At 46.1% G+C, this 115,343-nt stretch carries 105 protein-coding genes and 1 pseudogene (1 of these 106 only partly in view); 45 read left to right on the top strand and 61 right to left on the bottom strand.

Going from position 1 to position 115,343, the window contains the following annotated elements; all coding sequences use genetic code 11:
- The 5 genes from BIW15_RS03990 to BIW15_RS03970 all read right to left on the bottom strand — a co-directional run.
- A protein-coding gene (locus BIW15_RS03990; protein WP_024702122.1) for a GGDEF domain-containing protein crosses the window boundary here: on the bottom strand, positions 1-2,031 show its 5' portion. 48 nt of this gene lie to the left of the window's left edge; 2,031 of the gene's 2,079 nt are visible here — the first part of the coding sequence; it begins with the start codon at positions 2,029-2,031; the stop codon falls past the left edge of the window.
- 378 nt (positions 2,032-2,409) lie between these two features.
- The gene (gene pstB, locus BIW15_RS03985) at positions 2,410-3,159 is read right to left on the bottom strand and encodes a phosphate ABC transporter ATP-binding protein PstB (protein ID WP_077280609.1); all 750 of its coding nucleotides are present in this window, start codon (positions 3,157-3,159) and stop codon (positions 2,410-2,412) included.
- Positions 3,160-3,219: 60 nt separating this feature from the next.
- The gene (pstA, locus tag BIW15_RS03980) at positions 3,220-4,083 is read right to left on the bottom strand and encodes a phosphate ABC transporter permease PstA (RefSeq protein WP_005478161.1); all 864 of its coding nucleotides are present in this window, start codon (positions 4,081-4,083) and stop codon (positions 3,220-3,222) included.
- Between the two features lie 22 nt (positions 4,084-4,105).
- Positions 4,106-5,038: a phosphate ABC transporter permease subunit PstC gene (gene pstC / locus BIW15_RS03975; protein WP_005462956.1), complete on the bottom strand. Its 933-nt coding sequence runs from the start codon at positions 5,036-5,038 to the stop codon at positions 4,106-4,108.
- 99 nt (positions 5,039-5,137) lie between these two features.
- Positions 5,138-5,959 carry a phosphate ABC transporter substrate-binding protein gene (locus BIW15_RS03970; protein WP_005462954.1) on the bottom strand — a complete coding sequence of 274 codons (822 nt, stop codon included), beginning with the start codon at positions 5,957-5,959 and terminating at the stop codon, positions 5,138-5,140.
- Between the two features lie 331 nt (positions 5,960-6,290).
- Between BIW15_RS03970 and BIW15_RS03965 the strand changes: the two genes are divergently transcribed.
- A complete protein-coding gene (locus tag BIW15_RS03965; protein ID WP_029840435.1) occupies positions 6,291-7,934 on the top strand; it encodes a methyl-accepting chemotaxis protein in 1,644 nt (547 codons plus the stop codon).
- Between the two features lie 105 nt (positions 7,935-8,039).
- Here BIW15_RS03965 and BIW15_RS03960 read toward each other — a convergent pair whose 3' ends face one another.
- The 6 genes from BIW15_RS03960 to BIW15_RS03935 form a co-directional block, all read right to left on the bottom strand.
- On the bottom strand, positions 8,040-8,606 hold the full coding sequence (locus BIW15_RS03960; protein ID WP_077280608.1) for a DUF1566 domain-containing protein: 567 nt from the start codon (positions 8,604-8,606) through the stop codon (positions 8,040-8,042).
- A 1-nt stretch (position 8,607) separates the two neighbouring features.
- Positions 8,608-10,050 carry a DUF1566 domain-containing protein gene (locus BIW15_RS03955; RefSeq protein WP_077280607.1) on the bottom strand — a complete coding sequence of 481 codons (1,443 nt, stop codon included), beginning with the start codon at positions 10,048-10,050 and terminating at the stop codon, positions 8,608-8,610.
- 5 nt (positions 10,051-10,055) lie between these two features.
- The gene (locus BIW15_RS03950) at positions 10,056-12,362 is read right to left on the bottom strand and encodes a proprotein convertase P-domain-containing protein (RefSeq protein WP_077280606.1); all 2,307 of its coding nucleotides are present in this window, start codon (positions 12,360-12,362) and stop codon (positions 10,056-10,058) included.
- 12 nt (positions 12,363-12,374) lie between these two features.
- The gene (locus BIW15_RS03945; protein WP_031846727.1) at positions 12,375-14,513 is read right to left on the bottom strand and encodes a TonB-dependent hemoglobin/transferrin/lactoferrin family receptor; all 2,139 of its coding nucleotides are present in this window, start codon (positions 14,511-14,513) and stop codon (positions 12,375-12,377) included.
- Complete coding sequence (locus tag BIW15_RS03940) at positions 14,514-16,514, bottom strand: prolyl oligopeptidase family serine peptidase (RefSeq protein WP_077280605.1); 2,001 nt, start codon at positions 16,512-16,514, stop codon at positions 14,514-14,516. It lies immediately after the preceding gene.
- Between the two features lie 345 nt (positions 16,515-16,859).
- Positions 16,860-18,206, bottom strand: coding sequence for a DEAD/DEAH box helicase (locus tag BIW15_RS03935; protein ID WP_029784417.1), 1,347 nt, complete (start codon positions 18,204-18,206; stop codon positions 16,860-16,862).
- A gap of 551 nt (positions 18,207-18,757) precedes the next feature.
- On the opposite strand from BIW15_RS03935, the gene BIW15_RS03930 reads away from it, so the two are divergent.
- Positions 18,758-19,012: an Lpp/OprI family alanine-zipper lipoprotein gene (locus BIW15_RS03930; protein ID WP_005462467.1), complete on the top strand. Its 255-nt coding sequence runs from the start codon at positions 18,758-18,760 to the stop codon at positions 19,010-19,012.
- A 26-nt stretch (positions 19,013-19,038) separates the two neighbouring features.
- On the opposite strand, the gene BIW15_RS03925 is transcribed toward BIW15_RS03930, so the two are convergent.
- From BIW15_RS03925 to BIW15_RS03910, 4 genes are read right to left on the bottom strand one after another with little or no spacing between them, the layout of a single operon-like run.
- Positions 19,039-19,965, bottom strand: coding sequence for a L,D-transpeptidase family protein (locus tag BIW15_RS03925; RefSeq protein WP_077280604.1), 927 nt, complete (start codon positions 19,963-19,965; stop codon positions 19,039-19,041).
- A 6-nt stretch (positions 19,966-19,971) separates the two neighbouring features.
- A complete protein-coding gene (phrB, locus tag BIW15_RS03920; protein WP_045599872.1) occupies positions 19,972-21,387 on the bottom strand; it encodes a deoxyribodipyrimidine photo-lyase in 1,416 nt (471 codons plus the stop codon).
- Between the two features lie 9 nt (positions 21,388-21,396).
- Positions 21,397-22,209 (bottom strand): MerR family transcriptional regulator, encoded by an 813-nt coding sequence (locus tag BIW15_RS03915; protein ID WP_005462936.1) that lies wholly within the window; start codon positions 22,207-22,209, stop codon positions 21,397-21,399.
- Complete coding sequence (locus tag BIW15_RS03910) at positions 22,199-23,149, bottom strand: DUF523 and DUF1722 domain-containing protein (protein ID WP_077280603.1); 951 nt, start codon at positions 23,147-23,149, stop codon at positions 22,199-22,201. The genes BIW15_RS03915 and BIW15_RS03910 overlap by 11 nt, the downstream gene beginning before the upstream one ends.
- Positions 23,150-23,547: 398 nt before the next feature.
- Between BIW15_RS03910 and deoD the strand changes: the two genes are divergently transcribed.
- The 9 genes from deoD (at position 23,548) to BIW15_RS03865 (ending at position 34,235) form a co-directional block, all read left to right on the top strand.
- Positions 23,548-24,258, top strand: coding sequence for a purine-nucleoside phosphorylase (gene deoD / locus BIW15_RS03905; protein WP_005462930.1), 711 nt, complete (start codon positions 23,548-23,550; stop codon positions 24,256-24,258).
- A 68-nt stretch (positions 24,259-24,326) separates the two neighbouring features.
- Entirely contained in the window at positions 24,327-25,796 is a 1,470-nt protein-coding gene (locus BIW15_RS03900) for a lactate dehydrogenase (RefSeq protein ID WP_077280602.1), read from the top strand.
- Positions 25,797-25,959: 163 nt separating this feature from the next.
- The gene (locus BIW15_RS03895; RefSeq protein ID WP_025507558.1) at positions 25,960-27,444 is read left to right on the top strand and encodes a hypothetical protein; all 1,485 of its coding nucleotides are present in this window, start codon (positions 25,960-25,962) and stop codon (positions 27,442-27,444) included.
- On the top strand, positions 27,428-29,011 hold the full coding sequence (locus BIW15_RS03890; protein WP_005485863.1) for a GGDEF domain-containing protein: 1,584 nt from the start codon (positions 27,428-27,430) through the stop codon (positions 29,009-29,011). Before BIW15_RS03895 ends, BIW15_RS03890 begins: the two co-directional genes overlap by 17 nt.
- 245 nt (positions 29,012-29,256) lie before the next feature.
- Positions 29,257-29,637: a DUF3302 domain-containing protein gene (locus BIW15_RS03885; protein WP_005478107.1), complete on the top strand. Its 381-nt coding sequence runs from the start codon at positions 29,257-29,259 to the stop codon at positions 29,635-29,637.
- Positions 29,637-30,767 carry an HlyD family secretion protein gene (locus tag BIW15_RS03880; RefSeq protein WP_005478401.1) on the top strand — a complete coding sequence of 377 codons (1,131 nt, stop codon included), beginning with the start codon at positions 29,637-29,639 and terminating at the stop codon, positions 30,765-30,767. Before BIW15_RS03885 ends, BIW15_RS03880 begins: the two co-directional genes overlap by 1 nt.
- Before the next feature lie 337 nt (positions 30,768-31,104).
- On the top strand, positions 31,105-31,653 hold the full coding sequence (locus BIW15_RS03875) for an ECF-type riboflavin transporter substrate-binding protein (protein ID WP_005375133.1): 549 nt from the start codon (positions 31,105-31,107) through the stop codon (positions 31,651-31,653).
- 6 nt (positions 31,654-31,659) lie between these two features.
- Positions 31,660-33,399 carry an ABC transporter ATP-binding protein gene (locus BIW15_RS03870; RefSeq protein ID WP_077280601.1) on the top strand — a complete coding sequence of 580 codons (1,740 nt, stop codon included), beginning with the start codon at positions 31,660-31,662 and terminating at the stop codon, positions 33,397-33,399.
- Entirely contained in the window at positions 33,396-34,235 is an 840-nt protein-coding gene (locus BIW15_RS03865; RefSeq protein ID WP_005394899.1) for an energy-coupling factor transporter transmembrane protein EcfT, read from the top strand. The genes BIW15_RS03870 and BIW15_RS03865 overlap by 4 nt, the downstream gene beginning before the upstream one ends.
- 81 nt (positions 34,236-34,316) lie before the next feature.
- Here the strand turns inward: BIW15_RS03865 and BIW15_RS03860 are convergent, their stop codons facing one another.
- The 3 genes from BIW15_RS03860 to napG form a co-directional block, all read right to left on the bottom strand.
- Positions 34,317-35,498: an MFS transporter gene (locus tag BIW15_RS03860; RefSeq protein WP_025541388.1), complete on the bottom strand. Its 1,182-nt coding sequence runs from the start codon at positions 35,496-35,498 to the stop codon at positions 34,317-34,319.
- A 203-nt stretch (positions 35,499-35,701) separates the two neighbouring features.
- Entirely contained in the window at positions 35,702-36,556 is an 855-nt protein-coding gene (napH, locus tag BIW15_RS03855) for a quinol dehydrogenase ferredoxin subunit NapH (protein WP_025541390.1), read from the bottom strand.
- Complete coding sequence (gene napG, locus BIW15_RS03850) at positions 36,556-37,326, bottom strand: ferredoxin-type protein NapG (protein ID WP_005462912.1); 771 nt, start codon at positions 37,324-37,326, stop codon at positions 36,556-36,558. Before napG ends, napH begins: the two co-directional genes overlap by 1 nt.
- 395 nt (positions 37,327-37,721) lie before the next feature.
- Between napG and BIW15_RS03845 the strand changes: the two genes are divergently transcribed.
- A complete protein-coding gene (locus BIW15_RS03845) occupies positions 37,722-38,222 on the top strand; it encodes a GNAT family N-acetyltransferase (protein WP_029839046.1) in 501 nt (166 codons plus the stop codon).
- A 39-nt stretch (positions 38,223-38,261) separates the two neighbouring features.
- Here the strand turns inward: BIW15_RS03845 and BIW15_RS03840 are convergent, their stop codons facing one another.
- Both BIW15_RS03840 and BIW15_RS03835 read right to left on the bottom strand, forming a co-directional pair.
- Positions 38,262-39,236: a phosphotransferase gene (locus BIW15_RS03840; protein WP_179115219.1), complete on the bottom strand. Its 975-nt coding sequence runs from the start codon at positions 39,234-39,236 to the stop codon at positions 38,262-38,264.
- Positions 39,237-39,238: 2 nt separating this feature from the next.
- Positions 39,239-39,514, bottom strand: coding sequence for a GNAT family N-acetyltransferase (locus BIW15_RS03835; protein WP_029852705.1), 276 nt, complete (start codon positions 39,512-39,514; stop codon positions 39,239-39,241).
- Between the two features lie 150 nt (positions 39,515-39,664).
- Here BIW15_RS03835 and BIW15_RS03830 point away from each other — a divergent pair, with 150 nt between their 5' ends.
- A complete protein-coding gene (locus BIW15_RS03830) occupies positions 39,665-40,399 on the top strand; it encodes a flagellar brake protein (RefSeq protein WP_005462902.1) in 735 nt (244 codons plus the stop codon).
- A 123-nt stretch (positions 40,400-40,522) separates the two neighbouring features.
- Here BIW15_RS03830 and BIW15_RS03825 read toward each other — a convergent pair whose 3' ends face one another.
- On the bottom strand, positions 40,523-42,151 hold the full coding sequence (locus tag BIW15_RS03825; RefSeq protein ID WP_005478090.1) for a methyl-accepting chemotaxis protein: 1,629 nt from the start codon (positions 42,149-42,151) through the stop codon (positions 40,523-40,525).
- 234 nt (positions 42,152-42,385) lie between these two features.
- A complete protein-coding gene (locus BIW15_RS03820) occupies positions 42,386-44,746 on the bottom strand; it encodes a Lon protease family protein (protein ID WP_005462897.1) in 2,361 nt (786 codons plus the stop codon).
- 187 nt (positions 44,747-44,933) lie between these two features.
- Here BIW15_RS03820 and BIW15_RS03815 point away from each other — a divergent pair, with 187 nt between their 5' ends.
- Complete coding sequence (locus BIW15_RS03815; protein ID WP_015313576.1) at positions 44,934-45,431, top strand: hypothetical protein; 498 nt, start codon at positions 44,934-44,936, stop codon at positions 45,429-45,431.
- Positions 45,432-45,520: 89 nt separating this feature from the next.
- The gene (locus tag BIW15_RS03810; RefSeq protein ID WP_021450580.1) at positions 45,521-47,152 is read left to right on the top strand and encodes an ABC transporter ATP-binding protein; all 1,632 of its coding nucleotides are present in this window, start codon (positions 45,521-45,523) and stop codon (positions 47,150-47,152) included.
- Between the two features lie 236 nt (positions 47,153-47,388).
- On the opposite strand, the gene BIW15_RS03805 is transcribed toward BIW15_RS03810, so the two are convergent.
- Positions 47,389-49,422: a prolyl oligopeptidase family protein gene (locus BIW15_RS03805; RefSeq protein ID WP_077280599.1), complete on the bottom strand. Its 2,034-nt coding sequence runs from the start codon at positions 49,420-49,422 to the stop codon at positions 47,389-47,391.
- A 115-nt stretch (positions 49,423-49,537) separates the two neighbouring features.
- The gene (locus tag BIW15_RS03800) at positions 49,538-50,437 is read right to left on the bottom strand and encodes a LysR family transcriptional regulator (protein WP_005499789.1); all 900 of its coding nucleotides are present in this window, start codon (positions 50,435-50,437) and stop codon (positions 49,538-49,540) included.
- A gap of 162 nt (positions 50,438-50,599) precedes the next feature.
- Between BIW15_RS03800 and BIW15_RS03795 the strand changes: the two genes are divergently transcribed.
- Positions 50,600-52,291, top strand: coding sequence for an L-lactate permease (locus BIW15_RS03795; protein WP_077280598.1), 1,692 nt, complete (start codon positions 50,600-50,602; stop codon positions 52,289-52,291).
- 314 nt (positions 52,292-52,605) lie between these two features.
- Positions 52,606-53,745, top strand: coding sequence for an FMN-dependent L-lactate dehydrogenase LldD (gene lldD, locus BIW15_RS03790; protein WP_005478054.1), 1,140 nt, complete (start codon positions 52,606-52,608; stop codon positions 53,743-53,745).
- Positions 53,746-53,837: 92 nt separating this feature from the next.
- Here lldD and BIW15_RS03785 read toward each other — a convergent pair whose 3' ends face one another.
- Positions 53,838-54,185 carry a helix-turn-helix transcriptional regulator gene (locus BIW15_RS03785; protein ID WP_005462888.1) on the bottom strand — a complete coding sequence of 116 codons (348 nt, stop codon included), beginning with the start codon at positions 54,183-54,185 and terminating at the stop codon, positions 53,838-53,840.
- Positions 54,186-54,444: 259 nt separating this feature from the next.
- Between BIW15_RS03785 and BIW15_RS03780 the strand changes: the two genes are divergently transcribed.
- On the top strand, positions 54,445-55,542 hold the full coding sequence (locus tag BIW15_RS03780; protein WP_005462887.1) for a mechanosensitive ion channel family protein: 1,098 nt from the start codon (positions 54,445-54,447) through the stop codon (positions 55,540-55,542).
- Positions 55,543-55,625: 83 nt separating this feature from the next.
- On the opposite strand, the gene BIW15_RS03775 is transcribed toward BIW15_RS03780, so the two are convergent.
- The 11 genes and pseudogenes from BIW15_RS03775 to BIW15_RS03725 form a co-directional block, all read right to left on the bottom strand.
- The gene (locus tag BIW15_RS03775) at positions 55,626-56,342 is read right to left on the bottom strand and encodes a carbonic anhydrase (RefSeq protein WP_005499797.1); all 717 of its coding nucleotides are present in this window, start codon (positions 56,340-56,342) and stop codon (positions 55,626-55,628) included.
- A gap of 141 nt (positions 56,343-56,483) precedes the next feature.
- Complete coding sequence (locus tag BIW15_RS03770; protein WP_069549820.1) at positions 56,484-57,452, bottom strand: spore coat protein U domain-containing protein; 969 nt, start codon at positions 57,450-57,452, stop codon at positions 56,484-56,486.
- A pseudogene (locus BIW15_RS03765) lies at positions 57,449-59,823 on the bottom strand (fimbria/pilus outer membrane usher protein). The gene BIW15_RS03770 and the pseudogene BIW15_RS03765 overlap by 4 nt, the downstream one beginning before the upstream one ends.
- Before the next feature lie 59 nt (positions 59,824-59,882).
- Entirely contained in the window at positions 59,883-60,641 is a 759-nt protein-coding gene (locus BIW15_RS03760; RefSeq protein WP_031778750.1) for a molecular chaperone, read from the bottom strand.
- Between the two features lie 21 nt (positions 60,642-60,662).
- Entirely contained in the window at positions 60,663-61,160 is a 498-nt protein-coding gene (locus BIW15_RS03755; protein ID WP_031778751.1) for a spore coat U domain-containing protein, read from the bottom strand.
- Positions 61,161-61,199: 39 nt separating this feature from the next.
- The gene (locus BIW15_RS03750) at positions 61,200-61,745 is read right to left on the bottom strand and encodes a spore coat U domain-containing protein (RefSeq protein ID WP_077280597.1); all 546 of its coding nucleotides are present in this window, start codon (positions 61,743-61,745) and stop codon (positions 61,200-61,202) included.
- A gap of 401 nt (positions 61,746-62,146) precedes the next feature.
- Positions 62,147-63,178: an L-threonine 3-dehydrogenase gene (gene tdh, locus BIW15_RS03745; RefSeq protein WP_005394871.1), complete on the bottom strand. Its 1,032-nt coding sequence runs from the start codon at positions 63,176-63,178 to the stop codon at positions 62,147-62,149.
- A 165-nt stretch (positions 63,179-63,343) separates the two neighbouring features.
- Positions 63,344-64,537, bottom strand: a complete 1,194-nt coding sequence (locus BIW15_RS03740) for a glycine C-acetyltransferase (protein WP_005478319.1) — start codon at positions 64,535-64,537, stop codon at positions 63,344-63,346.
- 212 nt (positions 64,538-64,749) lie between these two features.
- The gene (locus BIW15_RS03735) at positions 64,750-67,074 is read right to left on the bottom strand and encodes a bifunctional diguanylate cyclase/phosphodiesterase (RefSeq protein WP_015313584.1); all 2,325 of its coding nucleotides are present in this window, start codon (positions 67,072-67,074) and stop codon (positions 64,750-64,752) included.
- Positions 67,071-68,003, bottom strand: a complete 933-nt coding sequence (locus BIW15_RS03730; RefSeq protein ID WP_179115218.1) for a transporter substrate-binding domain-containing protein — start codon at positions 68,001-68,003, stop codon at positions 67,071-67,073. Before BIW15_RS03730 ends, BIW15_RS03735 begins: the two co-directional genes overlap by 4 nt.
- 63 nt (positions 68,004-68,066) lie before the next feature.
- Complete coding sequence (locus BIW15_RS03725) at positions 68,067-69,473, bottom strand: aminotransferase class V-fold PLP-dependent enzyme (protein WP_005478185.1); 1,407 nt, start codon at positions 69,471-69,473, stop codon at positions 68,067-68,069.
- Positions 69,474-70,018: 545 nt separating this feature from the next.
- Between BIW15_RS03725 and sodC the strand changes: the two genes are divergently transcribed.
- Complete coding sequence (sodC, locus tag BIW15_RS03720) at positions 70,019-70,534, top strand: superoxide dismutase family protein (protein ID WP_005462859.1); 516 nt, start codon at positions 70,019-70,021, stop codon at positions 70,532-70,534.
- 27 nt (positions 70,535-70,561) lie between these two features.
- Here the strand turns inward: sodC and BIW15_RS03715 are convergent, their stop codons facing one another.
- The 4 genes from BIW15_RS03715 to BIW15_RS03700 form a co-directional block, all read right to left on the bottom strand.
- On the bottom strand, positions 70,562-71,935 hold the full coding sequence (locus BIW15_RS03715) for a sensor histidine kinase KdpD (RefSeq protein WP_077280595.1): 1,374 nt from the start codon (positions 71,933-71,935) through the stop codon (positions 70,562-70,564).
- Between the two features lie 24 nt (positions 71,936-71,959).
- Entirely contained in the window at positions 71,960-72,691 is a 732-nt protein-coding gene (locus BIW15_RS03710; RefSeq protein WP_025499100.1) for a response regulator transcription factor, read from the bottom strand.
- 172 nt (positions 72,692-72,863) lie between these two features.
- Complete coding sequence (locus BIW15_RS03705; protein ID WP_077280593.1) at positions 72,864-73,559, bottom strand: spondin domain-containing protein; 696 nt, start codon at positions 73,557-73,559, stop codon at positions 72,864-72,866.
- Positions 73,560-73,568: 9 nt separating this feature from the next.
- The gene (locus tag BIW15_RS03700) at positions 73,569-74,252 is read right to left on the bottom strand and encodes a spondin domain-containing protein (RefSeq protein ID WP_020838196.1); all 684 of its coding nucleotides are present in this window, start codon (positions 74,250-74,252) and stop codon (positions 73,569-73,571) included.
- A 220-nt stretch (positions 74,253-74,472) separates the two neighbouring features.
- On the opposite strand from BIW15_RS03700, the gene BIW15_RS03690 reads away from it, so the two are divergent.
- The 3 genes from BIW15_RS03690 to BIW15_RS03680 all read left to right on the top strand — a co-directional run bounded on the left by BIW15_RS03690 (position 74,473) and on the right by BIW15_RS03680 (position 76,329).
- Positions 74,473-74,946 carry a hypothetical protein gene (locus tag BIW15_RS03690; protein ID WP_021450565.1) on the top strand — a complete coding sequence of 158 codons (474 nt, stop codon included), beginning with the start codon at positions 74,473-74,475 and terminating at the stop codon, positions 74,944-74,946.
- 77 nt (positions 74,947-75,023) lie between these two features.
- Positions 75,024-75,953: a LysR family transcriptional regulator gene (locus tag BIW15_RS03685; RefSeq protein ID WP_020841459.1), complete on the top strand. Its 930-nt coding sequence runs from the start codon at positions 75,024-75,026 to the stop codon at positions 75,951-75,953.
- Positions 75,946-76,329 (top strand): VOC family protein, encoded by a 384-nt coding sequence (locus tag BIW15_RS03680; protein ID WP_077280592.1) that lies wholly within the window; start codon positions 75,946-75,948, stop codon positions 76,327-76,329. Before BIW15_RS03685 ends, BIW15_RS03680 begins: the two co-directional genes overlap by 8 nt.
- A gap of 47 nt (positions 76,330-76,376) precedes the next feature.
- On the opposite strand, the gene BIW15_RS03675 is transcribed toward BIW15_RS03680, so the two are convergent.
- From BIW15_RS03675 to BIW15_RS03650, 6 genes are all read right to left on the bottom strand, one after another.
- Positions 76,377-77,816 carry a PepSY domain-containing protein gene (locus BIW15_RS03675; RefSeq protein ID WP_077280591.1) on the bottom strand — a complete coding sequence of 480 codons (1,440 nt, stop codon included), beginning with the start codon at positions 77,814-77,816 and terminating at the stop codon, positions 76,377-76,379.
- Positions 77,817-77,965: 149 nt separating this feature from the next.
- A complete protein-coding gene (locus BIW15_RS03670; protein ID WP_071936908.1) occupies positions 77,966-78,325 on the bottom strand; it encodes a hypothetical protein in 360 nt (119 codons plus the stop codon).
- Positions 78,326-78,488: 163 nt separating this feature from the next.
- Positions 78,489-78,878, bottom strand: coding sequence for a cytochrome b562 (locus BIW15_RS03665; protein ID WP_025555832.1), 390 nt, complete (start codon positions 78,876-78,878; stop codon positions 78,489-78,491).
- A 153-nt stretch (positions 78,879-79,031) separates the two neighbouring features.
- Positions 79,032-79,784: a phosphatase gene (locus BIW15_RS03660; protein WP_021450561.1), complete on the bottom strand. Its 753-nt coding sequence runs from the start codon at positions 79,782-79,784 to the stop codon at positions 79,032-79,034.
- 139 nt (positions 79,785-79,923) lie between these two features.
- On the bottom strand, positions 79,924-80,376 hold the full coding sequence (locus BIW15_RS03655; RefSeq protein WP_005462830.1) for an SRPBCC domain-containing protein: 453 nt from the start codon (positions 80,374-80,376) through the stop codon (positions 79,924-79,926).
- Positions 80,377-80,476: 100 nt separating this feature from the next.
- Positions 80,477-81,403, bottom strand: a complete 927-nt coding sequence (locus tag BIW15_RS03650; RefSeq protein ID WP_077280590.1) for a DMT family transporter — start codon at positions 81,401-81,403, stop codon at positions 80,477-80,479.
- 112 nt (positions 81,404-81,515) lie between these two features.
- Here BIW15_RS03650 and BIW15_RS03645 point away from each other — a divergent pair, with 112 nt between their 5' ends.
- Both BIW15_RS03645 and BIW15_RS03640 read left to right on the top strand, forming a co-directional pair.
- A complete protein-coding gene (locus tag BIW15_RS03645) occupies positions 81,516-82,406 on the top strand; it encodes a LysR substrate-binding domain-containing protein (RefSeq protein ID WP_023584526.1) in 891 nt (296 codons plus the stop codon).
- An 87-nt stretch (positions 82,407-82,493) separates the two neighbouring features.
- Positions 82,494-83,531 carry a trypsin-like serine protease gene (locus tag BIW15_RS03640; protein ID WP_077280589.1) on the top strand — a complete coding sequence of 346 codons (1,038 nt, stop codon included), beginning with the start codon at positions 82,494-82,496 and terminating at the stop codon, positions 83,529-83,531.
- A gap of 37 nt (positions 83,532-83,568) precedes the next feature.
- On the opposite strand, the gene fliJ is transcribed toward BIW15_RS03640, so the two are convergent.
- Genes fliJ through BIW15_RS03600 form a run of 8 tightly spaced genes read right to left on the bottom strand, consistent with a single transcriptional unit; the run spans position 83,569 to position 91,592 of the window.
- Positions 83,569-84,009, bottom strand: coding sequence for a flagellar export protein FliJ (gene fliJ, locus BIW15_RS03635; protein ID WP_005462826.1), 441 nt, complete (start codon positions 84,007-84,009; stop codon positions 83,569-83,571).
- A gap of 15 nt (positions 84,010-84,024) precedes the next feature.
- Positions 84,025-85,374 (bottom strand): flagellar protein export ATPase FliI, encoded by a 1,350-nt coding sequence (gene fliI / locus BIW15_RS03630; protein WP_005478244.1) that lies wholly within the window; start codon positions 85,372-85,374, stop codon positions 84,025-84,027.
- The gene (fliH, locus tag BIW15_RS03625; RefSeq protein WP_005478070.1) at positions 85,367-86,122 is read right to left on the bottom strand and encodes a flagellar assembly protein FliH; all 756 of its coding nucleotides are present in this window, start codon (positions 86,120-86,122) and stop codon (positions 85,367-85,369) included. The genes fliI and fliH overlap by 8 nt, the downstream gene beginning before the upstream one ends.
- Positions 86,123-86,125: 3 nt before the next feature.
- Positions 86,126-87,145 carry a flagellar motor switch protein FliG gene (locus BIW15_RS03620; protein ID WP_005478340.1) on the bottom strand — a complete coding sequence of 340 codons (1,020 nt, stop codon included), beginning with the start codon at positions 87,143-87,145 and terminating at the stop codon, positions 86,126-86,128.
- A complete protein-coding gene (gene fliF / locus BIW15_RS03615; RefSeq protein ID WP_077280588.1) occupies positions 87,108-88,862 on the bottom strand; it encodes a flagellar basal-body MS-ring/collar protein FliF in 1,755 nt (584 codons plus the stop codon). Before fliF ends, BIW15_RS03620 begins: the two co-directional genes overlap by 38 nt.
- Before the next feature lie 3 nt (positions 88,863-88,865).
- The gene (gene fliE, locus BIW15_RS03610) at positions 88,866-89,222 is read right to left on the bottom strand and encodes a flagellar hook-basal body complex protein FliE (protein ID WP_015313601.1); all 357 of its coding nucleotides are present in this window, start codon (positions 89,220-89,222) and stop codon (positions 88,866-88,868) included.
- 16 nt (positions 89,223-89,238) lie between these two features.
- Positions 89,239-90,570 (bottom strand): sigma-54-dependent Fis family transcriptional regulator, encoded by a 1,332-nt coding sequence (locus tag BIW15_RS03605; protein ID WP_021450557.1) that lies wholly within the window; start codon positions 90,568-90,570, stop codon positions 89,239-89,241.
- Positions 90,570-91,592, bottom strand: a complete 1,023-nt coding sequence (locus BIW15_RS03600) for an OmpA family protein (protein WP_029999480.1) — start codon at positions 91,590-91,592, stop codon at positions 90,570-90,572. Before BIW15_RS03600 ends, BIW15_RS03605 begins: the two co-directional genes overlap by 1 nt.
- A 387-nt stretch (positions 91,593-91,979) precedes the next feature.
- On the opposite strand from BIW15_RS03600, the gene BIW15_RS03595 reads away from it, so the two are divergent.
- From BIW15_RS03595 to lafA, 9 genes are all read left to right on the top strand, one after another.
- Positions 91,980-92,798, top strand: a complete 819-nt coding sequence (locus BIW15_RS03595; RefSeq protein ID WP_077280587.1) for a FliM/FliN family flagellar motor switch protein — start codon at positions 91,980-91,982, stop codon at positions 92,796-92,798.
- The gene (fliN, locus tag BIW15_RS03590) at positions 92,795-93,166 is read left to right on the top strand and encodes a flagellar motor switch protein FliN (RefSeq protein WP_077280586.1); all 372 of its coding nucleotides are present in this window, start codon (positions 92,795-92,797) and stop codon (positions 93,164-93,166) included. The genes BIW15_RS03595 and fliN overlap by 4 nt, the downstream gene beginning before the upstream one ends.
- 18 nt (positions 93,167-93,184) lie before the next feature.
- Positions 93,185-93,943 carry a flagellar type III secretion system pore protein FliP gene (fliP, locus tag BIW15_RS03585; RefSeq protein WP_077280585.1) on the top strand — a complete coding sequence of 253 codons (759 nt, stop codon included), beginning with the start codon at positions 93,185-93,187 and terminating at the stop codon, positions 93,941-93,943.
- Positions 93,944-93,955: 12 nt separating this feature from the next.
- Complete coding sequence (gene fliQ, locus BIW15_RS03580; RefSeq protein ID WP_005462792.1) at positions 93,956-94,225, top strand: flagellar biosynthesis protein FliQ; 270 nt, start codon at positions 93,956-93,958, stop codon at positions 94,223-94,225.
- Positions 94,225-95,001: a flagellar biosynthetic protein FliR gene (gene fliR / locus BIW15_RS03575; protein ID WP_021484135.1), complete on the top strand. Its 777-nt coding sequence runs from the start codon at positions 94,225-94,227 to the stop codon at positions 94,999-95,001. Before fliQ ends, fliR begins: the two co-directional genes overlap by 1 nt.
- Positions 94,998-96,125, top strand: a complete 1,128-nt coding sequence (gene flhB, locus BIW15_RS03570) for a flagellar biosynthesis protein FlhB (RefSeq protein ID WP_005462787.1) — start codon at positions 94,998-95,000, stop codon at positions 96,123-96,125. Before fliR ends, flhB begins: the two co-directional genes overlap by 4 nt.
- 31 nt (positions 96,126-96,156) lie before the next feature.
- On the top strand, positions 96,157-98,247 hold the full coding sequence (flhA, locus tag BIW15_RS03565; protein ID WP_005478396.1) for a flagellar biosynthesis protein FlhA: 2,091 nt from the start codon (positions 96,157-96,159) through the stop codon (positions 98,245-98,247).
- Positions 98,240-99,037 (top strand): EAL domain-containing protein, encoded by a 798-nt coding sequence (locus BIW15_RS03560; protein WP_005499872.1) that lies wholly within the window; start codon positions 98,240-98,242, stop codon positions 99,035-99,037. The genes flhA and BIW15_RS03560 overlap by 8 nt, the downstream gene beginning before the upstream one ends.
- 304 nt (positions 99,038-99,341) lie before the next feature.
- Positions 99,342-100,196, top strand: a complete 855-nt coding sequence (gene lafA, locus BIW15_RS03555) for a lateral flagellin LafA (RefSeq protein WP_005462780.1) — start codon at positions 99,342-99,344, stop codon at positions 100,194-100,196.
- A 70-nt stretch (positions 100,197-100,266) separates the two neighbouring features.
- On the opposite strand, the gene BIW15_RS25250 is transcribed toward lafA, so the two are convergent.
- Positions 100,267-100,554: a hypothetical protein gene (locus BIW15_RS25250; RefSeq protein ID WP_005499873.1), complete on the bottom strand. Its 288-nt coding sequence runs from the start codon at positions 100,552-100,554 to the stop codon at positions 100,267-100,269.
- A gap of 415 nt (positions 100,555-100,969) precedes the next feature.
- On the opposite strand from BIW15_RS25250, the gene fliD reads away from it, so the two are divergent.
- The 9 genes from fliD (at position 100,970) to BIW15_RS03505 (ending at position 107,605) form a co-directional block, all read left to right on the top strand.
- Positions 100,970-102,307 (top strand): flagellar filament capping protein FliD, encoded by a 1,338-nt coding sequence (gene fliD, locus BIW15_RS03545; protein WP_005462779.1) that lies wholly within the window; start codon positions 100,970-100,972, stop codon positions 102,305-102,307.
- Between the two features lie 19 nt (positions 102,308-102,326).
- Positions 102,327-102,713: a flagellar export chaperone FliS gene (fliS, locus tag BIW15_RS03540; RefSeq protein WP_005462778.1), complete on the top strand. Its 387-nt coding sequence runs from the start codon at positions 102,327-102,329 to the stop codon at positions 102,711-102,713.
- The gene (locus BIW15_RS03535) at positions 102,697-103,017 is read left to right on the top strand and encodes a hypothetical protein (protein ID WP_005478392.1); all 321 of its coding nucleotides are present in this window, start codon (positions 102,697-102,699) and stop codon (positions 103,015-103,017) included. The genes fliS and BIW15_RS03535 overlap by 17 nt, the downstream gene beginning before the upstream one ends.
- On the top strand, positions 103,014-104,096 hold the full coding sequence (locus BIW15_RS03530; RefSeq protein WP_179115217.1) for a flagellar hook-length control protein FliK: 1,083 nt from the start codon (positions 103,014-103,016) through the stop codon (positions 104,094-104,096). Before BIW15_RS03535 ends, BIW15_RS03530 begins: the two co-directional genes overlap by 4 nt.
- Positions 104,097-104,119: 23 nt before the next feature.
- On the top strand, positions 104,120-104,620 hold the full coding sequence (gene fliL / locus BIW15_RS03525; RefSeq protein ID WP_005462773.1) for a flagellar basal body-associated protein FliL: 501 nt from the start codon (positions 104,120-104,122) through the stop codon (positions 104,618-104,620).
- A gap of 12 nt (positions 104,621-104,632) precedes the next feature.
- Entirely contained in the window at positions 104,633-105,361 is a 729-nt protein-coding gene (gene lafS / locus BIW15_RS03520; RefSeq protein WP_025573599.1) for a lateral flagellar system RNA polymerase sigma factor LafS, read from the top strand.
- A 10-nt stretch (positions 105,362-105,371) separates the two neighbouring features.
- Positions 105,372-106,229 carry a flagellar motor stator protein MotA gene (gene motA / locus BIW15_RS03515; RefSeq protein WP_005462768.1) on the top strand — a complete coding sequence of 286 codons (858 nt, stop codon included), beginning with the start codon at positions 105,372-105,374 and terminating at the stop codon, positions 106,227-106,229.
- Complete coding sequence (locus BIW15_RS03510) at positions 106,229-107,221, top strand: flagellar motor protein MotB (RefSeq protein WP_020838216.1); 993 nt, start codon at positions 106,229-106,231, stop codon at positions 107,219-107,221. Before motA ends, BIW15_RS03510 begins: the two co-directional genes overlap by 1 nt.
- Positions 107,222-107,317: 96 nt before the next feature.
- The gene (locus tag BIW15_RS03505) at positions 107,318-107,605 is read left to right on the top strand and encodes a hypothetical protein (RefSeq protein WP_005499880.1); all 288 of its coding nucleotides are present in this window, start codon (positions 107,318-107,320) and stop codon (positions 107,603-107,605) included.
- 12 nt (positions 107,606-107,617) lie between these two features.
- On the opposite strand, the gene BIW15_RS03500 is transcribed toward BIW15_RS03505, so the two are convergent.
- The 3 genes from BIW15_RS03500 to BIW15_RS03490 form a co-directional block, all read right to left on the bottom strand.
- A complete protein-coding gene (locus BIW15_RS03500) occupies positions 107,618-107,995 on the bottom strand; it encodes a PH domain-containing protein (RefSeq protein ID WP_005499881.1) in 378 nt (125 codons plus the stop codon).
- A 112-nt stretch (positions 107,996-108,107) separates the two neighbouring features.
- On the bottom strand, positions 108,108-108,323 hold the full coding sequence (locus tag BIW15_RS03495; protein WP_077280584.1) for a TIGR02450 family Trp-rich protein: 216 nt from the start codon (positions 108,321-108,323) through the stop codon (positions 108,108-108,110).
- 139 nt (positions 108,324-108,462) lie between these two features.
- Positions 108,463-108,936, bottom strand: coding sequence for an HPP family protein (locus BIW15_RS03490; RefSeq protein WP_005462762.1), 474 nt, complete (start codon positions 108,934-108,936; stop codon positions 108,463-108,465).
- Between the two features lie 98 nt (positions 108,937-109,034).
- On the opposite strand from BIW15_RS03490, the gene BIW15_RS03485 reads away from it, so the two are divergent.
- Entirely contained in the window at positions 109,035-109,580 is a 546-nt protein-coding gene (locus BIW15_RS03485; protein ID WP_015313610.1) for a TetR/AcrR family transcriptional regulator, read from the top strand.
- A gap of 87 nt (positions 109,581-109,667) precedes the next feature.
- On the opposite strand, the gene BIW15_RS03480 is transcribed toward BIW15_RS03485, so the two are convergent.
- Together BIW15_RS03480 and BIW15_RS03475 are read right to left on the bottom strand one after the other, a co-directional pair.
- Positions 109,668-112,091, bottom strand: coding sequence for a formate C-acetyltransferase/glycerol dehydratase family glycyl radical enzyme (locus BIW15_RS03480; protein WP_077280583.1), 2,424 nt, complete (start codon positions 112,089-112,091; stop codon positions 109,668-109,670).
- A 2-nt stretch (positions 112,092-112,093) separates the two neighbouring features.
- Complete coding sequence (locus BIW15_RS03475) at positions 112,094-113,023, bottom strand: glycyl-radical enzyme activating protein (protein ID WP_025557705.1); 930 nt, start codon at positions 113,021-113,023, stop codon at positions 112,094-112,096.
- Positions 113,024-113,236: 213 nt separating this feature from the next.
- Between BIW15_RS03475 and BIW15_RS03470 the strand changes: the two genes are divergently transcribed.
- A complete protein-coding gene (locus BIW15_RS03470) occupies positions 113,237-113,911 on the top strand; it encodes a fructose-6-phosphate aldolase (protein WP_021484062.1) in 675 nt (224 codons plus the stop codon).
- Positions 113,912-114,254: 343 nt separating this feature from the next.
- Positions 114,255-114,767 (top strand): DUF2799 domain-containing protein, encoded by a 513-nt coding sequence (locus BIW15_RS03465; protein WP_005484189.1) that lies wholly within the window; start codon positions 114,255-114,257, stop codon positions 114,765-114,767.
- 10 nt (positions 114,768-114,777) lie between these two features.
- On the opposite strand, the gene BIW15_RS03460 is transcribed toward BIW15_RS03465, so the two are convergent.
- Positions 114,778-115,233 carry a GNAT family N-acetyltransferase gene (locus BIW15_RS03460; RefSeq protein WP_077280582.1) on the bottom strand — a complete coding sequence of 152 codons (456 nt, stop codon included), beginning with the start codon at positions 115,231-115,233 and terminating at the stop codon, positions 114,778-114,780.
- Between the last annotated feature and the right edge of the window lie 110 nt (positions 115,234-115,343).

The following is a 115,343-nucleotide window of genomic DNA, read 5'->3' as shown; positions in this document are numbered from 1 at the left end:
CACGCAATTTCTCCCACTGCTTTTCGCCTGATAGAGCGCCTTGTCGGACAACTGATACAAGTGGTCGAAATTGAAGTCTTTGCCTTTGGTTTTGTAGCAGGAGTACCCCACCGAAACCGTCAGCAATTCACCTTCTGGGTTATGTTGATGCTTGATGCCTTCATCTTCAATGCATTGACGGATGCATTCCGCTCTCAAACGAACCTCTTCTTGGTTCGAGCCGATCATCAATAACACAAACTCTTCACCCCCAATACGACAAAAGACCTCGTCTTCATCTTTGGTATGGTGTTCAAGAATGTTCCCAATCCGCATCAGTGCAATGTCCCCTTCAAGATGACCATAGTGATTGTTAAACAAACCAAAATGGTCAATATCAATCAGAATCAGACCGAATGACATCGCCTCTTCGCAATCCAATGCGCAGTATTTTTGCATCACATGTTCCAGCATACGGCGATTGCCAAGACGCGTAAGTGGATCGAGTTTAGACAGTACTTCGAGCTGGCGATTCGCCTCTTCTAGCTCTTTGGTTCGATTCTGCACTTCTAACTCAAGGTTTTCATTTAACTCTCGAATCGCCTCTTGAGCTTGAGTGCGTTGCAGCACCTCGGCCAAACTGGAAGAGAACATACGAATCACTTCGCGCAGTTGAGAGGTTAACGGCGCGCGAGTGAGCAGGTTATCGACGGCAATAAAAGCGATGGGGCCACTGCTGTTTGAGGTGAGAACCGTCATTGCCGCCCAACCAAAACCGACGATATTACAGTCGTGGTAAATGGGAACGGATTCTTCGAATGCGACTTCACTCGGTACGGCGCGAGCTAAATTGATCAGAGAAAAGTTTTGCGTCTCACCAAAGAAATAGGACTCATCGACGACATTCCCTTGAATGTCCGTGCCCCAAGTTCCCTGCATGTATGAGCAGTTTTCATCGGTCAAAAATACCGCCATACGATCAATACCGAGGTTTTTAATCGCGAAAGTCACTGCCGATTTACACACATCACTCACGGTTGTACAGCGTGATAGCTCAACCATGCTTGAGTGCAACATGCGCACATTTTGCTCTTGGCGCTTACGGATATAAATTTGTGAGAAAAGAGAACCAAACGAGTCCAACATCTGTTTTTGATACGCCGTTATCGGCTTGCGATGAATAAAGTTATCAAGCGCAAACCAACCGAAGGGCTCATTGCCGTCACGCAGGATTAACATCGCGTTCCATCCCTGCCCGACCACTTTGCCCGCCGTGTATATTGGCGCATCTTCGATGATCACTAAATTACTCTCAAGGCTCGACAGCGCAGCGATGTATTCCTCACTCAGTTGATGTAGATCGTATTGCGTGTGGAATTCATCGATCGTAACGCCAGACTCATCTGTGCCGTATGTACCGCTGAAACTGCGCTTTTTCATGTCCAGTAGCATCAGTGTGGTGCGGTCAAAGCCCAATCGTTCACGCAGGGCTTCGACGGCTTTGTAATACAAATCTTTTAAGGAATCAGGGTTGGAGATCTCGAGTGCGACTTGCTGAACTAACTTCATGTTTTCGATAAAACGTTCGCGCTGGCTAATTTCATCGACGTATTGAGCTTCACGGATGTCTCGATGTCGCATCTCTTGTGATGCATTTTTCTCGGCTCGAATGCATTGCCAACGCGCAGCCGCGAGCTGCATTGCGTCGTAGCTTTCTTCGTAAATATTGTGTGCGGTGCGAGCTTGGACAGATTGGATAAGTAAATAGGTGCGTTTTATTGGCGTGTTGTCGAGCATCATTATGTAGCTGTCGCCACCTAAATCTTGGGTGTGATTCCAGTTACAAGTGTTAATCGCCAGAGGAATAATGCTTTCGGATGTATCAAATTGGCAGGCCCAGTCCCAGAAAATCTCAGGGTACTTTTGAATAGGGTAAAGCTCTCCGCGAGAAAAACTCACAGAACAACGAGGATTGGTTAAAGGGTCTTCAAAAATGGCGATCGCGTGAGGGGAAAAGAGATTCTCTAATTGATCGAATATTGCTTCGGCCAGTAGCCGGTGGTCCCTCGTTGAAGACACTTTTCTCGTAAAACTTTTTAAATTCACCCTACCAACCTAATTTACTTTTTTATCCTCGATAAAAAACTACGCAGGTGGTGATATGCAATCAATATAATCAATTTTGAGCTGTTAAGTAATTCGCAAAATTTTCGGACTAAATTTCACATTCGAGAACTCTTCAGCACTTTTAGCACCATGTTTCACGAGAATTACATGTTGCATAAAAGTGGCCAATGTCGCTTAATTTTTAATAATTATTTATGCAGATAGATTTTATAAATCAGTATCTTAAAAAGAAAAAGGCCCCTCATAAAGAGGGGCAAAGTTACCATCGCTTATAGTTATCTGGTTATTTCAAAAATGCGGTTATTAACCGAAGTCGCCGTTTACGTAGCCTTGCGTACGGTCGTCTTGAGGGCAGCTGAAGATCACTTGAGTATCGTTGTGCTCAACCAGTTCACCCATTAGGAAGAACGCGGTGCGGTCAGAGATACGACGCGCCTGTTGCATTGAGTGAGTCACGATTACGATGGTGTAGTTCTTCTTCAGTTCTTCCATCAATTCTTCAATTTTGTGGGTTGCAATCGGGTCAAGTGCCGACGTCGGTTCATCCATCAGGATTACGTCCGGTTCCATCGCGATAGTACGCGCGATACACAAACGCTGCTGCTGACCACCAGAAAGGCCGAATGCATGTGATTTAAGGCGATCTTTCACCTCATCCCAAAGTGCAGCGCCACGCAGCGAACGCTCTACCACTTCATCAATTGTCTTTTTGTCTTTGATACCTTGAGCGCGCAAGCCGTAAGCCACGTTCTCGTAGATGCTCATCGGGAATGGGTTTGGCTTTTGGAATACCATGCCGACTTTGATGCGAAGGTCCGCAACGTCAATGTTGCCGTAGATGTCTTCGCCATCCATTGCGAGCTTACCCGTAATTTTTACGCCTTCGATAAGGTCATTCATGCGGTTCAAACAGCGTAGAAGCGTTGATTTACCACAACCTGATGGGCCGATAAGTGCCGTCACTTGACGAACAGGAATAGGCAGGTTGATCGATTTCAGTGCTTGGTTTTCACCGTAGAATAGGTCTAGGTTTTCAATATCAAACTTGTTCATTGTCTTAATCTCTTAAATCTTGAATTCGTGTCTTTTAACGTGCGTTCTTAATTGGTTTTGTTAGTAAGTTGCTGTGTTAAAACGTCTTGCAATCAGTTTAGTCACCATGTTGATCAAAAGAACAACGACGATCAGCACTGTTGCCGTACCGTAAGCCTGATTCCATTCTTCAATGGTAAACAGCTCGGTAGTCAGTTTGTAAAGGTGAACGGTTAGCGTACGACCTGAATCCAATAGAGAATCCGGAATACGTGCAACCATACCTGCTGTCAGGAATACTGGAGCAGACTCACCAATGACACGACCAATACTTAGAATGACCGAGGTTAAGATACCTGGCATCGCGCTCGGAAGAATCAAACGCCAGATAGTGTAAATTTTTGAAGCGCCAAGGCCGTATGAGCCTTCACGATACGTTTGTGGCACTGCCATCAATGCTTCTTCCGTGGTACGGATGATAACTGGCAGGATTAGGATACTTAGCGTCAGTGCACCCGATAGAATCGAGAAACCAAGACCAAGAATTGCCACGAAGAAAGTCATACCAAACAGACCGAAGATGATCGACGGGATACCTGCAAGGGATTCTGTACAGAATCGAATCACTTTCACCAAGCGGCTGCCTACTTTTGCGTATTCAGTCAGGTAAATTGCCGTCATGATACCCAGTGGTGCCGCTACCGCGATGGATGCAATAACCATGTAAATGGTCGACACAATCATCGGGAAGATACCGTGCTCATCGCCGGTACGAGTGTAATTGTCAGTAATGAAGTTCCAATCTACGTGTTGTAGACCGTTTGATAGGATGTACCAGATAATCCAGAACAGAAAACCTACCGTCAGTGCAGCCGAAATCCAAACGAAAGCGTTAAAGACGTTATCTTTGAACTGGCGTGCTTTTTTCAGTTTTGCGCGATCCATAATAGTCACCTTTAACGAGCGATTACTTCGCTTTTTCTCGGTTTAGGTAAAGAAGTACAGCGTTCAACGACATGATGAAGACCAGCAGTACCACACCTGTTGCGTACAGTGCGTTCGCGTGAACACCACTTGCGTAAGACATTTCAATCGCGATGTTCGCGGTCAGCGTACGTGCTGAGTCGAGAATGCCTTCTGGCATTGCCGGTGCGTTACCCATCACCATGATGATTGCCATTGTCTCACCCAACGCACGACCGATACCAAGAATCACACCAGTCATGATGCCTGAACGAGCCGCAGGAACGAGCAGTTTGAAGATTGTGTAGATTTTTGAAGCGCCAAGAGCCAAAGAGCCTTCTTTGTATGCACGAGGCACCGCTCGAATAGACGTTTCAGATACCGTGATTACGGTCGGTAGAATCATCACACCAAGAACAATAATACCCGCCAAGATGGTGTTACCCGCTGGCACATTGAAGATGTCTTGAATCAAAGGAACGATGATAACGAGGCCGAAGAAGCCATACACCACCGAAGGGATACCCGCTAGCAACTCAACCGCAGGACGAATAACATCAGCCAAACGCTTAGGCGCGATTTCAGCGATGAAGATTGCGGTAAGCACACCAACAGGAACGCCAACCATCACCGCACCCGCAGTAGAGACTACAGAAGCGACAATCATTGTTGCTACGCCGTAAAGCGCAGGTGGAAGCCAGTTTTGGCCAAGAACGATGCCCGATACTCCAGCTTCTTGGAAGGCAGGAATACTCTCTCGAACAATAAAGTAAGCAATTACTGCTAACGACACAATGCCGATAACAGCACTGGTTAGGAACAAGCCGTGGAAGATACGCTCTTTCCAGTCTACACGACGTTTCTCGCGTAGGCCTGGCTTGCTGATAGCTTTAGCGTCAGTATTCATAAGCTTTTCACTATTTGTTGCGATGGTCATTTAAAAATCTCACGGTTCTGGGTATTGCCAATGAACGCTATGGATAGAAAAGGCTCAGCCCTAAACGGTGGGCTGAGCAAACTTAAGAGTCCCGATAAATTAGTGAACTGAGATGTAACCGTTTTGGTCAACTAGCTTTTGCGCATCTTCAGTTAGCATCCAATCTAGGAATTTTTGCGTTTCTGCAGATGGCTTGCCTTCTTTGTAAAGCACAAGGAATGGGCGAGCTACTTTGTAAGAACCGTTTTTCACGTTAGCAACTGTTGCATCAACACCGTCGATTGCTAGAGCGTTAACTGTGTTGTCTACTGTACCTAGTGAGATGTAGCCGATTGCGTATGGGTTAGACGCAACCATTGTTTTAAGTGCGCCGTTACCGTTAGCAACTTGAGCACGTTGAGAGATTGCTGAAACTTTCTTGCCAGAAATTTTCATTTTAAGCGCCATGATGTCTTCAAATGCACCACGAGTACCAGAAGCGGTATCACGAGTGATTGCTACGATTGGCTTGTCTTCGCCACCCACTTCTTTCCAGTTTGATACTTCGCCTTTGTAGATTGCTGTCACTTGCTCAGCAGTTAGACCTGCTAGCTTGTTTTGTGGGTTAACAACAACCGCGATACCGTCACGAGCAACCACTTCTTCAACAAGTGTTGGCTCTTTTTCTGATTCCTTCAGGTTACGAGAAGACATACCTAAGTCTGCTGAACCGTTTTTCGCCGCTTTAACGCCAGCTGAAGAGCCAGGGCCTTGAACCTCGATGAATACGTTCGGGTTCGTCTTCATGTATGTTTCAGAGAAAACTTCCATCAGTGGAGTTACGCTGCTAGAACCCACTGCAGAGATAGTTTCTTTAGCAGAAACAGGAGTCACTGCCATTGCGCCTAGAAGTGCGATTGCACCGATTACTGTCTTTTTCATCACAATTTCCTTAAAGTGGCTTTATTGCCGTTGTGTTTCACTTGAACGGTGCCCACTTTAGAATCCGAATATGACAGTTGTGTTTCACTTAGTTGAACCCTCTATGACACGTTGTCATTTCTGTATATTAATTCCGCAACATTTCAGGTTGTGTTATTTCCTCGCTTACTTCCGCGCCTTTCTACATCTATACAAAATGCCAAGTCCTTCAATTTTGCTACATTTCATAACAATTCGGCATTAGTAAGTAATTGATTTGAAAAATGTATTCATTAGAATCCTTAAGGTTATTAATAATAATGATAATAATCAAAACTATAGAGGGTCAATCATGCGTCAATTTCTTAGTACGCTTTCTATTAAACTTCAGGTCTTTTTACCTGTTCTATTCACCGTTGTATTACTCGTCATTGGATTGAGCGTCGGAATCGGCAAGCTCGACCAAGCATTCAATAAGGTTTCCACTTCCACCAACAAGCTGATCATTCATAAAGAGGAACTCAGCGCCATCGTAGACAACACCTACGCCATGCGCATCAAAGCCATTTACAGTCTATTTAGAGCCGAAGATGTCCAATCTCTCAACCAAGAACTGTCTGATAGACAAAACAAAAACCGCGATTTTCTGAATTCCATCGATAGCCTCCCAGGCGTTCAAACCGAAGTGAATGCCATGCGCAAAGCCATGGATCACTATGTTGATTTCACGCGCGTCACCATGACACCTCTGCTCACCACCAAACACTCTTCTGATTACACCACATCCGATTTCAATCAAAAGTACGAATCTGCGATGGCAGAGTATCGATTGACTGGCGAAGCAATGATCAACGCCATCGACAACCTGTCTAAGCAATTAAATCAAATCGTCACCGATGAAGTGGAAGCGAATGGTGAACAGCATTCAACCACGCTCACGTACAGCGCGGTCTCGCTTGCGGTGATCTTGAGTGCCGCTTCGCTTATTAGTTGGATACTAGCCAGCTATATCGTTGCACCGATTCGTAACCTTCAAGGAACCATGCAAGAAGTCGCGAAGGGAAATCTATTGGTTAAAGCCGAAGCCATCGGAAAAAACGAAGTGTCGCAGCTGGCTCAGGATGTAAACCAAACCATCGACAAACTGCGTGAAACCGTGAGTGCATTAGTTCGAATTAGTGAAGATGTGGCATCAGCATCGACCGAGTTAGCGACCGTTATGACTCAAAGCAGCGTCAATTCGGATCAAGAAAAACAAGAAGTTGAGCAAGTAGCTTCGGCGATCAACCAGCTAGAATCTACCGCAGCTGAGGTATCGACCAATGCACAAGAAGCCGATAGCGCATCAAATCAAGCACGCATGCTGACCTCACAAAGCCTGAGCATGTTTGAAGAAAGCACTCGCGCAAGCGAAAAAATGGCGGAGCAACTCAACGAAGCCGCTGCCGTCGTGACGTCTCTAAAAGATCAATCAGAACACATTGGTCGCGTGATCGAAGTGATTGAAGGCATTTCTGAGCAAACCAATCTGCTTGCACTGAATGCAGCGATCGAGGCTGCACGTGCGGGCGAAAGTGGCCGAGGCTTCGCGGTAGTGGCCGATGAAGTCCGTATGCTAGCGGCGCGAACTCAGGAGTCGACAAAAGAGATCCAGACCATCATTGAAGAGCTTCAACAGCAATCTGGTCACGCGAATGAAAGCATGCACTCTAGCTTAGCCATGCTATCAGACAACCAAGCTCTGGCACAAGAAGTTAGCCAATCACTTGCTAATATCAGTAACGCTATCGCCGAACTGAACTCAATCAACACTCAAGTTGCGACCGCATCAGAAGAGCAGAAACAGGTCACGGCTGATATCAACAACAACTTAACGAACATCTATGAACTGGTGAGCCAGAACGTAACTGGTATTACGCAATCCGCCGCTGCCGCTCAAGAGCTTTCTGGCCTAGCGGAAAACCAGCAGCAACAGCTAAGACAGTTCCAAGTGTAATCACTCATTGTGGTGTAAACACATGCGAAACACTGAATGAAATACGAAAAAAGCTCCGCAAATGCGGAGCTTTTTAACGTCATTGTCTTAACAGCCACTTGTCGATTAATCTTCGTCTGTGACAAGCAACACTGAAAACTGGTTCGCCTCAGGAGAATAGCCAATAACATCTCCATTCACGCTTTCGAACGTCATGATTTGTCTAGCGTCAGTGCCGGGCGTGTTGCTCCAGGTATAGCTACCTAAATCACCAGTTTCAAGCGAGTATGCACTTTCAAACGCCGTACCATTCATCGAAGGATGGAAACACGCTCGCTCTGTGAGTGTAACTAACTCTTTAATATTCGGTAATCGCCACTGTTTTTTATCTGCAAAATTGTGTAACACATGGTTGCCCGAGGCATTCCGAATTTGCTCCGCAGTAAGCAGCGCGTTTTGCCATGTTACTTTTTGAGCTTCCCCAGAACACGCTTTTTGAGCCATATCCCATGTCATACCAACTGGGCAGCGCATCCAAGTGAGTCCTGTTTTTAAATCTGTTACAACACCTAGATCAGAGTATAAGTAGCGAGAATTCGGCGCTGACTTCACAAAATCCAAAGAGCATTCCTGAGCGGCCATCGACGCGTAAGAAACAAGTACAAGAGATAATGCGGTAATAAGTTTTTTCATCTTACTCTCCTTTCTCAGCAACTAGACGAATTGGAAACTGGTATGAGTCATCAGCTGTTGGATCTTTTTTATCGGAATAAATCTCAATCGAGCTAGATTGTCCACGGTCGGCACCTCGAACCGTTACCAACGGCATTCTTAAGTACTCGGGCGTTTTTACCTTGTCATTTTCAGTAAAGGTAAACGCCTGGAACCAAACCGAACCGTATTCCAAATAAGGACTACCTAACGTTTGCTGTGGGAAGAACTTAAAATTCATTCCATAAACGACGCCACTTGCATCTTTCTCTGTTTCACCGAAGTCGAGAACATCATAAAACTCCTGATAATCCGGTAAGCGCCAATTTGTGATACCACACAGTGACTTCTGGTTGATGTGCTCAATGTATTGCTTAGTTGAGCAAATATCATCTCTTGCGTTGACACAACCAACCTGTTCCAAGTCTTTAGAAAATGGCTTAAAGTCTTCTGATTCGTAAACAAACAGACGATCTTTAAACTGAAGCGAATTTTCGTCAGCACTTTTGTTTTCCCAAACCAAACCCGTGCGCTCATCTAATGTACAAGCCCAAGTGGTTGCATCCACCTTTAGCTTCTCGCCCGTTGCACTTAACTTAACAAACTTGAAGCCATTACCTGTCGCCGCCTGCTTCTCTAACTTGTCAAAGCCAAATTCAGCATCTTGTCCTGGGAAAAGTTCTTGAGGCGTCGCTGTGTTCGAATGTCCTTTAGCGACCGTATAATACAAAACGGTACCCGTATCGTTACCTACCGAACCAAGCGCAGATAAAGAAGACAGCTTGGCCGCTAACTCAGTGTGCTCCGCATCACTCAACAAGTACGCCGCGAGAGATTTGTCGTTATAGCTGAGTGTTTGCGCCATCGTCGTCAAGCCAAGTGTGATGTGTTCTGGCTTCATTTTGCTTAGCAACCCGACCGTGTTTTGCTCGATGTATTCCAACTCAGACGCATTGGGATCCGACATTACGGAGCCAGACAGTTTCACGTTAGCATGTGCAAGCCAATCTTTTAGAACTTGTTCTGCTTGGCTGACGGTTTTACCATCAATAACCAACGCTGCGATTAATGTGGTAACGCCATTAATGTCGTTACCTTTGCTCAAACCACGTCCCGGCGTCATCATGTTCAGTGTGAGCTCGTCGCCTTGGTCAACCTGAGCCAAAATTGGACTGGTTAAAATGTTCTTGTTTGTCGAGGTAATCGAGAACTCACCTGCGTTATCACTTTTTGTGCTCGGCTCAGTCGCATCACACACAAAGTTCTGGTTGAGGTCGATGCACACTGGTGTATCTAACAACGTACCTTTCGCAGAAATGGTTCCCGCTACGTTGTAACTTGGCGCCGTTGCGTCACCACCACCAGAACCGCCACCACAACCAACAAGGGCCAGTGAGACTGCAATGAGAGAATATTGAAACTTCATAGGTCTTATCTTCTTTTTGATGAATCGTTATTACGAGAGCGAACCACTCTCAACATTGAAAGCACAAGCAAGCCAAAGAGCGCCCAAGGTGAGCCACTCCCACCCGAGCCATTGCCGTTGCTTTTCGAAGTGGTATCAGCACCGCACTGATACTGGTTAAAGTGACTCACACCCCACGCTTTTAGTGCGCCCGAGTTGCCGACCACCCGATCGGAGACTTCTAGTCGCCACGTTCCCCAACTAGGCTCTCCAACCAATGCTTGCAGCTCTGAATCGTGTTGAACCGTGAAATAGCCCGTAAACCCACCCGATTGACTCGGCTGATGGTTAAACAGCACTACAGACTGGCCTTGTGGCGACATCAACGTGATGTGTAAATCCGCTAAATTCGCGTGTTCGATATCGAGATAAACGGCAAATGAGTCATCAATTTTCTGCGTTTTGTCTGATAGTGTTTGAACAAAAATTTTGTTCCCTTGCACTTCTTGACCGCGCGAGTTAATACTCGCATCGGTGAGCGCATCCTCGATAGTCTTGGGCTTATTCAGAAGTAGAGGAATACCGTTCACTAGCGCCGTCACGTTTTGCCAAGATTGCGCCTTAAGCCCTTCAGCAAACTGATAATCCACCGAAACTTTAGATTCAAACGGTGCACCACACGTCAGCCCCGTTGGTAAGTTGGTACTGAAAGAGGCCGAGTTTGCCAGTTGCACATCGACCGCTTTCGATGTGTCGTTGTTCAGTGACCAATTGCCCTTTACGCTAGCAGATCGGCCAGTGTGAGAAAGCGTCAACTCGACCATTTCCCCAGCTTTAATGTAACGAGATTGATATCTGGCGTTAAAAGGAACTTTGAGTAAGTTATGTTGTGCGAAGCTGTCTTTCAGAATTTGTGCGTACTCTTTTTCAGGGAAAAGCATTGTCGCGGCAAATACGGTGGACTCCGCCAAATCATGCATTTTTACACCACGACCCACGCCGTACATGCCTTCAAGCACAATCGAGTCAAAGTCACGGAAAACACGATCCGAACCATCTCCATAGCGAGCAATGGACGCTTTTAAGGCTTGGAACAAAGGTGTCGACCACAACTCGTCGCCCAATTCACCACCAACGCTTTCATGCGCTCGGTATTCCGCTCCTTCAAAGTAGCGAGCACGTTGGTTCCAGAGACTGCGTGTTGCGCGGCGAACGCCAAACATGCCATCCCAGTTGAACACGGTATCAATCTCAAATTCCTGACCACGGCGAGCCGCATCTAAATACTGTGTTCGGTAGCTCGCACTGCCCGCCCAGTAATCACCGACACCTTCTCCAATCGCACCAGTGTGGCCATACGCCCAATCGGGAACAATTTGATAGTGAATCCCGTGTCCTAGCTCGTGCAAAATCACATCTGCATCCGCAGCATCCGGAGATACTCCACCCACGCCTAACATCAGCGCACGCGAACCTGTGTAGTAAGAAGAGTTGTCTAGCGCTAAACCACGTCCATCAAAACGAAGCGGCTCTTCAAACAAGTCATAGCTCAAGCTCGATAAGTACTGCAGTGAGTTGTCAAGATGGTAAAACGCCATCAACTGCAAAAAGGCATTGTCGCCAAGCTGAGCACTTTGCATCGCTTTTACATCAGCAAAAGATTGAACACCTTCAGGCGGCAAAATACTGCTTGTATCGCGTACGGGCTCCGCACCTACCGCAGGTGTAGGCAGCAATGCAAGTGCATCCACCTGTTTAACGCGCTCATTGGCTAGGTAGAACTTGCCGCCAGACTGCAAAACTTGAATCTGCTTCTCAACATATTGAAGTGGCTGCGGATAATCCTCTAACGAATTCCATGCGGAATCAGGCGCAGCTTGTTGCTGCATCGTACGTAAATCAGGATCAAACACTGAGACGGGAACCGTCACTAACTCACCGGAGCTCAACGCTGGCGGCTCGGTCACTTCCAATCGAACAGGCAATTCCAGTTCTGCGGCTGGCATCGCCTCGCCATTACGAATAACCGTATCTTCAAGGCTTTTGAAAATACGCTCGATTTGGCGGTCTTGGTTAGTCGACAACACAATAGTGCGTTGCGGTTGATACTGACCATCGACCCACACATCAAAGTTGTAATGATCTCCAAGCTGAGAACGGGTTTGATAGCGAAACTTGAGTTCGCCAGCGCTAGCGTAATTGTCTTGTAAGTAGCGAAGCGCTTCGGCTTGGTTCGTGACCATAACAGCCGCGCTAGGGTAATCCCACTGCGCCGCGTTCGTCACTTGAACGCCTGCCAACGCAAGAGAAAGCGCTAAAAGTTTGAGTTTCATGCTGGGCTCCTACTAAAAGATGAACTTCGCGTTAACCGTAAAGTAACGACCTGGTTCCGTTGAGTAGCGTTTGCTCTCATCTGCTATGCCAGCAACGTCTTGGTAACGAATGTATTCTTTGTCGAACAGGTTGATGATGGTCGCACTCAAACGAAAATCTTTGGTGATTTGGTAACTTGCCCCCAGATCGAGCGTGTTCCATGCCTCTGTTTGTGCGCATTCTGTCTTTTGTCCGAGCGACGTTTGGCAACTCGGCACACGATCCATCGAACCAGCCCAATTCCACGTCGCGAACGCATTAAAGTCTTGTTGCTGGTAGTTCAGCCCAACATTGCCCTCAAAAGGCGTGATGCTACGAACGTATTCGCCCTCAGCGTCCTTTCCATCCACATAACCAAGCTTGGTACTTAGCTTCCAAGACGATGTGAAAGCATACGCAGCAGAAAGCTCCGCGCCGTAGGTTTCAACGCCGTGTAAGTTTTGGTATTGCTTGACGTAGTTGCCGAAGTTATCTTGACCCGTGGTAACAACATCAATGAAGTTTTGGAACTTGTTGTAAAACGCAGAAACGTAAAGTTGCGCTCGGCCATTATCGAATTTGTTACCGATTTCAAACGAGTCCGAAGTTTCAGCCTCTAGATCCATATTTGGTGCAATAACAAAAGGCGTCAGCGGCACAAAGTCATGGCTTACGAAGCCATACGCTTTATCGTATTCTGGCGCTCGATAGCCGTGATCGTAAGAGAGGTAAACGCGGTTGTTTTCGAACACTTCACGAGAAATCGACAAACTTGGTGAAATTTCAGAACTGTCGATATCTTTCAATGGATATCCACCGATATCATTCTGGCCATCAGGTGAAAGTCGGTGCGCATCGAAACGCAAACCGCCAGTCAATGTCCATTTCTCCAGCTCAATCATGTCACGGAAATAAAGCCCAATGTTGTAAGCACGTGCAGCGGCAAAGGGTTGCTTTTGCGATGCGTTGGAACCCGTCCAATCGAGGACTTTCTGATTATCTTCACGTTGGTAGTAATCCGATGCTATCTCAACGCCATACGCTAACTTGTGCTCAGCCGATGAGGCGTGAAGCGTCTGTTTGAAATCCGCTCTCAAACCGACCGTGCTATCGGTAAATGTTTTGTGCTCAAGTTCGCGGCGCTTAATCAACAGACCATTGGCGTCGGTAGAGTTCATTAAGCGATTGGTGTCTGTGACCACTTCGGTATGACGCCAATAAACTTTGGTATCCAACTCTTCAAACCATGCTGGATCAAGCGGCGTTAGCTCTGCACCTAAATATGCACTGTATTCTTCTGTCGATTCATCTTCTGCAAAGTCTTCGATATGCCACTTGCCATCTTTTTGTATGGATGACGAACCTTCAAGGCGTTGTTGGTCTTGTCGATAGAGTTCGGCACGCGCTTTGATCATCACTTCATCACTGAAGAAATGATTGATGGCGTATGACGCGCTGTAACCATCCAAATCGCGGTTGTACAAATCTTGGCTGAAGTTACGCGTCTCTTCACCTTGCCAATAAGCCGCGTTGACCAAGCTTTCCGTATCGCCAGAACGAAATGCCAAATTGCTCGCGCCTTTGTATTTATTGCTTATCCCCGTATAAGTGCCCGTGGCGTCAACATAAAAGTCACGATCTTCTAAAAACTCGCCCGGCTGTTTGGATTTTAGAATCACAGCACCACCAATGGCACCAGAGCCCAAGACTGAGGAGCTTGCCCCTTTCACTACTTCTAATGATTCAAGATTAGATAGATCGAACGTGTCGCGGCCCACTTTGTCATTGTTGTCATTCGCCCCAAAACCGTCTGCAGAGCGAATGCCGTCACGAATGATCATAATACGGTTACCCGTCATGCCCCGAATCGTGATGTTTTGTGGACGACCAGCGCCACCCGACACACTTACCCCAGGCTCGTGACGCAGCGCATCATAAAGCTCTGTTTCGCCCTTTTGTTCAATCTCTTCGCTGGTGACAACCGCAACGCTGCCTGCTACTTCAGACACAGGTTGTTCAATCCGATTCGCCGTCACCACAACCTCTTCCATAGAGAAAACGTCAGATTTGGCGTGCACTTGGCTGGCAGCTAGTACCGAAAGTACTGCCGCTGACACTGGGGTAAGCTTCATTTACTGCTCCGCTTTAGATGTATTAATCAGTGATAAAAGAAAGGCGTATTCTTTTGCTTGTTGTTCTTGCGCTTGTCGTGGGTCCATTTGATGACCCGAGTTAAAATCGGTCTGTAACAAGTAAGGCCCGGTGTGCTCACTTAGCTCAGAAACCTTGGCGAGATACTTGGCACCTTCCCAGTAAGGCACGCGCTGGTCGATCAAACCGACTTGAACCAGCATCGGTGGGTAAGCGTCTTTGTGAATGTTGAGAATTGGATCGTACGCCTTCATTAGTGCCAGTTGTTCAGATTTGGTTGGGTTACCCCATTCGCCATACTGCTGCGTGGTCAGCGGAAGTGATGTATCCGACATGCTGGCTACCACATCAACAAAAGGCACTTTAAGCACGACACCTGAAAATAACTTAGGATCTCGATTAACCGCTCCCGCGACCAACGTGCCACCAGCACTAGAACCAATGGCAAAAACCTCTCGATTACCGCGTTCAAACGTTTTCAGCGTCTTAGCGGCCGCGACAAAGTCGCCAATAGAATTGGCTTTGCGCACACCACGGCCTTGCTCATGCCACTCATCGCCAAAGTACCCACCGCCACGAACATGGGCGATAGCGTAAATCACGCCTTGGTCGAGCAAGCTTATGACTTGAGGCATAAAGTACGGTTTCATCGTAAAACCGTATGCGCCATAGCCATAAATCATCACGGGTGATTGTGCGTGTAATTTGTCTTTGCGATACGCTAAAGAGACGGGAACAGAAACACCATCGTGCTTAATGAAAATTCGTTTTGAAACATAATGTTGGCTATCAAAATCTTGGTAAGCATCTTGAGAGTACAAAGATTTAGTCAGCGTTTTTACATCAAACTCTTCCCATTGAGGAGGCGTGGTCATCGACATGCTTCGGATACGAATCTTGTTTGATTCAAAATCGCCTAACGTGCTCAACCAAGCGACATTGCCATCGTGTTCCAATGGCAGTATCACTTTTTCCTGACCTTGATAAGAATACACCGTCAACGTCGACACATTGTTTGGCTTACCAAGTGCCACAACTCCTGCATCATAAAGGTAGAACTGCTCAAGCGGCTCACTAGGGTTGGTAAAGCGTTGCCATGTTGCGCTAAGCGGCGTGAGTTCGGCTTGGTAAAGTGCGAACTTTCCTTCAAGATTACTGTTGAGGTAAACATGCCCTTTCGCGACATCTGCGTAATATTCCACGCCCACTTCTGGCACTCGCAATGAATCGGTGACTGTGCCCGTTTCTAGATCGACAAGCTTCTGCTCTGTTGTTGACTCGTTGTTGCTTTGCAGTACGGCGTAACGGCTATCTGCCGCGCGATAAAAAGAGAGTAACCAATCTGATTTGTACTCATTCCATACTACTGTTTTAGCCAAAGACTCCGTGGAAATACGTAGGATCTGATGAGGTCGCTGGGTACGCTTGTCCTTTGCTACAAGGTATGCCATTTTTCCATTTTTTGATAACAGTGCACCACTATCGACGTGTGTTGCCAGTTCCGAAGATTGGCCTGAGAGTAAATCAACAACCACGGCTCGATATTGCTCGCTGCCGTCGATATCCTCAGTGAACAGCAGTTTATCGCCACTCACATGCCACTGACCAAGTTGATAGTATTGATGCGCCGATTGTCGCTCAGCGAAATCAAACACCGCGTTTTCTGGTGCATGCTGACTCGCACGTGATAACAACACGTAGCGACCGTCACGACGCGTTAACGTCCACTCTCGTCCATTCACAATCGACCATGGCTGCTCGCCTTTGTCTGCCACCATGGTTTCCCACTGTGCCAGCAGATCTTGTGTCAGTGCCTGATAACTTTTTTGATACTGTTCGGTCTTGCGGTTTTGCTGCGTCAAGTAGGTAAGAACTCGCTCATCTTTACGAGCGTCATCTCGCAGCCAGTTAAAATCATCAGCGGCAGTAGCGCCAAAACCAGAGGTAACTATGAGCCCTAAAAAAACATGAGTAAATTTCATATAGAGAGCGAATTCATTTATAGGATTAATGGAATCCGCGTATTCTGCCCTTAAATAAAAATGAGATCAATTATCATTTTCATAATTAAATAATATTTTTATCTAACCTGCTTGAAAAAACGTTTGCTTTAACCAGTGTAAACACAATCAACATCTTGCTAAATTAGCAATCTGTGCTGTTTATATGAAGTCAGACAAATATAAGCATTGGGAGAAACGGTTAGTAAGAATTGGGAGAAACAGTTAGTAAGAAAAGACAAGGGTTGGCTAAGTGACGGGCATAAAAAATCCGAGTGCGAACACTCGGATTTTGTAAACATCAGAATCAGTTTAGAACTGAGGCAATCATGACTCTTCAGAGCTTGGTGCCGCAGGCTTTTTCTTAGGGATGAACACGTCATCACCCACCGATACGTTTTTGTAGAAGCTCTTGTCGCGTTTAGCTGGTTGCTTCGCCACTTTCTTCGCTTGAGGACGCGCTTTTTTCGTCGTCGCTTTCTTATTACGGAAATCTTTCTTAGGTGGTTTCAGACCTTTAAATTTACCTTTCAAATCTTCAAACACTGAGAATGCAAGATCTTGCTGTAGGTAAGTTTCGATACGCTTGAAGCTCTCCCAGTCTTTTGGACCAACCAGAGAAATCGCATCACCTTTGTTACCCGCACGGCCAGTACGACCAACACGGTGCACGTATTCTTCTGTATGCTTTGGCATATCAAAGTTGATGACGTGAGTCACTGTCGCAATATCCAAACCACGAGAAGCGACATCAGTCGTTACCAGAATCTTAAACACCGCACGCTCAAACTGGCTCATGATGGTGTTACGTTGCGTCTGGTTCAAGTTACCACTCAGTGCAACGGCCTTCAGTTTTTTCTCGTTCAGCTTCGCGGTTAGACGTTCGGTATCGTCACGCGTTGCCGTAAAGATGATCACTTGACGGTATTCCGCTTCAGAAAGTACGCGTTCCAGAATCGCTTCTTTGTGATCAAGGTGATCACACAAGTAGAATTTTTGCGTGATATCTTTGTGTTCTTCGTTAGATACGCCAACTGCGATACGTTTTGGCGCATTCAGCATTTCAGAAGCAATATCGTTCACTTCTGCGTGGTCCAACGTTGCTGAGAACATCAACGTTTGACGACGACGGTGTTTCGCCGCGTTATGGATACGACGTAGCTCAGGCGCAAAGCCCAAGTCCAACATACGGTCTGCTTCATCAAGAATCAGCGTTTCCAAACCGTCAAGGTACAGAGAGCGGTGCTCTAGGTGGTCAGCCAAACGTCCTGGTGTCGCCACGATGAATTTCGGGTAACGACGCAGTGCTTTTACTTGATCGTTAAAGTTCTCACCACCAAGAATCAACGCTGCATCGTAAGATAGACCAGCCAGCATAGAGCGAAGTTCGCCATACACTTGTTTAGCCAACTCACGCGTTGGAGCCAGAATCACAGCACGAGGATCTTTCGCTGAAAACGATTTTGTCTTCAGTGACTTGTGAAGCATTGGCAATACAAACGCCAAAGTCTTACCCGAACCCGTTTTCGAAGATGCCAATAAATCCTTGCCTGCAATCGCAACAGGAATAGCCTGTTTTTGAATGTCAGTCGGTTTTTTAAAATCGTAGTGTTTTAGGTTCTTCAACAATCGGTTGTCTAGGCCTAGATCTTTAAATTGCAAAGTATTCTCCAATAAATCAGTCAGCGTCTGAGCGCTCTGTAATGTCGTTTCCGCTCTAACGCAGCAAAAAATAAAGCTCGGTATAATACCGCAAATCATAGGAGTATAGATAGAGATCACACAAACTAATTCCCACGGATGAAAACAAAACATCATTTTCAGCCCAGTGAAGAAGAACCTTCGGCTGTAACTAGCGAAAACCTTGGCTAAAATTCGAGAAAAAACACGCCCATAAAAGTGTCGAATTCACTTCGCAGAACTAAGCCGATTGCAGTTATTTAGTGGTAGAAACTTTCATTTGTGTCAATATCGTCTAAATTATTGATATCAGGAACGTGGCAAAAATACCTGCTATGTGGACTGTTGTGGGAGCAATCGAAAGGATGAGTAATTACTTTTGTTAGGCTCAGGTAAAAGTTAACGTCAGGTACTCCATGAAATTCTTGGATTTTTTTGACTTTTGCTACATCATGTACTGATAAAATGTAACCACATTTAACCTCGCTACTGTATAAAAAAAGAGTTATAGGGCGAGACTTTCACTATAAGCAAGGAGTTCTTATATGAACAAAACGTTGATCGCAGCTGCAGCAACTTCAGTACTTCTACTAGCAGGTTGTGCTTCATCTGATGACGCAGCAACAGCAAACGCAGCTAAACTAGATGAACTAAGCAACCAAGTTAGCCAACTAAGCCAAGACGTACAATCTCTTCAATCTGACGTTCAAAAATCAGGTGACGCAGCAATGGCTGCTCAAGAAGAAGCAGCACGTGCTAACGAGCGTATCGATAACATCGCTCAGTCTTACACTAAGTAAGATGTTGTTCCGCGCTTTAACGCCCGTTAAGGCGCGGTTATTTCTACTGGAACCCCATTCTGAGCGGCAATAACGGCTTTCGCTTTCACATTCGTCAGTCCAAATTCATTTAGCCACCAGCCCAATTCTTTCGGAACTTGTAAATGATCTTTCTCGCCATTGCTGCGAGTTAACGGTTCATGCGCTTCCACAAACACACTACGATCCGGCTCTAGTGACACTTTCACTGGCTGATTGATGATGTTTACTTTTTCACCACGACGAACTTTGTCGAACAACCATTCGATATCACTTGGGTCCATACGAATGCAACCAGCACTCACGCGCATTCCGATGCCGAAATCTTTGTTGGTACCGTGAATAAGGTACTCACCATTTCCGTAAGCTAGACGAAGTGCAAACAACCCAAGCGGGTTGTCGGGGCCTGCTGGCACAACCGCAGGTAAATCCACCCCTTTCGCTCTGTATTCTGCACGAATAGACGCAGGTGGCGTCCATGTTGGGTTCGGACGTTTTTGGCTGATGCTGGTTGTCATCACTGGTGTATCTCGACCAATTCGGCCAATACCAACAGGGAAAACATGCACCACATCTTCGCCCTCTGGGAAGTAGTACAAACGCAGCTCAGCCAAGTTAATCACGATGCCTTGGTGAGGAACTTCAGGAAGAATAAGTTGAGATGGAATAGTAAGTACGCGCCCTTCTTGAGGAAGAAATGGATCAACGCCTTTGTTCGCTGCCATCAACGCTAGCATGCCCACGTCGTAATGCTTGGCGATGTTTGCCATGGTCTCGCCTTCTTGCACGACGTGGTTTTCGAGGCGACCAATCAAACGGCTGCCGTCCTCTGGTAACTCGTACATTTTGGCGAATGACAATCCACTCACTAATGATAACGAGACAGATAACAGGATTCGTTTTGCAAAACTCATTGATCGCTTTTTGCTAAGCATTTCACTCTATTCCTTGGCACTTTTAAAGAGCCGTAAGGTTATCTCTCTTTCAACCTTGTGATCAACCATCGGCTTGTGATATTCCAGTAAAGAAAATCCCTCCCAAGTCCATGGTTTATGGACGAACTTATTCGGCACACTCTTAATTTCTGGCACCCAATGACGCACGAACTGACCGTCGGAATCGAACTTCTCGCCTTGGCTTATTGGATTGAAGATACGGAAGTATGGTTGGCCATCACAGCCAGTCGATGCCGACCACTGCCACCCACCATTATTTGCCGCAAAGTCGCCGTCGACAAGCTTGCTCATAAAGTATTCTTCGCCCCAGCGCCAGTCGATATGTAAATCCTTGGTAAGAAAGCTCGCGACAATCATGCGAAGTCGGTTGTGCATCCAGCCAGTTTGATTGAGCTGACGCATTGCCGCATCAACAATTGGATATCCAGTCGTCCCCGTTTTCCAACATTCAAAAGCTTGTTCATCGTAAGACCATTGAATTTTATCTTCCCAGTCTATGAATCCGCGACCTTTGACAAGTTTAGGTTCAAACACCAATAAGTGCTGATAGAACTCACGCCAAATGATCTCGCTCAGCCACGTTGCTTTGCCTTCTGACAAATCCGGTTGTGGATTCTCAGCATACAACCTCGCGATGCACTGTCTTGGCGACAATGCTCCGATGGCAAGATAAGGCGAGAGCTGACTCGTACCATCGATAGCGGGGAAATCTCGCTTCATCTGGTAACCGTCACTACGCTCGCGTGCAAACGTCCTCAATTGCTTGAGAATGTCGTTGGTCGATGCACACCAAGCTTCGCTCGATTCCCTCGGATAAGAGAACGTAAAATCGGCATCAAAACCGTCTTGTTTTACCGCTTCTAACTGCTCACTAGGCAGTTCATTTTGTCTCTGAGGCTTGGATACCGTTGGCAAGGAAAACTTTTGCAACCATGCTCGTTTGAATGGCGTAAATACTTTGAAATACTCACCTTGCTTGTTGAGTACGGTCGTTGGCGCATGAACGCATTTGTCGTGAAAGGCGTGAAACTCTACCCCACGATTATCCAGTGCTTGAGATACCTTTCTATCCAACTCAACTTCATTCACTTCATAATTGATGTTGACCATTACCGCCGTTGCGTTGAGCTTATCCGCCCAATCGCAAATGACTTTTGTACAGTCGTCGAAACGCGGAACTTCTTTATACAGAAGAGGAATGTTTAGTTCTGTGAGCTCTTGATGAACATGCTCAAGACGCCTAGCGATTAAATCCGCCTGCATCGGCGCCATGTGGTGCTCTTGCCACTGTTCTGGCGTTGCAACAAAACAAGCAACAACAGGTTGTCCTGTATCAAGTGCCGCCTTTAACGCCGTGTGGCCTAACGTGCGTAAATCGCGCCTAAACCAAACCAGAATCATGTGGTCTCCTTACTGAATCTGTGTTTGTGCAAGATGAAGTTTCTCAATAACTTCCGAACACTGCACTTGCTCAGGATACCGCGCTAACAGCGCTTTGAATGCTTCCACTTGCTTGGCAGGTAGCGCCTTATTCGAGAACACATAAACACGCTGGTAGCGTTCAATCACGTCGTGACCCACCAAGCCAGAAACGTCGTCCACCTTGTCGACCAAGGTGATGTGGTAGCCTTGCTCACACAACTTCGCCGCCTGAATCCAGCTTTCTGCATCTCGACTTTGTTCAAAGCTGATCAACAGACATTTCCCCTTGGTGGATGCTTTGTTTTCAGAATCGATCACCAATGCCAAACGCGTGATTAAACAGGTTTGGAACAATCCCATCTGCAAAGAGCGCAGCGAGCCCTTAACCAAATCCAATGCTTCAAACACAGGATTGATAAACTGATCTACGACTAAGTTGAGCGGGTACTCTTTCAATACCGATGACAGGACGCTTTCCGTTTTGCCACGATTGAGTTGCGACAACGCAGACAGTACGGTTTCCACTTCTTCAAGCGAATGGTTTTCTGCACTGATTTCTACATCCGATTGGCCGAGCAGTCCTTTCACTTTGCCGATCGCAATGCCTTTGGATAACCAACCTTGAATTTCACGAATCGTATCGAGATCTTGCTGGCAATATAAGCGATGCCCTTTTTCCGTTCTTTGCGGTTGGATTAGGTTATAGCGTCTTTGCCAAGCTCTCAGCGTCACAGGCTTAACGCCCGTAATCTCTGCAACATCTCGAATTGCGTATAGTTTTTCTTCTGAACTACAAACCATAGCGTAATCTCATCTCCTGCGGGTGTGGCTCTAAAAACTTCTGTTTTTGCAGATATTCATCTGGATAAGCATTTAGATAGTGTTTAATTAATGTTAGTGGCGCGAGTAATGGCAGCGTGCCAGTACGATAGTCTTGAATCACGGTCGCGAGTTCTTCTTTTTCATCTTTGTTTAGAGAGCGTTTAAAATACCCTTGAAGATGCATCAACACATTCGTGTTGTTTTTGCGACTGGCACGGTTCGATAGCGCCGTCATCAGACCTAATCGATATTCTCGGTAAAACTCGTCAATCTCATAGCTGGCAACATCTGCGACTAAGCGCCCCAAAGATCGATACGACTCTGGATGATGCGCCATAAGCGTTAGCTTATAACGAGAATGAAAATCGATGATCTTACCGCGTGTCAGCTCACCTGCCATCGATTCATAAAAATCGTTGAGACAGTAAATGCGAGTAATGAAGTTCTCTTTAAGAACGGGATCATTTAAGCGTCCATCTTCTTCGATAGGTAACCACGGCATTTTTTCCATCAACGTTTTCGTGTAAAGACCAACCCCTTCTTTTACAGCGTTGTTTTTGCTGTACACTTTTACGCGTTCCATACCGCATGTTGGCGATTTGGCACAAACGATGTAACCACACAATTGCTCATTTTGAAGCTCGTCCACTTTATTTGCGGAGTAAGTCAGCATGTTATTTGTGTGATCATTGTCGGGATTTTTCGTTTCAACCAACGCGATGCGCTCTTCATTACTGATTAAACGAATCGTCGGGCGTGGCACCGGCATGCCTACCCCCACTTCTGGGCATACAGAAACAAAGTCAAAATAATTGCTAAGCTCTTTAGTCACAAAGTTACTGACTTTATGACCAGAGTCGAAACGCACGCGTTCACCTAACACGCAAGAACTGATACCTACTTTGATTGAAGATTCCATAGCAACGTCATACCTATACAAAAAGTTTAGTTGTATAACTTATAGCAAGCCACCCTAAATTGTACAAGAAAATTAGTTGTACAATTTAATCGTTTTACTTACTCCTCCGCGATTTCGATCAGCTCGATTTAAAAAATATTTATCTTTTTCTTTGGCTGTTTTGTGTGCGCAATCAACAAATCGCTCAAAAGCAAATCGATTGCCTTTTTGCTTTCAACAGATTTAGTTATCAATAGCTTGGTTAGTTTCGAAAAGGGTGGTTTTTGTGACTAACCTCTCAAGGGATCACTGTACGTCCCGATATTATTGCCTCAACGAAAACGAACAAGTTCAACAGAATTGGTAATAGCATCCTATAATAGATGCGTTTTATCAGAACAAAACTTTGGAGAGCACTTATGGCAACCCCACACATCAACGCACAACCAGGTGATTTCGCTGAAACAGTTCTAATGCCAGGCGACCCTTTGCGTGCTAAATACATTGCAGAAACTTTCCTTGAAGATGTGAAGCAAGTTTGTGACGTTCGCAACATGTTCGGCTTTACTGGCACTTACAAAGGTAAAAAAGTGTCTGTAATGGGTCACGGTATGGGTATCCCTTCATGCTGTATCTACGTACACGAGCTAATCGCTGAATACGGCGTGAAAAACGTTATCCGTGTAGGTAGCTGTGGCGCGGTACGTGACGACGTTAACCTAATGGACGTTGTTATCGGTATGGGTGCTTCTACAGACTCAAAAGTTAACCGTATCCGTTTCAACAACCACGATTTCGCTGCAATCGCTGACTTCAGCCTTCTAGAAGAAGCGGTTAAGCAAGCTCGCGCTCAAGAAGTGCCAGTGAAAGTAGGTAACGTATTTTCTGCAGACCTGTTCTACACACCAGAAGCAGACATCTTCGAGAAGATGGAAAAACTAGGTATCCTAGGTGTAGACATGGAAGCGGCAGGTATCTACGGCGTAGCTGCAGACCTAGGCGCGAAAGCTCTAACTATCCTAACGGTTTCTGACCACATCATCCGTGGCGAAAAACTAAGCTCAGAAGAGCGCCAAAAGTCGTTCAACGACATGATGAAAGTTGCTCTTGAAACAGCAATCAACATCTAAGAAGTTATTAAGTAATAATTTGCAGCCAGTGCCTGACTGGCTGCCCGAATTATCCCGAGGGGGCGATTGTGTCTAACGGCGAACTGCCAAAAGACGCAGATGGGTTACAACTCAACTTTTGTAAAACATTGGCGTGTGACAACTTTGGATTGAGTGATGCAAAGCGTTACGTTCTGCAACATGCGAACCCTAAGCGTCCGGCGATGGTATGCCGTGAATGTGGAGCTTTCCCCCCCTTACTTAACAACCGCGATGTCGTGAACGAACTTCATCGCCTCCGACACGTCCACAGTGACGGGTTACCTGCTTGTCGCAACGACGCGTGTGACAACTTCGGACTCTCTGTCCACACTCATAAACACCTCTATCACGCATTCGGTTACAGTGGCGATCGTCAACGTTACCGTTGTAAAGCGTGCCAAAGCACTTTTGTCGATAAATGGTCTGGCGCCAATAAAAAGCTGCAGTTTCAAGAAAACCTGATGGGCCTTTTGTTCACCGGTTATTCCGTGCGCGAAATTTGCCGCAAACTCAGCATCAACCCAAAAACGTTTTATGATCACGTTGACCACATCGCCAGTCGTTGTCGTCGTAAGCTCGCGACCATTGATGCTCGTTGGGTTAATCACGCCAGTCACTACGAGTTGGCTTCCAGCTACATTGCCTTGCAGCCACACAGCAATAATGGAGTGTACTGGATTGTGTCTGGTGAAGCGCACTCGGGCTACATTCTTTGCCAACACGTGAACTACTCTTCGGATGAAGAACCTATCGCGACGCTGGATCACAACCCGTACGACGAAGTTTCTCGTTTTGTCTCTCAAGAGTACACAGCGGAAGCAAGTGAGCCACCAGCGGAACCTTCTAATCACCTTAGAGAGCGTATTGACCAAAAATACCAAACGATTTTGGCTCGTGGTAACGTCGAAGATCCGCTCGGTAACTTATCGGTATTTCATTACCCATCGAAAGGCGCGTTAGTTCGTCCTCCTTACACCTCGTACGCGCACTATTTGCATGTACTTGATATGTGTTGCCCTAACAAGCGGGTTTCGATTTACATGCCACAAGATCCCCTGCTCCGCTCCGCAGCGTTGAGCGTTTGTTTGTCTCGTATTCAAGAGAAAAACGTCGATCTGATGTATGTAGAAGAAGACGCTGGCTGGGACATGACCGCTCCGTTTGGCAAAGTGGATATTGCCTACATGAGTTGGTGGCGCGATCGCTGGGCGATCTCCAGTCAAGGCGAAAACCACAAAGGCATTTGCTACCTTGCTGGCGATAAAAATGAACCAGAAAAGTGGTTTAACGTTGCAACAACTCGCCATGTGCAGTTCTATCAAAATCGCTTCCAGCTGTTGTTCGAAAGTTTCATTAACGAGCCACGTCGCAAATTGCGACCTGCCGGAATTTTACCTCTTTTAGATATATTCAGAGCTTGGCATAATTTGTGCTATCAGGACAAACAAGGTCTTACTGCCGCACAAAGGCTAGAAGTCACTGACGCACCTCTAACCATTAAGCAGCTCCTATCGTAACTATTTAACTCATTTAGATGTGGTAATTAGGGGCAGTGACGGTATACATTACGGCACCTGATATTTTATGATGTGGCTTTCATGCTGCACTCGTAATGAAGTACGCATCTAACCACTTATTATTTAGGTGTAAATTCCAGTTCGATAGTCATGGATGTGAACGTTGGATAAAACCCAAATTCAGCTAGAAGACGAGCTTAACTCCCTCAAAGGGCAAGTGAAAACGCACCCTGAACGCACTCTTCGCCTCGCCGAGCAGTGCCGCATTCGCGCGGAACAAATACTGTTTATTGACGGAGAAATCAAAGCGTTACTCGTCATGGCGCACAGTTGTTGGTGTTTGATGGAATATCGCCAAGGGCTGAAATTCATCAAAGACGCCTACAATAAGCAAATCCAACTGGACACTGACGATCACCTTCCAGAAATTCTGCATATCTTCGCCCTTCAATACTGGGGACAAGCCAAATATTACTCGGCGCAGCAATATTGGATTAATGCCCTGGAGCAATCGGCTTTGGTCGATGACATTGAGATTCAGATTGAATCCCTGATTGGTCTTGGCAATGTTTGGCGCATCACCAACGAACACAAACTTGCCGCATCGACTCATGAGCTTGCAGTTAAAGTGGCAAACAACGTCCGAATTGCATGGCTAGAAGGTAAAGCTCGCATTCTGCTGGCTTGGGACTACTACCTCCTCAACAACTTTATTGAGATGCTAACGGTACTTGATGGCGCAACAGAAGTGCTCAAAGACCATGAAGACAGCACTTGGCAAGCCGAAATTTGGGACTTTAAAGGCTTGGCACTCCTTGGCTTAGAACGCCTAGACGCTGCAGAAGAAGCAACCCAAAAAGCGCACAAGCTGGCCATTGAGCACGATCTAACGTGGATGAAAGCACACTCTTTCATCAGTCGAGCAAGACTAGAGCTACTGCGTAGAAACACGGACAGCGCAGCCGAGTTGTTGCTTGCCGCAGAAGAATCCGCGCTTAATTTCGATAACGGCGAACTGCTAAGTCAGATCTGTTTTCAGCAATCTCGCGTTGCTGAAGAGCAAGGCGATTTCGAAGCGGCATTTAATGCGTTTAAAAAATACCGCAAACATGCACTGAAAATGCTCAAAGAGCAGACCAATCGTGTCAGCATGGATAAAGCACGCGGCTCAAAACGCCAGCTAGAACAACGTGCTCGCAAGCTCATCAATCGTATTCGCTCTCAACATGAATACGATCCCGAAAAGCAGTTTTCTAACGTCGTTTCCGAAACGTACTGGTGGGAACAACTGGTTCTGTTTAAGACTGAGCTTAAACGCTCAAACCATGCCGTGATCATGATTCGCCACTCCAATCCTGCGTTTCTCGATGCGTGTACTGAACTGGTTCACTCATTAACGACGCCAAGCGATCTCATTTCACGCCTATCTAGCGATCGACTCGCTATGTTGATTGCCGAAAAAGATCAAGCCGCAGAAGAGCTCTACCGAACCGTGCATGCCATGTTAGACATTTATCCATGGGAACGACGTGGCCTCAAAGGGCCAAAACCGACATTGTATTTACAAGACATCCTGACTTTCCCATTTACTTTAGAGCAGTTGGAAGAAAGCTATATTGAGGTAATGAAGAATGGAACTACTGCTTAGCAAAGTCACTGACGCAGGCATCGATCCTTCTTCTGTTTCTGGGGAAGAAGCCATCACGCTTTGGGAACATATCGGTCGACACATTGCGTCCACCAGCCGTGAAAAAGCACACTGCCTAGTTATCAGCGCAGAATACCGCCGCGAAATCAAACAGCTTTGTGACAGTATCGAAGAGCTTAGACAAGCATTAGAACTGCTCTCATTACCTGAGGATGTCGAAGATATACTGTCGGTCAAAGCAAGTTTAAGCGAACGCTTAGTTGAAGTTGGTGATTACAACTCGGCCCTCACCGAGTACATCGCTTCCACCAACATCGCAGTGGAATACGGTTTTATCGACGAATACGTTTTAGCGATCATTGGTATGGGCAACTTATGCGATGCTTATGGCGATCACAACCGTGCTCTACGTTACTACCAAAAGATCGACGCGATTGATCATGCCATCAGCAGTCGCTCACTTCGTTTGCGTTACAAACTGTATATGCTCGCCTGTTACATCAGTCTAAAACGCGTGGCCGAAGCCAGCGAATTATTGGGTGAATGTGAAGAGCTCAGCATCCTAGTAAGCGACAAAAACCTCGCCGCTCAAACGCATTTGTATCGCGCTAAATTGCATCGTCTGCAAGAAGAGTATTCCGAAGCGCTGCTTTCCATATCCAGCATTAAGTACACCACAGGAAGTGCGACCACCTATTGGCTCTCAACCATGGTCAAAATTGAAACGGCGTATTGCTTGAATGGTGTTGGCCACACTTCGTTGGCTAATTTGCTGTTGGAGTCCATTGGGAAGCGAATTAAAAAGCATTCTTCGCCAATTCTGGCGAAACGTTTTTACAACGCAATGAGCAAAGTCAGTGCGTCACAAGGGCAGTTTCAGCAAGCTTTAAGCTGTGAGAAACGCGCTTTTCGTATTGAATCAGACTTAATAAAACACATCCCAATCAGCGAATTGGGCGCGGCTCAACTGCGTCGATTGTCTCGCTTTGAATTGCAGTTAAAGCTCATTCTGTCTGAGATTGAAAACAAAGAGCTTAAAGAGACGACCAAACAACACAAAAATACCGTAGCTCAGTTACAACAAGACGTTTTTACCGATCCCCTTACCTCGTTGCACAACCGCCGCTGGTTAGAGGTAAAACTGAAAGACATGTTGCTGCACGACACTCCATTCGCATTGATGGTCATCGACATCGATCACTTCAAATCCATCAATGACGAACTGAGCCATTTGGTGGGTGACAAAGCGATCAAAAGTGTGTCACAGGAGCTGGCAGCCTACTTCAAATTTAAAGGTGCATCGTGCGTGCGATTTGGTGGTGAAGAGTTCCTTGTAATTCTTGAGAACAGCCAATTGGAACGCGCAGAAATGCACGCTGAAAACTACCGCGAGCGTATTTTTAAATATGCATGGAGAGACATTCTTGGCGAACGCGGCCTAACCGTTTCCATCGGTATTACACTCCATCGCGAAGGGGAAAACACTCAGCGCACCTTCTACCGCGCCGATAAAGCCTTGTATCGTGCCAAAGCCAATGGCCGAAACCAAGTCTGTACCGAACTTTAAGCCACGCCCCAGTTGAAATCTGGGGCTTTATCATGTTTTTTATCAGCCCTACCCGAATCTATTCACTTTTTGTTTAAATCTGTACTCAATCTCGCCAAACTTGCCTACAACTATCAGTACGTACTGATATCGCATAAACATAATTCGCACATAAAAAGCGCTTGATTCATCTATAGTTAAGACAAATACTTAAACCGTTAATTTACGTAAGTTTTTCCAATTCGCAACAAGCACAGGTAAGTAAGATGTTTCTAGACTATTTTGCACTTGGGTTACTCATCTTCGTTGCTTTAGTTATCTTCTACGGAATCATTGTTATCCATGACATCCCGTATGAAATTGCTAAAGAGCGTGAACACCCGCACCAAGACGCAATTCACTACGCAGGTTGGGTCAGCCTGTTCACACTGCACGCACTTTGGCCATTCCTTTGGATATGGGCAACATTGTGGCGCAAAGAGCGTGGTTGGGGTTTCAAACAACTTGAGCAAGAAACACACGACATTCATCACCGTCTTGAAGAACTCATCGACGAAGTCAACGAACTCAAAAACGAAGTATCGATGTTGAAACAACAAAAGATTCAGCAAAAGCCTTTGACTGAACAAAGTAAAGAGGACGAATAATGGATTTATTGCTGATTCTGACTTACGCAGCTCTTTGTATCGCCATTTTTAAAATCTTCAATATTCCTCTAAACAAATGGACGGTCCCGACAGCTGTACTTGGTGGCGTAGTTTTGGTGGGCACACTTGTGCTACTTATGAACTACAACCACCCATTTACTCAGTTAGGTAACCAAGTGTTCCCAACTACGCCTATCGTCTCTGGTGTACGTGGCCGCGTTGTGGAAGTGCCAGTTCAAGCGAACCAACCGCTCAAAACCGGCGATATTCTTTTCAAAATCGACCCTGTGCCTTTTGAAGCGGAAGTCGCTCGCCTTGAAGCGAAAGTCAAAGAAGCAAGCCAAGGCGCGTTGGGTTTAGAGTCTGATCTAAGAGAAGCAGAAGCTGCGGTTTTAAAAGCACAAGCAGATAGAGATAAAGCGCAAAGAGAGTTTAGCCGATATCAAAGAGGCTTTGATCGCGGCGCGTTTACTGAACAAGATTTAGATACTCGACGCCAAGCGTATAAAGCGGCAGAAGCCATGCTAGACGTTGCGATTTTGCAACAAGAACAAGCGCAAATCGCTCTGGACTCTGAAATTGGTGGTGAAAACACTCAAGTCGCGCAACTTCTCGCAGAGCTGCGTAAAGCAGAGTTTAACCTAGAACAAACTATCGTTCGTGCGCCAACCGATGGTTACGTTACGCAATTGGCTTTGCGTCCTGGTGTGATGGCTGTGCCGTTACCGCTTGCTCCTGCAATGACCTTCGTGCATACCGAAGACATTACGTACACCGCTGCGTTCAGACAAAACTCGCTACAACGTTTGAAGCCGGGCTTTGAAGCTGAATTTATGTTCCGCGCAATTCCGGGCAAAGTGTTCCGTGGCGAAGTCATTGACGTGATTCCGGCCATTGGTGAAAGTCAAATTCAAGCCAGAGGTGCTCTACTAGGTACCGATGCCTTGCGCACGAGCGGACGTGTATTTGCGAAGCTAAAAATCACGGACGATTTGAGCGAATACCACCTGCCAATGGGTACTGCGGTTGAAGTCGCAGTTTACTCAGACAGCTTTACTCACGTATCAGTAATGCGCAAAGTGCTTATTCGCATGAAGAGCTGGCAGAACTATTTGTACCTAGACCATTAATGAACTGCTAGCTCATTCATTTATCGATGAAAATAGCATCAAAAAGTGTAATCGGGGGCTGACAATCAGCCTCCGATTTCATTCTAGCCATCCAGACAGATAGCATTCCCACTTTTATCAATATTCTGTATAATGCGCGCCTTATTTTTAATGCTTGCTAAAAAACAAAGCCAGTCAAAGGGATACGTGAATCAAATCACACATTTCCTGAAGAAAAATAGAGCAAACAATAAGCAGCTTGGTTGTTTTGGATATATGTTACACAATCAAATAACCAATGCTTTCCAACAATATAAATGAACGTTCTTTAAAATCGACAATTGAACTGAGGTTATCTATGAATCTTTCCGCTAAAACCGTTGTGGTTATTGCAATTGGTGCCGCTCTTTACGGCATCGGTGGCTTACCTATGTTTGGCATCCCTGTGTTTGCAAACACAACGCTAAAACCAGCAATGGCAGTATTAGCATTGTTCTCAGTACTATTTGGCCCACTTGTTGGCTTTTTGGTTGGTTTTATTGGCCACTGGGTCACCGACCTATTTGCAGGTTGGGGCGTATGGCTCACTTGGGTACTTGGTTCAGGTATTGTTGGTTTGATTATCGGTCTATTCCCTTCTCTAACGCGCTACCGTTTGGAGAAAGGTGATTTCAATATGAAAGACTTCGCGTTATTCGTGGTACTTGCACTATTAGGCAACGTATTTGGTTACGGTTGCTCTGCATTCCTCGACACGATTTTGTACGCAGAACCGTTCACTAAAGTGTTTACCCAGCTTTCTATTATCGCGATCGGTAACACCATTCTTATTGCTATTGTTGGCTTCTTCATTCTTAAGTCTGTCGCTAAACGTAACAAGCAAAGCCGTAACTTAACAGAGGCTTAATGTCGAATGACAATCGAATTTTCTAACTTCTCTTTTAGATATGAGTCGCTGGACAAACCGACGCTAAAAAATATCAATCTAAGGATAGAGAAAGGAGAGAAAATCGTCATTATTGGTCCAAGTGGTAGTGGTAAATCTACCCTTGGGCAATGTCTTAACGGACTGATCCCACACGCAATCAAAGGGGAAACCAGTGGAACATTGACCATCAATGGTCAAGACACCGCCCCTTTCGACATGCACCAATACACTGAGCAAGTTGGCACCGTACTGCAAGATACGGACAGCCAATTTGTCGGCTTGAGCATTGGCGAAGACATCGCATTTGCGCTGGAAAACCAGCTAACTTCTAACATCGACATGTACCCATTGGTCAAAGCCACGGCCAAAATGGTCGACTTGGAACAGATGTTAGATCGCTCTCCCCACGATTTATCTGGCGGGCAGAAACAGCGTGTTTCTTTGGCGGGCATTCTCGTCGATGACGTCGATATCCTTTTGTTTGATGAACCACTAGCTGCGCTTGACCCTAAAACGGGTAAAAAAACCATCGAGATCATCGATGATCTACACCGCGAAACGGGCAAAAGCATCGTAATCATTGAGCATCGTCTTGAGGACGTTCTGCATCGCTCAGTTGACCGTATTATCTTGATGGAAAGCGGCGAAATCATTGCCGATACAACGCCAGATGAAATTTTAGCGTCGCCTCTGCTAGAAGATTACGGCATCCGCGAACCGCTTTATATTTCGGCTCTGAAAGAAGCAGGCTGCGCGATTGAGGGTGATGCAAAACCTTCTAGCTTAACTACCTTACCGTTGGAGCAATATAAACCAGCAGTACAAGCATGGTTTGATGGTTCAACAGCACAACCACCTAAAACGCCAGCCGAGACTTTGCTTGAAGTCCGTGGCCTCACCTATTCTTACGACGGTGATAAAAACGCGCTAGAAGACGTGAGTTTTGACATCAAGCGTGGCGAGTTTGTCTCTGTACTTGGCAAAAATGGCTCGGGTAAATCGACCATCACCAAACTGATTATGGGCGTTATTGAAGCGGATAGCGGCTCAATGAGCTTGAATGGTCAAGATCTAAACGAACTGACCATTTTCGAGCGCAGCCAGAAAGTGGGCGTGGTGATGCAAAACCCGAATCACATGATTTCCCATCACATGATTTTCGACGAAGTGGCCTTCGGCCTCCGTAATCGTGGCGTTGAAGAGAAACAAATCGAAGCTAAAGTACTTGAAGTCCTTGAACTGTGCGGTTTAAGCAAATACCGTCACTGGCCAATCGAAGCATTGAGCTACGGCCAGAAAAAACGCGTAACCATTGCGTCAATTTTGGTCTTGGAACCAGAGCTTCTGATCCTTGATGAACCGACGGCAGGTCAGGACTACCGGAACTACACATCTATGCTGAGTTTCATCGAAAAGCTCAATCGCGAGTTGGGCGTAACCGTGATGATCATCTCTCATGACATGCATTTAGTGCTGGAATACACCACGCGCTCTATCGTGATTGCAGACAGTAAATTAGTCGCGGATGCACCAATGACGCAGGTATTCAGCAGTCCAGAGCTACTAGACCAAGCAAACCTCACCACAACAAGTCTGTTTGATTTGGCTACGAAAGTTGGTATCGAAGACACCAATGGCTTTATGCAGCATTTTATCAATGTCGAAAAAGCGCACCGCCAACAAAAAAGCGGCGAAGTAAACCAACCAGAGAAAGCAGTGGCATGAAAGACAATAAGATGAAGTTTGGTATCAACTACATCGATACCCAATCGCCACTTCACAAGTTGAATGGCATTACTAAGTTCTTGCTTTTCATTGCTTGGGTGACGGTGGTGTTGACCACATTTGACTTGCGAATCATCGCGCTGTTGATCGTGCTTGGTTTAGGCTTATTGAAAATGACCAAAGTGCCATTTCATGTCTACAAACCGCTTTTACTGGGTACAGGCACGGTATTGCTGATCAATGCCCTGTTTATGTTCGCGTTAGCGCCGCAACAAGGTACTGAGTTCATGGGCTCATCAACGGTTTTACTCTCGTTACCCGGTAATTACTCGCTCACTCAAGAGACGTTGTTTTACTTAGTAACAGTGACATTGAAATACTTCAGCATGTTCCCAATCGCGTTGGTGTTTGTATTTACCACTCACCCGACGGAGTTTTCAGCCAGCTTGAACCGCTTAGGTGTGCCTTACAAAATCGCCTATGCCGTGAGCTTAACGCTGCGCTACTTGCCGGAAGTGAAAAAGGACTTTGTTAACATCATGCACGCGCAACAAGCACGCGGAGTAGAACTGAGTAAGAAGGCTCCGTTGTTCACTCGTATGAAGAACGTGGCGAAGATTCTTGGCCCTCTGATTTTCTCTAGTTTGGACAGAGCCGACCAAATCTCAAACGCGATGACGTTGCGTGGCTTCGGCCGTCACTCATCTCGCACCTGGTACAGCCTAAAACCCCTGACCAAAGCCGATATGATCTGCATGGCGGGGATTGCGGTGATAGTGATTGCTGCTATCAGCAAGCGTGTGATGGACACACAACTGTTCTGGTATCCGTTTTAACGCGAGATAATCATAAAAATGGGATGCGATGCATCCCATTTTTCTATCCAGATTATGGCTTAGTCTTTTGAGTAGTGAGCACTAACTCCACCTCAACAATCGCGTTTCGTTCCCCTCTTCCGGCTTCGCTGGAATATTGAGTGACAACAACAAGCTAACGGCGGCCATACCCGCTCCGATGTAGAAAACGCTAGAAGGCGACACCAACCAAATCATCCCGAATGTAACGGGAATTACCACCGCTGCGATGTGGTTGATGGTAAACGCAACGCCAGCGGTCGACGCCATATCGGCCGGATCAGCAATCTTCTGGAAGTACGTTTTAATCGCCAAGGCAAGCGCAAAGAACAAGTGGTCGACAACATACAGCGCTGCAGCCCATTCCGCCGTTTGCACCAGACCATATCCCACAAAGACGAAAATCAAACCGACGTATTCAAACGTTAATGCCTTACGCTCACCGACAACACCGATAAAACGGCCAATGCGCTTGGCAAATAAAAAGTTAAACAGGTAGTTGATCAAAAACAGTAAGGTAATGTCTGCTGCAGAATAGCCAAACTTCTCTACCATCAGGAAGCCCGCAAATACAGTGAAAATCTGTCGACGCGCACCACTCATAAAAGTGAGCGCGTAATACAACCAGTAGCGTTTACGCAGTACGAGTTTCTTATTTTGTGGCACAGCTGTTTTGAACTGAGGAAACGCCAGTGCCATCACGATGATCAACACAAAGCCAACGCCACCCGCCAACAAATACACGGTTTTGAAATCAAATTTAAGCTGCTCTAGAAAAATCCAAATCGCGCCGTAGGTAAACAGAGAAGCCAGCGCGCCGACCGAGATAAACTTGCCTAGCATTTCTGGCGCTTCTTCTTTCGATAGCCATTGCAAAGACAGGGACTGCTTCAATGTTTCAAAGTAGTGAAAACCAGTGGACATCAACAAGGTCGTAAAAAGTAAACCGTACAAAGTGGGAAAGTAACCTGTTAATGCTGTACCAAGTGTTAGCATCGCTAAAGACACCAACATGAATCGTTGTTCGCGGATAAACAACAACACAAACACGGCGGTAAAGGCTAAAAAGCCCGGTATTTCACGCACACTTTGTAACAAGCCAATGTCCGCCCCATCAAAGTTCGCTTTTTCAATAACAAAGTTATTCAGCAAAGCCATCCAGGTAGAAAAGGCAATGGGCACAATAATCGAGATCAACAGAAGGAAATTTTGCGGCGTTCTCCAGCCGTGAGAAGAGGTATTCATGATGCATCCTTTAGATATGAAGTCATCATCATAGCTTTAAATGTAACAAATTCGCAATATCATTATTATTTATGGTCACATACGCACTGTTGCGATTCTAAGTGCACTGAGGATATGACCAATACAGAAAACATCGCGCCCAATGATGAAAGTGAGCGCGATGTGTAAAAGGCAAGAAAAAGGTTGATGAGTGACTTATCGACTTAGTCGATGTTTTTCACATTAAGGCGATTTTTGAATTCAAACACATGTTCTGGACAAACATCCAAACAGCGGCCACAACTTATGCAGTTTTGATCCATAACTCGACGATCTCCTTCTTTCAAAGGCTGCCGAAGCACTTCTGGTTCTGGGCAAACATAAAAGCAGTCCATGCATTTCGTGCAATCCTCGCGGCGAACAGCGGTAACGCGCAACAGGCTTTTTCGGCCTATCACGCCATAGGTAGCTCCCAGTGGACATAAGTGCCCACACCACCCATGCTCAACCAAGAGTAAGTCCAGTACGAACACCAGTGCGATCAGCACCCAACCTGCGCCCATACCAAACACCAATCCACGATGCAGTGCCGCTACTGGATCTAACCATGTCCAAAGAATCGCGCCAGACAGCGCGCTGCCCAACATCAAAACTGGGATCAGCCAATAGCGAATAGCAGGAGACCAACGATAGCTCGCTTTAATGTTGAACTTTCGGCGCAGCCACGCCGCTAAGTCCGTCACGATGTTCAACGGGCATACCCAAGCACAAAATGCGCGCGGTGCTAAAATCGCGTAGAACACCACAACAATCACTACGCCTAACAACGCATTGAACTCCGGAATATGGCCTGTCGCCAAAGCTTGAAGCACTATTAACGGGTCACTTAAAGGGACCGTATCGAGCAACATACTCGATGAGAGGTTACCGGTTAGAACCCCTAATGTCGGCCCAGCCATAAACAGCGCAATGATGGTGAGCTGACATAGCCGACGTAAAACCAGAAACCGATGCGCGCGCCACCAACCAAGCTTTTCAATCGCCTCTTTGCCAGCATTTTGAGCTAAGTTCTTTGCCATTACTTACCTCCTTTTAGTGACTCAAGCGCACCTTCCGGTACAGGCGTCTCACTGGGGAGGATATTTTCGAGTGGTTTGTCGATCTCTTTCCAACCAAAATTGTAATGGCTGCCCACTTTGCCTTTCGCCAGATCCGTCGGGACAACTTTAATAGCAGCGACATCCAACACGCACGCTTGTTCGCACTTACCGCACCCAGTACACACTTCTGAATTCACTGTAGGGATAAGTTTGGCGTGATAGCCAGTTCGGTCGTTATGAACCATCTCTAATGTGATGGCTTCATCAATCAGCGGGCAAACGCGATAGCAAACGTCGCATCGTAGCCCTTGCCAGTTAAGGCAAGTTTCATGGTCAATAAGAACCGCTGTACCCATTCGAGCATCATCAATATCGGTTAACGTCGGATCCAGCGCCCCACTCGGGCAAGCCACCACACAAGGAATGTCTTCGCACATTTCGCAGGGAATATCGCGCGCAGTAAAGTAAGGAGAACCAGTGGCTACAGGAGAAAGTAATGTCGCGAGTTTCAATGTGTCGTAAGGGCATGCTTGAACGCACAAGCCACATCGAATACAGGCTGATTCGAAATCGCCTTCTGGCAAAGCACCGGGTGGGCGAATAGGCACACCTTTGGTTTCTCGAGCTTGGCTTTGCAGCGATTGTAAGCCCAACACACACGCCGCTGCGCCAACGCCTGCCGCAGTTCGGACAGTATCACGCAAAAATCGGCGCCGACTTTGCGATGTTTTAGACTGAGAGGATTTCATGCTATTTCCTCAACGAAACTCCTTTATCAAGTTAAGCATAAATAACGCTAAACGTACCTCTTCCCCATACCTCATAAGAGGTAACTCCACCCTCAATTGATTCAGGTCAACTGATGTACAGTGCCGCCGTCACAGTTTGAATAATTCCATTTATTTCCTCCAACATGAAATTCACCACGATACTCTGCCGTGCACGCCATTTTCAGTACAATAATTCAACACCTTTGCAATCTATTTGCTAAATTCGAAGATAAATGACTACTAAAATTTAGAAAAACATCCCTATAACAACCTAATTTAAAAGGTGTTTATCTCTCAAACATCAAAAAATACTATCCAAAATAAAGAACTGTGGTTAGATTGAAAATTAATACTAAAAAGCGAAGGAGAGAAGCATGGAAATTATCGTACGTCCAACGACCGTTGAAGACGCAGCGGCACTCGTAGAAATCTATTCACAACCAAAAGCACAACGTGAAACCCTGCAACTCCCAAAACCTTCGCTCGCAATGTGGGTAGAACGATTGTCAAATATGCCCGCTGGTGTTTACAGCTACGTCGCTGAAATCGATGGTAAAGTAGTGGGTAACATTGGCTTTCATCACTCGCAGCGCCCAAGAACGGCGCACACGGCCGCGTTTGGTATTGGCGTTCACGATCAGTTTCACGGCCTAGGCGTGGGAAGTAAGTTGATTGAAACCATCACCGAGTTGGCGGATAACTGGTTGAATGTAAGACGCATTCAGTTAGAAGTGAATGCCGACAACGAGGCCGCGATTGGCCTGTACAAAAAGCATGGTTTTAAAATTGAAGGAGAGGCGATTGATGCCTCATTCCGAGATGGCGAGTTCATCAATACCTATTACATGGCACGTATCAGACCAAGTAAAAAATAAAGAAAAGCCTCCTACTAGTTGGAGGCTTTTCTCTTCGACTCACTTTCGTAAATAAGCCAACGCTCTGCGAGTCAATGCTTCTGTGTAGGGATTGATCTTCCAGTGGTCAGGACTCCAACCTTTCACAAAGCGCTGAAAGTCAGCCCACGCAACCGCAAACAAAGGACGCCATTCACGCTCGACTTCATCGGGGTCGAGATTCGGCTGATAAACCATTAACGCCTGTTGCAACTGAGCGAAATACGTATCCAAGACCCAAACTTCCATTCCTGCACAACGCTCTGGCTTGACGGCGCTACTCATAAACAGTGCCACATCTTTCATCGCACAGCCATGTCCGACGTATTGAAAGTCGACCGCAGCAACGCTCAATTCATCTTGCTCAAAACAGAAGTTCGCCAATTTGGCATCACCGTGTACAAGCGTCTTGAACTTAGCGTGCGAAAGCGTTTGATCAATCAATTGAGCGGCATTTTTTAGCTCGGTGTCTTGCAATGCCTCAAGCTCATCGGGTCTGGTTGCCAAGTGCCAATACGTGCCGGTATGCCACAGCTTATCCGAGCAAACACCGATGTAGCGCGCATGAAAGTTCGCTAACCAAGCAAGGCAGGCTCGTAGATGTTCTAGCTTTGCATCGGTGATGATTTTTGGAAAACCCGCCTCGGCGAGATCTTCCATCACAATGAGCCATTCATTCTCCGACTGGAACGTTTTTAAGCCTTGTGGTACTCGACAGCGCGAGTTCATGACTCCGGAAAAATGCGCGTACCAACTGACTTCAACCTGATAAGAGTGCAGCTTTCTTTGGTGAGAACGGTCTGTATTCCAGCCTCTAGGGTGTTCAGAAAGTTTAGGCAATTTGACGTGTTTTACAATGACAGAACGTTTAGCGAATATCAGCCGAACCAATTCTCCGTAACCGCCCCAAAGTGACTGGATTACTTCACTCGACAGCAATGCACCGAGATCAAGATCCTGGCTGATATTTTGATACAAAAGGTGGTGGTCATTCATACTCAAGCAAGAAGATGTGACCAAGCTTGGTTACGGTTGATGTAATGCGCCACATACGGGCAAACCGGTTCTATTTTATAACCCAGAGCTTCAATTTCTGGGAGTACCGCTTCCATCATTACTTTGCCATAACCTTTGCCTCGCAGCTCTTCTGGTACGACCGTCGATGTTATGTGCATCACATCATTTTTCAACTCGTAGACCACTTTTGCTTTGAAGTCTTGCTCTAAATCAACCAAAAAGAGGCCACTTTCAGTGTCGTGAATCACTTTATGCATATCTTCTTCTCTAATTTTGTTACGGATTTATTGAATCAAACTATATCACTGAATAAAATCATTACCACGCAAAGACACCCAGTCGTTTAGTGCTAAATTTCATAGCAGTCACCTCTTCTCAAATCAGGTACGACAATAAGAATGAGAAATATGATAACCAGTGCCAGAGACGGCAATCTACCTCTGCAGAGTAAGAGAGCACCAGAACGTCAGGCCACCACATTAAACAGCACCGATGCAATGGCGATGGTCGAGCATGGTAGTGAAGTCACTCTCAATGTGACCACGCCTGTTGGAACGAAGTTCATCACCACCAGCACGTTTGTCGGCTGCCACTCTAACAATACGGCATTGATCGAAGTTCCGAATATTTCCGATGAAGATTTGAAATTCTATTTTCAAGAAGGCTTTTGGATAAACGTAAAAGCGTATTCTCATCGTGGCGAAGGCGCCGTCATCCCTTTTAGGGCTCAGCTTCAACATCGCTTGGGCGACCCTTATCCCATTTTAGTGCTTAGCCTTCCTAATACAATGCAGGTATTCCAACTTCGTAAAGAAGTGCGTTATGAGGTGAATTTGAAAGCGCGAGTCCGCTTGGATGAATATCGAAGTGAGTGTGAGATCAGAGACCTGTCTCGCAGCGGCTGTCGTTTTGTGACATCGCCAATGAGCCGACCTTTACAAGTTGGCGACCGTATCACTCTAGACCTCACCATGCCGAGTGATGGTCGCCTGTTAGCGCCACTGAATGGTCGTATTTGCAACCTGCAAAAATCGACTCACTATGCCCGCTACGGAATGGAGTTTGATGAGGTAGGCAAGACTAACGCCAAGAGTCTGCTGAGCCATCTCAAATTCGACGGCACCAAGCTGAAGTTAAAATAAATTCGAACGGCCTAGAGCCACGAAGTTGCTAGAGTACGTATTCGTTCTTGAAAAACGAGCATTAAAAAGGCACCCGAGGGTGCCTTTTTGCTGAGACCATATTTAAAAACGTAAAGCAAAAGCTTACAGCTTAAAGAAGCTCAACTGTTCTTTTTGCTTTTCAGCCAGTAGTGATAGCTCGCTACTTGCGCTTGCGCTTTGGCTGATGCCCGCTACATTTTGGTTCACAAGTTCAGACATGTTAACCACGTTGCGGTTGATGTCTTGAGTGACTTGAGATTGCTCTTCCGCAGCTGTCGCTACTTGCGTGTTTGAATCGTTGATGTTCGCAACAGATTCTGTAATACCGATCAACGCATCGTTCGCTTGCTGAGTCAGCTCGTTGTTACGAGTTAACATTTCCAGGCTAACTTGCATGCTGTCGTTCGCAAGGCCAGATTGCGCTTGTAGCTCTTCAATGATTGTTGAGATTTCTTGCGTTGAATCTTGAGTACGCGCCGCTAGCATACGAACTTCATCCGCTACTACCGCAAAACCACGACCAGATTCACCAGCACGTGCAGCTTCAATCGCTGCGTTCAACGCCAACAAGTTCGTTTGTTCAGATACACCGCGAATCACTTCGATAACATCGTTGATCTGTACTGATTGCTCTTTTAGACGCAGTACAACTTGCGCGGCATCGTTCAATGCTTGAGACATTTGCGCACTTGCGTCTGCACTTTCTTGGAAGATAGCCAAACCAGATTGCGCTAGACCGTCCGCTTCGCGTGCTGTTGCATCAGCAGAGGTCGCATTGTCACTTACGTTGTTTGCAGTGCTTGCTAGCTCATTTACCGCAGAAGCAACTTGTTCGATTTCTGCCAATTCTTGTTGAGCGTTCGCTTCTGCTTGCGTCATTACTGCAGCAAGTTCTGTCGATGCAGACGCCACTTCTTCGCTGATTCGAGTTAACTGATCAACGATGCTGTAAAGTTGAGACGCGGTTTGGTTGACGTCTTTGCTTAGCTGAGCAATCTCATTGTCGCCTTCGACATCCGCACGAACAGAAAGGTTACCAGCCGCCAGTTCGCGCATCACACGTTGCAGCTTTTGGATTGGTGTAACAATCATGCCAGATAGGAACCAAGCACCAATTAGCGAGAACACAAACACAGCAAGAACCGTCAGCATCGCATTGGTTTGAACACGCTCGTTTTGTGCGTTACTTTTTGCTGTTGATTCAACCGCTTGATCGTTCACGTGTTTAGACAAAGTGTTGATGCCTTGCACCATTTCATTACCAACACGGCGGTACTCAGAAATAAATGCACGGTATTCGTTGTCTGATTTCAGACCTTGATCGTATTGGTTGAAAAACGCTACAGAGCGCTGTGAGTACTGCACATACGCTTCAATCGCTTTACGCACTTCAATCGCATCTTCACGAAACAGGTTGCGCGCTTCGATTGCACTTAGATCCGCTTCAACTTGTTTCAAGCCTGCTTTTAGCTCATTTAGAAAAGTTTCACGACGAGAAGCATCGTAAATTGCGTAAACCGCGCTAATGCGCAATGGGTAAATTTGATCGTCGATACGCGCCAAAGTGTCTTTATGGAAAACCAAAGACTCTTGGTTAGAAGCAATAACGTCTTGCTCCGCTTGAAGATTGTTTTTAGTAATCCACAGAGCAATAAACAAAACAATAGCGGTAAATAATACCGGAACCAAAATTTGGGTTCGTACTGACAAGTTTTTCAGTGATAGCTGCATGACTGGACCTCAGTTATATGCGTGATGCCTACTTGCTTCCATGCGACGGGATTGTTCCCGGACGAATAAACAAGTGGCGAATATTAGAGGTCGATCACACTTTTGTCTAGTACAAAAAGTCCCCATTTTCAATCTGTTATTGACAATATCCCGACACTAGTGTCGGGATATTGTCGTTATTACAAGTTGTGATTAATTGTGATGATATTTATTCACATCCAGAGCAAATATCGCTTACTTTCTCAGCGAATTGAGCTTCGCTTGAGCAAGGCCAAAAATCGTATCAATCGGGTAAGAACCTTCGTCCGTCGGCTCACCTGCCACCTTGCCGGTGAACAGTTCAATGGCTTCAGTCACGTGGTCAATTGCCCAAATATGAAACTCCCCTTTTTCTACCGCTTTCACGATGTCAGCGCGTAGCATCAAGTTATGAACATTCGAACGAGGAATGATCACGCCCTGTCCGGAGTGACGACCTTTGATCACACACACGTCATAGAAACCTTCGATTTTTTCGTTTACGCCACCAATCGGCTGCGCTTCACCAAATTGGTTCATTGACCCCGTGATCGCGATATCTTGTCGATTTGGTTGTTTAGAAAAAGCCGAAACGACCGCGCAAAACTCCGCCATGCTCGCGCTGTCTCCGTCGACACCGCCGTATGATTGCTCAAAGGTAATCGTCGTCGTGAGTGGCACTCGCGCCGTTTTGCCGAATACGGAAGACAGATAAGCCGATAGGATCATCACACCTTTTGAATGGATACTGCCGCCAAGATCGACGCTGCGTTCAATATCGATAACGTCGCCATCGCCGTAGCATGTCGTGGCAGTGATACGGTTAGGCGCACCAAACATATAATCGCTGGTACTCAACACCGACAACGCGTTCACTTGCCCTATCGCCGAACCCTCAGTGAGAATCAACGTAGTGCCGTTTAAGAACGTCTCCATCACGCTGTCTCGCAAACGGCTGACGCGCATCTCCTGATTTTTCATCGCCTCTTCGACGTGGCCAATGCGGATCATGTTTGAGTTTGCTTGGCGAGCCACGTAGTTTGACTCTCGAAGCAAGTTGGCGATATTAGCCGAATGCAGAGATAGCTTGGATTGGTCGCCAGACAAACGTGAGCTGTATTCGATGATTCGAGCAATGGCTTTGCGATCGCAATGCAGCATATTGTTGTCATGTACCACGCTAGAGATAAAGCGCGCGTAATGCAGCTCAGACTCCGGCGTACGTTTCATTTCGTCTTCGAAATCTGCCGTCACACGGAACAACTCGCTGAACTCTGGATCGTAATGTTGGAGTAATTGGTAAGTTCGGTAATCACCAAACAAGATGATTTTGATATCAAGCGGGATCGGTTCAGGATCTAATGAAACCGCCCCCGTCAACGTCACCTCTTTTTCTAATGACGTAAAGCTTAGTTGGCGAGAGCGCAGCGCACGTTTTAAGCCATCCCAGACATACGGCTGCTCCAACACTTTTTGCGCGTCCATCAACAGAACGCCGCCGTTGGCTTTGTGCAAACTACCTGCTCGGATCAGTGAGAAGTCGGTAAAGACTGTCCCTTTGAATGTCGCAGTTTCAATCGAGCCAAACAGTGAGTGGTAATTTGGGTTCTCTTCCACCACGATTGGGAAATCGCTGTTGTTACGACTCACTAACACGTTCACTTTGTAGCGACGAGGCAACTTTTTATCTAAAGACGCAGCAGCAATCTCACCTTGTTCACCACTTTGATCGAGGAAAATATCCGCGTTTTCAACGATATCTTTTTGCAACTCCGTCAAATAGGTTTTGATTTCGGAGTATTCCGAATAATCCACTTTGAGCTTTTTAATGAAGTGAGTAATCACATCGAGCGTAACTTCATCATTCAGCTTTTTGATTTTGTCGCTGTAGGTATCCTCCCACTCGGTCAGTTCACGCACCATGGAACGTAAACTCACCTCTAACGCGTCAATGCTGTCACTAAACTGTTCTTGCTCTTTTTTGCTCAAGGCATCAAAAGATTCTTCAGTGTGCAACTCATCGCCATTCATGGCGACAAATTGATAATCGCCTTGCGATGTGATCGTCAGGCTGATGCCGTGCTCTTTTGCTTCACGGCTAATGCGGTCCAATTCATTTTGCTGTTTGTTTGCCAACTGGTTTTTCAAACGATCAGCACGGCTAAAGTACATTTCGTTATCAAAAGCTAATGGCAGCGCATTAAGCAATTTCCCCATTAAGGCTTCAATATCAACACGCAGTTTGTTACCGATTCCACAAGGGAGCTTTAACACTTTAGGCGTGCGTGTATCTTCAAAATTCGCGACGTAACACCAGTCAAATAACGCATCGGCGTCATGCTGGTGACGATTCAAATAGCGCAGAATCATCGTGCGCTTACCTAGCCCGTTCTGACCGATGGCGTAAATGTTGTACCCTTTTTCCTTAATTGACATCGCAAACTCGACCGCTTTTTGCGCACGCTCTTGTCCCACGATTTCGTCAATAGGAGGCAGTTCCTTGGTCGACTTACATGGCATATTCTCTAGATCCGCTACAGAATATAGCTGTTGAGGTTCCAATCTTAGTATTGCCATATCCGCTTCCTTTTTCTTATTGTCGTAACTTGAGTGTAGAGATTATTTGTTTAATTTTAAGTGATTTAGCTTACATCATGGTTTAATCGCACACTTTATGACCATAAAAATGAAAACAATACGCACTTGCAATTGATAATCAATTTCATTTAATATCTTCGGCAAATCAACTTTTGTGGAGATGGACATGAATATTGAGCAATGCTGGATGCGCTATTTGAAAGCGGAGCAATTGATGGAGCAAGGCCATTGGCCAGAAGCTCATCGCTTATACGAAGATGTGCTCAATCACTTGCCTAGCCATATCCATAAGGCGCTAGAGAATGACCTTACCAAGCCTTGCCAATTTGTGTGTCTGGTCAGCGGATTACGCGATGCGAGCGTGGCGCAATCGGAGATCCTCAACAAACTGGGATTACAGCGCGACGCATTTTCAGCCCTCAACCAAACTTATGCGCTGTTCCAATTTTTGCAACTTGAAAGCCATGAGCTGATTGAGCGTGTTGGCCACCTACTCGGCCAGCAAAGTGAGGACTTACTTGCACACATGGCCGCATTTTGCTCTGCGCAGCGCAATGCTCAATGGATGATAGAGCTGGACCATGTCACTCGCGCCCATGAACAGTTTTTGCATTTACAGGCGATGAGCTCAGCAGAAGCGGTTGCTCCCCACCTCTACAACTAATGAGTACCAGAGCAATGGAAAGCAGCAGGATTTAAGCACCATCACCATTGCTCTAGGTTTATTTGCTATATCAAACACAAGGATACGTGATGTCTTCTCAAACTATTCTTTCGGTGAACAACTTGTCTGTCAGCTTTACGACAAACGATGGGATCGTCGATGCAGTAAAGAATGTTAGCTTCGAGCTACAAGCGGGTGAAACGCTGTCTATCGTCGGCGAATCTGGTTCCGGCAAATCAGTTTCCACCAACGCTTTAATGAAGCTGCTACCAGACAACGCCATTGTCCATCCAGACTCGTCAATCATGTTTGAAGGCGAATCCATTCTGGACAAAACTGAGCGACAAATGCAGCGCATTCGCGGCGATCGCATCGGAATGATATTCCAAGAGCCGATGACTTCACTGAATCCGTACATGCGGGTCGGTATTCAAGTGGCGGAAGCCATGATGTGTCATCGCTCAGTCAATCAGCGCAAAGCCAAAGAACGTGTGCTTGAACTGTTTGATTTGGTTCATTTGCCGAACCCGCAACAAGCCTATGATAAGTATCCACATGAGTTTTCTGGTGGTCAGTTACAGCGCATCATGATTGCCATGGCGTTAATCAACGAACCAGACATCTTAATTGCCGATGAGCCGACAACCGCGCTTGACGTTACCGTTCAGGCGGAAGTGCTACTGCTGATTAAAGAGATTCAAGCAAAAATGGGGATGGCTATTTTATTTATCACCCATGACTTAGGCGTGGTGAAACACTTTGCCGATCGTGTGTTGGTGATGTGCAAAGGTGAGGTCGTTGAAGAAGGCATTACTGAGCACTTGTTTTCTGAACCTCAGCATGAATACACAAAAATGCTGATTAACTCGATTCCGAAAGGAAGCAAAACCCCCGTTGATGAGAAAGCGTCGGAATTGCTCAACGCTGAAGACATTCGTGTGAAGTTTTTGGTGACGCCTCACTTTATCCCAAGCAAAAACGAGTACTTCGAAGCGGTAAAAGGCATCTCGTTACAACTAAAACAGGGCGAAACACTAGGCATTGTTGGTGAATCCGGTTCGGGTAAATCCACGTTAGGGCGTGCGTTGATCGGTTTGCTACCGTCTACCGGAAAAATTGAGTTTAAAGGTCAAAACATGGCCTCACTCAGTGATAAAGAGCGGTTCGATCTGAAAAAAGACGTACAAATGGTGTTCCAAGATCCATACGGTTCGCTTTCACCACGTATGACCATCGGGGAAATCATCACTGAAGGATTAACCGTCCACCGGCCATATTTAAACAAGAAAGAACGCATGCAAAAAGCGCGTGATGTTCTGCGCGAAGTACGTTTGGATCCCGCATCAATAAACCGCTATCCGCACGAATTTTCCGGTGGGCAGCGTCAACGTATTGCGATTGCACGAGCCTTGATTTTGGAACCGTCGTTTATCTTGCTTGATGAGCCGACCTCAGCCTTAGATCGCTCAGTGCAACTCACTGTCATCGATCTTCTCAAAGACTTACAGAAAAAACACAATATCGGTTATTTGTTCATAAGCCATGATTTATCAGTGGTTAAGGCGCTTTCTGATCGCGTATTAGTGATGCAAAAAGGAGAAGTGATGGAGCAAGGAAGCGCACAAGAGATTTTCCATCACCCAAAAAGTGAGTACACTAGAAAACTGATTGATGCCTCATTTGATCTTGAAAACAATGAAAATCAAAATGATGCTGCTTAGATTCATCACAGTTTCATATTAATGAACTAGGATTAAGTAAAGATGATTATTTCATCTTTACTTGAGAATGGCGTAGCTGCCTTTCGGTTTGGCCGCCGAGACTGGTTGGTTCATCGAGTCAGACTTAGTCAACCTGACTCAACAATACTGAAAAACAGTATTACTTGAGTTCCCCCAACCATGAAAAATGCCGCGATTCTGTCGCGGCATTTTTTATTCTCTAAAGCTCAAAATCGTTAAATCGACTCGATACCCATGTTGTATAGCGTAAATGCGTACACATCGGTCGTGAGATCGATTTGCTTGCTGAGCGGCATACCAGCACCATGACCTGCATTCACATCAATACGAATCAACACCGGATTTTCGCCTTGCTGTTTGTCTTGCAGTTCGGCAATAAACTTATACGAGTGAGCAGGCACAACTCGGTCGTCATGATCAGCGGTTGTCACCAAGGTAGCAGGGTACTGCACGCCTTCTTTTACATTGTGAACAGGTGAATACCCAAGTAAGTATCGGAACATCGCTTCACTTTGTTCTGACGTGCCGTAGTCGTACTTCCAGCCTTCACCAGACGTAAATGTGTGGTAACGCAGCATATCAAGCACACCAACCGCAGGCAGCGCAACTTTGAATAGTTCAGGACGTTGCGTCATACACGCTCCAACTAACAAACCACCGTTAGAACCACCACGAATCGCTAGTCGCTCCGAGCTGGTGTAGTCGTTTTCAATTAGGTATTCCGCTGCCGCAATAAAGTCATCAAACACGTTTTGCTTTTGCTGCTGAGTGCCTGCGTTGTGCCAAGCTTTACCATATTCACCGCCGCCTCGCATGTTGGCGACAGCGTAAATGCCACCCAATTCTAGCCAGTTGGCCACATTGCCAGAAAACATCGGAGTGAGGCTGATGTTAAAACCGCCATAACCATACAGCATGGTTGGCGCACTGCCATCAAGCGAGATGCCCTTCTTGTATGAGATGATCATTGGAACTTGCGTGCCATCTTTTGAGGTGTAGAACACCTGTTTTGACTCATACTCATTGCGATCGAACGGCGCTTTTGATTCTTGATAAAGCGTCGATGCACCAGATTCGACATCAAATGAGAAGATCGTCGGTGGTGTCACGTAGTTAGTAAAGGTGTAATACAGCGTGGTTTCTTCTTTTTTACCTGCTAGACCGTAAGCCGTGCCTTCTCCCGGCAGTTCTACATCTCGAATCCACTCACCTTGGTAATTAAACTGCTGCACTTTAGAAAGCACATCCACCATATAAGTCGCAAACAGATAACCGCCACCTTTGCTGATTTCTAGCGGCTGTTCTTGTTCAGCAATCACGTCAGCCCATTGTTCTGTCTGAGTGTTGTAGCTGACAACTTTGCCGTTCGGCGCTTCTAGGTTAGTGTAAAGCAGCAAGGTTTCGTCTTGGCTATCAATCAAGTAGGTGTCGCCTTGCGTCGTATCGCGCAGTGTCACAATCGCTTGGGAGTCAGACTGTAAGTCGATATAAAACAGATGATTACCCGATGTGGATTCTGCGCCAGCAATAATGAGGAAGCGATCATCTGTCGTCGTCGTACCAGACACATAGCGATGAATCTGAGCGCCCTGCTCACCAAAAATCACTTTGTCTTCAGATTGAGGGGTACCAAGTTCATGATAATAAAGCTTGTGATGCTCAGTTCGAGCAGACAACTCACTGCCTTGCGGCTTGTCGTAACTTGAGTAATAGAAGCCTTTGCTGCCCAGCCAAGAAATCGACGTAAACTTCGCATCAACGATCTCTGGCTCTAGCTGTTCTTTAGTTTCCGTATCAATGACAAAGATCTTACGCCAGTCACTGCCTCCTTCCGAGATGGAATATGCCACCAAACGATAGTCTTTCGAGAAGCTGACTTCGCCAAGAGAGGTTGTGCCCTCTTCAGAGAAAGTATTTGGGTCAAGGAAGACCTCGGCTTCTCCCTCGCCTTTACGGCGATACAATACGCTTTGGTTTTGCAAACCGTCGTTTTTGTAGAAGTAGGTGTAGTCACCACGTACAAATGGCTGGGAATATTTTTCGTAGTTTTGGCTATTCGCGACTAAGTCACGGATTTGTTGGCGGTACGGGATCTGACCAAGAAAATCGAAGGTCACTGAGTTTTGACCCGAAACCCATTGTGCGGTTTCTTCACTGCGATCATCTTCTAACCAGCGATAAGGGTCGGCAATGTCGTGACCAAAATAAGTGTCCACGACAGAATCTTTACGTGTTTTTGGGTAATGCATAACGTCCGTGTTACTCCGTTTGAAGTGTTTTGTTTTTATTGAGATTTATTCTCAATAGCTAGATTAGGGCTCAAGTGGCGAAATTCAACAAAAAAATGCAAACAATATGAAGCACCTAGAAGTAATGAGAAATGGTGAGGTAACGTTCGCGAATGTGCTCGATGAGCAGCTTAACCTTATTCGGCGGCTGACGCGTAAACGGATATACCGCGTAAATGCCCAGCTTTTTGCCGACCAGTTCGGGGAAAATATCCACCAGCTGGCCATTACGAATATCGTGGTACACCAAACAGCGAGGCACATACGCAATGCCGTGTCCGCCTAATGCTGCTTTGCGCAGAGCGGTGGCATTGTCGGTTGAAAAGCTTCCAGAGACTCGAACAATATAATTGCCTTCGTCACTCTTAAATTCCCACTCCGATGCACCGGTGGTTTGATAAGCGTATTGCAAACAGTTGTGCGAAGTCAGATCGATAGGTTCGATAGGTTTGCCGTTTTTAGCAATATAAGAAGGCGATGCGCATACCACCCATTGAGAGTCGAGTATATGCCGAGCAATTAAACTGGAGTCTTCCAAGTAACCGGTTCGGATGACCAAATCGTAACCATCGGCGACAAGATCAACAAAGCGATTATCGAGCGACATATCGACAGTGAGCCCCGGATGAAGGTTACAAAACTCCGCCACCGCGTCGGCAAGAATCAAGTCACCGGAGATAGTCGGCACCGACATCTTGATATGACCGCTCACATTCTCTCCAAAGCCTGCAACAGCGTCCATAGCCTCCTGAGTGGCTTGCTTCACATTTTTAGCACTGTGTAACAACACCTTCCCAGCTTCGGTCAGGGTCAATTTGCGCGTAGTTCGATATAATAGTTGTGCACCTATCTCTTCTTCTAGTCGCGCCATTCTTTTGCTAACTACCGAATTTGTAAGGTTATTTGCCTCTGCAACCTTACTAAAACTGCCTAATTCGATGACCTGAGAAAACAGGATTAAGTCGTCTGCTCGCATACAATTATGTCATTTTTGGAATTAATTATTTTCATTATTTCCCTATATCAATAAAAAATAAAGGAGTAAATTCACGCCAAATTAACAAAACCATTACAACAAAAAGTCGCCTCTACAGCGGATTGACACCGTTCGAGAAGTCAGCGTACGAAGGATGTACAAATGAGTGAAACCCTACTAGCCCTAGTGGCCTTTTCGCCAATTGTTGTTGCCGCCATTTTATTGGTTGGTCTCAACTGGCCTGCTAAAAAAGCTATGCCTGTTGCGTTCGGTTTAACCGTCGCTATCGCCCTAATGTTTTGGGATATGTCAGCTACTCGCGTACTGGCATCAGTATTCCAAGGTTTAGGAATTACTGTCTCTGTTCTTTGGATCGTGTTTGGTGCCATCTTCTTGCTCAACACTTTAAAACACACTGGAGCGATCACCACTATCCGTAACGGATTTACCGATATCTCTGCCGATCGTCGAGTTCAAGCCATCATTATTGCTTGGTGCTTTGGCTCATTCATCGAAGGTGCATCGGGCTTTGGTACACCAGCAGCGATCGCCGCACCACTATTGGTTGCGATCGGTTTCCCTGCCCTAGCAGCGGTACTAATGGGCATGATGATTCAATCAACACCAGTATCGTTTGGTGCAGTGGGTACGCCGATTATCGTCGGTGTAAACAAAGGTTTGGATACGCACAACATCAGTGAAGCGTTGGCAGCTCAAGGCTCAACATGGGAAGCATACCTACAGCACATCACGGCTAACGTTGCCGTAATTCATGCCGTGGTTGGTACGATGATTCCTGTATTGATGGCGATGATGTTAACACGTTTCTTCGGCAAGAACAGAAGCTGGAGCGAAGGTCTGGATATTCTACCGTTTGCGATATTCGCAGGTGTGTCATTTACCGTTCCTTACGCATTAACTGGCGTGTTCTTGGGCGCTGAGTTTCCATCGCTGATTGGTGGTTTGCTTGGTCTTTCTATCGTCGTAACTGCTGCGAAAAAAGGTTTCCTAGTTCCTAAAACAAAATGGGATTTTGAAAGCGAAGACAAATGGCCAGCAGAGTGGCTAGGCTCTTTGAAAGTGGATCTGCACGACAACCCTGGTAAGCCAATGAGCTTGGTAAAAGCGTGGATTCCTTATGTAATGCTGGCCGTTATTTTGGTAGCAAGCCGCGTAAGCTCGGAGTTTAAAGGTCTACTGCAAAGCGTCAGCGTGTCGTTTAGCAACATTCTAGGCGAGACAGGCGTTAGCGCTGCCATTCAGCCGCTTTACCTTCCTGGTGGTGTACTGGTGTTCGTTGCTCTGCTTGCTGCTGTATTGCAAAGCGGTAGCGCAAAACCTTTGCGTGAAGCATTCGGCGAATCAAGCAAAACGCTAATCGGTGCAGGCTTCGTATTGGTGTTCACTATCCCGATGGTACGTATCTTCATCAACTCAGGAGTGAACGGTGCTGACCTAGCAAGTATGCCTGTAACAACTGCGAACTTTGCCTCAGACCTCGTTGGCTCTGCATTCCCAGCATTGAGTGCAACAGTTGGTGCGCTAGGTGCATTCATCGCGGGTTCGAATACCGTATCGAACATGATGTTCAGCCAGTTCCAATTCGAAGTCGCGCAGACATTGTCTATCTCAAGCGTGGTTGTAGTGTCACTGCAAGCCGTTGGCGCGGCTGCGGGTAACATGATTGCCATTCACAACGTGGTGGCGGCATCCGCAACCGTCGGTCTACTAGGTCGTGAAGGCGCAACCTTACGTAAGACGATCATCCCAACGTTCTACTACCTAGTAATGACAGGCATCATCGGTTTGGTTCTGATTTACGGATTCCAACTCACCGACGTCTTGATGAAGTAATACGAATGCAGGGCTCACTGCCCTGCCCGATTTGACACAGCTGTCAGCACTACTACCCCGACATGTTGATTTAGCTTGCTACATCAATTCCCCCGGCAGCTGTGTCACCTTTCCAGTTTGCATAACTGACTGAGCGATTAAATCAAGATTGTTCAACCAATTATGTAAGTGGGTTACCTAAATCGCAGATTCAAAAGTAAGTGATGCAAAGGTAACTATACTCATTTTGATGCTTTTAGCGCTTAGTGCGATGAAAGCTCACTTAAGAGCAAATGCTCCACAACTTTGCTTAGAATAACCGCTAGGACACAATTATGATTATCTCAGCTTCTACCGATTACCGCGCTGCCGCGAAAGCCAAGCTACCTCCGTTTCTATTCCATTATATTGATGGCGGCTCTTACGACGAACGCACTCTGAAGCGTAATACTGACGATTTAGGCGATGTTGCACTACGCCAGCGCGTCCTACGCGATATGACAGACTTGAGTCTGGAGACCGAGATTTTCGGTGAGAAACTTGCGATGCCAATCGCACTGGCACCTGTTGGTCTAACTGGCATGTACGCTCGCCGTGGTGAAGTACAAGCAGCAAAAGCGGCAGAGAAAAAAGGCATTCCTTTTACCATGTCGACTGTGTCGGTTTGTCCGATTGAAGAAGTGGCACCAGCCATTGAGCGTCCAATGTGGTTTCAGCTATACGTGCTAAAAGACCGCGGCTTTATGAAAAACGTTCTTGAGCGTGCAAAAGCAGCAGGAGTTACTACATTAGTGTTCACGGTAGACATGCCAGTTCCAGGTGCGCGTTACCGTGACATGCACTCTGGTATGAGTGGACCTAACGCAGCAATGCGCCGCGTATTCCAAGCCATGCGTCACCCAAGCTGGGCGCTGGATGTTGGCTTGCTAGGGAAGCCACACGATCTTGGTAACATCTCAACGTATCGTGGTGAACCAACGAAACTAGAAGACTACATCGGCTGGCTGGGTGCGAACTTCGACCCATCGATCTCTTGGAAAGATCTTGAGTGGATTCGTGATTTTTGGGATGGCCCAATGGTCATCAAAGGCATTCTGGATGAAGAAGACGCGAAAGATGCGGTACGTTTCGGTGCAGATGGCATTGTGGTATCAAACCACGGTGGTCGTCAGCTCGATGGTGTACTATCAACAGCGAAAGCTCTGCCAAGCATTGCGGACGCTGTAAAAGGCGATCTGAAGATCTTCGTAGACTCTGGTATTCGTACTGGTTTGGATGTTGTTCGTATGCTTGCACTTGGCGCAGACTGTACGCTGCTTGGTCGTTCATTCGTTTACGCACTTGCTGCACAAGGTGGCGCTGGCGTAGAAAACCTACTCGACCTATACGACAAAGAAATGCGCGTGGCTATGACGCTGACTGGCGCAAAAACCATTGCTGACCTATCTCGCGATTCGTTGGTGAAAATCCCATAACCTTTACGAATACGCAGAAAGCAGAAACGAAAAAACGAGCCTCAATTGGCTCGTTTTTTATTGCTCTTCAACCCGATAATTTGACGAGCAAGCTAGCTAACTTGGTGAACGTACTCAATGACGACTTGGTTGCCTTCGATAAACACATTGCGGATGTCACCATCCACTGTCACTCGGTTTTGCAAATGAACCGATCCCGCCGCCGACAGTTCTCTCTCAGTCAATGATGGAATCACTTGCCCAGGACGCACATGCAGTTGTTCACAAAGTTGTTTGATAAAACCTAGCGTCAGTGGCGAATTACCACGTAACAAGCCAGAAAACTCATGTAGGCTCAAACCTAGGCGCTTTGCCATTTCCATTTGAGTGATGTGCATTTTGGCTTTTTGTGACATCCAGATGTCGTAGAGCGCGTTTCTATCCAGCTCTGTAAATTCCATATCTGCCTCCGATAATTCAAGTGCCAATACACTCTCACACTTGCTTGAGATAAATGTTAGCGATAAGTCAGAGAACTTATAATTGATCGTTCGAATATTTGCGCTCAGCAAAGGTATGGCAAGGCTTGCACGCGTCCGCTTTCGATTCAAAATTCATCAGATAATAGTGATAAATGGATGAAATCCCGGAAATTACTGGGGTGATACTTCAATATCTGCTACCTTTCCCACCATGGTTCATCAGAAATAAAAGTTACTTATGTCACAGTGGTTTACCGATTTACAAAACTATGTACAAGCGCATAGTCAGGATTGGAGCGGAAGTGTTCTTTTTATCACGTTAGCCAGTTTTATCGCATGGATCGCTTGGCGAGTCATCCGTTCCCGTCTTGCAATTCTTGTCGAGAAAACCCCTTTTCATTGGGATAACATGTTGCTTGATGCGCTCAAAGCGCCAGTGAGCACACTCATTTGGTGTTGGCCTGCTACGGTGTCACTCGGCATCATTTTAGAAAGCGAACTGAATGACAAGATCAATTGGCTGAGCACGCTCAAGCTGATTCTTATTATCAGCGTCTTCGTATGGACCGTCATGCGACTGATCACCAATATCGAAGATTTCGTTCTGGAACAGAAAAACCGAGACGAAACCACCGTTCAAGCCATCGCGAAAGTCGGGCGATTATTCATCATCACTATCGGCGTATTAACCATCATGCAGGCATTTGGCTTGTCTCTGTCTGGTCTGCTGACGTTTGGTGGTGTGGGTGGCTTAATCGTAGGTCTTGCTGCAAAAGATTTGCTGTCGAACTTCTTCGGTGGTTTGATGATTTACTTCGATCGTCCATTCAAAGTAGGCGATTGGATTCGCTCTCCAGATCGTCAAATTGAAGGCACCGTAGAACGCATTGGTTGGCGCATGACCAGCATCCGCACGTTTGATAAACGTCCACTTTATGTGCCGAACTCCGTGTTTAGCAACATCGTGGTTGAAAACCCTTCCCGAATGCTAAACCGTCGAATCTACGAAGTGGTGGGCTTGCGTTACGATGATGCCGACAAAGTGCCAGAAATCATCACCGCAGTGCGCGAAATGTTAAAGAATCACAAAGATATCGATACGCGCCAAACCTTGATTGTGAACTTTGATACCTTTGGCCCATCATCGTTGAACTTCTTTATCTACACTTTCACGAAAACCGTGAACTGGGTGAGATACCACGAAGTGAAACAAGACGTCTTATTGAAAGTCGTCGGCATCATTAAAGAGCACAACGCAGATATCGCGTTCCCAACTCAAACACTGAAGCTCGACCCGATTCAAATGGCGAAAAATCAAGAAGACAGCGGTTTTTAATTCGCTCTTAAACACACAAAGCCCACTCAACATTGAGTGGGCTTTGTTTTATTTCGGGCTTACCAAACCTCAAAAAACATCGGTTATTTGGTAAGAACCATACGCGCATTGAGCGGTTGAACTGGACGATTGTTTTCCCCCATAACGTGTTCAAATTGCGCAATTTGCTCTGCCGAAATGCTTTGTGGATCTTTGATCACAAGCCAACGCACGCCTTCTGAACATGGTGGCGTGGTCAATGAGCCGTTAAATCGGTAGTAGTCTTTGTCGCTAGGAATCAAAGCGTTTGCATCGAAAGGAGCGCGAATCGCTACGTTTTGATCTCTTTCCGGCACATTTTCTAGCAGATTCGCCAACGCCGGATTGGCTTTGCCTTGTTCAAAAAATACCGCCACTACTGCGAGATTGCCTTGCTCATCGGCATGAACGTAATGCGCTTCCAATGGGTAAGATTTGCCGTCGACATGGTTTTCAGATGGTGTGTGGAAATGAAACTGCTTTAAAGCAAACGCTTTGCCATCAATGGTCAGAACATTCTCTCCCTCAATGCTGGTTTGCAATGTGTGACCATTGTTTGTTAGCGCAACCACTTTGCCTTGGTAATCCAATTGCAGTTTTGCTAATTCAGCTTGCGTCGCCGCATGAATATCAATCGGGCTTTGGTTTTTACCTTGCGCACATTCAGAAGCAAACTCGCCCCAATGCTCTGGTCCGTGACTTCCTTCGTAACCCCAGTTTGCTGCGTTGGCCGAACCAACGAATACCAAAGACAATCCAATCGCTGTAAGTGACTTTTTCATGATTTTCCTTATCCCTTCAAGTGAAGTGTTGTAAAAGCAAAGCCATACTAATCTCACAGGATTCGGTCGTTACAGAGTGGAAACTATGATTGCAAACAAACTTTGGAATCAACTCCTCTAGTCATGCAATTGATATGATGCTCAAAATTGAACATCAACGATTATTGAGTCGGTATAAGTGCCCGCGGGAGGGGTATTTTGGCTTGTCATTATCTGCGCGCGATAATTGTAGTTCTGTGGAGTGATACCATCTGGAATGGCATCGCCAGTATCGACATCGCTCTGTTCGCGGCGCTCAGCACCAGCCGAGCCCCAGCGCTCCGTCGATGAAGACTTATAGATTTCATATTCCAAATAGTTACCATCAGATGCCATCCTTCGTTGGCCTCCTGAAGCATTTACGCCGTCGTTTAAACCAATGGTGAAGGAACTGTTCTTGGTACAAGTTAACGATATAACCTGACTAACGGGATCGAAGCCCGCCACCAATGGGGATGAACCAAAATCAATATCCGGCGCGGTTATCATACAGTCGGGAGTCACTTCCAACTCGACCGTAATAGTACTTTGAGCACTCCCCTCAGTCCGCATAATACATACTCCTGGCAGACCTACGCCCTTGCAGTAATTCCAAGTCCAAGACGCCATAATTTGGTCTGTATAAATTCCGGCCGAAAGGTTACTTCCAGCTCCCGTCCGAGCATAAAGAGGGAACTCAACTTGGTCTCCAAACAGCCCCAACAAATCTAACAAGTCGGTGTCTGTGAAGGTGTACAATTGGCCAAAAACATACTCTTGTGAAAGGCTTGAATCGCCAAAAATCTGATAGTTAATTACCGAACTGGCATCTCCTTGGGTGGTCATCTGCCCACCATTGAGGCTGGTAAATATGACAGACACATAGTCGCCACTCAACAACGACACAAGTGTCGAAAAGTCACATGTTATCCCCGCATGCGGCTGGGCTGAACTTTGTTGCTGAGTGCTCGACACCGTAAATGAGGAAACGCTACCAAACTGGATTGAAGGTGTTGACGCAGTGAGCTGACAAGCTATTGTCGAGCACGAGAAAAAGAGAAGTAGACTAGCCAGCCAGCGATGCAAAATCATAGTGCCGCCTCATCTTCTGTTTTGAGGCAAACCTGACTATTCAGTGTTTGTATTTTTGACTCTCGCGCTCATACAACCCTTCAATTGAAACTTTACATGGTGACTGCCCTTGAGGATAAAACACAATGTAACTGCCCAGGTCAACGCCTTCAAAGTAGGTAAACCCATCCCACCCAATTTGACTGACTAATCCTGTCTCTGAACGCCCAAACGTGCCAAGCGGCAGGACTAGGTGATTTTCATCCACAACGGTCATACTCAATGCAATTTGCAGCTCAATGGGAAACTCTAATAAATAACCGTAACCTGCATGTATCGAAGCGAACTGCTCTGTCGTCGAAAAGGCCGCATTCGCTGGTAAAGTGAGTGGGTCAATTTCATATTTGGCGGTGTAATACGCGGTAGCCCAAGGCACTAGCAAATAGCCATCCTCGTCAGTCACGCCAACAATTTGGTTTTCATATTTAACCGGAATACCGTCAAAACCACTGGTGCTGACCACGGCAAAGCTGTCATACACTTCGTTAGCAGGGAAGATTTTGCCATCCAATGTCGAGACTGAACCCGCCATTTCCGCAAAATAATCATAATTCCCACTGGTGCCATTGAGCCCTCCTCGAAACTGAGCCCACGAGGCACGATAGGTCAAATCGGCTTGCTTACGGTTTTCAGGATCTTCATTGAGGTCATGCGCTAAATTGATACCCCACCCACCTTTTATAGGCGCGAGGCGACTGTAACCAACGCGTCCTCGCACATCGCCATCATCTTCCCTTTTCAGCGTTAAGCCGGCACTGCCGCCAAGCGAACCAAAGGGCAACGAGAACTGCGCTAATGTCACTGCCTGACCACCAATACTGTGGTTGTAAGAGAGCGACATATTGATATCAAAAGGCAGAGCATAACTGTACGTAAGATTGAGCGTACGCGAGCTAGAATCGGTTTGCTGAATATCAAAATAACCGCCGGAAAGTGAACCCCAATCCCCTAGCCGTACTCCCATGTTGACTTGCGATACATGACGAGACTTCAGCGATGCCTCCTCCCCTTTATTAAGCTTCTCGTAATTTGGCAAATGCGACAGGGTATAGAAATCAGCTTGCTCCACTTGCGTTCTAGCTGCGAAGCTAAACAACCTAGATTGGTAACTGTAACTAAGAGCGTATGAGCTGGATTGGTCTTTAAAATTACTGACTCGAAATGAGGCATCTACCGTACCTAAGTTGAACGCATTACTAACAAAACCCAGCCCTGCAACAATTAGGTCATCTTTTGCTTCAGCTTGTGTTTCCAAGGTTAACCAATCCGTCATGCCATGACGCATCGCTACAACAACGCCACCAGCACCATATTCATTCGATGCGTTTCCAAAATCTTCTCTGAGCGCACCAATACTGGCACTGTAGGAAGTAAATCCTGTTTTCAACAAATCGGAAGAGAGGAAAAACGGACTGGTCATGACCGTTTGTCGGCCTTGAGCATCAGTCGCAATGACGGTTGCTTCACCCGCGCCAGAGATCATGGGAATGTCGTTAATAACGAAAGGGCCTGGCCCGACGGCCATTGAGTCGGTTTTAAAGCCATTGATGAATAAATCCAAGGTCGTGGGCGCAGTGACCTCACCATAAAACGCTGGCAATGGCGTCGTCACTACGTCGGGGCGCATAGAAAAGTCATGCGACAACTGAATGCCCGCCATTCTCACCGGCTGACTCCAAGACAAAGGACGGACGATGTAGTCTCCGACTTCCAAACGAAGTCGGCGCGCCTGATTGGCGTACTCATACCCTGTATCGAAACGGGTGTATTGACTGCTTTGCTGAGACTGAACATCGCGATGAAAATTGGATTTAAATATTCCCGTTGTAGAAAAAACGCCAAACTCAGAAAAGGCTCTGATTTCATGATCGATAGAAACCTCCTTTTGTTGGCTTTCGTTTTCATACACACCAAAAACGTTGTAGTTAAACAGTCCCCCACGACCAAACTTAGCTGGAGAAAATCGCCCCATGTCGTGTGCAGATAAACTCTGCATCGGCAGCCAGTTCGGCGGAACGTCGATCGCCAGTTGCAATGACGATTGCAAATAACGCACGTTAACCCCAGCAATGGAAGAAACGTCAATCCTGTCTTCCGTTCCTGGCAACGATTTGGCCGTAACGCCAACCGCTATTAGATCTTGCCGCTGGAGAAAGTACTGCTCGCCAATGCGCTCGACTTCGGCAATATGCCCCATCGCTCTTTGATTGATCACCAATTCTAGTTTCAAGCTAATATTGTTAAACTTATCAAAAGAAAAGTTTTCAGGATTCGGTAACTCAGAAAAACTGTTGGGTGAGTTCGCACAAAGGCCAATATTGCTCCACGCCATACTTAGTAATCCAAGCCAAAGCAAGATATACATTTCATTGCGTCTGTTCATTATTATCATTATTGCGTCAATGGTATTTTGTAGCGTTTACCTCCAATATTCGCACTCAAACTCATATTGTTTATATTCTTATATGAAATAGGCCAAACCTTATATTGCTCTGGAAGAATATAACCAGCTAATCCTTCAGAAATCATTAACGGTTCTTTATTCGGAGAATCCAGTTGTAAATTCACCAGACGCACATGATGATTTCCTGAGTTTTTAATGTGAATAAAGCGTTGATTATTTTTCTTAATCAATTGAGCTTGCAAACCATTCCACAACTCACTGTCCTTATTCTGCTGTTGAGTATTGTTAAGCCCTTTTCCATAGATAAATAAGGGGATGGAGTAGCGCATTCGAACTTTAACAGCGAGTTCATTTTCCATCGAATCGGTTAGAGGGTCGTGAGTTGGAGGCAGTTCATCGATGATCACTCGGTAAGCGTACTCTTTACCTGCTGTGGCTTCATCTTGATTGAGGATGCGAATCAGCTGTTTTTCGCCAGGTTCAATTTTGACAAATGGTGGCGTGGCAATCAGTTGATTTTGATTAGAATAGTTATCTTCACCTTCATTTTGTCCCCATTTAAAAATCCTCACTTGTAAGTAAGAATCAACGTTGCCTTTATTCACCATCCAAAGGTATGTCGCATTCGTCTCCGCTGTTATTTTGGGGTAGATCGGCCAAATTAATAATGAATTGGCGTTAGCATTGGAGATAAAAACAAAAAGGAAGGTCGCTATTAATAATGATTTTTTGAGTATGAATTCCATTTCATCCCTCCGAAACATCACTTACCACTCCAAGGTCAGCGTAAGCGTATCCATATAAATTCCGGCTATTTCATTCCCATTTATTATTGCCTTTGCCCAGATAGGAAACTGAATATTATCTGGGTCTTGAGTGGTATCGACGGAATATCGTGTATCGATATCAAGCACTTGTGTGTAATCCAGATCCTGAAACAAAAAGTAGTCTACCGTCGTGACCTCTTCGGTATGCTTTAACTTGCGCACGCCATCCGATGAATTCAGCCCACCGTTTAGAGAAACATTCATCGCAATACCCGGAGTACAACTTAATGTAAGTGATGAGCTGTATGTGACACTGCCTTGTACTTCCGCTGCATAAACAGAAGAATGTTCACCAAAATCCAACGTTCCTATTTGTCCAGCTTGCGTTGCGCTCTCTTCTTGTACTGCGCCATTAATCAAACAGCCTGTGTCTACTGTTGCTGATACTTGAAAGGTTTCTGTCACATCAGCCAGCACAGTTGAAGAGCACCAACTCATCACGACAAGTGAAAAGCCTCTAACAACCAGCGTCACGGTTTACCAGCTTAATGTCACACTGATTGTATCTGAGTACGATCCCGCAGTGCTGCTCGTACCGTAAGCTTTCGCAAAAAGCTCAATGGTCTGAGCCGTTGCGGTCGTAAACTCAGTAAGCGCCACCGTTCCATTTTGCACGATTTGGGTATTTCTGTCTGAATCGGTAAACAACTTATATTCGATATACTCGGAACCATTCGACATCGCGTAGGAGCCAGCTGCTACACTTCCGTCATACAAACCAGTGCCAAGTGTAAAGGTCGGAGTCACACCGTTACTACAGAGCACTTCAATGCCCGTCGCGCTGCCACCATTGACCGCAGCATCTTGCTCAGTAAAGATCGCTGGCACGTCGCCGAAATCAAGTAAACCAAAACCAATACCAGACGCAGTGTCTACCGCATTATTTCCGTTGATCACACAACCTTGTACAAGGTTAATGGAAACATCAATGGTGCCGCTCACTGAGGCGCCGTTTGCTTGCCAACTGAATGACGTTAATAACAGAGGCATCATCAAATATATTCTTTTCATATAAAGCTCCATTTTCTAACATTCCACTGTATATCGATGATTGTTTTATTAGTTATAGCTCAAGTATGACAAATTAAGTGCATATAAAATACGAAACATATAAAAGAAGTAAGTTAGGTATAAAAACAGGTACACTTGAAAAACAAATAACCACAAAAGATGACTTTTACGAGATATAAAACCACATAATACCCTTAAAAATAAAAAGGTCATCTGGTTATTCTAAATACTGAAAGTGAAGCTTTGCTGAAGTTTCAGAAGAAAATAAAGTCGATTTGAACAGAGTCGTGCAGGAAATTGGTTATTAAACGGCTGTAAAATTCTAGGCTGAAATTAAGAAAATGGACGAAAAAAAATAGGGTTAAAATAAACAAAAAGCGCCCCTTTTGGAGCGCTTTTCTTACTAGAACTGATTATTCCCAATCAAGAATAACTTTGCCCGACATGCCAGAGCGCATAACGTCAAAGCCTTCTTGGAAATCATCAATCTTGTAGTGGTGCGTGATGATTGGCGATAGATCCAAACCAGATTGAATCAGTGAAGCCATCTTGTACCACGTTTCGAACATTTCACGGCCGTAAATGCCTTTGATAACCAGACCTTTGAAGATCACTTGGTTCCAGTCGATACCCATGTCTGATGGCGGAATACCCAATAGAGCGATACGACCACCGTGGTTCATTGTTGTTAGCATTGAGTTGAATGCTGCTGGGTTACCCGACATTTCAAGACCTACGTCGAAGCCTTCTGTCATGCCTAGTTCAGCCATTACATCTTCAAGCTTCTCTTCAGCCACGTTTACTGCACGAGTCACGCCCATTTTACGAGCAAGCTCAAGACGGTATTCGTTTACGTCTGTGATAACTACATGGCGAGCACCAACGTGTTTAGCAACCGCTGCCGCCATGATGCCGATTGGGCCAGCACCTGTGATCAGCACGTCCTCACCCACAAGGTCGAAAGAAAGCGCAGTGTGTACCGCGTTACCAAACGGGTCAAAGATAGACGCTAGATCGTCAGAGATCTCGTCTGGGATCTTGAACGCGTTGAACGCTGGGATAACCAAGTATTCTGCAAATGCGCCTTCGCGGTTTACACCCACACCGATAGTGTTACGGCATAAGTGAGTACGGCCGCCACGACAGTTACGACAGTGACCACAAGTGATGTGACCTTCGCCAGATACGCGGTCACCGATTTCAAAGCCACGAACTTCCTGACCAATTGCGACCACTTCACCCACGTATTCGTGGCCAACAACCATAGGTACTGGAATGGTTTTTTGTGACCATTCGTCCCAGTTGTAGATGTGTACGTCTGTACCACAAATCGCGGTTTTCTTAATTTTGATCAGAATGTCGTTATGGCCAACTTCAGGTTTATCAACCTCAGTCATCCAGATGCCTTCTTCAGGCTTTAGCTTTGATAGTGCTTTAATTTTCATAGTATTCACCAAATATTGCCTCGCTCAGTGCGAAACAAAAAATCTCTATAAAGTTCATCATCACTCAACAATGCGGGATAAAAGGCTTAACCCAATGAGCCTGCTCCAACGGAGATTTGGGCAAGCCTTTGTCATCAAACCGCATCAACATGAGAGATATCGAACTTAGATAATGCCCATGTCTTTACCAACTTGGATGAACGCATCGATCGCACGATCTAGCTGCTCACGAGTGTGCGCTGCTGACATTTGAGTACGGATGCGCGCTTGGCCTTTTGGTACTACAGGGAATGAGAAGCCGATTACGTAGATGCCTTTTTCTAAAGCACGCTCAGCGAACTCCGCTGCAACTTTTGCATCGCCCAGCATGATTGGAATGATCGCGTGGTCTGCGCCGCCCATTGTGAAGCCTGCTGCTTCCATACGAGCACGGAAATGCGCTGCGTTTTCCCATAGACGGTCACGTAGGTCGCCGCTTTCTTCTAGTAGATCTAGAACGCGGATAGAAGCGTTTACGATTGCTGGTGCAACAGAGTTAGAGAATAGGTATGGACGAGAGCGCTGACGTAGCCAGTCAATCACTTCCGCTTTACCAGATGTGTAGCCGCCAGAAGCGCCACCCATTGCTTTACCTAGCGTACCAGTGATGATGTCGATACGGTCAACCACGTTGTGGTGCTCGTGCGTACCTGCCCCCGTTTTACCCATGAAGCCAACTGCGTGAGAATCATCAACCATGGTCAATGCGCCGTATTTTTCAGCTAGGTCACAGATAGCTGGAAGGTTTGCTACTACGCCATCCATAGAGAACACACCGTCAGTTACGATAAGAATGTGGCGAGCACCTGCTTCTTTCGCTGCGATCAGTTGTTGCTCTAGCTCTTCCATGTTGTTGTTTGAGTAACGGAAGCGCATTGCTTTACATAGACGAACACCGTCAATGATTGATGCGTGGTTCAGTGCATCAGAAATGATCGCATCTTCTTTACCAAGAATGGTTTCAAACAGACCAGCGTTTGCATCAAAGCAAGAGGTGTAAAGAATCGTATCTTCTTTACCGAGGAATTTAGAAAGCTTTTGTTCTAGCTCTTTGTGGATGTCTTGAGTACCACAGATAAAACGTACTGATGCCATGCCAAAGCCGTGCTCATCCATGCCAGCTTTACCCGCTTCGATAAGCGCTGGATGGTTTGCTAGGCCTAGGTAGTTGTTCGCACAAAAGTTCAGTACTTCTTCACCTGTCGAGATTTTAACAGCGGCTTGCTGTTGAGAGGTAATGATACGCTCTGCTTTGTAAAGACCTTCAGCCTTCACTTCTTCAATTTGCTGTTGAATCTGTTGGTAAAATGCAGAAGACATTCGCAATTCCTTCCTGGTTGTTTTGACGAGTTTTCACTCGTTTCGAATTTGGTTTAGCCTTTACGTGACGGGCGTCACAGGCCATCAGCTATCAATTAATTGTAGTGTAAAACAAGGAAAGGAAAACGATTATCCCTCAAGGTGGAAAAGCATTAATGAATTTGAGGAACAAATAACATCAATGCTTTTCTATGAGGTTGTATTGAAAGGAGTTATGACCAAGTAGGTTGGTTTAGAAGTTGCTCAAACTCCTTCGCTGGCACAGGGCGGCTATAGTGGAAACCTTGGCCGAACTCACAGTTTAGCTCATTGAGATAATCCACATGGCGTTGCTCTTCGATACCTTCTGCGACAATTTTAAGACGCAAGGCTTTGGCCATAGCAATGATCACGTTGACCAGTTCACGATCAGAGTCGTTCTCAAACACGTTTTGCATAAAACTGCGGTCGATTTTCAGACGATCAAACGGGAACTTCTGCAAGTAACTCAGTGCAGAATAGCCCGTACCGAAGTCGTCAATCGTCAGCTTGGTACCCAGCGCACGTAGGTTATCCAGCATGTCTACCAACTCATCATCATGGTTAAACAACAAGCTTTCGGTTACCTCGACATCAAATTGCTCAGCAGGCAAACCCGATTCTTCTAAGCTTTGCCTAATGAACGCCAATAAGCGATCACAATAGCGGAATTGAACGCTAGAGAAGTTCACCGATACAAACAACGGCGAAATGGATTGCCACTGCGAGGCTTGATAACACGCTTGCTGAATGGCGAACTCGCCAAGTTGATGAATCAACCCATTTTTCTCTGCAATCGAGATGAACTCTTCTGGATTGACGAAACCAAACTTCTCATCGTTCCAACGCATCAATGCTTCTGCGCCAACAATTTTACCGCTTTTCAGTTCGATGATTGGCTGATAGTACATTTCGAGCAGTTGGTTCGAAATCGCATTACGCAAACGACTTTCTAGATCCAAGTAACGCTGTAGATCTTGGTTCATGTTGTGGTTGTAGAAGCAGAACGCATCGCGGCCATCTTGCTTCACGCGGTACATCGCCATATCGGCACACGCCAACAGTTGCTCGGCGTTATCACCGTCGTCTGGGAAAACCGACATGCCGACACTGCCTGTCAGGAAAAACTCGTGATTATTCCAAACAAACGGTTCACTAAAGGCCGATAACACACTCGAAGCAACGCGCTTCGCGGTATCGTTATCTGGTAAATCTGGAATCACCAACAGGAACTCATCCCCACCGATTCTGGCGAGCAAATCGGTTTTTCTCGCGACGTTTTGAAGACGCTGAGCACTGAGTTTGAGAATTTCATCCCCGACAAAATGCCCCATAGAATCGTTGATCTGTTTGAAGTGGTCCAAATCAATAAACATCACCAATACTTTTGACCCCGTACGAGATGCACGAATAAGTTCCAGCGCCAATCGTTCTGAGCCATAACTGCGATTTGGCAATTCTGTTAAGGTGTCGTATTTGGCTTGGAATGCGAGCTCTTTCTCCGATGCTTTTCGGCGCTCTATTTCTTTGGTGAGTTTGTGGTTTTGTTGAGAAAGAATATCTTTACGCTTTTTCTCTTCCTCAAGCTTAATCTTTAATTCCAATTTATTATTGTTTGCGACAAATGCATAACACAGCGCAATAACAATCATCACGGCGAGAATACTTAGCCCAACAATAAAGAGTCGAGAAGTAAAAATATCTCGCTCGTTGAGCGGTTCAAACCATGCCATCAATTTAAAGTGATGTTGTTCCACTGGCACTTCGAAATATATTTTCCCATCCAAAACCTTAGAAAGAAAATGATTCTCATCTGCATTAGTGGTTGAATTTTTAGTGATGGAATCCCACACCACCATTTCAACATCTTTTATTTTTAGCACCATGCGACTGTAGCTGTCTTCGTGCTCTTGATTGGTTAATTGCTCAATAACAATATCTTTATTGATGTCCGCAATTAAAAAAGCCACTGGTTTCCCAGAAAATTTGACTTGCTTAATCACTTGAATCCGAATGTTGTCACCATCACGAGTGGCACAAACTTCTTCCGGATGCCCGTGTTGGGTCATCAAATCATGAATATCCATTGGCTTGAGATCTTTTGGGCCAGTCGTGACGATGGTTGTTCCGTCACTGCCCACCAGCGTTAACTTGTTGTAGATGTTGCTACTGTTGATCAACTTGCCGTCAATCTTCTCATCAAATCTACGTTTTAAGTTGATTAAACTTGCACCTAGGCCATATTCCATCGACATACCAGATGCTAAGTTTGCAAAAAATGTTTGAACGGTTTTGTCACTCGATAAATTATCTACGTCTTCACTTGCGATAGTAAATAAGTTGTCTAGTGTGCTTGCATAGCTTTTTACTTTTAAATCCAGCTCTCTATATTGAGAGTCTTTTAATTTATTCTGTCCAAGACTTGTAACAACAATAAGTATCGCTAAATAAATAGAAACGATTATTGCGCTTATCGTTATTATCTTTTTACTGGATATTTTTTTAACAGCCTTTTTCATCGAATTTTCTTACTATCTTCTAAGAAGTAATCGTTATAAAAGTAGTAAATGGACGGGTAGTATTTTTTAACGAGCTTTTCATACGTCCCATCTTTTTTAATAGAGTCTAAATAACGATCAAACGCTTCGCGTAATTCCGGTGAATTTTTACGGAACGCAACAGCCATTTTTTGATTTTCAGAAACAGGGCCAATGACTTTTATTTCTCCCGGCCATTTTTCTAAAGCAATTAATGTGTCTGCTACATCCAATAAGGTACTTTCAGCATCATTTTTCATGATGGCAGGTACCATTTCGTTTAGGAGTCGTTTGCCATCGGGCAAAATCACTTTGGCACCCGTGTCGTACAAGTCGTAAAGGTTTGGGTCTAGGCACGAATGCTCTAGCGCCAACACTTCTCGTCCATCGATCAACTCTTTCACTGTCTTGACGTCTTCGTCGATCGAACCACTTGGTTTAATTGGACTTAAACTTGAATCGGTACGAGAAACAAGCCATACCGCCGATGGGAAGTAGTCCTGAGAAAAGTCCAATACCTCTTCCCGCCAATCTAAAATCGTCACGCCATTGGCGATCAGATCACCCTCAATTGGCACACTGCCACCCACGACTGCCCGGTTGTGTCGGTATTGAACATCTTGACCTGTCAGCTTACCGACCATGTCACTCCACTGAGCCGATACGTACTCATATCGCACACCTAACGAGCTCGCAAATCCTTTTACGATATCGACATCTAATCCTGTCAGCGTGTGCATTTCACCTTGCTCGATGTAAGAAACAAAGTTGGCATAAGGCACACCGATATGACGAAGCACACCACGTTCACGGATTTCTTTAAGGTCATTAGACCAAGCCGAAGAAGACATCACGGACGCGGCTAAAATCGCCACTGCAGTGATGGTTCGTTTAAGTGTTTTGACTGACATTGTGTATATCCTTCCCTTCAACAAAGCGCCCATAAATGGGCGCTTGAGTGATAAACAACGACGTTAGAACGAGTAGTACAGATCAGCAATCGCTTCGACCAATCCTTCTACATCTCGCTCATCATGGAACAAGTGTGTAGAGATACGAAGCGCGTACGTGTCGTGTCCATCATCTTTGTACAGCTTGAAGTTCGTTGTACGGATGATGTAGCCATATTCTTCACGCAGACGGTCACGGAACTCAGTCAGGATTTCTTCGTTCGTCACATCATAAAATGGGTTGAACGTCGTTAATCCACTCGTCAGCCCTTCCACATTTGGGGAGAACATTTTCGCATGTGGCAGCACGTCTTGGAGTGAGGTTTTACATTGGTCACTCAACGTTAGAATGCGGTCTTGGATTCGGTCACGACCAATCTCATCCCACATTTTACAGCTATCAGCCAGCGCTTGTTTAGCTGGGTAGTTATCGTTACCAATGTACTGCATTTGGATTTGCTTACCTAAGTAATCCGCATGAGAAAGCGACGAGTTTATCAACCACAAAGGATTTTCACGGTCGCTCCAGTATTCGTTCAAACGATTACCGTTGTCGCGCACGTATAAAATGCCTGTTGCGCCCGGGCCGCACTGCCATTTATGGCCAGAACCAGAGTAGAAATCACAATCCAGATCATGTAGGTCAAGATCGAACATACCCACCGTGTGAGCACCATCCACTAACGTTGGAATTTGGTGCTCTTTTGCAAGAGAACAAATTGCCTTTGCTGGCAGCGCAGTACCGGTTTTGTATGTGATGTGAGAGAACACAATCAGGCGAACATTGTGGTGCGCTTCAATAGCGTCACGGAATGCTTGAATGTAGTCTGCTTCAGAAACGTCTTCAGTACCTGTAAACACTGGTAGCTGAATTTCCACGACTTCTACACCAAAGCGGTGTTTTACAACATTCAGCGGAGATGTCGCTGCAATGTGTTCGTGGTGTGTAGTAAGAATCACGTCTCCCGGCTCGAAATGCAGACCATTAATGATCGAACATAGACCGTCAGTCGTGTTGCGGCTTAGGATGATTTCGTCAGCATTTGCGCCAAAACCTGGTGCAATCTCTGCGATCATGTCTGAAACGTAAGGGAACTTACCAAACTTACCTTTCATGTCCCATGGGAACTTCGCCACTAATTTGTTGTTGTCTTCATAGCCTTCAAGAACATGTTTCGGCATTGAGCCTGTTGTACCAATGTTCATGTAAGTCGTTCGTTTATCCAAAACGAACTGCTTTTGCACTTTACGCCAAAAACGCTTATCGTGCTTTCTACCTAGCCCGCGGCTGCTCCAATCAATTTTCTGTTCTCGAGCTTGTGCTACACCTGAAAAAGCAGAAGCACCAACACCAGCTACAACGGCACCCGTTGCGCCTTTAAGAAAATTACGTCGGCTGCGATTAGTCTGAATAGAATCCTTGTCGCTCATTTTTTTCGATCCTTGTCGGAAGTTAGCCATATTATTAATTTTTAAACGCGTAACTATCTGTTACTAAAACATTATTACCTATTCAAACCAGACTTTAATTTTTTACTCTGCCATTAAGTGACTTTAGTTCCACTTTTTTAGCTTATTTGATGACATAAGCAACAGTTTCGCTTCCAACCAATAAACAACTGAATACATATTAAAATATTCATTAAATTGACTATTTTTATGATAAACGCTTAATAATAGTTTTATCTATAAACAAACAGTGAGCTTTGTTATAAATTCATTAAAAATTTAACTTTGTATTAATTAGAAAATTCAGCGTCATATTTGTTCAACTGCGACTATTCTTTTTATAACCAAGTAATCTCAATATGTTAAGTTTCATAAAATGGCTTGATGTTTAAATGAACAGTTAATTTTTAGACCATATATAGCGAGATCTAAAGTAGTTCAAACAAATGTACGGTCTAACTCTTAGCTGCGAGAACAAATCACTTGGATATACGCTCAAATGAATACTTTATAAAGAAGGAAATCGCATGTTAAAAGGATTGCTGTGCATCTCAGCGGCGGCTGCTTTCGTGATGACACCAAACGCGTTGGCCCAATCAATCACCATGACCGATTTGGGTACTAACCAAGCCGTCGGTACGGTGGAATTATCAGAGAGTGACTACGGAATTGTATTCACGCCGAATCTGTCAGGAATTCCTGCCGGACTACATGGCTTTCACGTCCACGCTAACCCATCCTGTGACAGTGCAGAAAAGGACGGTAAAACCGTAGTAGGTGGCGGTGCGGGCGGCCATTACGACCCAGACAATACTGGCCAACATGGTTTTCCATGGACCGATGGCAACCATCTTGGCGATCTGCCAGCGTTGTACGCCGACATGGAAGGAAACGCCAACCAACCGGTTTTAGCTCCGCGCCTCAAAATGTCGGATTTAAAAGGCAGAGCCTTGATGATTCATGCTGGTGGGGACAATCACTCGGATCAACCAGCCAAATTAGGTGGCGGCGGTGCGCGCATTGTGTGTGGCGTGATCGACTAAATCATGATCTGTCTGATTCACACTTCCTCATGCGGCAGGAAGTGTGAATCGTTGTGTAAACCGATGCGATGTCGCATCGGTTTCAAGATGACTGTGATGCAGCATTAAAATGGACTGAACAATTTTAGTACCAATGCCTAACGCGCCAGCTTGCGCATTCAGCTCTATTTGGTTGGAAAAAGTAAAACGAACTTGAGATGTATTATCGCCCCGTTTTACATCACAACTCACGGTCGCATCCGACGGACTATGCCGAAGTGCATTTTCCAATAAATTCAATATCAATCGTTCTAATAACCCCTTATCCCCTATCGCTTGGATTGGCTCATCTACGGTAATGTTCAACGTCACGCCTTTACGTTGAAACTGACTTTGCATGGTTTCGGCGCATTCTGCCATTAGTTGGCTAATATCAATCGGAAGATACTCATAGCTCGGTAGCGGAGCTTCTTGTTTTGCCACATCCAACAGAGCGTGCAATTGCTGGGAGAGTTTTTCACTGTTGCGAAACGCCACTTCAATGAGCGGATCGGGGTCAGGATGCTGCAAACGCCAAGTTTCCAAATACCCAAGTACACTCGAAAGCGGCGTTTTTAAATCATGGCTCAGTTGCAAAAGACTTTGGCGGCGATGAGAGGATTGATATTCAAGTTGCAAAAATTGCTGCTGGATGTGTTTTGCCATCAATTGATAAGAACGAGCAATCGGCACTAGCTCCGGCACTTGATGTGCAAAATCGGGTTGTAGGCGAAAGTCGTGTTCGGCTTGTTTTTGCAGTTGATCGGTCACACGTTCAATCGGGTTTAACAAGCTGCGCTTAACCAAGAAGTATGAGCCAAAAGCGAAACCTAAAATCGAAATAAGCACTAAACCCGCAAGCGCCAAGTACGGCGAATCCACTTGAGCATTGGCAATGGCCGTATGACGAGAACTCCCGATCACCACGTACAAATAACCAATGGTTGAGCCAAGCTCCTCTATCGCTGCGACAGAAAAGACTTTATGTTCATCACGATTACGCGGGTCATCGCCTAGAATCGGGAAAGGTTCACCACTGAGAAACTGACGAATAGGAGCCAGATTCACCGCGCCCATCAATTCCGTCCCTTCTGGCGCAGCGTGCGTAGTAATGTTGCCTTGGCTATCAAGAAAATAGATTTCGAAATCAGGCCCTATCAACATGAGGGTGTGGAAAATCGACTTGAGTGCTTTGGGATTGTAGTCCGTACCAATCATGAGCGGATTATCATCCCGCATGTGACTGGCTAGATCTTGATGTAAGCTTTGCTTGGTGCGAAGCTCAATGGTCTCTTTTTGCCAATTGTAAGTCAGCGCAATGGCCGCCATCGCCAAACAAAACCAAACCGTGGTGAATACCACCAAACGAGATTTGAAGCTCATCCTATCGCCTCCTCACACCGCCTATTATGGGCGCGGCTGAAATTTGTACCCAACACCCCAAACCGTTTGAATAAAATGATGCTCTGAGTCCGACAACGACAGCTTGCTGCGCAAGCGATTAATGGTGCTACAAACCGTGTGATGATACCCTGCATGATTGGTGTTCCAGACATGATCCAACAGCTCGTCCTTACTGTAGACTCGACCGGGACGAGTGGCGAGAAACTGTAGTAAGGTAAACTCGGTTGCCGTCAGCGCGACGTCTTTATCGTTGAGCGAAACCTGATGCAATTGGGGAATGATCTTCAAGTCACCAAAGTTAAGTGCCCCATCTTCTGCTTTTTCTGGAGTCGGCTTTTCAGCGACTTGATTAACGCGCCGAAGTACATTTCTCACCCGAGCTTGAAACTCTAAAACACTAAACGGCTTTGTGATGTAATCGTCGACATCAGCTTCCAATCCATCCACTTTATCCATCTCACCGTCTCTTGCAGTCAACACCAAAACTGGTGTCCAATCTTGCTGCTGGCGCAAGTGATGGCAAATATCTAAACCATCACCATCGGGTAAACCTCTGTCGAGGATCACCAAATCAAACGACTGCTGCTGATAAGCATTTCTGCCCGCTGCAACGCTGGATTCTCGACTGACTTGATGCCCCTGAAACTTGAGATGCATTTGAACCAGTTCGGCCAAGTCATCATCGTCTTCAATCAACAATATGTTCGCCACCACGTTGGTTGTATGCCGTTCCATGATCCTTTCCTTGTCTGGGAGACGCCTCATTCTGCAAATGACCGGGACGAAGCCGTATTTCTTTCAACAAGGTCAGCTTCCCACAAGGTCAGAAAGTGCTCTGGTGGTGGAATGAGGGATAAAAGCATGAACAAACACTTTTAGGAAAGGATCCGCCACCAGAGCAGATGAGTTATTCAACGCGCGTGATCGTGACCTTCGCGCCAGGATTTAGAAAACGATGGTTTGCCGACAAGGTTGAATTTGCCTGTCCATCATCATGGCTGATGACGCCAGCGTGAAACGCGACCGCATCATTCATATCATTTCGGGTTGAGTTAAATCCTTCACCGCCACCCGCAGGGCCGGGAATCGTGGCTGCCAATTCATCATTAAGCTCTGTGCCAGAATCCCACACGTTCATCTTCATCTCGTAACTGTCACCCACTGCAAGTGACTTGAGCGACAATCCCGTTTCGCCCACAAAGGCATCATTAGTGTTCACGAGCATCGAAGCCAGCGACAAATAACCATAACGATGAGGATTGACTGTGATGGTGACTTCGTCCGATGAGCCCGGCAGCAGCAAACCGTTACCAGAGACACCTTGGTAGACGTTGTCGTCACTGTTCATCAGAGCAATCAGCTCGGCATTGCTGCCACCCTCGGCTAAGTGTTCTAACTCAACCGACGCACTTTGACCAATTTCGAATAGCTGAAAATTGCTATTGTGAGTCAGCACCGCCAGCGGAGACATCGGTTGATTCGCCGTTAAGTTCTCGACATTCACCGTATATCGGTATGACTTCGCGACATCATTATCGTCATCATTCGGACAACCAGCGAGCACTCCGACAGAGGCCGCTACCAGTAAGATTTTGTATTTCATACCTCCTCCTTACTTCACAACAATTGTGATGGTTGCAACTGGGTTTAACCAACGATGATGACTGCTATCGAGATCACTCTTGCCACCAGCTGGATCGCTGTCACCCAAATTACCCGGATGAATGTGAACCTTGTCGTTGCTCACCGCCGTTTCTACGCCAGTACCACCGCTACCGAAGGTAATAAAAGGAGGATTAGGAATGCTGGACGCTAACTCGTCGTTCGCTTCGGTGCCTGCGTCGTAACTGTTCAAGGTCGCTTTGTAAGTGCCCGCTTCGGTTGGAATTTTCCAACTATCTAAGCCGACAAAACCATCATTGGTTGGCAATAACATCGCGCTAAGTGAGAGGTAACCGTGATCGCCACTATCCAAAGTAAACGTGGTCGCAGCGCCCGGATTGAGAATACCGCCCGCTGGGTTTTCTACGACTGCGCCGCCTGCGTTGCCAATCACGGTCGATAATCCAGAAATATCCCCACCTTCAGCCATCGCTTCAAGCTCTGTTGTGGCGAATTCTCCGACTTTAAACATGTGCAGATCTGAGCCATGCGCCGCGACGATAAGCGGTGTAAAGTAAATGCCTTTGGTTGCGTTGGTAACCGTAATTTCTAGTTCCGCCGCTTGAGCTGATGCCGCGCCAACCGCCAGAGCAACAGACGTCATGACAAGACTAAGTTGGGTACGTTTTTTCATTGTGAATCCATCCTTTTATGAGAGTGAAACCCAAGCCCTTGAACATCGTCTTTTGTTGGCTTGAGCAGCATTGCTTTCGAACGTTTGTCATTCTTGACTTTAAGCATGACGAGCAAATATCTCGGTAACTTCATCGAATTCTCATAAAATTCTCACAACTTCTTATCTCTTTCATTCCGTTATAAAATAGCGTCCATCCGTTCCCCAAACGCACATTAAAATGCTCAACAATTTACTTACTGCATACTATGGAGAAATCTACGGTATTGCCTTTTTCAGTCACTATCTCAACAACTACAAACAGGCAGAGCAACGCGCGCTTTGGCAAACTTTAGTCGACGTGGAAAAACTGACCGCTGAAAAACTCAAACCTGTTTTGCAAGCACATGGAATGGAGATAGAAAACCGTCATCAAGAAATGATGGAAAAAGGTCTCTCCGATGCAGAAAAGTGGATCGATTTACCTTGGTCAGAGCTGGTTGCCACGCTACTCAATTGGGTTGAGCCGTACGAAGTGACATACCGAGAATGGCAAACACTCGCGATAGAGAAGAATTCAAACGCTGTCAATTTTCAAACTGCATTTGATTTAGTCGCAGAACATGAAACCGCTATTTATCAATGTTGGCAGCGTTATCATGCTAACGAGTCTGGGTTGCCGATTCTTCACGCCTTTTTGGCAAAATATCGTTAAAGCGAGACTGGCACACTTGCACCTCGTAAAGCCCTGCCAGACAATACTTTTAATACGCCGCTTAGAACGGAATCTTTATGGTTAATCCAAAACTCATTGCTCTACTGCCCGATTTGGCCTCCTTTATTTTGGTGGTCAACGAAGGCAGTTTTACTGCCGCAGCCAAACAGCTTGGCGTTACCCCATCTGCGTTAAGCAAACTGATCACCCGTTTGGAGCAAGCCCTCAACGTGAAGTTGTTTGAACGTACCACGCGCAAGCTGATCATTACTCAAGCAGGGCAAAAAGTGTATGACCAAAGCATTGCGATGGTTAATGCCGCGCAGCAAGCCGTTGAGCTATCTGCGGAAGAACATGCCGAACCAACTGGCGCGCTCACGGTAGCGGCACCAGAGGCGTTTTTAAACTCGGTCTTGCAACCGTTCGTGCTGCCTTTTTTGCAACGTTATCCAAAAATTCAGCTCAAGCTGCGCGCTGCCGACGGGGAAATCGACCTGTTTCGTCAGGGCATTGATGTCGCTTTTAAGCTCACCGATAAACCGGATGAAAATTTGGTGCTCAAAGAGATAAGCAAAACCAATCTGGTTTTGTGTGCCTCACCAGACTACCTCGCACAAAGAGGCATGCCAGAACATCCTACGCAACTTGAACAGCACGACTGTATTTACCTAGCGGAAAACGACAAAGACAACATTTGGTCGTTTTTTAAAGAAGAGGCGTTTCATTCCATCGCGGTCAGTGGTCGGTATGCGGTCAACCATTCGCAAATGCGCCTAAATGGCGTCAAGGCCGGTTTAGGAATTGGCATCTTCCACGATTTCGTGGTGAAAGAGGCATTAGAGCGCGGAGAAGTGGTCGAAGTGTTGTCCGATTGGATGATCAAAAGTAACTACCACGGTGCGGTCGCCATGCAGTACGCACAAACCAAATACATGCCTGCACGTCTACGTGTATTTCTCGACTTTGTAAACGAGCATCTCGTGTCTAAGGAACCCAATCATGTTTAATGCGATTCATCACGTCGCTATCATTTGCAGTGATTACCCAACATCAAAGCGTTTTTACACCGAAGTGCTAGGGCTACAAATCATCGCAGAAAACTATCGTGAAGCGCGAGACTCCTACAAACTCGACCTTGCGTTGCAGGACGGATGTCAAATCGAGCTGTTCAGCTTTCCCGGCGCACCGGAGCGACCAAGCTTTCCGGAGGCGCAAGGCTTACGACATTTGGCGTTTCAAGTCGACAACGTTGAAGAAGTAAAAGCGTATCTGGAATCCAAACACATCGCTGTTGAACCCATTCGCATTGATGAGTTTACGGGCAAAGCATTTACGTTCTTCCAAGATCCCGATGGCTTACCATTGGAGCTTTATCAGAAGTAAAAAGAGCCAGCAATTCGCTGACTCTTGTTTTATACCAATACGACACCTTAGTTCAGTGCTGCTTTTAGCTTCTCGACACGGTTGAACACCACCCAGTCCAACAGCAAAACGCTCACAATGGCTAAACCGCCCATCGGGAACGCGGCACAAATGGCAACCAATGTGGCTAACCCCAATTTCCACACTCCGTCATGTTGAAATTGTGGCGGCGCTCCAAGCGATGCGCTGCGACTTGGTCGACGTAACCACCACATCACCACTCCGGAAATAGCAATCAGAATAAATGCCAGACAGAACAGCACATTCAACGCCTTGTTGATGATGCTTACATCTCCTTGGTGAAGTGAGACACCCGCAGCCATTAACTTGGCAAACCAGCTGTAATCCTGCCAAGTCACATCCACCAGCAAACGACCTGAGTATTGGTCAAAATGGCTGGTTCGATCTTGTCTTGGGTCAGAGATGTCCCCTCCCATTGAGTTGGCTGCAACGGTGTAAACACCGTTATCTGAACGAGGCAAGAATATTTTGTAGCTGGTAAAGCCCATCATTTCTGCTTTAAGAATAATGTCGTCAATCGATAACGCGCGATGGCTCGCCGTGTAAGACGACCCCCTTTCCATGTTCGCGTGATCATGGGCGGGTTTATCTTTCGATTCAGGTACGGCAGCAAGCTCTAAGTTCCAAGGCATTTCTTCTGACGAACCGTGGTTAAGATCCTTATGCGTCAATGTCGACTCTGGCTTTTCACCCCAAGTGTAATAGGTCGGAAACGTGTTCCAAGCTTGAACCATCTTTGCCCCCCAAATTCCAGCCCAAGACAAACCTGAAATCAGGAAAAACAGTAAAACGAGGGACAACACGCCACCTAAGTTAGCGTGCACATCGCGCAATACAATACGAGAACCTTGGGCAATACGGATTTTCAAAAAGCCCGCTCGACTGGCGTTGTCACGAGGAAGCCAGAGATACAAGCCCGACACCAAAAGTAAAATACCTAAGCTGGCTGATATTTCGATTAAACGATCGCCAAACTCACCAATCAGCATGGTGCCATGAATGTTATTCATCAGCTCATAAACGCTGTCTGAGCGATCAATGGGGCCTTGAACCTCGCCCGTGTATGGATTGACTGCAGCAACGAGCGAACGTCCATCTTCCGCTTTAATTGAAAACCGATTGGCAAGGTGCGCTGTTTTGGCAGGCACAAACTGGGTAACGCTGAAATCAGGATAGGCTTGCTTAACCGACTCTAACTGGATGGACACTGGTACCTTGTGCTCTTGCTGCACCACTTTTAGCGTAGTCTCATAGCGAGCCAGTTCAATCTCATCATCAAACAGCATCACCAGTCCGGTGACGGACAGCATGAGCATAAATGGGATAACGAATAATCCTGCGTAGAAATGCCATCGCCACGTCATAAAGTAGATGGATTTTGCGCGAGACGCTTCCTTGAGTTGAGGCTTTGTTGAGTTTCTCAACATGTTTATTTCCTTTTCATTTTTGCACGCCAAAAACGCTGACCAAATGCTTCCCCCACATGCTTTTCTATGCGGTGAAATTTGGACAGGTTTGGGAGTGCGACTGCTTGAATGAGCAGTGTATGTGTGACTTTACTTATTGTTTTTATGGATTATGAAAAAGAAACCACAGGCGGCGCGCGCGGAACTGGCGTTTCAAATCGTACACTTAGAGCCAAAAAAGTGTAGCGTTCAGAAATTACCGAGCTCAGTCGTGAAAGTATCGGTGTAGTTGGAAGTGAATCTTGGTGGAAAGTAGAAAAGTGACTAAATGGACACGGCTTGCCCTTGTGCGTCACCGAGCTGTCACCCTCTTCTATCTGAACCAGCTCGAAACCGTTTAGCGTACAAAGCGTCGCCCACACGCCCATGCTGTTACCATGAGCATTGATAACAGGCATCAGTGTCACGAGCACCCAACTTAAGGCGCTAGCGAATAACATGGAACGATAAAAAGGAATTAATCTACGCATAACGGTGACTTAACAAATTTCACACAGAGTAGCCAATTCTGAGTTTCAGCTCAAAAAGAGGATCAATAAGTGATTACTACCTCACAATCATTATGTTGACAGAGACAAAAAAGCCCGCAAATTTGCGGGCTTTCTTTCAATCATTCATGCACGTAAGCGCTGCTTAACCAAACAGCTTGCTCCAAATGCTTGGATTACGCTTGTCGTGGTACTCTTCACGAAGGCTATCGATCTCACGCAGTTGCGCTTTTGCTTCTGTCAAATTACCTGCATCCAGATCCGCCTCGATTTTGTCTAGCGTTACCGACAGCTTGTTGAAACCTTCTAGGTAAGTATCAAACTTTTCTGGTGGGTAATTACCACGTTTTGACTGTTCTACAATGGCTTGCAAGCTATCAATCGCTGATTTCATGGTTTCCACATCAGACGCTTCTGCGGCCTGTTTGAATTCCATCTTCATCTGCTTCATGTTTTGCTTCAAATCAACCGCTTCTGCCATCGCGTATGTTGAGCTAAACGCAATCGCACACCCTAGAACTAAAGGACGTAACATTTTCACTTCTCCATTTTAGTGCCGAATTCTGTGTCGGCTTCGTTTACCCAAATAACTCGCCACGCTAATACGCATTGTAGGAATATTCGGGCATTTAAGAGGGGCAGTGTAAAGCAATCTTACCTAGGGTGCATACCTAAAATGTAATCAAGTTTATGCGTTGCGAATCTCGTCATACTCTGCGATTGGCAAGCGGCCACGCAGTTCAAGAAATGACAAAAACTGTTTAGCAGAGTGAGTAATCACTTTGTTGCTATCAATATCAAGGTTGTCCATCAGCTCACTGACAAGCTCCAGATTGCCCACATCATGACAAAAGTGTGCATCGCTTCCCGTAGTAAAATACACATCTAACGCTTTGCCGATTTGCGCAATTTCATGGCAACGCTCCACACTGCCTACGCGACTGTTGCCTTTGAGCGTAGTGTTATTGATTTCTATCGCTACATTGTGCTCTTTAGCGCACTTCAGCACTTGTTCAAAATCGAAGTCGAAGTTCGGGTTCCCCAAATGCCCTAACGCATCAACGCGACCGCTTTTGATGACATTTATCAGCGCTTCAGTGTGTGCTTCTTTATTGGCAGGTGGAAAAACGGGCTCGTGGAAACTGGCAATAACCCAATCCAAATTGCGATCGACACTTGGCGGAATATCAATTTCACCTTCAATGTTAAGTATGTTGGATTCCACTCCGCGAACGATGGCAACACCTTCAAGAAAACGAGGCAGAATTTTTTGGTTAGAGAAAAACCAGTAGTGAGGCGCACCCGGCATCGACTCCGCATGGTCCGTCGTGCAAAACATGGTTAACCCGTTCTCTTTTGCCGACTTTGCGTTTTCAATCAACGTACTATACGCATGACCACTCGCGTAAGTATGCGTGTGGGTATCAACCTTAAATTCCATCATCCAGTCTCTTGAGTGCTCAAATTTGCGGGTATTGTATACCCTCGTGCGATCAAGATGTAGCGAACACCGAAAATGCGGCGGTGAACGCTCTCTTACTCAGCCTAGAAATGGAAAAAATGCGTCTCGATATTTAGTGCTATTGCGAGTCCGTTTCCTCACAAATACTTTTAATCAATGGCAACGCTTTTTCCCACCCATTGTTGAACATCGATACAAAGTCACTGTGAGTGTGAATGGTGATGTTGAGCAACAAGCGTTCGTCTTCTGTGTCGATCTGATAGATCTCACGAGATCCAATCCACTTGGCGGCAATATCGGCGTCCAACTGTTGCCTATTGTCGGGGTTAAAGATGGCAACATGATGAAACTCTAGCCGATGCAGTGGCTGCACAGAATCAATCACTGCGCGAGTGCCGCCCATATCCGGATCAAAAAAGGTGATGTCGCTGCCCTCTTCCCACTCCCCTTCGAATTGAGATTGAGGTGAAAATGCCTGCGCCCAACGCTTGTAAAGCTCAGCGTCCGTCAGCACTCTCCATACGCGCTGCGGAGTCGCGGTTATTTCTACGTAATAGTTTAATGTAAGCATGTTTTCTCTCCCTGAACCTTCATTGACGCTAGTTTATTCTCAGGAAAAATCAAATTTGCTTGCGTTTTAAATGCTTATCTCAACTTACTTTTACGAGGCACTAAGATGTTCTCGTTTGTAACGCCTTGCTTTGATGATGCTTGACCAATACATCCCAGCACCCATTCAATACCGTCGCGAGCACAATTAAGCCCATGCCCGCGATTTGAGTGCGGCTCATTACATCAGCGAAAAAAAGTGATTGCCAAACGGCCGTAAACAACAAGTTGGTAAAAATCAGTGGTGCGAGTTGAGAGCCGCTACTGGCCAGTTGATAGGCTTTTGCACGAAACACTTGAGTATTGATGATCAACATCGACATGACTAATAGCCACAGCACACTAGGCTCAACGGATAGTGAGAATGAATGAGCCCCCAACAGTCCAGAGCCATCGTTGATAAGCGCCAAAGGCAGAATAAATAACGCGGCAAAGCTAAACGCCCAGAAGTTGATCTCTAGCGGCGACATATTACTTTTGCTGACTTTATACAGCGTCAATTGTGAGCCGGAGTTAAACAGGCCACCGGCCAAACCAAGCAGTAAGTCGTATCGCAAAGTAAATTCGCCTTCCGTTCCAGCCAACAACACCACACCACTAAACGCCATCGCAATACCAAAAACGGTGGACGCACGAATTTTTCCATGCCAGACAAGCTTCTCAATCACAGGCATAAACAACGGGCCTGTAGCAAAAAGGACCACACTTTCGACCAGTGTTAACGTTTGAAGAGACGCAATAAAACACAATTGAGACAGACCAATACAAAGTGCGCGTAGCAAAGTGGGCTTCAACTCGGTCGATTTCGGCAGTTTGATGCCTTTCGGGATCAGAACTAAGAGCAAGATAACCGCAGGTAGGAAAAATCGTAGAAAACTGAACATGGTTACCGAAAGCGCCTCGGACAGCTGCTTTGCTAGCAAGCCCGTAACAGATAAGCTTAATGTAGACATCAACATAAATACGATGGGTTTGTGAACGTGATTCATTAGATACTCCTTAATTCTCGAAGCATTTTATGAAAAGTGACTTTATAGAAATAGCGAGTAATATTAACCACTATTGTAAGTAAAACTTACACATTGAAAACAGGTTCGTTCCATGCGCAAATTAGTACCATTAAAATCCATCTACGCGTTTGTGGCGGTGGCGGAATCAGGCAGTATGACGGAAGCCGCCCAGCTTCTGAGCGTTAGCCACTCGGCGATCAGCCAAGCGATTAAATCTCTCGAAAGCCAAGTAAACAAACCGCTTTTTGACCGAATTGGACGCCATGTATACCTCAATACCGAAGGCAAAAAATACTACCGCAAAGTCGCGCCAGCGTTAGAACAAATCGTCGATGCAACCGAAGCACTGATGCACGATCAAAACTCTCAACGCATTACGCTAAACATGGTGAATTCCTTGGCACTGCATTGGTGGATCCCACGAATGCCACGTCTTCAAGCCTACGCGCCCCAACTTGATGTACGCCTATCTAACCTTTCTGGACGGTTCAATTTGGAACAAGAAGGCGTTGATGCTGCGTTAGTGCATGGCAACACTGAAGAATGGCAAGACTACTATTGCGAAAAGCTCAGTGAAGACGAACTGGTATTAGTGTGCAGCCCTGATCTCATCGACCACAGCAATCCAGTTAACCTTTCTGACATCTTAAAGACGTATCCGCTCATTGAGGTCACGAATGAGCGCAGAAAACACGATTGGCAAGTCTGGTCAGACGCGATAGGAGTCGCTCGTCCAAAAAACAAAAAGCCGATCACTTTTAATATGTCAATTCAAGCGGTACAGGCAACCACGCGTCGTTTGGGTGTGTTGGTGACTCACCGTTTGTTTGTGAAAGACGACATCAAGTACGGTCAGCTAATCGAACTTGGTGAGCCTGTGATCAATCCTAATCAGCAGCTTTATTTTGTATGCCCACCGCATAAGCTCAAGCAAGAAAGCTTTCACCTATTGCGCTCGTGGTTAAAACAAGAATTTGCGTAACTGAGCCTGTTACTCAATACGTTAACTTGAGCTTGGTGAACTCTCGGCTAAAGTAAATAGAGTGCGAAAAAACTCAAGGATGAGGCTATGCGATTGTTTCATAGAGTAGTGATTGGGGCTTGTCTCGTTGTACCAGCAGTGGGTAATGCCAGTGGCGGGTCGGAGCTTGACGAGCAAGGCATTTCAACCGCGATTATTGGAGGCCAGCAAGCGTCTCAAAATCAGCTCCCCTTCTTTGCTCGGCTAATTTTACACAAAACGGGCGACCGACAATTCGCGAATATTTGTGGTGGTTCTATCGTTAATGATCGTTTCATATTAACGGCAGCCCACTGCGTAGAATCCTCGGTTTTTACTGACGGTTGGACAGCGAATGACCTCCGTGTTCTGGTAAAAAATCCAACCATGAACGATGTTTATGTCGAAGAGTTCAAAGACGTTCGCACTATTACGATTCATCCCAACTATGATCCTAATGACCTATGGATTAATGACTTGGCGGTATTGGAGTTAACCCGACCAATTACCGATAACGTTCAGTCCATCACTCTGCCTCAAGATTTTGGCGATTACAGCGGCGAATCGGTTTATCAAATCTTTGGATTGGGACAAACGTCCACGACCGATACCAGTGGCCCGAACTATTTACGATGGGCGGAAGTTCAACCGCTTTCTGATGCCCAATGTGCTTCTCTCGTTGTGGGGTATAACGACCAAGAAAACATTTGTGCAAATGGCTTTCCAGACCGTAGCTATACCGGAATATGTAGTGGGGACTCTGGCGGCCCACTCACCTATCAAGACAGCAACGGTATGTATCAGCAAATCGGGATTGTGAGCTACGGCTCATCCATTTGTGAGTCGGCGGCCATTCCGAGCGTCTTCACAGAGATTCTGAATTACACCTCGTGGATAGAGGCAAGAACCAGTTCTGGGGTCAAAACCGTTTATAACGCGAGCTTAGCAGCCTTAGAGGATTACCATAGCGAAGGTGATTCTGGCTTTGATCCAGAAGACACTAATGTTTCAGGATTTAGCGACAACGGCAGCGGCGGTGCAATAGGTGCAGGGGTGTTGTTCTTTGGAGGATTATTAGGGTGGCTGCGACGCAGAAAGACGACGTAACGTTTCTCTTTACTAGATAAAAATAAACGCAAAACGCTTACAACGTTTTGCGTTTCACGCGAGAGTTGATGATGTCTTCAATCAGCTTTTGCTCTTTTTTGGCTTTCTCATAATTTTGCTTGGTGCGCCATCTCTCTAATACCTTTTCCAATCCTTGAACGCGAGCGTGTTTGTGTTCTAACGTTTTTTGTACTGATGCACATTCGGCTTGCATCACCGCTTGTTCTTGCTCGTGGTGACGAAGCATTCTTTGCAGCATCTGATCAACGCGGTTGAAGTTCATCAACGCCGCGCTATTCAAAGACGGAGAGGACAACGCCGATTGACCAGCGTGTCCTTTGAGAGCTGAAAGTTGTTGCAACTGCGTTGAAAGATGATTGTGACGCTGACGCATAGCGTCGAGCTGTTGCCCGACCCTATCACGCTGCTTTTCTTCCATTTGTTGCAGTTTGCCGACCGCTTTAAGTTTGGCTTTCATCGCTGCATTCGCTCTCTACTGTGCGCCTTGGAACATTTGAGCCAGCTCAGTCAAACTGGTGGTGTAATCCACCGCCTCGTTCGCTGATTGCTGTAAGTACGAACGCAAATGCGGATACATCGACACAGACTGATCCAACTCAGGGTCCTGACCCGGTTGATAGCCACCGAGCGGCAGTAACTCTTTCACCTGAAGGTAATTGGAGTACATTTGGCGGAAGTTGTTTGCGATGGTGGAATGAGCAGGTTGCGTACAAGTGCTCATACAACGGCTGATAGAAGCGTTGATATCAATCGCCGGATAATGCCCTTGTTCCGCCAGCTGGCGCGACAACACAACGTGTCCATCCAAAATAGCACGAGCAGAGTCCACGACTGGGTCTTGCTGATCGTCGCCTTCCGCCAGTACAGTGTAAATCGCCGTTAAGCTGCCATGAGGATTTTCACTGTTACCCGCTCGCTCTAATAGCTGCGGTAACACACTGAATACCGAGGGCGGATAGCCGCGCGACGCTGGTGGTTCCCCCAAAGATAACGCGATTTCACGTTGAGCCATCGCGTAACGCGTTAGGGAATCCATCAACAAAAGTACATCTTTGCCTTGATCTCGGAAATACTCCGCGACGCGGTGACAAAGCAGTGTCGCTCTAAGTCGCATCAATGGTGATTCATCCGCAGGAGCTGCAATGATGATGGCTTTTTCTCTCGCTTCTGGCGTTAAGTTGCGTTCAATAAACTCACGAACTTCTCGACCACGCTCACCAATCAAACCCACCACAATGACGTCCGCTTCCGTGTTTTTGGTGATCATCCCCATCAACACACTTTTACCAACACCACTGCCCGCCATTAGACCAATACGCTGACCTTTACCGACCGTCAGCAAACCGTTGATCGCACGAACGCCAACATTAAGCGGTGTATCGACAGGACGACGCTTAAGGGGGTTGATCGGTTTAGGTTCAAGTGAAACACGATCGCCCCCTTTAAGCGGCATGCCGTCATCCAATGGCTCGCCTAAGCCGTTTACCACGCGTCCCATCCACTGAGAGCTGAGTTGCACGGTACTGTCACCGTCTAATGGGATCACCTTCGCACCGGCAAACAAACCGCCTAAACGGCGGATCGGCATTAAGTACGCAACGGTATGATCGAAGCCGACCACTTGTGCTTCGATCATATCGCCTTCGGCGGTTTCCACTAAGCAACGTTGCTCAAGCTTAAAACGACATCCAACCGCTTGTAACATCAAGCCGTTCACTTTAATCAAGCGTCCGGTTACTCGCGCAACGGGAATAGAATCAAGCGATGCTAATGCATCGCTCAAACGCTCACTTAATAGTTCGTGGCTTAATGTACTACTCATTTTCAGACTCAACCTGTGGAATGCTGACTTCGTCTAACAAGTGCTGTTTTACGTTGTCCATGCACGCCTCTAAGCGTGAGTCACAACTGGCGTCTGCTTCCGCATCATCCGTCACTAACTGACAACCACCTATTGGCAGTTCGTTGTTGGCAACCAGCTTCCAAGACTTAGGCAGATCCGCGTTAATGTGCGTAATGCGTTCTAGATCTTGTGGGTTGAGATGAACCGTCACGGTTTCCGCTTTGCCCGGCATCGCAGACAGTGTTTCATCCACCAACGCCAGAATTTGCTGTGGCATCAGTGTAAGCTCGGCACGAATCACCTGCTGAGCCACCTTCTGTACCAACTCACAAATCATGTGGCGTTGCTGCTGCTCTTTTTCACTTTGCCAGCGAGACAAGGCTTGGAACAAGTCATTAACTGGCTTCGCCGCTTCTAAAAAGCCTTGCTTACCAGCTTGTTCACCAGAAACAAACCCTTTCTGAAAGCCTTCTTTCTGACCATCGAGCAAGCCTTGTTGCTTACCTTGCTCGATGCCTTGGCGTAAACCTTCTTCATGACCTTGTTGCAGCCCCTGTTGGAAACCTGCTTCAAGTTGCTGCTGAATGTCCACTTGCGACTCTTGCCAACCTTGGTTGTCCAAGCCAAACTCTTCATCAACCGCAACTGGCTGAGCCAGCGGCGGAAAACGGTGTAAACGGTAACCACTTGGAGGCAGTCGCATAATGTTCGATCTTTGTTCTGCCATGCTTTATTCCACCGTTGGCTCTTCGTATAGAAGCAACTGAACTTCGCCCGACTCATCAAGCTCACGCACCATTTGCATGATGTCTTGGCGCGCTTTCTGAACTCGACTTAGTGCAACTGCACCACGCGCTTCCATATCGTCTTCTAGCGCTTTCACCATACGTTGTGGCATTGAGCGTTTGATCGCTTGCTGCAACGTGATATCCGAACCTTTCAGTGCCGTAGCCCAAAGCTCGAGTGGAATTTGCTGTACGAGCATGTCCATGGTTTCTTCGCGTTGACGGCCCAGTACCATGAAGTCAAACATGTTCTCTTCGATGGCGTTAACCACTTCTTCATCATGCAGTTTGAGCATTTCCATCAATGAACCACGGTCGCCTTCAAAGCGGTTGATGATGTCTGCCGCTTGCTTAACGCCAGAAAGCGGTACGCTTTGGCTTGCAGACACTTTTTCGATACAACGTTCAACCAGTTCATGCAGATCGGTCGCGACTTGGTGATCGATGTCTTGTAGCTGCGCAATACGGAAGATGATTTCATCATGGTAGTCTTGCGGCAGATGCTTCAGCACTGCAGATGAGCTATCCGCTGGCAGATAAGCCAAGAAAATGGCTTGCATCTGCGGGTGCTCGTTGACGATAAATCGCGCCAGCGTTTCAGCCTCTACCCATTGCAGACGCTGCATGTTGTTGCGAATTTCGTCACCGTACAGGTTGTTCAACAGACCTTTAGCAAGATCGTTACCGAGCGCCTTACGCAAGGTGTTCGACAAGTACTCTTTCGATGCACCACGAATGCCACTGTGCTCACGAAAATCTTCAAAAAAGTTTTGAATCACACCGCGTGCTGAATCGCTTTTTATGCCATTCAGTTTCGCCATTGCGCGAGTCACACGCTGTGTTTCATCGCGGGTGAAATGCTGCAACACTTTGGCCGCCGCATCCTCGCCCATGCCCAGTAGCACAAGCGCGGTTTGTTCTACATAACTAAGCGTTTGTTTTGACGTCAACTGAGCTGTGTTCATTGATGTTTACCCATTGTTTCAGTATTTCGGCTACGCGCTCTGGCTCTTCATTAGCAATAAGCTGTAGGTGTTTCAATTGAATCTCTAGTGGAGAACCTGCAGGAGGCAGCATGTCGCTGTTCACATCCAGACCCGTCGAGGCAGAAATGCCTTTTTCAGACAGACGACGGTTAAGCACTTCTTCATGCTCACGCTCTTCACGTGTTTGCAAGTTGTCGTAATCTGGCTCTTCTTGTGGCGGCTCAGCAAAGTTCAGTTCAGGAACTGGCTTGTCTGCGCCGGTTAGGTGCATGATCAATGGACGCAACACAAAGAAGATCATCGCCAAGCCCAACATACCACCGATCACGTAACGTAATGGCTGTTGAACCGTAGGGTCTTGCCACCAAGGCAGAGCTGTTGGCGCATCGATATCAATCGGTGTGAAGTTGAAGCTCATCAAGCTCAAGCTGTCACCTCGCGCGGCTGAAATGCCAACGGCATCGGTGATCATGGTAGAGATTTGCGCTTTGTCTGCATCGCTCCAAGCCACACCGTCTGGTGATGCTTTTGAGTTCAATAGAACCGATACGCTCAATTTCTCAATCTGACCTTGTTGGTACTGAGTACGGCGCACGCTACTGCCAACCGCATATTGACGATTCACTTCAGAACGCGCATTGGTGTTTTGGCTGTCGTTTGTCGCCGTGTCACCAGTCACTGGAGGCTGGTTGCTAAGAGAACCAGGTACGCCAAGCGCGATTTGGTCAATCGAATTGTTTTGAATGGTGTGTTCGTTACGAACCACTGGCGCGTTATCAAGGATTTCTCGCGTTTCTTCCACTTGGCTGAAATCCATATCGGCTGCAACTTGAACGCGGAAATTACTAGGACCAACAATCGGCGTTAGCATGTCTGCCGCACGTTGGATGATTTGCTTCTCAACGTTCTTTTGGTATTCCAGATACTTCGCGTTTACTTTGCCCGCTTCTGCTGACGCAACATCTGCACTCAACAATCGGCCATATTGGTCAATGACAGAAACAAACTCAGGCTTCATTGCCGTCACACTGCCGACGATCAAGTTGATGATCGCTTCAACCTGTTCTGGCTTAAGGTCTTCACCCGGTTTGAGTTCGAGCATGACAGATGCAGACGGGTTTTCACCGTTTTGGCGTACAAACAAAGTTTGACGAGGAATCGCAAGGTGAACACGCGCGTTAGCTACCGAGTTTAGCGACATGATAGTACGTACTAACTCACCTTCTAAGCCATGACGGTAACGCGCAGTCTCCATAAACTGGCTGGTACCTAATGAGCTGTCTTCTTTCAGCGAATCCAATCCGGTTGGCAGTTTCGCTTTCACGCCTTTTGACGCCAATAACATACGAATGCGAGCCACCTCACCTTCAGGAACCAGCACTTGGCCGTTCTGCTCCTGCATGCGGTAGCTCACACCTTCACTCTCTAAGACCGAGACAATCTCACCAATATCGAATCGCTCTTGTTGGCTGTATAGCGGACGGAAGCTTTGAGAAGAACTCCAAAGCGCAACCACAATGATCGCCGCTACAATCGCCGCGAGAACAGCGGATAGAACAAGATTTCGTTGGCTACTTGACCAAAGCTGCTTTAGCTTATTTGTCACGTCGTCCATGTTGCCTGCTGGCGAGAACGCTTGTGTCGTGCTGGTCGTCATGGCCGTATTTCCGGCAACTTGGGGGGTTAGTTCTGACATGAATTACACCGGCATCTTCATAATATCTTCAAAAGAGGCAACCACTTTGTTGCGCACCTGCATAAGAGCGTTGAACGATAAGCTGGCTTTCTGGCTTGCGACCATTGCGCCAACTAAGTCGTCACTTTGCCCAGTTTCTACCGCCGTCATTTTTTGACTGGCCGCAGATTGATGTTGATTGACTGTATCCAACACGTTCGTCATCGCTTGAGAAAACGACAGTGGAGTATTCAGTGCTTGTTGATCTAAAGGGTTGGCACTCACGATAAATTCAGGCGGCTGCACTTGAGCCTGCATCGCCTGCATTTTTGACAACATGAGTTGCTCTGCCGAGACCGCATTAGTAGGTTGACTTGCCATCTATATTTTTCTCCTATTAGGCAGCCGAGCCTAGAGCCGACTGTAAATCAATACCGTGTTCTCGCATCGCTGCGAGCTTGTAACGTAGCGCTCGGGTTGATACTCCCAAGGCGTTTGCGGTTTTGGTTCGGTTTCCACCAAACTGACGTAATTTGTCCAAAATAAATTGGTATTCAGCCTGCTTCTTCGCTTCCACATGACCAAAGCTGGACTTTGGCTCCATGGAAGGCACTGGGGCAATGAGTTCAATCGGTAACATCAGATCGTGCGCTGTAATGTAGTCACCATGGCGCATCACCAAGGCACGTTGAATAACGTTCTCTAATTCACGAATATTGCCCGGCCAGTGATACTGACTTAGAGCGCTAATCGCGTCCTGAGATAAGTGACAGCGGCTGCTATCTTGATATTTTTCAACAAAGAATTGGCTGATCGGTAAAATGTCTTCTTTTCTTTCGCGAAGTGGTGGCCAATGCAATGGCAACACATCCAATCGGTAGTAAAGATCTTCACGGAAGGTGCCTTTTTGCACTTCTTCGCGTAAATCTTTGTTGGTTGCGGCAATCACTCGAATATCAAGCTTGATGGCTTTGTGACTGCCCACACGTTCCACTTCTCGCTCTTGAAGTACACGCAAAAGTTTGGCTTGGACTGCAGGAGACATTTCACCGATTTCATCTAACAAAATCGTGCCGCCGTTTGCTTCTTCAAACTTACCGCTTTGCGAATTCGTCGCGCCAGTAAACGCGCCTTTCACATGACCAAAAAGCACCGCTTCTAACATCGATTCAGGAATCGCGGCACAGTTCACTGCAACAAATGGGCCATTAATGCGAGGAGAGTGTTCGTGTACATATCGAGCCAACACCTCTTTACCCGTACCAGACTCACCCGTGATCAACACACTCGCGTTCGTGCACGCTGCACGGTGTGCCAATTGAAGCACCTGCTTACTGCGCCACGACTCAGCCACAATGTTCGCCATTGGTTTGCCAAGAGCTTCAACGCGCTTTAGCAAATTGATGAGCTGATTCGCTTCAAATGGACGCAATAAGTAATCGGTCGCGCCCGACTTCATAGTCTCTGCCGCCAAAATGCCTTGTTCTTGATCCACAATCGCAATCACAACGCCAGCATTACGTTGCTTCTGGTGACACGCAACAAACTCACGTACGCACATATCCGGTAGCGTAGAGCTCACTAACGTGATGCTTGCGCGCTCTTCTAACAGTGCGCTTCGCCCTGTACGTGTGTGCTTTGCGGTGTAACCGGCATTCTTCAGCACATCCAGTACAGGTTGAGCAAGGTGTTCGTTCGGCTCAACCAACAAAATATTCGTTTTCGTCATCATTGAACCTTAACCTTCTTTTGTTGAGTCTGTTGTTGTACGTACATGGTGTTTTTTTCTATGGTGCGTTCGTTGTCTCTGACTAGGCGTAACGTCACACGTCGATTCTTTGCCTGACCAGCTGCTGTATTGTTATTTGCGACCGGATATCGGTCACCATGAGATCTGACTTCGATAATATTTGGGTTTACACCGTGAGCAATCAGTGCATCGGCCACTTGTTGAGCACGTAAACGTGATACCGAAAGGTTGGTGAGCCTTGGTCCAACATTGTCGGTATGGCCATCGATTAGCACTTTCGTCACTCGGTCATCAACAGAAAGATAGCTATAGAGCGCAGCTAACGTCTGTTGCTGAGTCGCATTTAGTGTTTTCTGACCGAATTGAAAAGGCAAAACGATGTCTCTTGCTTGTGAGAACGAAAGTTTCGGTAGTCGCTCAAGACACGCATTAAATTCGCTCAGTGCCTTTTGAATTTGAATTGTTGGGATTCTTACTTCTGACAAAGCGGAAGCGTCTTTTCCTTCCAACACCAGCGTAATCCAACTACCACCGGCAATCGCCTTCATTAGTGAGGGTGCGCCTTTACGGAATACAAATCGACGAGAAGGCTTGGTAACCGTAAGAGAAGATTCAACTTTTCTATAAAGCTCTTTACCCCACGGTGCATTTTGACTAATTAGTGTCGCACCTTGCCATTTATTCCCTTCGTTGCGTATATCGGAAATAAATAAAATTTGATTATTTGGTTCCGCACGGAAATAAAACTTCCCCATTGGAACTTTTGAATGCATCAGGTTGCACTCAAATTTATTTCCTTTGAAAGACCAATTAGAAATATCCATTGGAACAGTCAATACCTCACCAGACATGGCTGGATTAAAATTGACCAAACCCAAAGAAAAAAAGACGTTACAAATTATTATCAAACTACGAAAGGAAAGGTATATCTTACATTTCCATGACTTAAGCAGTTTAATTAAATATGCCACTGAAGCTCTATAACTGGCATAGCTAATCATGTTAATTACCTATTCTGAAATATTTAAATTGATTGGCAAACGTTTATCATGAGCTGGAACACCCATAAAACAAACGAGAAAAGACCAATAAAACAACTAGTTATATTAATATTCTTATAATAATCACGTTAGTCACCAGATAGAGGATCCTGGTGAAATAACAACAAATATTGCTCAAAAATTGTTATTTTTACTTATTAACCGATTTATAAATGAAACTAACCCTTTTTAATTTTTATTAAAAGCTTCGTATGTACTGACATAAGCAACATGTGAACTAAAGTCACATAATTCGAAGTTAAAACTAAAACATCATGAAAAACTCTGTGTAGACTACCGAATATTAAGTTAGAAGAACTTAGTTTGTTAACGCACGGTAAAATATAAATGGAAACTAGAGTTAGTGAGTCTATTTCCGATATCAAACCTCTTGATGTCGAATTATTAGGCAAGCCTATTCATATCATTCGAGATAAGCTTGAAAATTTAATTTCAGAATCTTGTTCAAGCCTAACGAATGAATTGCAAAATTGGCTCAGTACAAACCAAGTGGAAGCTAGCTTAACCTCCGTAGACCTGCATCGATTCTCTCCTGCAATGATGGACAAAGATCAGACATCCACCCATAAGCACCAAGAAGGTGGCATGGTATTTGTTCACGGTGATACTCAGACTCTCGTTAAATTAGCAGACCGTTTTTATGGCGCTAATACAGAGCGTTCAGTCGCAACACTGACTGCCAGTGATCTTCGCCTACAAGAAAGAATCAGCCGCATTATTATCGGTTGGCTAGCACCGCAAGACATGTGGGAAGCATGTGAGTATGAAGCTCCACGCGGCATAGGCTTATGTGTCCAATTAAATATCACCTTTGAAGGTTATCAAGGGTCGATGTACTTAAAACTGGACACGCATCTGATCCAAACCTTGATTGAACAGCTTGAGCTGCAATCAGACGTGGATTTGTATGAACCTTTTTGTCGTTCCCTAGAATCAACGCCAGTTCGTCTTAACGTGGTATTGAGTAAAAAAACGATGGCTCTAAGTGACGTTGTCAGCCTAAAACCTGATGACATCATGCCAATCGAATTACTAAATACCGTACCGGTAAGCATTGGCAATCAACCTCTCTTTACTGGCCGTATTGCTGAGCAAGACGGACAGCTTGTTTTGATTTTTAACCCGGATAAGGAAACGCAGCGATGAGCGAAGCGCCTGAAACTAAAGCGTTCGACACAGATGAACTGAACTTTGATGATTTTCAATTAGAAGACTTTGAAGCTGAAACAACGCGCCAACTTGAGCCTGTTGCTGCAGAGCGCGACCTGAGCTTTTTCAAAAGCATCCCTGTGACTGTCACGCTTGAAGTCGCAAGTAAAGAGATCCCACTTGGTGATTTGATGAAAGCAGGCGAAGGCACCGTCATTGAACTTGAAAAGCTGAACGGCGAACCGTTGGACGTAAAAGTGAACGGTTCCCTACTTGGCCATGCGGAAGTAGTTGTCGTTAATGACAAATACGGTCTTCGCTTGATTGACGTACACGATTCGGCATTAAGCGGCGTTGGTCGATAATTTTTGGTAGGCAGTACAATGAACAATCTGAGCGCTTGGCATCGTTGGTTACCTTTGTTGGTATTGGTGTCACTTTTGTTTGCATTCCCAACAATGGCAGCAGACAACGGCTTAACAATTCTGTCCGTTACGGACGGCGACGCACAACAAGAGTACAGCGTTAAACTACAAATTCTTTTGTTGATGACGGCGCTCAGTTTCCTTCCTGCTTTCATTTTGATGGCGACGAGCTTTACACGCATTATTGTGGTGCTGGCTATCTTGCGCCAAGCGCTTGGTTTGCAGCAGAGCCCGCCAAACCGCGTGTTAGTGGGTATTGCATTAACGCTTACTCTGCTCATCATGCGCCCTGTTTGGACGGATATCTACGAGAATGCGTTCCAACCATACGACAATGGTGAAATTACGCTGGTTCAAGCATTTTCCGTGGCGGAAAAGCCCGTGCGCAACTTCATGTTGGCGCAAACCCATCAGAGCTCTCTTGAGCAAATGTTGCGAATTGCCAATGAGCCGCTCGGTCAAAAAGTAGAAGACATCTCGTTTGCCGTTGTTCTTCCTGCGTTTGTGATAAGTGAGCTTAAAACTGCGTTCCAAATTGGCTTTATGCTGTTCATTCCGTTTTTAATCATCGACTTGGTGGTCGCTAGCGTCTTGATGGCCATGGGTATGATGATGCTTTCACCACTTATCGTCTCTTTGCCATTCAAGTTGGTGGTGTTCGTTCTGGTCGATGGCTGGGCGATGACGGTCGGCACTCTTTCAGCCAGTTTCGGTTAACAGGAGCCCATAATGACACCTGAATTAACCGTTACTCTATTTTCTGATGCGGTATGGCTCATCATCTTGATGGTGGCCGTACTGGTAGTGCCAGGCCTGATTGTGGGTTTGGGTATTGCGGTATTCCAAGCGGCAACGCAAATCAACGAACAGACATTGAGCTTTTTACCACGTCTGATCGTCACTCTTTTGATGGTGATTTTTGCAGGACACTGGATTCTTCGCAAAATCATGGAGTTGTTTGATTTCTTGTTCCACAACATTCCGGGGATGATTGGCTGATGGCCATCACATTTGCAGACCTCTCCGCAATTCTCGGTCAACTTTGGTGGCCGTTTTTTCGTGTGGGAGCGGTATTTTTATCCATGCCATTTTTTGGTGACGCGTTGATTCCGATTTGGGTTCGCAGCTTATTAGCACTCTCTATCGTGGTCATCACAGCGCCATTAATGCCAACAATGCCTGCGGTTGAACTCTTCTCATTAACCTCTTTGTTTCTCGCATTTGAGCAAGCGATTTGGGGTTTGATGTTCGGTCTGATTCTGCACATGCTGTTTAACGTGTTCACCATGCTCGGCCAAACCATTTCTTTGCAGATGGGTTTAGGTATGGCAATGATGAACGACCCTGTGAATGGTCTGTCGGTGGCGATTCTAGGCCGTATCTTTTTGATTTTTTCGACCTTACTCTTTTTGTCACTAGAAGGGCACTTACTGGTGATCGATATTGTTATTCAGAGTTTTGTGGTGTGGCCTGTTGGCTCAGGCATCACGGCCCTATCACTGCAAGGCGTGATCAATGTGTTTGGTTGGATGTTTGCGGCTTCCCTCGCACTTGCGCTGCCCGCCATCGTGTCAATGCTATTGGCGAACATCAGTTTTGGTGTGATGAACCGCGCCGCACCGTCTCTGAACGTTTATGCGCTAGGTTTTCCGATGACCATGCTACTTGGCCTGTTCAGTGTTTTGATTTCTGTGTCCGGTGTCCCGGGCCGCTATACCGCGCTGGTGCATGAGACGATCCGACACTTAAACAACTTTATGTTGGGGGGCGCATGAGCGATCAGTCGTCACAAGACAAAACCGAAAAGGCCTCCCCCCAGAAAGTTAAAAAAGCCCGCCAGGAAGGCCAAATTCCACGAGCGAAAGAATTCACCACTGCAGTCATTTTTATGGCTGTAGCGCTGTATTTTTACTCTCAAATCAATAGCATCTGGGAAAGCATGTTCGGCATTTTCCGCTATAACATGTCGTTGACGAAAGCCGACCTAGAAAACCCACAGCAAATGGTAGAACAAGTGGGTCAGAGCCTTGGCATGATCATCGAAATGCTGTTGCCACTTTTCACGGTTATCATCATCGTGACGTTCGGTAGCAGTATGGTCTTGGGCGGCTGGATGTTTCGTCCCGCAAACATGTTACCAAAGCTGAGTAAACTCAACCCGCTCAGCGGCATTAAGCGTATTTTCTCAACGCGTTCGTTGGTGGAACTGGTTAAGTCGACAATCAAAGTAACGGTTATTTTCGGCATCCTTTACGGCTACTTGGACAATCACCTTCAGCCATTGCTAGGCATTCAAAACCTTCCGCTTAACCAAGGTTTTTCAATGGTGATGTCTATCTTGTTTGAAGGACTGCTCTTGATGGGATTTGCTTTGCTGTTGTTTGGTGTGATTGATATTCCTTACCAACGTTGGGAACACCTCAAAGAACTTCGCATGACGAAGCAAGAATTAAAGGAAGAATTCAAAAACAACGAAGGCCGCCCGGAAGTCAAACAACGTATACGCCAAATTCAGCAGCAGTTTGCGCGCCGAAAAATCGACAAAATGGTACCGACTGCCGACGTAGTGATCACGAACCCGACACACTATGCGGTCGCTCTAAAATATGAACCGTCGCTCTCAGATGCACCATTTGTGGTCGCCAAAGGCGTCGATGAAACGGCCATGCACATTCAACGTATCGCGCGAGAAAATCAGGTGGAAATCATTAACTCCCCACCTTTAACACGTTCGATTTATCACACCACCGCGATAGAGCAAGCGATTCCAAGCCAACTTTATATCGCCGTGGCACACATTCTTACTTACGTTTTGCAGTTGAAAGCCTTTCGTAAAGGAGACGGAAAAAAGCCGACACCTTTGCCTCATTTTTCAATTCCAAAACACTTGCAGCACTGATTAACCCGCGTTTATCCAAGGACACGAAAGTATGCTTACTCGGTTAAAACAACTTCAAACCTCAACCAAAGGCTACATTGGCATCCCCATTGTTTTGCTGATGATTCTGGCGATGGTTATTTTGCCATTACCACCATTGCTATTGGATGCGCTGTTTACTTTTAACATCGTATTGGCGATCTTGGTATTGCTGGTCAGTACCACAGCAAAGCGACCACTCGACTTTTCTGTTTTTCCAACCATTTTGTTGGTGGCAACCTTACTTCGCCTAACGCTGAACGTCGCCTCAACCCGAATCGTATTGCTAGAAGGCCATAACGGTGGCGATGCCGCTGGTAAAGTCATTCAAGCTTTCGGTGAAGTGGTCATCGGCGGCAACTACGTTGTCGGTATGGTGGTCTTCATCATCTTAATGATCATTAACTTTGTGGTTATCACCAAAGGTGGTGAACGTATTTCAGAAGTCTCCGCACGTTTTACATTGGATGCCCTACCGGGTAAACAAATGGCAATCGATGCGGACTTAAACGCTGGTTTGATCGATCAAGAAACCGCTCGTCTGCGCCGTAAAGAAGTTGCGAACGAAGCCGACTTCCACGGTTCAATGGACGGTGCGTCGAAATTTGTTCGTGGTGATGCGGTCGCGGGTCTGTTGATTCTATTCATCAACATCATCGGTGGTATCAGCATCGGTGTTTTCGAACACGGCTTACCAGCGTCTGAAGCATTCAAAACTTATGCACTGCTAACCATCGGTGATGGCTTGGTAGCGCAAATTCCATCGCTATTGCTGGCAACCGCAGCTGCAATCATCGTGACTCGCATCAATGACAGCGACAACGGCATGTCAGAAACCATGCAGAAACAATTGCTCGCAACTCCAGCGACCTTGTTTACGGTTGCAGGGATCATGGCCGTCATTGGTATGGTTCCGGGTATGCCGCACCTTGCATTCTTTGCATTTGCTGGCGCATTAGGGTTTGCAGGTTGGAGACAAAGTAAGAAACCAGTTCAAGACACGCAAATCGAACAGGTGGAAGCACTTTCTCAAGCCATGCAAGAGGAAGACACACCACTCACATGGGACGACATCCCACACGTGCACACCCTGTCTCTTGCGCTTGGTTACCGTCTTGTTCACCTCGTAAACAAGGATCAAGGTGCGCCACTTTCACAACGTATTCGTGGCGTACGTCGTAACCTCTCAGAACAGGTAGGTTTTCTTCTACCAGAAGTTCGCATTCGCGATAACCTAAGCCTAAAACCGAACCAATACACCATTTCTCTTAATGGCGAAGTGATTGAGCAGGGCTTCATCGAACCAGAGCGTTTAATGGCGATTGCCGTTGGCGACACCTACGGTGAAATCGATGGCATTCTAGGGAGTGATCCTGCTTACCAACTTCCTGCGGTTTGGATTGAACATCAAGACAAGGCGAAGGCACTCAACATGGGTTACCAAGTCGTGGACGACGGTACCGTGATCGCAACACACATCAGCAAAATCATGAAAACCAACCTTGCAGAATTGTTTACACACGATGATGTAGAAGCGATGACGCAGCGCTTAACCCAACAAGCGCCGAAATTGGCAGAAGCCTTAGCCGCTGCACTTAACCCAGCTCAACAGCTCAAAGTGTACCGCCAGCTATTGCTTGATCAGGTGCCACTAAAAGACATCCGAACCATTGCGAATACCATGCTGGAGTCTTCAGAAAACACGAAAGACCCGATTTTGTTAGCTGCTGATGTTCGCTGCGCACTAAAACGCACGCTAGTTAACTTAATTGCAGGGCAAAAACCTGAGCTCAATGTTTACGCTTTATCGGATGAATTGGAGCAAATGCTACTGACGTCGCTGCAACAAGCGCAAGCTTCAGGTACCGTGGTTCTCGATAGTTTCCCAATCGAACCGAATATTCTTGGTCAGTTCCAACAAAACTTACCTTTGATTCGACAACAACTTAAGCAGCAAGGCTTACCGCCAATACTACTTGTAATGCCGCAATTACGCCCACTACTGGCGCGTTATGCGCGTACTTTCACTCAAGGATTGGCTGTGCTGTCTTACAACGAAATTCCAGAAAACAAACAGATCAATGTGGTAGGAAACCTTGGTTAATCTTATTTCAACACACGCGATATACGAATATCTTTGTAGTCTCGCGGTACAACACATCGTCACGGACGACGATCAATTGGTATTTGAAGCACTCAAACATAATGACATCCAACACGCTTGCCAAGCCATTCGTGAAACTCAATCCGGTGAGGTGGTGTACCAACACCTCACTTTGAGATTCGGATTGCGCGGAGAGCAAAGCGTTTATCAGTTTGAGCTTTCCGAACAAATGCAATACTGCTTAGATTTGTTCAGCCTTTATCTCGCCATACGACAAACTCAATTTCAATTAGAAGCTTTTCATCCAGATTTAATCAGCAACGTCGTCGTACCCATTCGTGTCGATGCACTGCTGTGGGATCCGGGCGTGTATTTTCTTGAGCAGATGGTTCAGTTTCACTCAGCCGCTTTCCAGCATGTCATCCCATCCTTACAAGCAGATGAAACATTGTGCCTTCACGAACGCATGGAAACGCTTGTCGAAAAACTGAAGGAAAATGCGTTTGCATTGTGGTTTGAAGTAGCCACATCCCAAACGCATTTTGAGCGCATTGCTGAATTTGATCCAGATATGATCAAACTCTCGGTAACGATAGAGAACAAACAAGATCAACACTCATTTTTACCCATTGCGCGATTTCTAAGAAAACACAAATACCAATGGGTGGCTGGTCGCGTTGCAAGCCAAGTCGAACTCAACCGCTATCGACTGCTCGGTGCAAGTTATTACTTTGGTTACTTCAGTGACATCCCTACTTCCCTGTCTTTCCGTTCCTTTGATGAGGAATAGCTGAAACCCAACCCTCATGGCTAAACTAAAAAGCGCGAATGATTCGCGCTTTTTTACTTTTCTCGTTTTAGATTTTCTCTTTGCCTTAATCTTATGCCGATCAAAACACATCGGAAACTAACGCTAAAACGGTAGCAAACCCCAACTTAGTGGAATGCAAGTCACTAAAAATCATCAATTTTGATCTTTTTTAGAAAATTTTTAATTTTCAAATTAATCATTAGTGACAAGCGACCGCCTCTAGTTAGTGACTAGGGAATATCCCAAGGCCTGAAAGAAATAGTGATAAACTAAGGAGACTAAGATGGCTTTATCAATGCACACTAACTACGCATCACTTGTAACTCAAAACACTCTAAACAGCACAAGTGGTCTTTTAAATACTGCGATGGAGCGTCTAAGCACGGGTTTCCGCGTAAATTCAGCTTCTGATGACGCTGCAGGTCTACAAATTGCTAACCGTTTGGAAGCTCAAACTCGCGGCATGTCTGTAGCAATGCGTAACGCTCAAGACGGCATCTCTATGATGCAAACTGCTGAAGGTGCAATGGAAGAGATGACTAACATCACTTACCGTATGAACGACCTAGCAACACAATCTTTGAACGGTTCAAACAGTGATAAAGACCGCGCAGCAATGGACGCTGAGTTCAAGCAGCTTTCAGCTGAACTAAACAACATCATGGGCAACACATCTTTTGGTGGTCAAAAACTACTAGCTGCTGGTGGTGGTTTTGAAGCGGGCGCAGTTACTTTCCAAATCGGTGCTTCTTCAGCTGAAACTCTAGACGTAGACGCATCTGCAAGCATCAAAAAAGTAGCGGCTACACTTGCTGACGCAGCTATCACTGACGGTATCGGTGACGCAACTAAAGCTAAAGCAGCTCTTGATAAAATCAGTGATGCTGGTGGCCTTATCGAAGATATCGGTGCTACTCGTGCGCAGTTTGGTGCAAACATCAACCGTCTAGAGCACACAATGACTAACCTAGGCAACATGGTTGAGAACACTTCTGCAGCTAAAGGCCGTATCATGGATGCAGACTTCGCAGTAGAATCTTCAAACATGACTAAGAACCAAATGCTTATGCAAGCTGGTACTACAGTTCTTTCTAAAACTAACCAGCTACCTAGTATGGCAATGTCTCTACTTCGTTAATAACGAATTAGAACGTACGATATTGTTAATATGTACAAAAGCAAAAGCCTCCCTATGGGAGGCTTTTTTATCACCTACGTATATAAATAGAGCTTGTATTCCCGCATTGTTCTTCAGGAACCCTAAAGCCTATTTTTCGCATCATGTTGTGAAGTACTTTGTTAAATAGCTCCAATTCAACTGTCTCGCTTCCCTGTCCTTGTTGATAAGTTTTTAACTCAGGGAAAGTGGATATCGCTTCCTGCTGGATACTGGCCAATTCATCCGCATTAATATTTTGTTTGCTCAGTAACTTAGCACTAATAAATGTCTCGTAAGATCGAGCGCATTTCATCAGTCGTAAAACAAATTCATTCATTTCTGTCGTTCTTTTCTAAGTGATAGCCTGACGTTGGTAAGGTGCGCTAAAACACCAAAATATGCCGAGTTAAAAGATACCAAAAATCGATGTACTTCCTCTGTAGGAATAGTCCTATTTACATAGCAGGAAACACCTAAAGCAGGCTTTATTAACGGCTTAATCAACACGTCACATTCCTAAAATGAATTAAATATTTTCAGCTTTTTAGTCGCCTTGTCTTATAGGGAAACACTAGATGTTTTCGAGAGGAAGGCGGAACACATAAGGTGGAAAATACACTTCCTCTCAAATTTAAATAGTATCGCAAGTCAATGTTTTAAAAGCATATTTAAGTTAGGCACGTATCTTGCGGTAAGACATACTTTCAAGGCATAGAGTTACGCCAATTACCAATGAGAGAGGGAGTAAGCTCGTGAGTTCAATAGATCCAGCAACCTTTGCAGCCCAGTTCGCGCAGATCGAAATTCAACCTTTTAAACAACGCTACCAACTGCAAACCAATACGTATCAATCTCAGCTATCTGCTCTGGGTAAAGTTGAGAGTGCCATGCGTGAGTTCCGCACTGCGCTCAACGAAATGAACAGCAGCACAAACAGCATCATTAAAAACTCCACCTCCATCTCTCAAGAAGGCTACTTTACTGCAAATGCAGACGCTAAGGCTCTATCGGGTAGTTATCAGATATTCGTCGAGCAAGTAGCAACGTCACACCAAGTTTCTACTGGAATGCCAGCAGATCTAGACGCAACCACTGAAATCCCAAAAACAGGAAATCTTGAGTTCACCATCAACGGTAAAACAATGACGATTGATCTATCAACGGTCGATACCGACGGTGATGGTGTAACGACGGTGAGTGACCTAACGAAAGCGATCAATAACAACAGTGATAACCCAGGTGTAAACGCAACCTTGGTACGCTCAAATGGTCAGACTCACTTCATGCTTTCAAGCACTGAAACCGGCGTCGCTAACCAAATCAACGTGTCCGCAACGGGCACAGGCCAAGCGTGGTTTGAAGATGCATTCACAAACCTTAGTCAAATCAGTGCCCCCCAAGATGCCGTGATCTGGTTGGGTGCAGAGAAAACTGGTCTAAAACTCACTAACTCGAGCAATACGTTTGAAGGTGTTATCGATGGCGTAGACATTACCGTAACCAAGGCTCAGACCTCTGGAGAAACCGCGATTGGTTTAGGTATCGGCGCTGATGACGAAGCAACCAAAGAGCAGCTCAATAAGTTCGTAGACGCCTACAACACTTTGATATCTACAATTGATGAACACACACAAATCGGCAGTGAAGATAAAAAACGCGGTGTTCTAGCTAGCGACCCAACCATGCGCTCAATTGAAAGCCAACTATCAAGCCTTGTCCGAGGCGAGCACGGCGGCATGCGCTTAAGCGAAATAGGCGTAACGTTGGATCGCCATGGCAAATTGAAAGTGGACCAAGAAAAATTTGCAGAGGCACAAAAAAACAACAGTGCAGGCTTAGAAGCAATGTTCAATGGCGACGGTGCATTACTTGACTCAATGGATGCCATGGCCGAACCATTCCTCAAATTTTCTTCTGGTGCGTTCAAATCTCGTAAAGAAGCGCTGCAAGCAAACTTAGATCGCCTCTCAGACAAACAAACCACTTTAGAACGTAAGTACGACATGTCGTACAAGCGTTACCTAAAACAATTCACTCAAATGAATACATTAATGACCCAAATGAACCAAACCATGTCAATGTTTGGCTAAGGCTTTAGGAGAAGATCTCATGCTTATGGACTCCGGTTACGACTCATACCAACAAGTCGACCTCGATGCTCAAGCGGCAGCAGCAAACCCTCATCAACTTGTCATCATGCTTATTGATGGCTTACTCGATGAAATTGAACGCATTCGTGGACATCTTGCTGCGAAGCGTTTGGCAGAGAAAGGCGCTGGCATCAATAAATGTATGAACATTTTAATTGGATTAACCAGTGCCCTTGATGACGAAAATGGTGGCGAAATTGCAGAGAACTTGCGCCAACTGTACGACTTCTGTCAAGTCGAACTGTACTACGCAAGCGTACAAAATGACGCTGACCGTTTAATGAACGTCGAACGTGTAATGGGTAATATTCGTGAAGGTTGGATGAATTTTGGACAACAAGCATAAAGTGTCGCCAGAGCGATTCCGTCACTTATCTCAGCTAATCCAATTCGCCACTAAGACGGCGGATTGGCACGCGCTAAAACGCCATGATTTGCAGCTTCGAGAGCTGCTTATCAGTCATAAGCCGTTTTTGAAAGATCCCAAATTAGCACCTGAGATTCAGCGTGCTAAATCCGTGCACGCGGATGCTTTTGCTGCATTAGAGAAAGCCACTGGTGAGCTCAAAAAAGAGATGAACATGGCGAACGATCAACAAGAGCGTGCCATGGCATATCAACTAGCGATGACAATGGAGATGACACAATGATGATTTCTTCTTCACTGCCATCGTCAAATGCCACTTCATCTTCAGAAGGCCGAATCACGCAAGCAAAAGACGTTCAAGGCTTTTCGCAGCGCAGTGCTTCAGGGCAAACACCTCTGAATCAATCCGCAGCATTATCAGAGCAAGCAGTACCAAGCTTTCGCCTTGCTGCACAAACTTTCTCAAGTGAAGAGCGCAAAGAGGCGACAACTGCAACAACGGAAGAAAATGCTGCTGTTGACACCACTGGAATGAATGTTCTTCTCAGTGCAACAACGCCAACTGAAACACCAGACCTTGCAGCGCAAGCGCAAACCTTGACGCAAGGCATGCTAACCATGGCTGAGAAATCGGTTGCGTCGTTCAACAAAGTCAATCCGTTGGAAGTAAAAGGTGAAGCAAAAACAACAAGCCCAGCGCAAGCTAATGCCTTGTTAAACACATCACCGCAACAACAAGATATTCAAACTAGCCAAACGACTTCTGCGAATGCACGCGTGAACACCTCTGCCGTAGACTTTCAAGCATTGTTGAACCAAACAGCACAAGGGCAAGCAACGACTGCACCACTGAACGTTCAAACTTCTGCTCCGTCCGCTCAAGCAGTGAGTGCTGCGACAGTGGCTCATGCTCATACGCAAGGCTCAGAGTGGGCAGCAGTGAAAGTGGACACAAGTGCAGGCAAATGGGGCGAGCAGATGATGCAGGTGCTGCATGACCGAGTCACCTTGCAAGCACAGCAAAGTGTTCAGGAAGCGAAAATCCGTCTCGATCCGCCCGATCTAGGTAAACTGGATTTACTCGTTCGTGTTGAGGGCGATCGATTGAGCGTACAGATCAACGCAAACACGGCGGCAACACGTGAAGCCTTGATGCAAGTATCGGAACGCTTACGCACTGAACTACAAGAACAAAACTTCGTCCATGTTGATGTCAATGTAGGTGCAGACCAAGGTCAAGAGCGCCATCAACAAAAGATGAATGACGAAGACACCACAATTTTCGCTGCACGTGAGTCCAGCGCATTTCAATCCAATACAACAACAAACTATTCAGAACACTGGCTGAACACTCAAGCCTAAGTTAGTCATCGAGGAAAAAGGTTATGACCAAACAACAAATGATCGCCATGTTTATCGCCATGATCATCACCAGCGCCCTCGTTTCGGCCGCCACCATCATGGGTGGTATTTGGTATCTCAATAAACAGGCACAAGATTCAGGTGAAACCAGCTCACTGCTTGAGAACTCTCCTTTGTCTTTTCTTGTGACTGAACAACCAACCAGCAAAGGCCCAAGCTTTCACCCTCTAGACAAAGTTGTGCTGAGCATTAAAGGCAAGAAACAGACGCACTTTGTCATGCTAGAGCTGGCTATTGAGACCCGTCGACCAGAACGTATTAAAGACATCGATAACTACATGCCAATGGTTCAAAACTCGCTTTTGAAGCTGTTTAGCGACAAAACTTTCGATGAACTGCAACAGACAGGCGCGATCGATATTCTGCAAAACGAAGTGAAGCAAACGCTGTTGGTAGCCTTTGCGAAGACTGACATCGTGCGTGATATCGATGATGTACTGCTGACGAAATACGTTGTGCAATAACGGAGCACAACCATGTTAGACATGAACCTTCAAGAAACGTACACCGCACCAGAGGAAGTGAACACACCATCACGCCCGATTGATGAAAACGCACTTTTGCAACGTCATCAAGTGATGGTGAAACGCGTAGTTAACCAGCTTCGCGTTCATGCCACTTCCCATTGCAGTATCGAAGATATGCAGCAAATTGGTCTTATCGCGCTGGTTGAAGCAGGACGTCGTTATGGAGACATTGACGATACTCACTTCCCGGCGTTTGCGGTTTGCCGTGTACGCGGCGCGATCTTAGATGAACTGCGCCGTTTAGACTGGCGCTCACGTAAGACACGTCAGCAAGCCCATGAGCTTAACGACGTCACACGTGACCTCACCCGCTCGTTAGGTCGCATGCCAACGGACTCAGAAATCATCAAAGCTCTCGGCACCGACGAGCAAGATTATTACAACCGTCAAAACGCGGCGCTTGCAGGTGAAATGCAAAGTCTCGATCAACTGATGGAAAACAGCACCGACAGCCACTTTGGTGGGCAATACGACGGCATGGAGCACGAGCACATTCGTCGTAGCTTAGACAGCGCACTAGGCCGACTGTCAAAGCGAGATCAATTGCTACTGACGCTGTTTTATCAACACGAACTCAATTTACACGAAATAGCCCTCGTCTTGGATCTGACGCCACCTCGAATTTGTCAGCTTCATAAACAAGCGCTGAAACAACTCAACCAATTAATGTCCTCTTAGGAGTCACAAGATGCAAAAGTTTTTAGGAGTCCTCACTATCCTTGTGTGTGTCTTCGGCGGATACATGTGGGCTGGCGGTAAGCTAGGTGCAATTTGGCAACCAGCAGAATTTCTGATCATCATCGGCGCGGCAGCGGGTTCTCTCATTATTGGTAACCCACCACACGTGCTGAAAGAGATGCGCCAACAAGTGCCAGCAACCATCAAAGGTCCAACTGAAGAGTACGAGTACTACATGGAGCTGATGGCGCTATTAAACAACCTGCTAGAAACAGCGCGTAGCCGTGGTTTCAAGTTTTTGGATTCTCACATCGAAGCACCAGAACAAAGCTCTATCTTCCTGATGTACCCGCTAGTTTCTGAGGATCATCGTCTGATTTCGTTCATTACTGATAATTTACGTTTAATGGCGATGGGACAAATGTCGCCTCATGAATTAGAGGGACTGTTAGAACAAGAAATCGAAGCTATCCAGAACGAGCTGCTGCTGCCTTCACGCTCATTACAGCGTACCGCAGAAGCACTACCTGGTTTCGGTATTCTTGCCGCAGTTGGTGGCATCATCATCACTATGCAAGCCATAGATGGTTCTATTGCGCTCATTGGCTATCACGTAGCCGCTGCCCTTGTAGGTACATTCATTGGTATTTTTGGTTGTTACTGTGGTCTAGATCCACTAAGTAACGCCATGGCTCAGCGAGTGAAACGTAATATGACCGCTTTTGAATGCGTACGCGCAACGCTCGTTGCTTACGTCGCTAAAAAGCCAACATTGCTCGCCATCGACGCTGGCCGTAAACACATTCAGCTAGACATCAAACCAACATTCAACCAAATGGAGAAGTGGTTAGCTGAACAGGAGGGATAATGCAAAAACAAGAGCATGTAGTGTTCAAACGTGCCAAAGCTCACGGCCATGACGAACCTCATGGCGGCGCGTGGAAAGTCGCGTTTGCTGACTTCATGATCGCCCTAATGGCGCTGTTTCTTGTGCTTTGGGTCATGCAAGTGGTGGATAAAGAAGAGCGTAAAGCGATTGTTGCCCACTTGCATAGCTCAAGCGTGTTCGACAAGAGTTACGGCAATCCATTTGATACCTCACAAAGTATCTCTCCTATCGACTTGGCACAGGACTCTTCTGTGCCAAGTAAACACAATTCCAATCACGTTGTGAGCTCTTATTTTCAAGGTGACGGTGATGGTCCAGAAATTAACTCTCTAGTTCCTGGCACCTTCGACACCCAAGAGCAACTTGCTGCTCTGGCAAAAGTTATCGAAGAGATGACCGCGCAGATCAACGCGCAAGGAAACGTCAACGTTACTGTGACACCACAAGGCTTGCGTATCGTGTTGCAAGACGATTACAAACAGCACATGTTCAGTCGTGGTGGAGCCGAGCTTACGCCATTTTTTGAAGATTTACTGTTGGCACTTGCCCCTCTTTTCGAGCAAGTAACCAACCCATTGATCATCAGTGGTCATACCGATGCGATTCCGTTTAAGAAACGTTTTGGTCGTCAGTCGAACTGGGCGCTGTCGGCATCGCGTGCTGATGTGGCGAGAAAAACGCTGGTTGAAGGCGGAATGCCTGATGATCGCGTCATGCAAGTTACTGGCATGTCAGATCGAGCGTTGCTGAACCCAGATGAGCCAGATTCAAGCGAAAACCGTCGAATCGAACTGTTTATTCTGACAACACCAGCAGCAAAAGTGCTTGAGACCTTATTTGGCAATCAAGATAACAGCGAGCTGCAAAAAGCGAAACAAAAAGCGGAATTTAACCAACCCGTTATTCGACAAGAAGTGATCCGTTACTCGGCGGACGCAGAAAAACAAGAAGCGAAAATCCAAGCACTATAACGCTTGTCAACGCCATAAACCACAAAGGTCACCTCGCCCAGCTGGTGACCTTTTTAATCCCTAATCCAATTGCCGTGACTTTTAGTAGAGTTCAATATGCACGAGCCAATGCCCGACACAAAAAGACGTGATATGTTGAAGAAAGCCTTTTTATGGCTAATCATCTTCGACTATTTATTATTGGCGTTTTTTCTTACCCAACTCTCTAGCCTCAACCTAAACAGTGGCACCATGATCAGCCTGCTGCTCGTGGTTTACAATGTTCTGCTTGTGTCGTTGTGTTTTCAACGAACCAACAAGCAAGACTCATACATCATCTACCCAGTGTTATCAGCAACGTTGCTCGCTTTTGTCTGCTTCCTTTACTTTTTTTTTCTGGTTTAAGAGCCCCATAACCTAATCAAGCACGCGTTCACTGATCATACGATTGAACGCAACAAGGTCAAATGAGCCTTTAATTTCAAACCGAACTCGTCCCACTTCACTTAAGAAAAACTCAATTTCGCAATCGAGATCAAACGTGCCGGAAGTCTCAATAGAGAATGCATTGATCTTACTGTAAGGCAGCGACGTGTAATCCACTTTTGAGCCCGTAATCCCTTGCACATTCGCCGCAATCACTCGTTTGTTGGTAAACACCACTTGGTCACGAACGGTTTTAAAAGCGGCGAAAATGGTCTCACCATCAATCAAAAATTTGTGGAAATCATCTCTGACTTTGGAAACGTCAATAGGCTTAAGCTTGAACACAGAGGAGTTATCGAAGTCGATCATGAGTCGTCCTTTAAATAGGCTGAAAAACGAATTTCTCAACGTATCAGACCACACCGGTTTTGCCTATCTACCTCAACCGTTTTTGCTTGATTCATCTACTGCAAAACCCAAATTACTTCCAACCCTGCCGCCATAACTCTGGGTCTTTCAGATCTTGCCAGTTAATCTCTTGCTCACGTTTACTCATAACGGCTTCAATGACACATTTCACAACATTGCCGTCTTCATCCAGTTCCATTTCAGTTACGACAAAGTGCTTCTCTTTATTTTTAGGTGACGTCGCCGTCCATTTGCTGTGCAATAGTTTCTTTGGGTGAATTCTATTCATCGCAGTATACCAATTTAACTTTCATCTCTATGTATACGACTGAATACCAAGAGAGAATCAGATTTTATTTTTAAGCATCCACGAAAGAGAAAAGCCGCAAAAGAGGTCATCCCCCAATGCGGCCTTACTTACAACCCACTTAGGTCTTTTGACCGTTCAAACGAGGGTTTAAGTACTGACTCTGTAGCAACTGCAACGCCTTACCTACCAGCACAATCACCACCGCGCCGATCAGTACTGGCGTGAACAGAAAGCTCCACCCCTGCCCAGATGCCATGATCAAGATAGGATTTGCGCCCGCAGGTGGATGCGTTGTCTTCGTAATCAGCATCGCTGACACACCTAACCCAGTCGCAATCGCGAGGGTGATTGGCGTGATCTCAACGTATTGACTAAACGCAATACCGATAGATGCCGTAATGAAGTGACCAATGATCACGTTTTTTGGTTGAGCTAGAGGGCTGCTAGGCACCCCAAACACCAACACCGCCGTAGCACCAAATGGCGCCATGAGAAGTACAACCTCAGTAAGAGATACCTCGGCGTAAGACAACACACCAATAGCCAATGTCGCACCAAGCCCCGCGACCAAAGATAAAATTAAATTATTCATAAACACCTCAAGGTAGACCGAATTGTCTACAAATTAAAATAGACAAATCTGTCTACCTTTGTCAATATGTGTTTGTAGAACTTTTTGAGGACGTAGTTATGAACAAAAAGAAACAGTTATTGATCGACACCGCGTTGTCGCTGTTTTACAAACAGGGCATCAACTCCATTGGCATCAATGAAGTCCTTAAAGTTTCTGGCGTGGCTAAACGCACGCTGTACAGCCATTTTGAAAGCAAAGAAGCGCTCATCCTCGCCGCACTAGAACAACGCCACCAAATCTTCATGGCGTGGCTAGAGGAAAAACTGTCATCAGCACAATCGAGTACAGACGTAATCGACCAGTTGTTTACCGCGCTTAACGGCTGGTTTCATGGTTCTGAGGAAAAATTGGGCGAGTTTCGCGGCTGTTTCTTCATCAACACGTCCGCCGAATTCAGTGACGACAGCGGCGAGATCGCAACGTATTGCCGCCACCATAAACAACAGGTTCGTGAGCTAATTCAACGCTATCTCAAATCAGACAACACATCATTACTCGATGCCATCTGCATCATGAAAGAAGGTGCCATCACCACCGCTTACATGACAAAAGAGTACGACGACGTCACAAAGAAATGCGTGGAAATTTTGCACAAGCTGTAATGCGTTCAGGCGTAGTAATTAGCTAATTAAGTATTCAAACAAAAAGGCACCTATCGGTGCCTTCTGCATTAACTGGGGTTGAGATCATCACAACTCGTGTTCGGTACGGGCGATGATGTCATCCTGCGCGTCTGGTGATAGCGCGGTAAAGAAGGCTGAATAGCCCGCGACTCGTACGACAAGGTCACGATATTGCTCAGGGTTCTTCTTCGCTGCCAGCAAGATTTCACGAGAGACGATGTTGTACTGCACGTGCCAACCTTTGTGGTGATTAAAGAAGGTACGAATCAGCATCGATAGCTTGAGCTTATCTCCTTCTGAAGCGACAACCGCTGGGCTTAACTTCTGGTTAAGCAGCACACCACCCAAGATTTTATTGGCTTGAATTTTACCGACTGAGTTGTACACCGCCGTTGGTCCCAAACGGTCAGAGCCCGATGCTGGACTTGCGCCTTCCGCCAGTGGCGTTTTCGCTTTTCGACCATCTGGTGTTGCCATCGTGGATGCGCCAAATGGCACGTTAGCAGAGATGCTCGATGTTCCCGCGTAGTAGCCACCACCAATTGGTCCGCGCCCATAACGTGTGTTGACAAATTGCGCCAACTCATCGATATAAACTTGGTAAGCATCAGCCAGCAGTTGGTCGACATAATCGTCGTCATTGCCGTATTTTGGCGCGAAGTTGATTAAGCGTTGGCGAAGTTGTTCGTTCTCAATACCATCGAAGTCTTCTTCTAATGCTTTTGCCAGTTCCGTTTGGCTGATTTGTGCTTCTTCAAACACCAAATGTTTGATCGCCGCCAAACTGTTACCCAAATTGGCGATACCCACTTGCAGGCCAGATACCCAATCGTATTTCGCTCCGCCTTCTTTTACTGTTTTACCGCGCGCCAAACAGTCATCCACCAGCGATGAGCAGAAAATATCTTGCGCTTGCTGCTCAAGCACGCTGTCGACTACAGTATCAATCTCAATCGATTTACGTGTGTAGTAGCGAATTTGCTCCGCCCAAGAAGCGGTGACTTGATCAAAACTCTCGAAGTTGCCTTTTGCCAACGACTTATCATGCGGCAAGAAGGCTTTGCCCGTCGTTGCATCCACACCTTCGTTAAGCGCAGCCAGTAAAATACGCGCAAAATTAATAAAGCTCATGCCCGTGCAACGGTAACCCCATTTGCCTGGAACAGCGGTTTCAATACAGCCAATAGACGCATAGTTGTAAGCGTCTGCTTTCTCAACGCCTAGCTTGATGAACTCTGGAATGACGATTTCATCGTTGTTGAATGCAGGCATACCGAATCCGCATTTGATCACTTCAATACAGCCCATCAAGAACTCTTGATTCAGACCTTCATGATAGCGAACACTCAAGTTCGGTTGTGTGGAACGTAGCTGACCAGAAGACTCTAAAATCGCCCAAGATAGCGGATTTACGGCGTCTTCAGGTTCTCCATTCTCATTCAGCTTTTGGCCACCGATACAGACATTTTGATACAGCGGAGAACCTGCCGATGCTTTTGAGTGCGCACCAGAGCGAATCTTGTTTACTTCAAGCAATTTCAACCAACAGCTTTGCAATAACTCAAGGGCGAACGCTTTGTTCATCGCGCCACTTTCAAGATCACGCACGTAGTAGTCGTTTAGGAACTGGTCCATCCGACCGAATGAAACAGAGTGGCCATTCGATTCAATTTGCAACATCAACTGCACAAAATAGCTCAGTTGCAGAGCTTGCCAGAAGTTGGTTGGCGCATGGAAAGCCACATGACGACAGTTTTCTGCGATTGTCTCCAGTTCTGCTTTCCTCTCTGGTCGAGTTTCGTTTTGTGCCATTTCCAGAGCGAGATCGGCGTAACTCACGATGTGCTCCTGAATCGCAAGCAAGACAATTTCGACGGACTTATAAAACTGCTCTTTCTTCAATCCTTCATACGTCGACACGTCGTTATTAGCTCGATGCTGACGAACCTCATCCAGCAGACCGTTCATACCGATCTTCAGGATTTTTTCGTTATCCACAGCAAGGTGCGCGTCGCCCGAAGTCATGTTGCCTTCGGCTTTAATGATGGTGCTGGCTAAGATCTCTTGCTGCTCGTCGGTAAAGAGTCCATAGCAGCGATCTTGAACCGTTTTACCGCGCCAGTATGGCGTAATGGCGTGAATGCTTTGTTTGTCCTCTTCACTTACCGCAAAACCAGCCCCAGGTCTGTCGGCCAGTTCGTCGATTTCCGCTTCAATCCAACGCACCGTGTATTCAGGAAAGATTGGCGCAGCGCGTACTTTGCTCGCTTGGTTACCGACAATCAGCTCGTCGTGCTTAATCCAAATGGTACGAGTGCGTAAGTGCTCTTGTAGCGCCAGCGCTCGTTGCACAATCACAGGTTTGTCTACATTTGCCTGATACGCTCGAGTATAAGCCTCTGCGCGCTCAGTACAGATAGGCGGCGTTACGATGTTGACCAGTGCCGATTTGTGGGCTTTGATTCGCTCTGGAAGGGTATGTAGGTCCATGGTTAACCTCTAACAATCACGTTAAGTTGAGTATGTTCGCTTGCGTATTGCATTGCGTTTTCTAGCAGTTCTGGATTATTTAATGGTTTGTCAGAACACTCGTAAGGCATATCGAGCAAACGGTATTTATTGATGCCGAGGGTGTGATACGGCAGCAAGTGGAGTTCTTGACAGCTTTCTAAAGAAGCAGCGAAGTCAATGATCGCTTTGAGCTCATCAATGGTGTCATTGAAGCCCGGCACAACCGGCACGCGAATAACAATACGTTTGGCAATTGGTGCCAATTTTCTAAAATTGTCTTTGATGCGTTTTAACGATCCCTTCGCCCAGCAGAGAAACTTTTCTTCGTCGGTGTGTTTAAGATCCGCTAACCAGCAATCAATATACGGCGCGACTTTTTCTACGTTTTTCCACGGAACATGCATGCACGACTCCACCGCCGTAGACACGTGGTTTTGATGCAAACGTTCGGCAAGTTCTGCCACAAGATTTGGCTGCATCAGCGGCTCGCCACCAGAAAACGTCACGCCACCTTGGCTTTGATCGTAAAAAGGCTTGTCTTTCATTAACACTTCAAACAAGTCGTCCGATTTCGCCGCTTCTCCACATATGCTGAGCGCTTGTGTTGGACATACGTTTCGCAGCGCTATGATCTGCGCCTCGCTCATGGCTTTTCGATTGATGATGATTTGATCGTCAATGCGTCGGATACCATCGCTTGCCATGTCGCCGTTTACGGTTTGTTTATAAGCCGACACACAAAGCTGGCAGTCCGCTATACAACTGCGCTCATCAAACAGCAGAGAGTGCTTTTCACTGCGGCTTTCTGGGTTTTGGCACCAAGGACAGGACAAACTGCATCCCTTCAGAAACAGAATGGTGCGAATACCATCACCATCGTGGGTCGAGAACCTCTGAATATTGAAATACATTGCTGTCCGCCTCTTGGTTTGCTCTTCTACTTTTCACGCTTTTCTTTTCTGAAAGCTTCATTTGATAATGAAATATTGCCACTTAACTTTCGTTTTGTGAAATTATTATAGCTTCAATTGAAATTGCAATTGATCAAAATCAAGATCTCAGCGGATTGTCAGATCTATAGTGATCCCATCATCAAAACGAAGATTTTGTATAAGGTAGAACCCATGATCGAACTCTATTTAGATACTGCTGACGTGGCAGAAGTAAAACGCTTTAACCAATGCCTACCTCTGAAAGGGGTAACCACAAATCCAAGTATTTTGGCGAAGTCAAAACAAGGCTTGAACCAAACCTTAGCTGGCATGCAAGAAGCGCTAGGGGGCACACCCCGTTTCCATGCTCAAGTGGTGAGCACAACTGTAGAAGGCATGGTGGAAGAAGCGCGCCAAATCCATGAGTTACCTTATGATATGGTCGTCAAAGTGCCAGCAACCGAAACAGGCTTATCGGCAATTAAGTTAATGAAAAAAGAGGGAATTCAAGTACTCGCCACTGCTATTTACTCTGCTCAGCAAGGTTTCCTTGCGGCATTGTGCGGCGCTGACTATCTTGCGCCTTATGTGAACCGTATTGATGCGATGAACGGAAACGGTGTAGAAGTGGTCGCAGACCTGCAATTGCTACTGGATCAAAACCAACTGCCTGCAAAAATTTTGGCAGCGAGTTTTAAGAATACCCAACAAGCGATGGAAGTGATGAAGTTAGGTATTGAAGCGATCACCTTGCCTGTCGATGTGGCCGCGCAGATGTTTTCTCATCCAGCAGTTCAGCCGGCTGTCGATCAATTTGATAAAGACTGGAAGTCCGCGTTTGGCAACAAACTTTCATTTGAAAGTTAAGCGTAAAATTATCGAAAGTCCCATTCCTCCTCGATCGAGGGGCTTTTGATGTGGGAATCTCTGAGAAAAAGTAACATTCGCGCAGGCAACTGTTTATAGATACGGCTTACGAAGAGATTCCCACCTCACTAATCTCGCCTCTACCTTCACGCAAACTACTCTATTCGTAACATCACTACTGACGAAAAACGCTCGTTCCACAAGCAAAAAATTTTTGCTTCAAACCGACAAACTCACAAGCGCAACGCATCAATAAGTCGGTAATTATTAATTTTATCTATTGGAAATGAACACTGTTCATTTATAATCAGCGAACCTAACGCAGTAACAAGGAATCCACTTCATGAAACGCATTGCGCTTCTCTTTGCCATGTTTGCATTACTTTCTGGTTGTAGCAGCATGTCGCCAGAACAATGCCAAACCGCAGATTGGTATCGCGTCGGCTACCAAGATGGCCGCTCAGGCAACAACCCAAACATTTTGTACGAATACATTAAAGACTGTCGCGAAGCAGGCGTAACGCCAAATCACGTTGAGTGGCAAGACGGTTTTGATAAAGGCACTATTCTTTACTGTTCGCCAGACAATGGTTACACGGTGGGTGTAGAAGGAAAAACCTACTATGGCGTTTGCTCTAACGATCTTTTCCTTAAAAACTATCAGTTAGGCCATCAAGAATATCAGCGTCAACAACGCATTAACGCGTTAGATGCGGAGATATCACGCCTTGATCATCAATTGGATGCAAACTTAGATAAAGACAACGCGAAGCGCATTAGAGAGAGAAGAAAACAACTGGCGCGTGAGCGTGCATCACTCATCTCGCCAGGAGCTAATTACTACTTTAACTTTTAGTTGCGACGGGCTACAACGCTAGGGTCATAAAGCGGCTATTTGGATCAGGTTGATAGTCGCCAAACGGCTCGCAGTACGCGAAGCCATGTTTTTCATATAGGCGATGCGCGGGTTCAAAAAATGCCATCGACCCAGTTTCCAAACTTAAACGTTGTATCCCCTGATGTTTCGCTTGCTCAATCACGTGATTGAGTAAGCGGGATGCCACGCCCTGTTTTCTCGCCGACGGCGTCGTACGCATCGATTTCAACTCTGCGTGACCATCTTCTAGTTGGCTCATTGCCACACATCCCAATAGCTGCTCACCATCCCAGCCTGTCCAAAACGTGATTGAAGGCAGCTTCAACTTGCTTACATCTAACGCATGCACGCTCTCTAGTGGCGATGTAGCGTACATGTCCTGTAAATGCTCTTCCAACAACGCAAGCACCTGCGGCCGTTCTAAATTGTCAGTTTCAATTCTCATATATCCATCCTTGGTGTTTTTACTATCCAAGTCACCTTAACTATATGTTTTAAAGTTAAATGTCCATCCAAACCTCAAAGATACCTAGGTTTGCACGAAACTAAGATGAT

Source organism: Vibrio sp. SALL6 (assembly GCF_002002385.1).
GTDB classification, from domain to species: Bacteria; Pseudomonadota; Gammaproteobacteria; order Enterobacterales; family Vibrionaceae; genus Vibrio; species Vibrio parahaemolyticus.
Note: the sequence above shows the minus strand (reverse complement) of the source record. Positions and strands in the feature narration are given on the sequence as shown.

Coding starts and splice junctions, on each gene's coding strand:
- pstB (WP_077280609.1), bottom strand. CDS start 3,159: ATGAACAAGTTTGATATTGAAAACCTAGACCTATTCTACGGTGAAAAC.
- pstA (WP_005478161.1), bottom strand. CDS start 4,083: ATGGATCGCGCAAAACTGAAAAAAGCACGCCAGTTCAAAGATAACGTC.
- pstC (WP_005462956.1), bottom strand. CDS start 5,038: ATGACCATCGCAACAAATAGTGAAAAGCTTATGAATACTGACGCTAAA.
- BIW15_RS03970 (WP_005462954.1), bottom strand. CDS start 5,959: ATGAAAAAGACAGTAATCGGTGCAATCGCACTTCTAGGCGCAATGGCA.
- BIW15_RS03965 (WP_029840435.1), top strand. CDS start 6,291: ATGCGTCAATTTCTTAGTACGCTTTCTATTAAACTTCAGGTCTTTTTA.
- BIW15_RS03960 (WP_077280608.1), bottom strand. CDS start 8,606: ATGAAAAAACTTATTACCGCATTATCTCTTGTACTTGTTTCTTACGCG.
- BIW15_RS03955 (WP_077280607.1), bottom strand. CDS start 10,050: ATGAAGTTTCAATATTCTCTCATTGCAGTCTCACTGGCCCTTGTTGGT.
- BIW15_RS03950 (WP_077280606.1), bottom strand. CDS start 12,362: ATGAAACTCAAACTTTTAGCGCTTTCTCTTGCGTTGGCAGGCGTTCAA.
- BIW15_RS03945 (WP_031846727.1), bottom strand. CDS start 14,513: ATGAAGCTTACCCCAGTGTCAGCGGCAGTACTTTCGGTACTAGCTGCC.
- BIW15_RS03940 (WP_077280605.1), bottom strand. CDS start 16,514: ATGAAATTTACTCATGTTTTTTTAGGGCTCATAGTTACCTCTGGTTTT.
- BIW15_RS03930 (WP_005462467.1), top strand. CDS start 18,758: ATGAACAAAACGTTGATCGCAGCTGCAGCAACTTCAGTACTTCTACTA.
- BIW15_RS03925 (WP_077280604.1), bottom strand. CDS start 19,965: ATGCTTAGCAAAAAGCGATCAATGAGTTTTGCAAAACGAATCCTGTTA.
- phrB (WP_045599872.1), bottom strand. CDS start 21,387: ATGATTCTGGTTTGGTTTAGGCGCGATTTACGCACGTTAGGCCACACG.
- BIW15_RS03915 (WP_005462936.1), bottom strand. CDS start 22,209: ATGGTTTGTAGTTCAGAAGAAAAACTATACGCAATTCGAGATGTTGCA.
- BIW15_RS03910 (WP_077280603.1), bottom strand. CDS start 23,149: ATGGAATCTTCAATCAAAGTAGGTATCAGTTCTTGCGTGTTAGGTGAA.
- deoD (WP_005462930.1), top strand. CDS start 23,548: ATGGCAACCCCACACATCAACGCACAACCAGGTGATTTCGCTGAAACA.
- BIW15_RS03890 (WP_005485863.1), top strand. CDS start 27,428: ATGGAACTACTGCTTAGCAAAGTCACTGACGCAGGCATCGATCCTTCT.
- BIW15_RS03885 (WP_005478107.1), top strand. CDS start 29,257: ATGTTTCTAGACTATTTTGCACTTGGGTTACTCATCTTCGTTGCTTTA.
- BIW15_RS03880 (WP_005478401.1), top strand. CDS start 29,637: ATGGATTTATTGCTGATTCTGACTTACGCAGCTCTTTGTATCGCCATT.
- BIW15_RS03875 (WP_005375133.1), top strand. CDS start 31,105: ATGAATCTTTCCGCTAAAACCGTTGTGGTTATTGCAATTGGTGCCGCT.
- BIW15_RS03870 (WP_077280601.1), top strand. CDS start 31,660: ATGACAATCGAATTTTCTAACTTCTCTTTTAGATATGAGTCGCTGGAC.
- BIW15_RS03865 (WP_005394899.1), top strand. CDS start 33,396: ATGAAAGACAATAAGATGAAGTTTGGTATCAACTACATCGATACCCAA.
- BIW15_RS03860 (WP_025541388.1), bottom strand. CDS start 35,498: ATGAATACCTCTTCTCACGGCTGGAGAACGCCGCAAAATTTCCTTCTG.
- napH (WP_025541390.1), bottom strand. CDS start 36,556: ATGGCAAAGAACTTAGCTCAAAATGCTGGCAAAGAGGCGATTGAAAAG.
- napG (WP_005462912.1), bottom strand. CDS start 37,326: ATGAAATCCTCTCAGTCTAAAACATCGCAAAGTCGGCGCCGATTTTTG.
- BIW15_RS03845 (WP_029839046.1), top strand. CDS start 37,722: ATGGAAATTATCGTACGTCCAACGACCGTTGAAGACGCAGCGGCACTC.
- BIW15_RS03840 (WP_179115219.1), bottom strand. CDS start 39,236: ATGAATGACCACCACCTTTTGTATCAAAATATCAGCCAGGATCTTGAT.
- BIW15_RS03835 (WP_029852705.1), bottom strand. CDS start 39,514: ATGCATAAAGTGATTCACGACACTGAAAGTGGCCTCTTTTTGGTTGAT.
- BIW15_RS03830 (WP_005462902.1), top strand. CDS start 39,665: ATGATAACCAGTGCCAGAGACGGCAATCTACCTCTGCAGAGTAAGAGA.
- BIW15_RS03825 (WP_005478090.1), bottom strand. CDS start 42,151: ATGCAGCTATCACTGAAAAACTTGTCAGTACGAACCCAAATTTTGGTT.
- BIW15_RS03820 (WP_005462897.1), bottom strand. CDS start 44,746: ATGGCAATACTAAGATTGGAACCTCAACAGCTATATTCTGTAGCGGAT.
- BIW15_RS03815 (WP_015313576.1), top strand. CDS start 44,934: ATGAATATTGAGCAATGCTGGATGCGCTATTTGAAAGCGGAGCAATTG.
- BIW15_RS03810 (WP_021450580.1), top strand. CDS start 45,521: ATGTCTTCTCAAACTATTCTTTCGGTGAACAACTTGTCTGTCAGCTTT.
- BIW15_RS03805 (WP_077280599.1), bottom strand. CDS start 49,422: ATGCATTACCCAAAAACACGTAAAGATTCTGTCGTGGACACTTATTTT.
- BIW15_RS03800 (WP_005499789.1), bottom strand. CDS start 50,437: ATGCGAGCAGACGACTTAATCCTGTTTTCTCAGGTCATCGAATTAGGC.
- BIW15_RS03795 (WP_077280598.1), top strand. CDS start 50,600: ATGAGTGAAACCCTACTAGCCCTAGTGGCCTTTTCGCCAATTGTTGTT.
- lldD (WP_005478054.1), top strand. CDS start 52,606: ATGATTATCTCAGCTTCTACCGATTACCGCGCTGCCGCGAAAGCCAAG.
- BIW15_RS03785 (WP_005462888.1), bottom strand. CDS start 54,185: ATGGAATTTACAGAGCTGGATAGAAACGCGCTCTACGACATCTGGATG.
- BIW15_RS03780 (WP_005462887.1), top strand. CDS start 54,445: ATGTCACAGTGGTTTACCGATTTACAAAACTATGTACAAGCGCATAGT.
- BIW15_RS03775 (WP_005499797.1), bottom strand. CDS start 56,342: ATGAAAAAGTCACTTACAGCGATTGGATTGTCTTTGGTATTCGTTGGT.
- BIW15_RS03770 (WP_069549820.1), bottom strand. CDS start 57,452: ATGATTTTGCATCGCTGGCTGGCTAGTCTACTTCTCTTTTTCTCGTGC.
- BIW15_RS03760 (WP_031778750.1), bottom strand. CDS start 60,641: ATGGAATTCATACTCAAAAAATCATTATTAATAGCGACCTTCCTTTTT.
- BIW15_RS03755 (WP_031778751.1), bottom strand. CDS start 61,160: ATGAGTTGGTGCTCTTCAACTGTGCTGGCTGATGTGACAGAAACCTTT.
- BIW15_RS03750 (WP_077280597.1), bottom strand. CDS start 61,745: ATGGAGCTTTATATGAAAAGAATATATTTGATGATGCCTCTGTTATTA.
- tdh (WP_005394871.1), bottom strand. CDS start 63,178: ATGAAAATTAAAGCACTATCAAAGCTAAAGCCTGAAGAAGGCATCTGG.
- BIW15_RS03740 (WP_005478319.1), bottom strand. CDS start 64,537: ATGTCTTCTGCATTTTACCAACAGATTCAACAGCAAATTGAAGAAGTG.
- BIW15_RS03735 (WP_015313584.1), bottom strand. CDS start 67,074: ATGAAAAAGGCTGTTAAAAAAATATCCAGTAAAAAGATAATAACGATA.
- BIW15_RS03730 (WP_179115218.1), bottom strand. CDS start 68,003: ATGTCAGTCAAAACACTTAAACGAACCATCACTGCAGTGGCGATTTTA.
- BIW15_RS03725 (WP_005478185.1), bottom strand. CDS start 69,473: ATGAGCGACAAGGATTCTATTCAGACTAATCGCAGCCGACGTAATTTT.
- sodC (WP_005462859.1), top strand. CDS start 70,019: ATGTTAAAAGGATTGCTGTGCATCTCAGCGGCGGCTGCTTTCGTGATG.
- BIW15_RS03715 (WP_077280595.1), bottom strand. CDS start 71,935: ATGAGCTTCAAATCTCGTTTGGTGGTATTCACCACGGTTTGGTTTTGT.
- BIW15_RS03710 (WP_025499100.1), bottom strand. CDS start 72,691: ATGGAACGGCATACAACCAACGTGGTGGCGAACATATTGTTGATTGAA.
- BIW15_RS03705 (WP_077280593.1), bottom strand. CDS start 73,559: ATGAAATACAAAATCTTACTGGTAGCGGCCTCTGTCGGAGTGCTCGCT.
- BIW15_RS03700 (WP_020838196.1), bottom strand. CDS start 74,252: ATGAAAAAACGTACCCAACTTAGTCTTGTCATGACGTCTGTTGCTCTG.
- BIW15_RS03690 (WP_021450565.1), top strand. CDS start 74,473: ATGCTCAACAATTTACTTACTGCATACTATGGAGAAATCTACGGTATT.
- BIW15_RS03685 (WP_020841459.1), top strand. CDS start 75,024: ATGGTTAATCCAAAACTCATTGCTCTACTGCCCGATTTGGCCTCCTTT.
- BIW15_RS03680 (WP_077280592.1), top strand. CDS start 75,946: ATGTTTAATGCGATTCATCACGTCGCTATCATTTGCAGTGATTACCCA.
- BIW15_RS03675 (WP_077280591.1), bottom strand. CDS start 77,816: ATGTTGAGAAACTCAACAAAGCCTCAACTCAAGGAAGCGTCTCGCGCA.
- BIW15_RS03670 (WP_071936908.1), bottom strand. CDS start 78,325: ATGCGTAGATTAATTCCTTTTTATCGTTCCATGTTATTCGCTAGCGCC.
- BIW15_RS03665 (WP_025555832.1), bottom strand. CDS start 78,878: ATGTTACGTCCTTTAGTTCTAGGGTGTGCGATTGCGTTTAGCTCAACA.
- BIW15_RS03660 (WP_021450561.1), bottom strand. CDS start 79,784: ATGGAATTTAAGGTTGATACCCACACGCATACTTACGCGAGTGGTCAT.
- BIW15_RS03655 (WP_005462830.1), bottom strand. CDS start 80,376: ATGCTTACATTAAACTATTACGTAGAAATAACCGCGACTCCGCAGCGC.
- BIW15_RS03650 (WP_077280590.1), bottom strand. CDS start 81,403: ATGAATCACGTTCACAAACCCATCGTATTTATGTTGATGTCTACATTA.
- BIW15_RS03645 (WP_023584526.1), top strand. CDS start 81,516: ATGCGCAAATTAGTACCATTAAAATCCATCTACGCGTTTGTGGCGGTG.
- BIW15_RS03640 (WP_077280589.1), top strand. CDS start 82,494: ATGCGATTGTTTCATAGAGTAGTGATTGGGGCTTGTCTCGTTGTACCA.
- fliJ (WP_005462826.1), bottom strand. CDS start 84,009: ATGAAAGCCAAACTTAAAGCGGTCGGCAAACTGCAACAAATGGAAGAA.
- fliI (WP_005478244.1), bottom strand. CDS start 85,374: ATGAGTAGTACATTAAGCCACGAACTATTAAGTGAGCGTTTGAGCGAT.
- fliH (WP_005478070.1), bottom strand. CDS start 86,122: ATGGCAGAACAAAGATCGAACATTATGCGACTGCCTCCAAGTGGTTAC.
- BIW15_RS03620 (WP_005478340.1), bottom strand. CDS start 87,145: ATGAACACAGCTCAGTTGACGTCAAAACAAACGCTTAGTTATGTAGAA.
- fliF (WP_077280588.1), bottom strand. CDS start 88,862: ATGTCAGAACTAACCCCCCAAGTTGCCGGAAATACGGCCATGACGACC.
- fliE (WP_015313601.1), bottom strand. CDS start 89,222: ATGGCAAGTCAACCTACTAATGCGGTCTCGGCAGAGCAACTCATGTTG.
- BIW15_RS03605 (WP_021450557.1), bottom strand. CDS start 90,570: ATGACGAAAACGAATATTTTGTTGGTTGAGCCGAACGAACACCTTGCT.
- BIW15_RS03600 (WP_029999480.1), bottom strand. CDS start 91,592: ATGATTAGCTATGCCAGTTATAGAGCTTCAGTGGCATATTTAATTAAA.
- BIW15_RS03595 (WP_077280587.1), top strand. CDS start 91,980: ATGGAAACTAGAGTTAGTGAGTCTATTTCCGATATCAAACCTCTTGAT.
- fliN (WP_077280586.1), top strand. CDS start 92,795: ATGAGCGAAGCGCCTGAAACTAAAGCGTTCGACACAGATGAACTGAAC.
- fliP (WP_077280585.1), top strand. CDS start 93,185: ATGAACAATCTGAGCGCTTGGCATCGTTGGTTACCTTTGTTGGTATTG.
- fliQ (WP_005462792.1), top strand. CDS start 93,956: ATGACACCTGAATTAACCGTTACTCTATTTTCTGATGCGGTATGGCTC.
- fliR (WP_021484135.1), top strand. CDS start 94,225: ATGGCCATCACATTTGCAGACCTCTCCGCAATTCTCGGTCAACTTTGG.
- flhB (WP_005462787.1), top strand. CDS start 94,998: ATGAGCGATCAGTCGTCACAAGACAAAACCGAAAAGGCCTCCCCCCAG.
- flhA (WP_005478396.1), top strand. CDS start 96,157: ATGCTTACTCGGTTAAAACAACTTCAAACCTCAACCAAAGGCTACATT.
- lafA (WP_005462780.1), top strand. CDS start 99,342: ATGGCTTTATCAATGCACACTAACTACGCATCACTTGTAACTCAAAAC.
- BIW15_RS25250 (WP_005499873.1), bottom strand. CDS start 100,554: ATGAATGAATTTGTTTTACGACTGATGAAATGCGCTCGATCTTACGAG.
- fliS (WP_005462778.1), top strand. CDS start 102,327: ATGCTTATGGACTCCGGTTACGACTCATACCAACAAGTCGACCTCGAT.
- BIW15_RS03530 (WP_179115217.1), top strand. CDS start 103,014: ATGATGATTTCTTCTTCACTGCCATCGTCAAATGCCACTTCATCTTCA.
- fliL (WP_005462773.1), top strand. CDS start 104,120: ATGACCAAACAACAAATGATCGCCATGTTTATCGCCATGATCATCACC.
- lafS (WP_025573599.1), top strand. CDS start 104,633: ATGTTAGACATGAACCTTCAAGAAACGTACACCGCACCAGAGGAAGTG.
- motA (WP_005462768.1), top strand. CDS start 105,372: ATGCAAAAGTTTTTAGGAGTCCTCACTATCCTTGTGTGTGTCTTCGGC.
- BIW15_RS03510 (WP_020838216.1), top strand. CDS start 106,229: ATGCAAAAACAAGAGCATGTAGTGTTCAAACGTGCCAAAGCTCACGGC.
- BIW15_RS03505 (WP_005499880.1), top strand. CDS start 107,318: ATGCACGAGCCAATGCCCGACACAAAAAGACGTGATATGTTGAAGAAA.
- BIW15_RS03500 (WP_005499881.1), bottom strand. CDS start 107,995: ATGATCGACTTCGATAACTCCTCTGTGTTCAAGCTTAAGCCTATTGAC.
- BIW15_RS03495 (WP_077280584.1), bottom strand. CDS start 108,323: ATGAATAGAATTCACCCAAAGAAACTATTGCACAGCAAATGGACGGCG.
- BIW15_RS03490 (WP_005462762.1), bottom strand. CDS start 108,936: ATGAATAATTTAATTTTATCTTTGGTCGCGGGGCTTGGTGCGACATTG.
- BIW15_RS03485 (WP_015313610.1), top strand. CDS start 109,035: ATGAACAAAAAGAAACAGTTATTGATCGACACCGCGTTGTCGCTGTTT.
- BIW15_RS03480 (WP_077280583.1), bottom strand. CDS start 112,091: ATGGACCTACATACCCTTCCAGAGCGAATCAAAGCCCACAAATCGGCA.
- BIW15_RS03475 (WP_025557705.1), bottom strand. CDS start 113,023: ATGTATTTCAATATTCAGAGGTTCTCGACCCACGATGGTGATGGTATT.
- BIW15_RS03470 (WP_021484062.1), top strand. CDS start 113,237: ATGATCGAACTCTATTTAGATACTGCTGACGTGGCAGAAGTAAAACGC.
- BIW15_RS03465 (WP_005484189.1), top strand. CDS start 114,255: ATGAAACGCATTGCGCTTCTCTTTGCCATGTTTGCATTACTTTCTGGT.
- BIW15_RS03460 (WP_077280582.1), bottom strand. CDS start 115,233: ATGAGAATTGAAACTGACAATTTAGAACGGCCGCAGGTGCTTGCGTTG.